This window comes from Stenotrophomonas aracearum (genome assembly GCF_031834615.1).
In the GTDB taxonomy this organism is placed as follows: Bacteria; Pseudomonadota; Gammaproteobacteria; order Xanthomonadales; family Xanthomonadaceae; genus Stenotrophomonas; species Stenotrophomonas aracearum.
On the sequence record NZ_CP115543.1, the window covers coordinates 2,552,139 to 2,667,481 of the forward strand.

93 protein-coding genes and 6 pseudogenes (2 of these 99 cut by a window edge) are annotated in these 115,343 nt (G+C 67.5%); 58 read left to right on the top strand and 41 right to left on the bottom strand.

Annotated elements, in window-relative coordinates; translation table 11 throughout:
- Positions 1 to 794, bottom strand: partial view of a serine--tRNA ligase gene (gene serS, locus PDM28_RS11645; RefSeq protein WP_311182139.1) — the 5' portion only. 487 nt of this gene lie to the left of the window's left edge; only the first 794 of its 1,281 coding nucleotides appear in the window; the start codon lies at positions 792 to 794; the stop codon falls past the left edge of the window.
- A gap of 115 nt (positions 795 to 909) precedes the next feature.
- Here serS and PDM28_RS11650 point away from each other — a divergent pair, with 115 nt between their 5' ends.
- Positions 910 to 1,542: an energy transducer TonB gene (locus PDM28_RS11650; RefSeq protein WP_311182141.1), complete on the top strand. Its 633-nt coding sequence runs from the start codon at positions 910 to 912 to the stop codon at positions 1,540 to 1,542.
- Positions 1,543 to 1,689: 147 nt separating this feature from the next.
- Positions 1,690 to 2,268 (top strand): energy transducer TonB, encoded by a 579-nt coding sequence (locus PDM28_RS11655; RefSeq protein ID WP_311182142.1) that lies wholly within the window; start codon positions 1,690 to 1,692, stop codon positions 2,266 to 2,268.
- A gap of 59 nt (positions 2,269 to 2,327) precedes the next feature.
- Here the strand turns inward: PDM28_RS11655 and aroA are convergent, their stop codons facing one another.
- The 4 genes from aroA to PDM28_RS11675 form a co-directional block, all read right to left on the bottom strand.
- The gene (gene aroA, locus PDM28_RS11660; RefSeq protein ID WP_311182143.1) at positions 2,328 to 3,635 is read right to left on the bottom strand and encodes a 3-phosphoshikimate 1-carboxyvinyltransferase; all 1,308 of its coding nucleotides are present in this window, start codon (positions 3,633 to 3,635) and stop codon (positions 2,328 to 2,330) included.
- Positions 3,636 to 3,669: 34 nt separating this feature from the next.
- The gene (gene pheA, locus PDM28_RS11665) at positions 3,670 to 4,830 is read right to left on the bottom strand and encodes a prephenate dehydratase (RefSeq protein WP_311182145.1); all 1,161 of its coding nucleotides are present in this window, start codon (positions 4,828 to 4,830) and stop codon (positions 3,670 to 3,672) included.
- Between the two features lie 50 nt (positions 4,831 to 4,880).
- On the bottom strand, positions 4,881 to 5,966 hold the full coding sequence (gene serC / locus PDM28_RS11670; RefSeq protein ID WP_311182146.1) for a 3-phosphoserine/phosphohydroxythreonine transaminase: 1,086 nt from the start codon (positions 5,964 to 5,966) through the stop codon (positions 4,881 to 4,883).
- A 97-nt stretch (positions 5,967 to 6,063) separates the two neighbouring features.
- The gene (locus PDM28_RS11675) at positions 6,064 to 6,864 is read right to left on the bottom strand and encodes an FHA domain-containing protein (RefSeq protein ID WP_102944766.1); all 801 of its coding nucleotides are present in this window, start codon (positions 6,862 to 6,864) and stop codon (positions 6,064 to 6,066) included.
- A gap of 90 nt (positions 6,865 to 6,954) precedes the next feature.
- Between PDM28_RS11675 and PDM28_RS11680 the strand changes: the two genes are divergently transcribed.
- From PDM28_RS11680 to PDM28_RS11690, 3 genes are all read left to right on the top strand, one after another.
- Positions 6,955 to 7,230 (top strand): polyhydroxyalkanoic acid system family protein, encoded by a 276-nt coding sequence (locus PDM28_RS11680; protein ID WP_311182147.1) that lies wholly within the window; start codon positions 6,955 to 6,957, stop codon positions 7,228 to 7,230.
- An 87-nt stretch (positions 7,231 to 7,317) separates the two neighbouring features.
- Positions 7,318 to 7,809, top strand: coding sequence for a phasin family protein (locus PDM28_RS11685; protein ID WP_102944764.1), 492 nt, complete (start codon positions 7,318 to 7,320; stop codon positions 7,807 to 7,809).
- Positions 7,810 to 8,066: 257 nt separating this feature from the next.
- A complete protein-coding gene (locus tag PDM28_RS11690; protein WP_311182148.1) occupies positions 8,067 to 9,119 on the top strand; it encodes a restriction endonuclease in 1,053 nt (350 codons plus the stop codon).
- 3 nt (positions 9,120 to 9,122) lie between these two features.
- On the opposite strand, the gene hutC is transcribed toward PDM28_RS11690, so the two are convergent.
- Positions 9,123 to 9,851 carry a histidine utilization transcriptional repressor HutC gene (gene hutC / locus PDM28_RS11695; RefSeq protein WP_311182149.1) on the bottom strand — a complete coding sequence of 243 codons (729 nt, stop codon included), beginning with the start codon at positions 9,849 to 9,851 and terminating at the stop codon, positions 9,123 to 9,125.
- Positions 9,852 to 9,872: 21 nt separating this feature from the next.
- Positions 9,873 to 11,255, bottom strand: a complete 1,383-nt coding sequence (locus tag PDM28_RS11700) for a formimidoylglutamate deiminase (protein ID WP_311182150.1) — start codon at positions 11,253 to 11,255, stop codon at positions 9,873 to 9,875.
- A 63-nt stretch (positions 11,256 to 11,318) separates the two neighbouring features.
- On the opposite strand from PDM28_RS11700, the gene hutI reads away from it, so the two are divergent.
- From hutI to PDM28_RS11735, 7 genes are all read left to right on the top strand, one after another.
- A complete protein-coding gene (hutI, locus tag PDM28_RS11705) occupies positions 11,319 to 12,518 on the top strand; it encodes an imidazolonepropionase (protein ID WP_311182151.1) in 1,200 nt (399 codons plus the stop codon).
- 23 nt (positions 12,519 to 12,541) lie between these two features.
- Positions 12,542 to 14,083, top strand: a complete 1,542-nt coding sequence (gene hutH, locus PDM28_RS11710; protein ID WP_311182152.1) for a histidine ammonia-lyase — start codon at positions 12,542 to 12,544, stop codon at positions 14,081 to 14,083.
- A complete protein-coding gene (gene hutG / locus PDM28_RS11715; RefSeq protein WP_311182153.1) occupies positions 14,080 to 14,928 on the top strand; it encodes an N-formylglutamate deformylase in 849 nt (282 codons plus the stop codon). The genes hutH and hutG overlap by 4 nt, the downstream gene beginning before the upstream one ends.
- Positions 14,925 to 16,589 carry a urocanate hydratase gene (hutU, locus tag PDM28_RS11720; protein WP_311182154.1) on the top strand — a complete coding sequence of 555 codons (1,665 nt, stop codon included), beginning with the start codon at positions 14,925 to 14,927 and terminating at the stop codon, positions 16,587 to 16,589. Before hutG ends, hutU begins: the two co-directional genes overlap by 4 nt.
- A 116-nt stretch (positions 16,590 to 16,705) precedes the next feature.
- Positions 16,706 to 18,823 carry a TonB-dependent receptor family protein gene (locus PDM28_RS11725; protein WP_311182155.1) on the top strand — a complete coding sequence of 706 codons (2,118 nt, stop codon included), beginning with the start codon at positions 16,706 to 16,708 and terminating at the stop codon, positions 18,821 to 18,823.
- 141 nt (positions 18,824 to 18,964) lie between these two features.
- The gene (locus PDM28_RS11730) at positions 18,965 to 19,381 is read left to right on the top strand and encodes an EF-hand domain-containing protein (protein WP_311182156.1); all 417 of its coding nucleotides are present in this window, start codon (positions 18,965 to 18,967) and stop codon (positions 19,379 to 19,381) included.
- A gap of 98 nt (positions 19,382 to 19,479) precedes the next feature.
- Positions 19,480 to 20,016 (top strand): hypothetical protein, encoded by a 537-nt coding sequence (locus PDM28_RS11735; protein WP_311182157.1) that lies wholly within the window; start codon positions 19,480 to 19,482, stop codon positions 20,014 to 20,016.
- On the opposite strand, the gene PDM28_RS11740 is transcribed toward PDM28_RS11735, so the two are convergent.
- A complete protein-coding gene (locus tag PDM28_RS11740) occupies positions 19,992 to 20,741 on the bottom strand; it encodes a cyclic nucleotide-binding domain-containing protein (protein ID WP_102944753.1) in 750 nt (249 codons plus the stop codon). The two genes, PDM28_RS11735 and PDM28_RS11740, sit on opposite strands and share 25 nt — an antisense overlap.
- Before the next feature lie 409 nt (positions 20,742 to 21,150).
- Between PDM28_RS11740 and PDM28_RS11745 the strand changes: the two genes are divergently transcribed.
- Complete coding sequence (locus PDM28_RS11745) at positions 21,151 to 21,432, top strand: hypothetical protein (protein ID WP_070206370.1); 282 nt, start codon at positions 21,151 to 21,153, stop codon at positions 21,430 to 21,432.
- A gap of 118 nt (positions 21,433 to 21,550) precedes the next feature.
- On the opposite strand, the gene PDM28_RS11750 is transcribed toward PDM28_RS11745, so the two are convergent.
- From PDM28_RS11750 to PDM28_RS11775, 6 genes are all read right to left on the bottom strand, one after another.
- Positions 21,551 to 22,168, bottom strand: coding sequence for an SCO family protein (locus PDM28_RS11750; protein ID WP_311182158.1), 618 nt, complete (start codon positions 22,166 to 22,168; stop codon positions 21,551 to 21,553).
- Between the two features lies 1 nt (position 22,169).
- Positions 22,170 to 23,309 (bottom strand): hypothetical protein, encoded by a 1,140-nt coding sequence (locus PDM28_RS11755; RefSeq protein WP_311182159.1) that lies wholly within the window; start codon positions 23,307 to 23,309, stop codon positions 22,170 to 22,172.
- Positions 23,309 to 24,898 (bottom strand): multicopper oxidase family protein, encoded by a 1,590-nt coding sequence (locus PDM28_RS11760; RefSeq protein WP_311182160.1) that lies wholly within the window; start codon positions 24,896 to 24,898, stop codon positions 23,309 to 23,311. Before PDM28_RS11760 ends, PDM28_RS11755 begins: the two co-directional genes overlap by 1 nt.
- Before the next feature lie 41 nt (positions 24,899 to 24,939).
- Positions 24,940 to 25,263 carry a hypothetical protein gene (locus PDM28_RS11765; protein ID WP_172448070.1) on the bottom strand — a complete coding sequence of 108 codons (324 nt, stop codon included), beginning with the start codon at positions 25,261 to 25,263 and terminating at the stop codon, positions 24,940 to 24,942.
- A gap of 150 nt (positions 25,264 to 25,413) precedes the next feature.
- Entirely contained in the window at positions 25,414 to 26,172 is a 759-nt protein-coding gene (locus PDM28_RS11770; protein ID WP_311182161.1) for an SDR family NAD(P)-dependent oxidoreductase, read from the bottom strand.
- A gap of 1 nt (position 26,173) precedes the next feature.
- Positions 26,174 to 27,913: an SMP-30/gluconolactonase/LRE family protein gene (locus tag PDM28_RS11775; protein ID WP_311182162.1), complete on the bottom strand. Its 1,740-nt coding sequence runs from the start codon at positions 27,911 to 27,913 to the stop codon at positions 26,174 to 26,176.
- A 212-nt stretch (positions 27,914 to 28,125) separates the two neighbouring features.
- On the opposite strand from PDM28_RS11775, the gene PDM28_RS11780 reads away from it, so the two are divergent.
- The 6 genes from PDM28_RS11780 to PDM28_RS11805 all read left to right on the top strand — a co-directional run bounded on the left by PDM28_RS11780 (position 28,126) and on the right by PDM28_RS11805 (position 35,807).
- Positions 28,126 to 30,444 (top strand): TonB-dependent receptor, encoded by a 2,319-nt coding sequence (locus PDM28_RS11780; protein ID WP_311182163.1) that lies wholly within the window; start codon positions 28,126 to 28,128, stop codon positions 30,442 to 30,444.
- A gap of 2 nt (positions 30,445 to 30,446) precedes the next feature.
- Positions 30,447 to 32,165: a sodium:solute symporter family transporter gene (locus tag PDM28_RS11785; RefSeq protein WP_311182164.1), complete on the top strand. Its 1,719-nt coding sequence runs from the start codon at positions 30,447 to 30,449 to the stop codon at positions 32,163 to 32,165.
- A 150-nt stretch (positions 32,166 to 32,315) separates the two neighbouring features.
- Complete coding sequence (locus PDM28_RS11790; RefSeq protein ID WP_146033404.1) at positions 32,316 to 32,918, top strand: hypothetical protein; 603 nt, start codon at positions 32,316 to 32,318, stop codon at positions 32,916 to 32,918.
- Positions 32,919 to 33,017: 99 nt separating this feature from the next.
- On the top strand, positions 33,018 to 33,701 hold the full coding sequence (locus PDM28_RS11795) for a MarC family protein (protein ID WP_311182166.1): 684 nt from the start codon (positions 33,018 to 33,020) through the stop codon (positions 33,699 to 33,701).
- Positions 33,702 to 33,781: 80 nt separating this feature from the next.
- On the top strand, positions 33,782 to 34,912 hold the full coding sequence (locus PDM28_RS11800) for an FAD-dependent monooxygenase (RefSeq protein WP_311182168.1): 1,131 nt from the start codon (positions 33,782 to 33,784) through the stop codon (positions 34,910 to 34,912).
- A gap of 58 nt (positions 34,913 to 34,970) precedes the next feature.
- Positions 34,971 to 35,807: an alpha/beta fold hydrolase gene (locus tag PDM28_RS11805; protein ID WP_311182169.1), complete on the top strand. Its 837-nt coding sequence runs from the start codon at positions 34,971 to 34,973 to the stop codon at positions 35,805 to 35,807.
- On the opposite strand, the gene PDM28_RS11810 is transcribed toward PDM28_RS11805, so the two are convergent.
- The 3 genes from PDM28_RS11810 to PDM28_RS11820 all read right to left on the bottom strand — a co-directional run bounded on the left by PDM28_RS11810 (position 35,785) and on the right by PDM28_RS11820 (position 40,995).
- Positions 35,785 to 36,147: a hypothetical protein gene (locus tag PDM28_RS11810; protein ID WP_311182170.1), complete on the bottom strand. Its 363-nt coding sequence runs from the start codon at positions 36,145 to 36,147 to the stop codon at positions 35,785 to 35,787. The two genes, PDM28_RS11805 and PDM28_RS11810, sit on opposite strands and share 23 nt — an antisense overlap.
- Positions 36,144 to 38,516 (bottom strand): GH92 family glycosyl hydrolase, encoded by a 2,373-nt coding sequence (locus tag PDM28_RS11815; protein WP_311182171.1) that lies wholly within the window; start codon positions 38,514 to 38,516, stop codon positions 36,144 to 36,146. Before PDM28_RS11815 ends, PDM28_RS11810 begins: the two co-directional genes overlap by 4 nt.
- 196 nt (positions 38,517 to 38,712) lie before the next feature.
- Positions 38,713 to 40,995 (bottom strand): patatin-like phospholipase family protein, encoded by a 2,283-nt coding sequence (locus PDM28_RS11820; protein ID WP_311182172.1) that lies wholly within the window; start codon positions 40,993 to 40,995, stop codon positions 38,713 to 38,715.
- Positions 40,996 to 41,113: 118 nt separating this feature from the next.
- On the opposite strand from PDM28_RS11820, the gene PDM28_RS11825 reads away from it, so the two are divergent.
- Both PDM28_RS11825 and PDM28_RS11830 read left to right on the top strand, forming a co-directional pair.
- Positions 41,114 to 41,890 (top strand): HipA family kinase, encoded by a 777-nt coding sequence (locus PDM28_RS11825; protein ID WP_311182174.1) that lies wholly within the window; start codon positions 41,114 to 41,116, stop codon positions 41,888 to 41,890.
- Positions 41,868 to 42,257 carry a DUF3037 domain-containing protein gene (locus PDM28_RS11830; RefSeq protein ID WP_311182175.1) on the top strand — a complete coding sequence of 130 codons (390 nt, stop codon included), beginning with the start codon at positions 41,868 to 41,870 and terminating at the stop codon, positions 42,255 to 42,257. Before PDM28_RS11825 ends, PDM28_RS11830 begins: the two co-directional genes overlap by 23 nt.
- A gap of 1 nt (position 42,258) precedes the next feature.
- On the opposite strand, the gene PDM28_RS11835 is transcribed toward PDM28_RS11830, so the two are convergent.
- The 7 genes from PDM28_RS11835 to ligA form a co-directional block, all read right to left on the bottom strand.
- The gene (locus tag PDM28_RS11835) at positions 42,259 to 44,790 is read right to left on the bottom strand and encodes a membrane-bound PQQ-dependent dehydrogenase, glucose/quinate/shikimate family (RefSeq protein WP_311182176.1); all 2,532 of its coding nucleotides are present in this window, start codon (positions 44,788 to 44,790) and stop codon (positions 42,259 to 42,261) included.
- A 233-nt stretch (positions 44,791 to 45,023) separates the two neighbouring features.
- Positions 45,024 to 47,738, bottom strand: a complete 2,715-nt coding sequence (gene gyrA / locus PDM28_RS11840; RefSeq protein ID WP_311182177.1) for a DNA gyrase subunit A — start codon at positions 47,736 to 47,738, stop codon at positions 45,024 to 45,026.
- A 257-nt stretch (positions 47,739 to 47,995) separates the two neighbouring features.
- Positions 47,996 to 49,057, bottom strand: a complete 1,062-nt coding sequence (gene mtnA, locus PDM28_RS11845) for an S-methyl-5-thioribose-1-phosphate isomerase (protein ID WP_311182178.1) — start codon at positions 49,055 to 49,057, stop codon at positions 47,996 to 47,998.
- Positions 49,058 to 49,075: 18 nt separating this feature from the next.
- Positions 49,076 to 49,798 carry a DUF3011 domain-containing protein gene (locus tag PDM28_RS11850; RefSeq protein WP_425507597.1) on the bottom strand — a complete coding sequence of 241 codons (723 nt, stop codon included), beginning with the start codon at positions 49,796 to 49,798 and terminating at the stop codon, positions 49,076 to 49,078.
- Between the two features lie 165 nt (positions 49,799 to 49,963).
- A complete protein-coding gene (gene epmA, locus PDM28_RS11855; protein ID WP_311182179.1) occupies positions 49,964 to 50,908 on the bottom strand; it encodes an EF-P lysine aminoacylase EpmA in 945 nt (314 codons plus the stop codon).
- Positions 50,905 to 51,390, bottom strand: coding sequence for a GNAT family N-acetyltransferase (locus tag PDM28_RS11860; protein WP_311182180.1), 486 nt, complete (start codon positions 51,388 to 51,390; stop codon positions 50,905 to 50,907). The genes epmA and PDM28_RS11860 overlap by 4 nt, the downstream gene beginning before the upstream one ends.
- 117 nt (positions 51,391 to 51,507) lie before the next feature.
- Positions 51,508 to 53,967 carry an NAD-dependent DNA ligase LigA gene (gene ligA, locus PDM28_RS11865; protein ID WP_311182181.1) on the bottom strand — a complete coding sequence of 820 codons (2,460 nt, stop codon included), beginning with the start codon at positions 53,965 to 53,967 and terminating at the stop codon, positions 51,508 to 51,510.
- A 130-nt stretch (positions 53,968 to 54,097) separates the two neighbouring features.
- On the opposite strand from ligA, the gene PDM28_RS11870 reads away from it, so the two are divergent.
- Positions 54,098 to 55,225, top strand: coding sequence for a pyridoxal phosphate-dependent aminotransferase (locus PDM28_RS11870; protein ID WP_311182182.1), 1,128 nt, complete (start codon positions 54,098 to 54,100; stop codon positions 55,223 to 55,225).
- Positions 55,226 to 55,428: 203 nt separating this feature from the next.
- Here PDM28_RS11870 and zipA read toward each other — a convergent pair whose 3' ends face one another.
- The 6 genes from zipA to PDM28_RS11900 form a co-directional block, all read right to left on the bottom strand.
- Complete coding sequence (gene zipA, locus PDM28_RS11875; protein ID WP_311182183.1) at positions 55,429 to 56,151, bottom strand: cell division protein ZipA; 723 nt, start codon at positions 56,149 to 56,151, stop codon at positions 55,429 to 55,431.
- Between the two features lie 43 nt (positions 56,152 to 56,194).
- Complete coding sequence (gene smc / locus PDM28_RS11880) at positions 56,195 to 59,698, bottom strand: chromosome segregation protein SMC (protein WP_311182184.1); 3,504 nt, start codon at positions 59,696 to 59,698, stop codon at positions 56,195 to 56,197.
- Between the two features lie 458 nt (positions 59,699 to 60,156).
- Positions 60,157 to 60,606, bottom strand: a complete 450-nt coding sequence (gene rplI / locus PDM28_RS11885) for a 50S ribosomal protein L9 (protein ID WP_102944730.1) — start codon at positions 60,604 to 60,606, stop codon at positions 60,157 to 60,159.
- A gap of 103 nt (positions 60,607 to 60,709) precedes the next feature.
- Entirely contained in the window at positions 60,710 to 60,940 is a 231-nt protein-coding gene (gene rpsR, locus PDM28_RS11890; protein ID WP_002804494.1) for a 30S ribosomal protein S18, read from the bottom strand.
- A gap of 11 nt (positions 60,941 to 60,951) precedes the next feature.
- Positions 60,952 to 61,389: a 30S ribosomal protein S6 gene (gene rpsF / locus PDM28_RS11895; protein WP_070209226.1), complete on the bottom strand. Its 438-nt coding sequence runs from the start codon at positions 61,387 to 61,389 to the stop codon at positions 60,952 to 60,954.
- 166 nt (positions 61,390 to 61,555) lie between these two features.
- Positions 61,556 to 61,894, bottom strand: a complete 339-nt coding sequence (locus PDM28_RS11900; RefSeq protein WP_070209225.1) for a HesB/IscA family protein — start codon at positions 61,892 to 61,894, stop codon at positions 61,556 to 61,558.
- Positions 61,895 to 62,023: 129 nt separating this feature from the next.
- Here PDM28_RS11900 and asnS point away from each other — a divergent pair, with 129 nt between their 5' ends.
- From asnS to PDM28_RS11955, 11 genes are all read left to right on the top strand, one after another.
- Positions 62,024 to 63,418 (top strand): asparagine--tRNA ligase, encoded by a 1,395-nt coding sequence (gene asnS / locus PDM28_RS11905; RefSeq protein WP_311182185.1) that lies wholly within the window; start codon positions 62,024 to 62,026, stop codon positions 63,416 to 63,418.
- Positions 63,419 to 63,440: 22 nt separating this feature from the next.
- Positions 63,441 to 63,746, top strand: coding sequence for a hypothetical protein (locus tag PDM28_RS11910; RefSeq protein ID WP_102944727.1), 306 nt, complete (start codon positions 63,441 to 63,443; stop codon positions 63,744 to 63,746).
- Positions 63,743 to 64,057, top strand: a complete 315-nt coding sequence (locus PDM28_RS11915) for a hypothetical protein (protein ID WP_102944726.1) — start codon at positions 63,743 to 63,745, stop codon at positions 64,055 to 64,057. The genes PDM28_RS11910 and PDM28_RS11915 overlap by 4 nt, the downstream gene beginning before the upstream one ends.
- A 7-nt stretch (positions 64,058 to 64,064) precedes the next feature.
- Positions 64,065 to 64,703, top strand: coding sequence for an FMN-binding negative transcriptional regulator (locus tag PDM28_RS11920; protein WP_311182186.1), 639 nt, complete (start codon positions 64,065 to 64,067; stop codon positions 64,701 to 64,703).
- Positions 64,704 to 64,733: 30 nt separating this feature from the next.
- Positions 64,734 to 65,396 carry a carbonate dehydratase gene (gene can / locus PDM28_RS11925; RefSeq protein ID WP_311182187.1) on the top strand — a complete coding sequence of 221 codons (663 nt, stop codon included), beginning with the start codon at positions 64,734 to 64,736 and terminating at the stop codon, positions 65,394 to 65,396.
- Positions 65,397 to 65,417: 21 nt separating this feature from the next.
- Positions 65,418 to 65,930 (top strand): 3-hydroxyanthranilate 3,4-dioxygenase, encoded by a 513-nt coding sequence (locus PDM28_RS11930; RefSeq protein WP_311182188.1) that lies wholly within the window; start codon positions 65,418 to 65,420, stop codon positions 65,928 to 65,930.
- A gap of 76 nt (positions 65,931 to 66,006) precedes the next feature.
- Positions 66,007 to 67,284: a kynureninase gene (kynU, locus tag PDM28_RS11935; protein ID WP_311182189.1), complete on the top strand. Its 1,278-nt coding sequence runs from the start codon at positions 66,007 to 66,009 to the stop codon at positions 67,282 to 67,284.
- A 28-nt stretch (positions 67,285 to 67,312) separates the two neighbouring features.
- Entirely contained in the window at positions 67,313 to 68,680 is a 1,368-nt protein-coding gene (locus PDM28_RS11940) for an FAD-dependent oxidoreductase (RefSeq protein WP_311182190.1), read from the top strand.
- Positions 68,680 to 70,119, top strand: a complete 1,440-nt coding sequence (gene sbcB, locus PDM28_RS11945) for an exodeoxyribonuclease I (protein WP_311182191.1) — start codon at positions 68,680 to 68,682, stop codon at positions 70,117 to 70,119. The genes PDM28_RS11940 and sbcB overlap by 1 nt, the downstream gene beginning before the upstream one ends.
- Positions 70,116 to 70,802 (top strand): DUF2461 domain-containing protein, encoded by a 687-nt coding sequence (locus PDM28_RS11950; RefSeq protein WP_311182192.1) that lies wholly within the window; start codon positions 70,116 to 70,118, stop codon positions 70,800 to 70,802. Before sbcB ends, PDM28_RS11950 begins: the two co-directional genes overlap by 4 nt.
- A gap of 3 nt (positions 70,803 to 70,805) precedes the next feature.
- Positions 70,806 to 71,339 (top strand): DUF2939 domain-containing protein, encoded by a 534-nt coding sequence (locus tag PDM28_RS11955; RefSeq protein ID WP_311182193.1) that lies wholly within the window; start codon positions 70,806 to 70,808, stop codon positions 71,337 to 71,339.
- Between the two features lie 106 nt (positions 71,340 to 71,445).
- Here PDM28_RS11955 and PDM28_RS11960 read toward each other — a convergent pair whose 3' ends face one another.
- The 3 genes and pseudogenes from PDM28_RS11960 to PDM28_RS11970 all read right to left on the bottom strand — a co-directional run bounded on the left by PDM28_RS11960 (position 71,446) and on the right by PDM28_RS11970 (position 78,787).
- Positions 71,446 to 72,396: a 5'-nucleotidase gene (locus PDM28_RS11960; protein WP_102944718.1), complete on the bottom strand. Its 951-nt coding sequence runs from the start codon at positions 72,394 to 72,396 to the stop codon at positions 71,446 to 71,448.
- 16 nt (positions 72,397 to 72,412) lie between these two features.
- Positions 72,413 to 73,189: an NAD kinase gene (locus PDM28_RS11965; protein ID WP_070209214.1), complete on the bottom strand. Its 777-nt coding sequence runs from the start codon at positions 73,187 to 73,189 to the stop codon at positions 72,413 to 72,415.
- Positions 73,190 to 73,784: 595 nt separating this feature from the next.
- Positions 73,785 to 78,787, bottom strand: a pseudogene (locus PDM28_RS11970) (NAD-glutamate dehydrogenase).
- Positions 78,788 to 79,385: 598 nt separating this feature from the next.
- Between PDM28_RS11970 and PDM28_RS11975 the strand changes: the two are divergent.
- From PDM28_RS11975 to PDM28_RS12005, 7 genes and pseudogenes are all read left to right on the top strand, one after another.
- Positions 79,386 to 80,664: pseudogene (locus PDM28_RS11975) on the top strand (efflux RND transporter periplasmic adaptor subunit).
- 110 nt (positions 80,665 to 80,774) lie between these two features.
- Positions 80,775 to 80,852: pseudogene (locus tag PDM28_RS11980) on the top strand (hypothetical protein); the annotation flags it as partial.
- A gap of 103 nt (positions 80,853 to 80,955) precedes the next feature.
- Positions 80,956 to 81,459: pseudogene (locus PDM28_RS11985) on the top strand (efflux RND transporter permease subunit); the annotation flags it as partial.
- Between the two features lie 28 nt (positions 81,460 to 81,487).
- Positions 81,488 to 81,595 (top strand): annotated as a pseudogene (locus tag PDM28_RS11990) (hypothetical protein); the annotation flags it as partial.
- An 88-nt stretch (positions 81,596 to 81,683) separates the two neighbouring features.
- Positions 81,684 to 82,577, top strand: a complete 894-nt coding sequence (locus PDM28_RS11995) for an efflux RND transporter permease subunit (protein ID WP_311182194.1) — start codon at positions 81,684 to 81,686, stop codon at positions 82,575 to 82,577.
- Positions 82,540 to 83,704: pseudogene (locus PDM28_RS12000) on the top strand (efflux RND transporter permease subunit); the annotation flags it as partial. The gene PDM28_RS11995 and the pseudogene PDM28_RS12000, both read left to right, overlap by 38 nt.
- A complete protein-coding gene (locus PDM28_RS12005; protein ID WP_311184744.1) occupies positions 83,705 to 83,854 on the top strand; it encodes a hypothetical protein in 150 nt (49 codons plus the stop codon). It begins immediately after the preceding pseudogene.
- Between the two features lie 772 nt (positions 83,855 to 84,626).
- Here PDM28_RS12005 and PDM28_RS12010 read toward each other — a convergent pair.
- Positions 84,627 to 85,775 carry an acyl-CoA dehydrogenase family protein gene (locus PDM28_RS12010; protein ID WP_311182195.1) on the bottom strand — a complete coding sequence of 383 codons (1,149 nt, stop codon included), beginning with the start codon at positions 85,773 to 85,775 and terminating at the stop codon, positions 84,627 to 84,629.
- 143 nt (positions 85,776 to 85,918) lie between these two features.
- Between PDM28_RS12010 and PDM28_RS12015 the strand changes: the two genes are divergently transcribed.
- From PDM28_RS12015 to PDM28_RS12030, 4 genes are read left to right on the top strand one after another with little or no spacing between them, the layout of a single operon-like run.
- Positions 85,919 to 86,848 carry an ArsR/SmtB family transcription factor gene (locus PDM28_RS12015; RefSeq protein WP_102944712.1) on the top strand — a complete coding sequence of 310 codons (930 nt, stop codon included), beginning with the start codon at positions 85,919 to 85,921 and terminating at the stop codon, positions 86,846 to 86,848.
- 11 nt (positions 86,849 to 86,859) lie between these two features.
- The gene (locus PDM28_RS12020) at positions 86,860 to 87,948 is read left to right on the top strand and encodes a homocysteine S-methyltransferase family protein (protein WP_311182196.1); all 1,089 of its coding nucleotides are present in this window, start codon (positions 86,860 to 86,862) and stop codon (positions 87,946 to 87,948) included.
- The gene (gene metH, locus PDM28_RS12025) at positions 87,945 to 90,632 is read left to right on the top strand and encodes a methionine synthase (RefSeq protein WP_311182197.1); all 2,688 of its coding nucleotides are present in this window, start codon (positions 87,945 to 87,947) and stop codon (positions 90,630 to 90,632) included. The genes PDM28_RS12020 and metH overlap by 4 nt, the downstream gene beginning before the upstream one ends.
- On the top strand, positions 90,629 to 91,795 hold the full coding sequence (locus PDM28_RS12030; RefSeq protein WP_311182198.1) for an MFS transporter: 1,167 nt from the start codon (positions 90,629 to 90,631) through the stop codon (positions 91,793 to 91,795). The genes metH and PDM28_RS12030 overlap by 4 nt, the downstream gene beginning before the upstream one ends.
- Positions 91,796 to 91,798: 3 nt before the next feature.
- Here PDM28_RS12030 and PDM28_RS12035 read toward each other — a convergent pair whose 3' ends face one another.
- The 6 genes from PDM28_RS12035 to PDM28_RS12060 form a co-directional block, all read right to left on the bottom strand.
- Positions 91,799 to 93,853 carry an acyltransferase family protein gene (locus PDM28_RS12035; protein WP_311182199.1) on the bottom strand — a complete coding sequence of 685 codons (2,055 nt, stop codon included), beginning with the start codon at positions 93,851 to 93,853 and terminating at the stop codon, positions 91,799 to 91,801.
- Positions 93,854 to 93,922: 69 nt separating this feature from the next.
- Positions 93,923 to 94,645: a DUF2058 domain-containing protein gene (locus tag PDM28_RS12040; protein ID WP_311182200.1), complete on the bottom strand. Its 723-nt coding sequence runs from the start codon at positions 94,643 to 94,645 to the stop codon at positions 93,923 to 93,925.
- A 13-nt stretch (positions 94,646 to 94,658) separates the two neighbouring features.
- Complete coding sequence (locus PDM28_RS12045) at positions 94,659 to 94,898, bottom strand: SlyX family protein (protein WP_070208808.1); 240 nt, start codon at positions 94,896 to 94,898, stop codon at positions 94,659 to 94,661.
- The gene (locus PDM28_RS12050; protein WP_311182201.1) at positions 94,891 to 96,240 is read right to left on the bottom strand and encodes a UDP-glucose dehydrogenase family protein; all 1,350 of its coding nucleotides are present in this window, start codon (positions 96,238 to 96,240) and stop codon (positions 94,891 to 94,893) included. Before PDM28_RS12050 ends, PDM28_RS12045 begins: the two co-directional genes overlap by 8 nt.
- A gap of 23 nt (positions 96,241 to 96,263) precedes the next feature.
- Positions 96,264 to 97,244, bottom strand: coding sequence for an FKBP-type peptidyl-prolyl cis-trans isomerase (locus tag PDM28_RS12055; protein ID WP_102944705.1), 981 nt, complete (start codon positions 97,242 to 97,244; stop codon positions 96,264 to 96,266).
- An 83-nt stretch (positions 97,245 to 97,327) separates the two neighbouring features.
- Entirely contained in the window at positions 97,328 to 97,936 is a 609-nt protein-coding gene (locus PDM28_RS12060; protein WP_311182202.1) for a glutathione peroxidase, read from the bottom strand.
- A gap of 268 nt (positions 97,937 to 98,204) precedes the next feature.
- On the opposite strand from PDM28_RS12060, the gene PDM28_RS12065 reads away from it, so the two are divergent.
- From PDM28_RS12065 to PDM28_RS12095, 7 genes are all read left to right on the top strand, one after another.
- Positions 98,205 to 98,456, top strand: a complete 252-nt coding sequence (locus PDM28_RS12065; RefSeq protein WP_311182203.1) for a hypothetical protein — start codon at positions 98,205 to 98,207, stop codon at positions 98,454 to 98,456.
- 2 nt (positions 98,457 to 98,458) lie between these two features.
- A complete protein-coding gene (locus tag PDM28_RS12070; protein WP_070209529.1) occupies positions 98,459 to 98,821 on the top strand; it encodes a GntR family transcriptional regulator in 363 nt (120 codons plus the stop codon).
- The gene (locus PDM28_RS12075; protein ID WP_070209528.1) at positions 98,818 to 99,693 is read left to right on the top strand and encodes an ABC transporter ATP-binding protein; all 876 of its coding nucleotides are present in this window, start codon (positions 98,818 to 98,820) and stop codon (positions 99,691 to 99,693) included. The genes PDM28_RS12070 and PDM28_RS12075 overlap by 4 nt, the downstream gene beginning before the upstream one ends.
- The gene (locus PDM28_RS12080; protein ID WP_102944702.1) at positions 99,690 to 100,721 is read left to right on the top strand and encodes a hypothetical protein; all 1,032 of its coding nucleotides are present in this window, start codon (positions 99,690 to 99,692) and stop codon (positions 100,719 to 100,721) included. Before PDM28_RS12075 ends, PDM28_RS12080 begins: the two co-directional genes overlap by 4 nt.
- 26 nt (positions 100,722 to 100,747) lie before the next feature.
- The gene (locus PDM28_RS12085; RefSeq protein WP_102944701.1) at positions 100,748 to 101,635 is read left to right on the top strand and encodes a DUF4097 family beta strand repeat-containing protein; all 888 of its coding nucleotides are present in this window, start codon (positions 100,748 to 100,750) and stop codon (positions 101,633 to 101,635) included.
- A gap of 12 nt (positions 101,636 to 101,647) precedes the next feature.
- Positions 101,648 to 102,235: a DUF2884 family protein gene (locus PDM28_RS12090; protein ID WP_311182204.1), complete on the top strand. Its 588-nt coding sequence runs from the start codon at positions 101,648 to 101,650 to the stop codon at positions 102,233 to 102,235.
- A 91-nt stretch (positions 102,236 to 102,326) separates the two neighbouring features.
- On the top strand, positions 102,327 to 102,752 hold the full coding sequence (locus PDM28_RS12095; protein WP_102944699.1) for a YggN family protein: 426 nt from the start codon (positions 102,327 to 102,329) through the stop codon (positions 102,750 to 102,752).
- A 592-nt stretch (positions 102,753 to 103,344) separates the two neighbouring features.
- On the opposite strand, the gene PDM28_RS12100 is transcribed toward PDM28_RS12095, so the two are convergent.
- Positions 103,345 to 104,760 (bottom strand): class II fumarate hydratase, encoded by a 1,416-nt coding sequence (locus PDM28_RS12100; protein WP_311182205.1) that lies wholly within the window; start codon positions 104,758 to 104,760, stop codon positions 103,345 to 103,347.
- 231 nt (positions 104,761 to 104,991) lie between these two features.
- On the opposite strand from PDM28_RS12100, the gene PDM28_RS12105 reads away from it, so the two are divergent.
- The 7 genes from PDM28_RS12105 to lpdA form a co-directional block, all read left to right on the top strand.
- Positions 104,992 to 106,326 carry a hemolysin family protein gene (locus PDM28_RS12105; protein WP_311182206.1) on the top strand — a complete coding sequence of 445 codons (1,335 nt, stop codon included), beginning with the start codon at positions 104,992 to 104,994 and terminating at the stop codon, positions 106,324 to 106,326.
- 35 nt (positions 106,327 to 106,361) lie between these two features.
- Entirely contained in the window at positions 106,362 to 107,729 is a 1,368-nt protein-coding gene (gene purB, locus PDM28_RS12110) for an adenylosuccinate lyase (protein WP_311182207.1), read from the top strand.
- Positions 107,730 to 108,097: 368 nt separating this feature from the next.
- Complete coding sequence (locus PDM28_RS12115; RefSeq protein ID WP_311182208.1) at positions 108,098 to 109,531, top strand: ribosomal protein uL16 3-hydroxylase; 1,434 nt, start codon at positions 108,098 to 108,100, stop codon at positions 109,529 to 109,531.
- Position 109,532: 1 nt separating this feature from the next.
- A complete protein-coding gene (locus tag PDM28_RS12120; protein ID WP_311182209.1) occupies positions 109,533 to 110,033 on the top strand; it encodes a DUF7931 domain-containing protein in 501 nt (166 codons plus the stop codon).
- 184 nt (positions 110,034 to 110,217) lie between these two features.
- Positions 110,218 to 113,049 carry a 2-oxoglutarate dehydrogenase E1 component gene (locus PDM28_RS12125; protein WP_311182210.1) on the top strand — a complete coding sequence of 944 codons (2,832 nt, stop codon included), beginning with the start codon at positions 110,218 to 110,220 and terminating at the stop codon, positions 113,047 to 113,049.
- Positions 113,050 to 113,090: 41 nt separating this feature from the next.
- Entirely contained in the window at positions 113,091 to 114,293 is a 1,203-nt protein-coding gene (gene sucB, locus PDM28_RS12130; protein WP_102944692.1) for a dihydrolipoyllysine-residue succinyltransferase, read from the top strand.
- A 60-nt stretch (positions 114,294 to 114,353) separates the two neighbouring features.
- Positions 114,354 to 115,343, top strand: the 5' portion of a protein-coding gene (lpdA, locus tag PDM28_RS12135; RefSeq protein WP_311182211.1) for a dihydrolipoyl dehydrogenase. Its footprint extends 447 nt past the window's final position; the window shows 990 of its 1,437 coding nt (coding positions 1–990); its start codon is at positions 114,354 to 114,356; its stop codon lies beyond the right edge, outside the window.

The following is a 115,343-nucleotide window of genomic DNA, read 5'->3' on the forward strand; positions in this document are numbered from 1 at the left end:
GCGCGGAAGCACAGCGAGTGGGCGGTCATGCTCAGCGGCAGGCGCTCGGCGTCGAGGATCTCGTCGCGGACGATATTGGTCAGCGAGACTTCCGAGGTCGGGATCAGGTAGCGGGTGGACTCGCCCACTGCGGTCTTGAACAGGTCGTCCTCGAACTTGGGCAGCTGGCCGGTGCCGCGCAGCGATTCGGGATTGACCAGCACCGGCACGTTGGTTTCGTCGTAGCCGTGCTCGTTGGTGTGCAGGTCCAGCATGAACTGGGCCAGGGCGCGGTGCAGGCGGGCTACCGGGCCGCGCAGCACTGTGAAGCGCGAACCGGACAGCTTGGCGCCGGCTTCGCCGTCCAGGCCGTGGTTGCGGGCGCCCAGTTCGACGTGGTCGAGCACCGGGAAGTCGAAGCTGCGCGGGGTGCCCCAGCGCTTCTGTTCGACGTTCTCGGATTCGTCCTTGCCGAACGGGACGTCGTCGGCCGGGACGTTGGGGATGCCCATCGAAATGGCTTCGATCTTGTCACGCAGCTCGTCCAGGGCCACTTCCGAGGCCTTCAGTTCGTCGGCGAAGCCGGCCACTTCGGCCATGATCGCGGCGACGTCCTCGCCCTTGGCCTTGGCTTGGCCGATCGCCTTGGAGCGGCTGTTGCGCAGGCTCTGCAGTTCCTGGGTGCGGATCTGGATGCGCTTGCGGTCGGCTTCCAGCGACTCCAGCCCGGAGACGTCCAGCTCGAAACCGCGCGTGGAGCGCAGGCGTTCGGCGAGTTCGGCGGGCTGTTGGCGAAGCAGGGCTGGATCAAGCATGGCGTTTGGGGGCTGTTGGTGGGTCTGGAGGGGGATTATCGCCTGTAATCGGCTTTTCTGCCGCGCGGTTCATTCCCGCCGTGGCAGAATCGGGGGGTTAACCTTGGTATGGCTCATGTCCGCTTCCCGTTCCTCGTCTGGCAAGAACATCACCTTCCAGCTGCCCCGCCGCAGCCTTTTCATCTCCGCCATCGCCTTTGGCGTGGGCGTGCTGCTGTTCTTGGTGGTGTGGCTGAGCAGCCGCAACAACGACTTCTACAAGGCTGGGCCGGCCCAGACCCCGCAGGAGGTTGCGGAGGTGGAGCCCCTGCCCGAGCCGCTGGCGGCCGCGGCCGGGTCCAGCGACATGCCCGATGCCAAGCCGGTGCCGGTGGACGAGGAACGGCCGCAGCTGGTCGAAACCGCCCCGCCCCCGCCGCCCGCCGCTGCGCCAGCTCCCACGCCAGAGGCCGCACCGGTGGCGATGGCCGCCGGCGACCGCCCGCAGCCGATTGCCGAGCAGTCGCCGCCGCCGACCTACCCGCCGTCCGCACTGCGCAATGGCGTGGAAGGCAGCGTGGTGGTGCGCGTGGACGTGGACCCCAGCGGTGTGCCGATGGACGTGACCGTCATCCAGCGCAGCGGCTCGCGCGATCTGGACCGCGCCGCGACGGATGCGGTGCGCCGCTGGCGCTTCCTGCCAGCGCAGGCCAATGGCCAGCCGGTGCAGGGCAGCATTGAAGTGCCGTTCGATTTCAAAACGCAGTAATCACGGCCGCGTCACGCCTGCGTATAGGCGTGACTCATGATGATGAACCCCGACGGGAATGCAGTCGCGGCGTTGACGCGTCGGTGACACATCTTCAACTGGACCCGGGCAACACTGGCGTCGTCACATCGACACCAGGAGTTCACCATGAGTGTTACCCATACCCATGAGATGCCCGCTTCGCCGCAGCACCAGCGCGACGTCATTGATGCGTCCGAGCGTCGGCGTACCTCGCCGGTGTTGTGGATTGCGCTGATTGTTGCGATGTTCGCTGCGGCTCTGGTCTGGCTGCGTTACGCCAGCCCCGATGACACCGCGACCGCGCCGGTGGGCGAGCGCATGCTGCCGGCTACTGAGACGCCGGTTGCTACCACCCCGGCACCGGCTACGCGCCAGGCGGCTCCGGCCACCACCCAGCGCCGCGCTGCCCCGGCCGTGCGTGATCGCGATGCGCGTCCGCTGAGCAGCAATGCGAAGCCGGAGTACCCGCGTTCGGCGCTGCGTAGTGGTGTGGAAGGCAGCGTGATTGCCAGCCTCAACGTGGATACGCGCGGCCAGGTGACCGATGCCAATATCGTGCAGCGTAGTGGCGGTCGTGACCGCGACCTGGACCGTGCGGTGCTGACCACCGTGCGTGACTGGAAGTTCGAGCCGGCGATGCAGGATGGTCGCGCGGTGGCGAGCGTGGTCCGCGTGCCGGTGGATTTCAAGACCGCTGAGCGGTAAGCGATTCGAAAACGGCGGGGGAGCGGGGGAGCCGACCGAAGGGTCGGCTCCCATTTTTTTTAGACGAGGCCGAATCCTGCCCCGCGCGCGATCCCATCGAAATTCGGGAACGAGGTCGCTACGTTGGCGATGTCGTTGATCCGCACTTCGCCACTGCTCACCTGGCCGGCGATCGAGAACGCCATGGCTATCCGGTGGTCGCCGTGGCTTTCGATGGTGCCGCTGCCCAGCGTCTGGCCGCCGTGGATGGTGGCGCCGTCGTCGGTCTCGTCCACCTGCACGCCCAGGCTGCGCAGGCCGGTGGCCATGGCGGCGAGGCGGTCGGATTCCTTGACCCGCAGTTCGGCTGCGCCACGTACCACAGTGTTGCCCTGCGCCGCTGCGGCAGCGACGAACAACGCGGGGAACTCGTCGATCATGTCTGGTACCAGTGCTTCGGGAATCTCGGCGCCGTGCAGAGGTGCGTAACGCACCACTAGGTCGGCCACGGCCTCCCCACCCTGCTCGGCGTGGTTCTCTTCGCGGATGTCGGCACCCATCAGGCGCAGCGCAGCCAGCAGGCCGGTGCGTCGCGGGTTGAGGCCCACTTGGCGCAGGCGCAGTTCCGAGCCCGGAATGATGCTGGCGGCGACCAGGAAGAACGCGGCCGAGGAGAAGTCGGCCGGCACCGCGATGTCGGTAGCGCGCAGGCGCTGGCCGCCGCGCAGGCGGGCCTTGCCGGGCGAGAACTCGAGCTCCACGCCGAAGGCGCGCAGCATGCGCTCGCTGTAGTCGCGGGTCGGGTGCGGTTCGGTCACGGCGGTTTCGCCCTGGGCGTACAGCCCGGCGAGCAGCACAGCCGACTTGACCTGGGCGCTGGCGACCGGCGACACGAAGTCGATGCCGTGCAGCGGCTGGCCGCCGTGCACGCGCAGCGGCGGGGTGCCGTCGGCTTCGGTGTCGATCTTCGCGCCCATCTGCGCGAGCGGGCCGGTGACGCGGCGCATCGGGCGGCCGGACAGCGACTCGTCGCCGACCAGCACCGAATCGAACGGCTGAGCGGCCAGCAGGCCGGCGAGCAGGCGCATGCCGGTGCCGGCGTTGCCGCAGTCGAGCGGCGCGCTGGGCGCCTGCAGGCCGTCCACGCCGACGCCGTGCACGATGCGCTGCGAGGGCGACGGGGTTTCAATGCGCACGCCCAGCTGCGAGAAGATCGCGGCGGTGGCACGGGTGTCTTCGCCTTCGAGGAAGCCGTCGATGTGCGAAACGCCGTCGGCCAGGGCGGCGAACATCACCGCGCGGTGCGAAACGGACTTGTCGCCGGGAATGGTCAGGGTGCCCTGCAGGGGCTGCCCCTTGCGGGCGATCCAGGAAGCGGAAGCGGTCATCGGTGAATCCTGTGAAAGCGAAAGAACGGTGGGATCAGGGCACGGCGACCGGGTAGGAACCCAGCACCTTGATCTGTGCCGAGTGCGCCTTGAGCTCGGCCAGCGCGGCCTGCATCGCGTCGTCGTCGATGTGGCCGGCCAGGTCGATGAAGAAGCCGTATTCCCACTTGGCGTTATGCGAGGGCCGCGATTCGATGCGGTTCATGCTGATGCCGTGGCGCGCGAACGGGCTGAGCACGTCGAACAGCGCGCCAGGCTTGTCGTGGATGAACACCAGCACCGAGGTGCGGTCGTGGCCGGAGGTCGGGAAGAACTGGCGGCCGATCACCAGGAAGCGGGTGGTGTTGTCGGCGTCGTTCTGGATCGGCTTGGTGACCACCTTCTTCAGGCCGTATACGTGCCCTGCACTCTCGCCACCGATGGCGGCCGCGTCGTCGGCGTTGCGCGCACGGCGCGCGCCTTCGGCGTTGCTGGAGACCGGCACCTTCTCGGCCTTGGGCAGGTTGGCACGCAGCCACGAGGAGGTCTGCATGAACGACTGCGGGTGGCCGTACACGCGCTCGACATCGTCCAGCCGGCCGCTGCGCGACATCAGGTACTGCTGCACGCGCAGTTCGACTTCGCCGCAGATCTTCAGGTTGGAAGTGAGGAACATGTCCAGGGTGATCTGGATGGTGCCCTGCCCCGAGTTTTCCACCGGCACCACGCCGAAATCGGCGTTGCCGGCTTCCACTTCCTGGAACACTTCTTCGATGCTGGCCAGCGGCAGGCCCAGCGCCGAGCGGCCGAAGTGCTTGAGCACGGCCTGCTGGCTGAAGGTGCCTTCCGGACCGAGATAACCGATCTTCAGCGGCTCCTGCTGGGCCAGGCAGGCCGACATGATTTCGCGGAACACATGCACCAGCACTTCGTCGCTGAGCGGGCCTTCGTTGCGGTCCACCACCATGCGCAGCACCTGCGCTTCGCGCTCGGGGCGGTAGTAGTCGACGGCGGCGGCGAGCTTGCCCTTGGCCTTGCCGACCTGGTGGGCGAACTGCGCGCGCTCGGCGATCAGCGCCTGGATGCTGCGGTCGATGTGGTCGATCTTGGCGCGCACGTCGGAGAGCACCGGGGCGGCGACGGTGGGAACGGCGTCGGCCTGTTTGCTCTTCGGTTTGGCGGCGGGTGCCTTGGGCTTGGCGGGTTTGGTAGCCATGGGGGTTCCAGTTGCAGTGGGGCGGCAGGCGCCCCGATAAGTCGAGAGCGTCAGCCGTTGCGCTGTTGGAAATCGCGCATGAAGCCGGCCAGCGCCTGCGCGCCTTCCACCGGCAGTGCGTTGTACAGCGAGGCACGGATGCCGCCCACCGCCTTGTGACCCTTCAGCGCCAGCAGGCCGGCCGCCTTGGATTCACTGACGAAACGCGCGGTGAGCGTTTCGTCGGGCAGGAAGAACGGGATGTTCATGCGTGACCGCGCGGCCGGCACCACCTCGTTGCGGTAAAAGCCGCCGGAGGCATCGATAGCGCCGTAGACCAGTGCGGACTTGGCGGCATTGCGGCGGGCGAACTCTTCCACGCCGCCTTCGGCCAGCATCCACTTGAAGACCAGGCCGGCCAGGTACCAGTTCCAGGTCGGTGGGGTGTTGAGCATGGAGTCGCGGGCGACGTGCGAGCGGTAGTCGAAGATGTCGGCGCGCGGCTGGCCGCTGCGTTCGAGCAGGTCGCGGCGCACGATCACCACCGAGACGCCGACCGGGCCGAGGTTCTTCTGCGCGCCGGCGTAGATCAGGCCGTAGCGCGAGACGTCCAGCGGCTCGCTGGCAATGGAGGAGCTGAAATCGGCGAACAGGGGCACGTTGCCCACGTCCGGGGTGTCACGGAACTCGACGCCGTGGATGGTTTCGTTGGCGGTGATGTGCACGTAGGCGGCATCGTGGGACAACTGCCATTGGTCGCGCGGCGGGATGTCGTGGAAGCCGTTGGCCTCGCTGCTGGCTGCGACGTTGACCCGCACGTAGGGGCTGACCTGCTTGATCGCGGTCTTGCCCCAGTGCCCGGTGAGCACGTAGTCCACGGTCTGCCCGGGGCTGGCGAAGTTCAGGGCCAGCAGGGCCTGCTGGGTGGTGGCGCCGCCGGCCAGGAACAGCACGGCGTAGTCGTCGGGAATGCCGATCAGGCGGCGCAGGTCGGCGTCGGCCTCGGCGGCCACGGCGATGAACTCCGGGCCGCGGTGGCTCATTTCCACAATGGAGGCGCCAGCGCCGTTCCATTCCAACATTTCCGCCTGCGCCTGGCGCAGGACCGATTCCGGCAGGGTTGCAGGGCCGGCACTGAAATTGAACGCGCGCGTCATGTCACACCTATGGGGCAAGACCCCTAGTATGCCGCAGCGCACCAGCCTTTAGGCCTTGCGGCACAAGGCGAAATTGGTTGCTTTTGAATCTATCGGCTCAGCGCGCGCCGAACCACAGCAGCAGGCTGAGCAGGCCGGCCAGCAGCAATGCGCTGCCCAGCAGCCAGGGCCAGCGGCTGACCCGCGCCGGCTTGGCCGGGGCTTCCACCGCGCTGGGCAGGTCGAGCAGTTCGTCTTCCTCCACGCTGGCCACGCGCTTGCGGCCGTCGTGTGGCACTTCCAGCACGAACCGATGCTGCGCGTCGAAGACCAGCTGGTCGCCGGGCTGCAGCCAGCAGTGGCGCACGCTGACGCCATTGACCCGGGTGGATTCGCCGGCGCCCAGGTCGCGCAGCAGCAGGCGGTCGCCGTGCCGTTCGATCCGTGCGTGCTGTTCGGCAAAGGCTGGATCGTCGATGACGATGTCCGATTCGAGCCCACGCCCGATCACGCGCGGACGGTCCAGGGTGAAGCTGCGGCCGTGATGCTGGCCGCCGACCCCGCGCAGCAGGCGCTGGTCGTCGCCACCGTCATCGCTGCGCGACGGGGCGTGGTTGAGCACTTCGCATTCGCCCTGCACCACCATTTCCACGCCGTCGGCATAGACCGCGTCGCCGGGGCGCAGCAGCGCCATCCGCCGCACCGGCCGGCCGTTGACGTGGATGCCGCGCATGCCGGACGCCACCTGCAGCCACAGGCCGCGGTCGTCCAGGCAGAACTGGGCCAGCAGCAGGGTGCCGGCGGCGTCACCGCCGAGGCGCACGCCGCCCGAGGCGTGGCGCACGATGCGCTGCACCCCCGGCTTCAAGGGCTGGTCGGGGTGTTGGCGATGGGTGAAGTGAACAAGCAGGTTCTGCACGCGGCGCAGCCTAGCAGGTTGGATGTCAGGGAGGATAGAAGTGTGCACAATGCACGCCCGTTTGCCGCAACCGCCTGCCAGGAGCCCGCCATGTCCAAGATCGATATCACCCACGCCCACGCCCTGCCCGCCGAGGCAGTGCGCACGGCGGTGGAGGCCATGGCGGCCAAGCTCACCGAGAAGTACGGCGTGACCGCCAACTGGGTCGGCGATGCATTGAGCTTCAATGGCTCCGGCGTCGAGGGCCTGATCGAACTGCTGCCGGGCAACGTGCACGTCAAAGCGGAACTGGGCTTCCCGGTGTCGATGATGAAGGGCATGGTGGAAGAGCAGATCCGCAACACCCTGCGCGAAAAGCTCGGCTGAACCGCAGGCGCGGCGCGGCCGCGCCATCACGCCGCGCAATCGAAGCGCTGGGTAGGATCCGGGGGTGGCCACTCACAGGATCGCCCCATGAACGCACACGACGACTACGATGACCGCACCGGCGAGAAGCCCTCGCTGCAGGACCAGGCCGAGCGCTTTTCGCGCAAGCTGACCGATTCGGCGCAGCAGATCTGGCTGGCCGGGCTGGGCGCGTTTGGACGCGCACAGGCCGAGGGCAGCCGGGTGTTCGACAACCTGGTCCGCGAAGGCGAGACCATCGACGCACGCAACCGTGAGCAGGCCGGGGACGCCCCGCGCTGGCGCGACAACGTCGAGGAACACCTGGGCGAAGCCCGCGAAAAGGCGGCCGGCACCTGGGACAAGGTGGAGAAGGCCTTCGACGACCGGGTCCAGGGCGTGCTCAAGCGCCTGAACATCCCGACCGCCGAGGACGTGGCCGCGCTCAATGCCCGGATCGACGCCCTGACCACCCGCCTCAACCGGGCCGAAGCGAGAAATGCGTCGCCCAATGCGGACCCGCTGCCGGGCACGCATCAGTCCCCGGGATCGGACGCCTGACACCCGATTGTTGCAAAGCAGCACGGCTTTGTTGACAATCGAACCCGACCCGCCAGTGCTTCCGCGCCGTTTGTTCCCTCCCCTCACGGCATAAGGACTGGCGGGTTTTTCGTGCCTGCCTGGGTCCGGCCGGAAATGAGACGTCCGTCGTCGGGGTCTGAGACCGCTGCCTCTTTTTGGCGAAAACGACATCCCACAGACAGGTACGGGCGCATATAGACTGTCCGCCTGTACTCCCGTGTTCATCTCTAGGCCCCATGTTCTCCTGGATTCTGGCTCTCCTGCTGGCTGTCGTCGTCTGGTCCCTTGCTGCGGCTTATTTCTGGCTGGTGAAACGCCGCCGGAAGGAGACCAAGCTGGGGCTCAACGCGTTGGCCGGCATGCACTGGCGCGATTTCTCGGAGATCGTCCGGCGCGCCCTGCACGAGCAGCGCGGGCTGCAGGACATCACCGGCGAGCCCGACCACAGCCTGGAGCCGAGCAGCGACTTCCTGATGCAGGATGAAAAACACCAGCGTTACCTGGTGTCGTGCAAGCACGGCCGGGCCTACCGGATCGGCACCGCAGCAGTGAACGAACTCGGGGCGGCGGCGCGCCTGGCCGGTGCCCGCGGCGGGATCCTGATCACCGAGGGCCGCATCGAGCGCGACGGCCGCGCCACCGCCGACAAGCAGAGCGTGGAGGTGCTGGACGGCACCCTGCTGTGGCCGATGCTGCAGCCTTACCTGCCCGGCGACGTGGAAAGCCGGGTCAAGAACGAGGCGCGGCGCGAAGCGGTGCGGCGGATTTCGATTGCCGCGCTGGGTTCGCTGACGCTGGGGCTGATCGTGGGCATGGGGTACCTGACCTCGCGGTTGGATCAGGGGGAGACGCAGACCGCTACGGCCCCTGCCGCTACCACTACGCCGGCACCTGCACCTGCGCCGATCAAGCCGGACGCGGCGACGCCGGTGGCCGCAGAAGGCGCGCCGTCCCAGCCGCCGGCTGAAAAGCCTGCGCCGACGCCGGTCGCCCCGGGCAACGACCCGAACAGCATCCTCGGCACCGTGGCCGATCCGGACTCGGAGACGCTAGCGCGTTATCAACGCGAGCTGTCCGCGCTGGTGGGCCAGCAGACCGGCGTGCTCAACGCCTTCTGGCAGACCCGCCAGACGCTGGCGGTGAACCGCTCGGCCGAAATCGACGCGATCTGGCCGCAGATCTGCCACCAGGTGAAGCGTTATCCCGCGCTTCGCACGGTGCGCATCCAATTGAACCCGCGCCTGGGCACCGACGAACCGGTGCGCTGGCGCCAGTGCGCTACGTCGTAACCATCACCGCGCGCCGGGCGCGAACTTCGCTACCAGGTCCCAGGCGTCGCCCAGGAACATCTGGCGCACGCAGGTGATCGGCTGTTCGCCGCGCCAGGTGAGGCGGTCGATGACCAGGCAGGCGGTGCCGGGCTTGACCTCCAGCAACGCAGCGGCGGCTGCATCGGCACCCCAGGCGCTGATCCGATGCTGGGCTCGGGTCCAGGACACGTTCTGCAGCAGCCAGCTACCCGGCGCGGTTGTGGTGAAATCCACATCGAGCACTTCAGGAACGCCGACCGGGCTGATCAGCCGGTGCTCCAGCGCCAGCGGCCGGCCGTCGGCACGGTGCAGGCAGCGGATCGCCAGCAGCTTCTGCTCGCCCGACAGCGCCACCTCCTCACTGGCCGCCGGGTTCGGCGCGCGATAGGCGCGCTCCAGCAGCTGGTAGCCGTACGCATGGCCACGCGCGCCCACCGCCATCGCGATGTCGGGGATTTCAAGCGCCACCTGCTCCAGGTGCGGCGGCTGCCGCGCCACGAACGAACCGGCGCGACGGCGACGCTCGATCATGCCGCTCTCGGCCAGTGCGGTGAGCACCTTGTTGACCGTCATCCGCGAGCAGCCGTACCGCTCCATCAGCTCGTGTTCGTACGGAATGCGGAAGCCCGGCGCCCATTCCCCGCTGAGGATGCGGCTTTCCAGGTCGGCACGGATACGCTGGTTGAGGGTCTCGGCTTTTTTGCCCGTCACTCGGAAGTCCTGGAATGCATGTCAGTTCGCGGCGTTCAATACACCGCGCAGGGCCTGGGCAAAACGCGCGGCCACGGCGTCGCGCTGCAGGTGGCGACCGTGCCGGACCAGCTCGCGCCCCCCGCGCCAGACCGATCGAACGGCGCCATTACGGGCGGCGAACACCCAGCTGTCAAGCAAGGCGTCGCCGTCGCGCGCGATCATGGCCGGGTGCTGCGGGTCCAGTTCGACCACGTCGGCCGGTGCACCCGGCTGCAGGCCGCAGCCCACGCCCAGCGCCTGCGCGGCGCCGTGCAGCGACTGCTCGAACAGCCAGCGCCCGCTGGACACGCCTTCCTGCGGGGCCAGCACGTTGCGTCCGCGCAGCTGCAGGCGCTGCCCGTACTCGAGCAGGCGCAGCTCTTCGGCCGCGTCGATCAGCACATTGGAATCGGAGCCCACGCCGAAGCGCCCACCGCCGCGCGCGAACGCCTGCATCGGGAACAGACCGTCGCCGAGGTTGGCTTCGGTGATCGGGCACAGGCCCACCACCGCGCGACTGGCCAGGATGCGCTGCACTTCGTCGTCGTCCACATGGGTGGCGTGCACCAGGCACCAGCGTTCATCCACGGCGGCGTGCTCGTACAGCCAGCGCACCGGGCGCAGCCCGCTCCAGGCCACGCACGCGTCGACTTCGCGGGTCTGCTCGGCGATGTGGATGTGTACCGGGCCGCTGTTGAGCGGCAGCAGCGCGGCCAGCTCCTCGCCGGTGACCGCGCGCAGGCTGTGCGGGGCGATGCCCAGCACCGCGTCATCCTGGCCACGCAGGGCCTGGCGGCAACCGTCCAACAGCTGGGCGAAGCCGTCTACGTCGTGCAGCAGGCGACGCTGTGCCGGGTTCGGCGGTGCGCCGCCGAAATCGGCATGCGCGTAGAACACCGGCAGCAGGGTCAGGCCGATGCCACTGCCCTGCGCGGCGGCGGCAATGCGCGCGGCCATTTCGGCGCGGTCCGCATACGGTGTGCCGTCCGGCGCGTGGTGCAGGTAATGGAATTCGCCCACGCGGGTGAAGCCCGATTCGAGCATCTCCACGTAGGCCTGTTCGGCAATGGCCTGCACCGCCTCGGGCTGCAGATGCGCCAGGAAGCGGTACATCAGCTCGCGCCAGCTCCAGAAGCTGTCGCCGCTGCGCCCGCCGATCTCGGTCAGCCCGGCCATGCCGCGCTGGAAGGCGTGGCTGTGCAGGTTGCCCAGGCCGGGCAGCGCGATCGCCAGCGCGGTGTCGCCGGGCTGGGCGGCCACCTCGGACTCGACCGACTGCACGGTGCCGCCGGCGCAGACGATGCGCACATTGCGCGCCCAGCCCTGCGGCAACAGGGCGTGGTGGGCGTGGAAGGCGAGGACTGGAGCGGGGTTGGCTGGCATCACTGGACATCCCGGAAGTGGCGCCTATATTGTATAGACATATAAGCCGCTATGGTTGCTGCCATGCACTGTGACACCCTCTGGACCCACGCCCACCTGATCACCGTTGATGGCCCCGGCCTGGGCGTGATCCGCGGCGGGGTGATCGCGGCCACCGACGGCCGCATCGTGCATGTGGGCCCGGCCGGTTCGGACGCGCATCTGCAGCCGGCACAGCGGGTGGACTGCGGCGGCCGCTGGATCAGCCCCGGGCTGGTCGACTGCCACACCCACCTGGTCTACGCCGGCAACCGCGCCAACGAATTCGAACAGCGCCTGCAGGGCGTGAGCTATGCCGACATCGCCCGCGCCGGCGGCGGCATCGTCAGCACCGTGCGCGCCACCCGTGACGCCAGCGAGTCCGAACTGCTTGCGGCAAGCCTGCCCCGGCTGGACGCGATGCTGGCCGAAGGCATCACCACCGTTGAAATCAAATCCGGTTACGGGCTGACGCTTGAGGATGAAACCAAGCAGCTGCGCGTGGCCGCCGAGTTGGCCCGCCAGCGCGCGGTGGAGATCGTGCCGACCTTCCTCGGTGCGCATGCGGTACCGCCCGGGCGCGAGGCGCAGGACTACATCGACGAAGTGTGCAATGTGATGATTCCGGCGGTGGCGGCGCAGGGCCTGGCCGAAGCGGTGGACGTGTTCTGCGAGAACATCGCCTTCAGTGCCGCGCAGGCCGAACAGGTGTTCACCGCCGCGCAGGCGAACGGGCTGGCAGTGAAGATCCATGCCGAACAGCTCAGCAACCAGCATGGCGCGGCGTTGGCGGCGCGGCATGGGGCGCTCTCGGCCGACCATATCGAACACCTCGACGACGACGGCATTGCCGCGATGCGTGCGGCCGGCACCGTGGCGGTGCTGCTGCCGGGCGCGTTCTATTTCACCCGCGACACCACCCTGCCCCCGATCGCTGCCCTGCGCGCGGCCGGCGTGCCGTTGGCGTTGGCCACCGACAGCAACCCCGGCACTTCGCCGCTGACCAGCCCGCTGCTGGCGATGAACATGGCCGCCACCCTGTTCCGCATGACCGTGGACGAGTGCATCGCCGGCTTCACCCGTGAAGCGGCGCGTGCGCTCGGCCGACAGGCGCGCATCGGCCGGCTGGCCGTGGGCCTGGACTGCAACCTGGCCGTGTGGGACATCGAGGCGCCTGCCGACCTTGTCTACCGCATGGGCTTCAACCCCCTGCACGCGCGCGTGATGCGCGGCGTATCCGTCTGACCTTAGAGATGCCCGGAGATTCCATGAGCAAGACCCTGACCCTGCAGCCCGGCGCGGTGACGCTGGCGCACTGGCGCGCGATCTACGACGGCGCCCACGTGCGCCTGGACCCGGCTTCGGCCGAGGCGGTGCAGCGCAGTGCGCAGACCGTGGCCGACATCGTCGCCAAGGGCGAGCCGGTGTACGGCATCAACACCGGCTTCGGCAAGCTGGCCAGCGTGCGCATCGAGCGCGACGACCTGGAAACCCTGCAGCGCAATATCGTGCTTTCGCATGCGGCCGGCGTGGGCGAGCCCATGCCGGCGCCGGTGGTGCGCTTGATGATGGCGCTGAAGCTGACCAGCCTGGCGCAGGGCGCGTCGGGCATCCGCCCGGCCACGCTGGCGCTGCTGGAAGCGTTCCTGCAGCACGACCTGGTGCCGGTGATTCCGTGCCAGGGCTCGGTGGGTGCCTCGGGCGACCTGGCGCCGCTGTCGCACCTTGCCAGCGTGATGATCGGCGTGGGCGAAGCCTTCGTCGGCGGCGAACGCATCCCCGCGGCCGACGCGCTGGCGCGCTGCGGGCTGGCGCCGCTGGTGCTGGGTGCGAAGGAAGGCCTGGCCCTGCTCAACGGCACCCAGTACTCCACGGCCTACGCGCTGGCAGGTCTGTTTGAAATCAGCACCGTGTTCCAGGCCGCGCTGGTCACCGGCGCGCTGTCGGTGGAAGCGGCCAAGGGCTCGGACACCCCGTTCGATCCGCGCATCCACAGCATCCGCGGCCAGCGTGGCCAGATCGCCACGGCGGCGGCACTGCGCACGCTGATGCAGGGCTCGGCGATCCGCGAGTCGCACCGCGACAACGACGTGCGCGTGCAGGACCCGTACTGCCTGCGCTGCCAGCCGCAGGTCATGGGCGCGGCATTCGACGTGATGCGCCAGGCTGCGACCACGCTGGTGATCGAAGCCAACGGCGTGTCCGACAACCCGCTTGTATTCACCGACACCAACGAAGCACTCAGCGGCGGCAACTTCCACGCCGAGCCGGTGGCCTTCGCCGCCGACATGCTGGCGATGGCGGTGTGCGAGATCGGCTCGATCAGCGAACGCCGCACCGCGATGCTGGTGGACCCGGCGCTGTCCGGCCTTCCCGCGTTCCTGACCCCGAAGCCGGGCCTGAATTCCGGCTTCATGATTCCGCAGGTCACCGCCGCCGCGCTGGTTTCGGAGAACAAGCAGCGCGCCTACCCGGCCAGCGTGGATTCCATTCCCACCTCGGCCAACCAGGAAGACCACGTGTCGATGGCCGCGCACGGCGCGCGCCGCCTGCTGCAGATGGCAGAGAATGCGGCCAATGTGGTCGGCATCGAACTGCTCGCCGCCGCGCAGGGCTGCGACTTCCATACCGGGCTGCGCTCCAGCGACGCGTTGGAAGCGGTGCGCCAGCGCCTGCGTGCGCAGGTGCCGACCTTGCAGGACGATCGTTACTTCCACCCGGACATGGTGGCGGCCACCGCGCTGGTGTGCAGTGGCGCGCTGGCCGAAGGGCTGGCCGAGGTGCTGCCGCAGGTGGAGCCGCTGGCATGAACGCCCACCCGGACTGGCTGCAGGTGCACGAAGGCGATGCACCGCTGATCGTCAGCTTCCCGCACACCGGCACCGAGCTGCCCGACGCGCTGGTCGGCGACTTCGTGTCGCCGTGGCTGGCCCGCCGCGACGCGGACTGGTGGGTGCATGAGCTGTACGACTTCGCCCAGCGGATCGGTGCGACCACGGTGCGTTCGGCGATCTCGCGCTCGGTGATCGACCTCAACCGCGACCCCAGCGGGGTTTCGCTGTATCCCGGCCAGAACACCACCGGGCTGTGCCCGCTGACCACCTTCGACAACCAGCCGCTGTACCACCCCGGTCGCGAGCCGGATGCGGCGGCCATCGCGCAGCGCCGCGATACCTGGTTCATGCCCTATCACGACGCACTGACCGCGCAGATCGCACGGCTGCGCCAGCGCCACGGTACCGTGGTGGTGTACGACGCGCATTCGATCCGCTCGCATATTCCGCACCTGTTCGACGGTGAGCTGCCGCAGTTCAACCTGGGCACGGCCGGACCGTCGGGCACGCCGGACACCTCGTGCGACAACGCGCTCAGCGACGTGGTCGAGAACATCTGCGGCTTCAGCGGTCTGTCGCATGTGCGCAACGGCCGCTTCAAGGGCGGCTGGATCACCCGCCACTACAGCGACATTCCCGGCGGCGTGCACAGCCTGCAGATGGAGCTGGCCTGCCGCGGCTACATGCACGAGCCCGAGCTGGTGGACGTGCACAGCTGGCCCACCCCGCTCGACCCCGACCACGCTGCACCGCTGCGCCAGACCCTGCAGCAGGTGCTCAACGCCTGCCTTGAATTCGCGAACTCCCGGAGTGCTGCATGAGCCGTCACGATTCCACCCGCACCATCATCGCCCCCACCGGCACCACGCTCACCGCCAAGAGCTGGCTGACCGAAGCGCCGCTGCGCATGCTGATGAACAACCTGCACCCGGACGTGGCCGAGCGCCCGCAGGAACTGGTGGTGTATGGCGGCATCGGCCGCGCCGCGCGCGACTGGCAAAGCTACGACGCGATCGTGGAGACGCTGACCCGCCTTGAAGACGACCAGACCCTGCTGGTGCAGTCGGGCAAGCCGGTCGGCGTGTTCCGCACCCACGCCGACGCACCGCGCGTGCTGATCGCCAATTCCAACCTGGTGCCGCGCTGGGCGAACTGGGACCACTTCAACGAGCTGGATAAGAAGGGCCTGGCGATGTACGGCCAGATGACCGCTGGCAGCTGGATCTACATCGGCGCGCAGGGCATCGTGCAGGGCACCTACGAAACCTTCGTGGAGATGGGCCGCCAGCACTACAACGGCAGCCTGGCCGGCAAGTGGCTGTTCACCGGCGGGTTGGGCGGCATGGGCGGCGCGCAGCCGCTGGCCGCGGTGATGGCCGGCGCCTCGTGCCTGGCCGTGGAATGCCGGAAAAGCAGCATCGAAATGCGCCTGCGCACCGGCTACCTGGACACCTGGACCGACAACCTGGACGAGGCGCTGCGCCTGATCGAGGAGTCGTGCACGGCCAAGAAGCCGCTGTCGGTCGGCCTGCTCGGCAACGTGGCCGACGTGCTGGACGAACTGCTGCTGCGCGGGGTCAAGCCGGACCTGCTGACCGACCAGACCTCCGCGCACGACCCGGTCAACGGCTACCTGCCGCAGGACTGGACCGTGGAAGAGTGGGACGAGAAGCGCGTGTCCGCACCGAAGGAAGTGGAAAAGGCGGCGCGCGCCTCGATGGCCAACCACGTGCTGGCCATGCTCGGTTTCCACGCGCTGGGCGTGCCGACCGTGGACTACGGCAACAACCTGCGCCAGATGGCGCTGGAAGAAGGCGTGGCCAACGCGTTCGATTTCCCCGGTTTCGTGCCGGCCTACATCCGTCCGCTGTTCTGCCGCGGCATCGGCCCGTTCCGCTGGGCCGCGCTGAGCGGCGATCCGGAAGACATCGCCAAGACCGATGCCAAGGTCAAGGAACTGATCCCGGACAACCCGCACCTGCACCGCTGGCTGGACATGGCCGCCGAGAAGATCAAGTTCCAGGGCCTGCCGGCGCGCATCTGCTGGGTCGGCCTGGGCGACCGCGACCGGTTGGGCCTCGCGTTCAACGAGATGGTGGCCAACGGTGAGCTGAAGGCGCCGGTGGTGATCGGCCGCGACCACCTGGACAGCGGCAGCGTGGCCTCGCCGAACCGCGAAACCGAAGCCATGGCCGACGGCTCGGACGCGGTCTCGGACTGGCCGCTGCTCAATGCCCTGCTCAATACCGCCAGCGGCGCGACCTGGGTGTCGCTGCACCACGGCGGCGGCGTCGGCATGGGCTTCTCGCAGCACGCCGGCATGGTGATCGTGTGCGACGGCACCGAAGCGGCGGCCAAGCGCATCGCCCGCGTGCTGTGGAACGACCCGGCCACCGGCGTGATGCGGCATGCGGATGCGGGCTACGAGATCGCGATTGAGTGTGCGAAGGAAAAGGGGTTGGATTTGCCGGGCATTCTCTGACCCCGTACGGCTCCGCCGGGTGACGGCGGGCGCGCAACCTGTTAACTTTCGCGCCCTCAACGCGGTTTACAGGTCGTCGCGCCTGCCGCTGCCCGCTTCGTATTGGTTCCAGACGCATGCCTGTTCTTCGTTCGTTGTACTGCCCCCCCCTGTCTCCCCTGCCCCTGGCCCTGTGCCTCGCCCTGACGGCGACCGCGCAGGCCGCCCCGGCCGATGCACCCACCACGCTCGACGCGGTCAAGGTCACCGCCGCCAGCGATGCCGACCAGGCCCGAGCCGCGCTCAAGCGCATTCCGGGCGCGGGCAACGTGATCGACCTGGCGCAGGCCGACGGCCGGCTGGCCGGTACCGCCGATGTGCTGGCCTACCAGCCGGGCATCAGTGCGCAGTCGCCCGGGAATGAAGGCACCAAGGTGTCGATCCGTGGCTCCGGCATCAACCGGGGGCCGGGCGCGCACGCCTCCGGCATTTCGGTGTCGCTGGATGGCCTGCCACTGACCGGCCCGGGCGGCACGCCCTACGAACTGCTGGAGCCGCTGTGGCTGAGACGCGTGGACGTGCTGCGCGGCGCCAATGGCTTCGAACGCGGCGCGCTGGCGCTGGGCGGTGCGATCAACTACGTCAGCCGCAGTGGCCGAGATTCAGCCGGGCTCGAGCTGCAGTACGAAGCCGGCAGCCGCGGCTACCAGAAGCGCAGCCTGGGCTACGGCGGCGTGGCCGGTACGGTCGACTACTACCTTGCTTACACCGACACCGAATTCGACGGCTACCAGCAGCACGCCGCCGGCGACGGCAAGGGGGCGATGGCGAACGTGGGCTGGCAGATCAACCCGCAGTTGGAAACGCGTTTCTTCCTGCGCTACCGCGAGACCAACCACGAGACGCCCGGGCGCCTGACCCGCGAACAGATCCGCAAGGATCCCCGCGCCGCCAACCCGGCCAACCTGGCCATCGACGCGCGCCGCCCGCAACCGGGCAGCACCTGGCTGGGCAACATGACCACGCTGCAGATCGATGCCGATTCCTCGCTGCAGGCCGGGCTGGTGTACCACCACTACCCGATGGACCTCAACGAGAGCCTGTACCGGCAGCAGCTGGACTACACCAACCTCAATGCCACGCTCGATTACCGGCGCGCGCATGCGCTGTTCGGCCGCGACAGCGTGACCACGGTGGGGCTGCGGGTGACCCACGACCTGGATGCGGACGTGCGCGAAACCCTGCGCTTCCCCAGCAACGGCTATCCGGCCGGCACCCACACGCGCGACTTCTCGCATCACGGCACCAACAGTTCGCTGCATGTGAGCAACGAACTGGCAGTGAACGACCGCCTGCGCGTGCAGACCGGGCTGGCGCTGATCAACACCCGCAAGGATGTGCAGGTGACCTGGCCGTCCACGCCGGAGCGCCTGAAAGGCAGCGACTGGGATTACGCACCGCGGCTGGGCTTCACCTGGCAGCAGACCGCTGCCACGCAGTGGTTCGGCAACCTGAGCCGCTCGGTGGAACCGGCGCACCCGTGGTCGATGATCTGGGGCAGCAATCGCTACTTCGCGCCGGGCAATGGGGCCTCCAGCGGTCGCCAGCGCGCGCCGGTGGACCTGCAGAACCAGACCGCGACCACGCTGGAACTGGGTGCGCGTGGCGAGAGCATGCTCGGCCGCTGGGAACTGACCGGCTATTACGCGCAGGTGCGGCATGAGCTGCTCAGCGTGGAAGTGGCGCCGGTACCGAACTTGTTCGTGGCCGAAAACAACGCCAGCCCGACCGTGCACCGCGGCATTGAAGCGGGACTGGACAGCACGTTGTGGGAAGGCGGCGATGGACGCCTGTCGTTGCGCCAGGCGTACACCTTCAGCGACTTCCGTTACCGCCACGATGCGCGCTTTGGCGACAACCGGCTGCCGGGCCTGCCGCGGCACTATTACCAGGGCGAGCTGCGCTTCGATCATCCGGGCGGGTTTTATGCAGCGCTCAATACCGAGTATGCGTCGTCGATGTTTGTCGACTATGCCAACAGCTTCCGTGCGGACAGCCATCTGATCTTTGGTACGCGGGTGGGGTTCGATGCGCCGGGCGGGCGTTGGCAGGCGTGGGTGGAGATGCGCAACATCGGCGACAAGCATTACGCGGCTACGGTGACGCCGGGGTACGACGATGCTGGGAAGGATGTGGCGCGGTCTACGCCGGGGGATGGGCGTGGGGTTTATGGGGGGGTTCGCTGGCGGTTCTGACACGCATGGCGTGTCACTACGCGGTGAGCCCGGCGCACGTTTGCGGAGAGCCCGGCGGACGTGTGCCAGTAGAAATACGGGTGTGGGGCGCGGTGGGCTGGTGGAGACTGGGGCTTCCCTGGCCGCCTTGCGGAGCTTCCCGTGAACCAGCTCGTTTCTACCCTCGCCTGCTCTCTTGTGCTCTGCCTGGGCGTTGCTGCCAGCGCCCAGGCGCAGAAGGTCGGCGATACCGCCGCGCAGCGTTTTGCCGCCCTCGACAAGAACGGCGATGGACGGGTCAGCGATGACGAGTACGACGGGGCGGCGCTGTTCCGGCTGCTGGATGGCGACCGCAACTACAAGGTCACCGTCGAGGATATCCAGGAGGTGGTGGGCCCGGACCGCGATGGCCAGCTCACTGCGGCCGACCGGATCCGGGTGGCCGATCTGAACGGCGATGGCGAGCTCACCGAAGAGGAGGTGTCGCGCGTTGCCGACATGCGCTTCCAGTCGCTGGATGTGGACCACGACAACAACCTGACCTTCGCTGAATTCCAGTCCGGGTTCTGGCGGCCCTGAGCCGCTGTCCCGGCCGCAAGGTGGAGTGGGCTTGACCTGGATCAACCCCGACGCCAGCGTACTGTCTAGGCTGGAATTCCCCTCCCTGGAATTCCTCCATGAACATCCTGCTGGGCCTGCTGCCCTTCCTGGTTTTTGCCATTGCCGCGCGCCTGTTCGGCACCTCGGGCGCGCTGTGCGCGGCCGCCCTGACCGCGCTGATCCTGTGTGCGCGCGACTGGACCGGCCCACGGCGCCATTGCGGACTGCTTGAGCTGGTGTCACTGATCGTGTTCGGTGGGCTGGCGGTGTATGCCGGCCTGACCCGACCGGCGTGGCCGGTGATGGGCGTGCGCCTGGCGGTAGACGCGGTGCTGTTGCTGGTGATGCTGGCATCGCTGCTGATCGGGCGCCCCTTTACGCTGGGCTATGCCCGGCCGGAAGGCGATCCGGCCGCGTGGCTGACACCGCGCTTCATCCGCGGGCACTACGTGGTATCCGGTGTGTGGACCGCAGCGGTGGCGGCGATCGTGGCGGCCGACGCGCTGGTGCTGGTATGGCCCAACGCACTGATGGTCGGCGTGGCGGTGATCGTCACCGCCCTGCTCGCCGCCAGCCGTTTCACCCGCCGTTACGCGGCTTCCCTGCGGACCTGATCCAGGTCCGCCTCGGCGGCTGCCATCGCCTGCAGGCGCTCGCGGCCGCGCACTTCCACTTCACGCCCGTCCAGCGCCACCAGGCCCTCGGCCTGGAAGCGGCGCAACAGCCGGCTGAGCGTTTCCGGTGCCAGCCGCAGGTAACTGGCGATATCCATCCGCGACATGGTCAGCTGCCAACGGCTGGCCGAATAGCCGCGCGCGGCCATGCGGTCGGCCATGCCGATCAGGAACGCCGCCAGGCGCTCGTCGGCGCTGTTGTTGCACGACAGCTGCGTGGCGCGGGCGATGTCGCGGCTGAGCAGCCGGAACAGCTTGGCCTGCAGTTGCGGCATGCGTGCCGACAGGGAGGCCGCCACGCGGAACGGCAGGCGGCAGGTGGTCACCGTGTCCAGCGCGATGGCATTGCAGGGATGGCGCTCTTCATCGATCGCGCTGAGCCCGAGGATGTCGCCCGGCATGTGGAAGCCCAGGGTCTGCTCGCGGCCTTCGCGGTCGATTGAATAGGTCTTCACCGTACCCAGGCGGATCACCGAAATGTACTGGAACGGGTCGCCCTGGCGGAACAGGAAACTGCCGGTGTGGACCGGGGCGGTGTGCTCGATGAGGCCGTCGAGCTCGTGCAGGTTGCCTGCCTCCAGGGAACCGGGAAAACAGTCCGATACCAACGGGCAGGACTGACATTCGCGGCAGCGCGCCGACGGCGCACCAAAGCTAGTACCCATGACTTGTAACTCCAGCACTACAGCGTCGCCCGGTAACCGGGCACTGGCAGGACTGGATATGCCTGCCGCCTTCCCCCTGTCTGATGCGCAGAACAAAAAGCGATAAGGCGGGCCGTTCGTAAAGGCATGGTGCCGGTCGGCCGGACCGGCAGCGGGTGCCGGTGGGTGCGGCACCGAAGGGGACGGTGGCGCGCGTGATCCAATATGTGGACCACGGTTCCATGATATTTATTGGAACAGCGTTCCGCAATATGAGAACCCTCAGTATTTCTACTGGTTGTTCGTATTCAGGAGGCGATTTCGTTCCGCTTGACCCAAGTCAAGAAGCGGCGTCTGGCAGTCCCTAATGTGTGCTCACCGGCCGCACTGACGCGGATCACGGACCCCCAAAACCTTTCGGAGTAATCGCATGAACCGCATGACCCGCCTCGCCCCGTTCGCCCTGTTCGGCGCCCTTGTACTGGCCGGTGCTGCCCAGGCTGAGCCGGTGGTCAACATCGGCGAACGCCACGGCGACCTGCGCACCGCGCAGGAACACATCGTGCAGGCCTACCAGCTGGTCGGTGCCGCCCAGCAGAACAACGTGGAAGGCCTCGGCGGCCATGCTGAGCGCGCGCGCCAGCTGCTGATCCAGGCCGACGCGGAGCTGCGCCAGGCGGCAACGTCGGCCAACAACAACGGCCGCCCCTGATCGGCGACCGGTGCGAAGCGCCAAAACAACAACGCGGCCCCAGGGCCGCGTTTTTTATTGGATGCCGCGTAGTGACACGCCACGCGTGTCAAAGCCATGCCAGCAAACCCTGCGCCCCTCAGCGACGCGGCACCGCCGCCACCCGCGCACGCGGCGACGTACGCGCCAGCTCGCCCACAATCTGCGTAGCCACCTGCGCTTCATCCGCCGTGCGCCCAAAGTGATCCACATAACGACCGTTGCGATCAAGCAGGAACACGAACGTGGAGTGATCCATCATGTACTGGCCCGGCTTCCCGTACGGCACCTTCTTGTAATACACGTGGTAGCGATCGGTGATCGCGGTGATCTGCGCCGGCGTGCCGGTCAGCCCCACCATGTCGGGCCCGAACAGCGACACGTAATTCTTCATCTTCGCCGGCGTATCGCGTTCCGGATCGATGCTGACGAACACCGGCGTCAACGACGGCCCGCCCGCCTTCTGCACGCGCCGTGCAATGCGCTGCACGCGGGCCAGGTCGGTCGGGCATACGTCCGGGCAGCTGGTGAAACCGAAATACAGCAGCACCGGTTTGCCGTGGAAGCTGCGGTCGGTCACCGCCTGGCCGTTCTGGTCGGTGAGCTTGAACGGCCCGCCGATCAGGGTCTGGTTCTGCGCCGCCAGCGGCTGCATCGACAGCAGCAGCAACGACAACGACACCGCCGGTACGAACGCCGGCCACAGGCTCCGCAGCATGTCAGTGCGCTCCTTCATAGGTCAGCGCGAAACCGAGCAGGTTGGAATCCTGCCCTGCCTGCGCCTGGCTGCCCACCGAGAACGCCATGGTCAGCTGCCCGGTGACCCGGTAGCCCATGCTCAACTCGTTGAGGTAATCGTGCCGCCCTGCCCCGGGCGCCCACGGACGCCGTTTGTCGGTGCGGGTGGCGCCGAACACCCAGCGCCCGTAGTCCACCGTCACTGAGGTGGTGAGGTAGCGGGTATCGTTGCCGGCCACTGCATCTTCATTCTGCACGTCGGCGTATTCCACCAGCGGCACCACGTCGAAGTAGCGGCCGCGCAGGGTGCTGTCCAGGTCCGCGCTCGATGCCGGCGCCCAGATGTAGCGCGCCGAGACCACGCGGATGATCTCGTCATCGGCCGGGCCGGTATCAGGCTGGGCCACGCCGGCGCGGTTGCGCATGTAGCCCGCTTCCAGTTCCAGGAACGGCAGTGCCGGAATCGAATTCCAGTTCACGGTGAGCGCATACGAGTCCAGCTTGCCGGTGTTGGCCGGCCCGCCATCCGAGCGTTGCGCGCGCCCGCCACTGCGCAGGAACGGCCGGCTCAGTTCGGTGGTGTCGGCGGTATAGAGGTTCACGCCGCCCTGCACCATGCCGGCCTTCTGCCCGAACCAACGGTACGCATAGGTAGCGCCGAGCATGCCGCCGAGGTCGTAGGTCGATACGAAATCGTTGGTGTACAACCCCGGTGCGGCGTCCATGGCGCGCCCGAACGGCACCTGCAGCTTGCCCACCTGCAGCTGCGTGTGCTGGGTGAGCTTGTAGTAGTTCAGTTCGTTGATCACCAGCCCGACGTCGCCGAAGGTCCGCTTCTCGCCGGTGGCCGGCGGGTTGATCGGATTGAGTTCGGTCGACAGCCGGACCTGGTCGTTCGGACTGAAGCGTACGTAGAAGCTGCTCTGGATGTCCGGGTAGAAGTCGGTGGTGTTGCGCGGCGCGGGCGTGGCTTCAGCGTGGCTGTAGTCGTACTGCAGCACCGCACTGTAGTCCATGCCGACGTTCGGGTAGTAGCCCTTGTCGGCACGCGCTTCCGTGGAGGCCAGGCCCAGCCCGGCGGTCACGCCCAGCACCAGGGCGGTTCGACGCACGGTGTTCATCAGCGCACCTCCGCGGGCAGCTGCACATTGGTGGGCAGCACGAACTCACGGCCGGTGTTCTGCAGGTAGCTGCAGGTCTGGTTGTCGCCATAGATGCCGCCGAGCGGCGCCAGCTTCACCGCCTGCTCGTAGTCTTCCGGCCGGACCACCTGCACCACCTGCATCATGCCGCCGTCCTCGTGTTCGAGGATGTGGCAGTGGTAGACGAACTTGCCCAGCATCACCGGGTCCTTGAAGGGAATGCGCAGGGTGATCGAGCCGCGCGTGGGAATGAACACGGTGTCGCGGTAGCCGCTGAACGGCACCGGCTTGTCGTTGATCGCCACCACCTGGAAGTCGGTCTGGTGGATATGGAACTGGTGCAGCTCCTGCGACGGGTTGTACAGGCGCCACTCTTCGACGTCGCCGAGCTTGACCGTGGTGTTGACCCGGCGCGGGTCGAAGCGCTCGCCGTTGATCATGAAGGCGTCGCCGTCGGTGGGCGAATCCTGGAAGGCGAACTGGCGGACGTTGGCGACCGCGACGTTGCGCAGGTCCTGCGCCGCCGGGTACGCGCTGGTGATCGAGCGGGTCGGCACCGGGGCGCCGGCCGAACGCAGCGTGGCGATGCGCGCACCCTTGTACTGGTCGCCGGCGGCGCCGGTGTTGCCGGCCGCCAGCTCGACCGGGTGGTCACCGGCGGGCGGACCCACCACCAGCACGCTGAAGCGCGCCGACGGCCCGATCAGCAGTTCGTCGGTCATCACCTTCCTGGTCACGGTGTTGCCGTCGCGCGAGAGGATCTGCACGTCCTGGCCGTTGATGCGCACGCGGAAGTACTGGTTGGCGGAAATGTTGAGCAGGTGCCAGAGCTGGGTTTCGTCGGGCTGGATGTCGATCACCGGGTCAGCCTGGCCGTTCACGGTGCGGATCGACGGTGCGCTGGTCACGATCGCGCTGGCCAACTTGCCGGTGCTGGTCTTCTGGAAATTGCGCAGGACCAGCACGCGTTCCTTGATGCCCTTCAGTTCGGGGAACGGGTCGAGGATGCCATCGACGAGGATCGGTCCTGCAATGCCGGATTCCACCTGGCGCTGGGCGCCGCCATGGAAGTGGCTGTGGTACCAGTACGCGCCCGGGCTGTGGTCCGGCGGCAGCTTGAACCGGTACAGGCCCTGCTGGTGCGGGCCGACTTCGCGGAAGATGCTGTCGCCCGAATCCAGCGGCGTCACCGTCATGCCGTGGAAATGCAGGTTGGTCTTTTCGTCCATCTGGTTGTCCAGGGTCACCGCGATGGTGCCGCCCGGCTTCGTCCGGATCAGCGGCGAATCGTAGTTGCCGTTGAACACCAGCGCGCGGTACGGCTCGCCGCCCACCGACACCTGCGACATCGCCGCGCGCAGCGTGCCCTGGCTGACCCCGTCGGCGCCGTAGCGGATCTCGACCGGCGACTGCAGCGATGCCCCCGGGCTGCTGCGCTCGGCCGGCGCCTGCGCAACGGTGGCGCCGGTGAACAGCAGCGCGCCCACCAGGGCCACGGCGTAAAGGTCATGCAGGCGTCGCAGGCGGCGCGCGCGTAAGGGGGTGGGTTCAGTGGCTGGGGCGTCCATGGCGATACCTGTAGAAGAAACGGAGAGGAGTGGCTGCGGCGTCAGGTGCCGGCAACCGCCCAGGTGATGAAGGCGGTGGCGATGGTGCTCACCACCAGCCCGAGCAGGAACAGCCAGTCGGCGGCCCATTCAAGGGTGCGGTTGCGCTTGCGGCGGCGGGTGCGCAGCGCCCAGTAGGCGCTCAGGCACGAGGCCAGGTAGATCAGGGAATTGATGCACAGCAGGTCGTCGCCGAAGGTGTCGACCTTGCGCAGCACGATGATCACGTGCAGCACGCCGACCACGGTCATGCACACCCCGATCATCGCGGCCGAGGTGGTGAAGATGTGCACGCACATGTCCTCGTCGAGGCTGGGTGTGTGCATCGGGGGCGCAGGTTTGCGTGGGACGGGAGGCATGCCGTTCTCGCTGACGGGACGGGGGGCATGCGCACGGTAGCGGCGGCCGGATGCCGCCCACATGACCCAGATCAAGTCAACGCAACTTTGGCCGCTCAGCGGCCGGTCAACGGCCGGTCAGGCCACGCCACCGTCCACGGTGAAAGTCTGCCCGGTGCACATCGCGCTTTCGTCGGCGCACAGCCACAGCGCCATCTCGGCGATGTCGGCCGGCCCCAGGTGGGTCTTCAGGCACTGCCGCTCGAGGTAGCGCGCGGACTTGCCCGGGTCGGCGGCGGCCTTGGCCAGCTGCCGCTCGGTCAGCACCCAGCCGGGCGCGATCGCATTCACGCGGATGCCGTCGCTTCCCAGTTCACGGGCAAGGCTCCGGGTCAGCCCTTCCACGGCCGACTTCAGCGTGCAGTACACCGGCACGCCGGGCACGCCGATGCGCCATGCCACCGAGCCGAGATTGACGATGGCGCCCTGCCCGGCCGCGCGCATGGGCACGGACAGCGCCTGGGCCAGGAAGAACTGGTGGCGCAGGTTGACCGCGACGCGGTCGTCCCAGTCGGCCGGGCTGACCTCGCCCAGCGGTTGGGCCTGGTCGTTGCCGGCGTTGTTGATCAGCGCATGCGGGGTGCGGCCGGCCAGCAGGCCCTGCACCGCCGACAGCGAGGCCTCGATGTCACGCAGGTCGCAGACCGCATGCGCGGGTGGCGGCACGCCACGTGCGACCACCTCCGCCACCGTGCGCTGCGCCGCGTCGGCGTCGATGTCGACGAAGCACACCTGGCTGCCCTGCAGCGCGAACGCTTCCACGATGGCGGCGCCGATGCCCGACGCGCCCCCGCTGACCACCACCACCTTGCCCGCCAGCGAGGGGTACCGGGCCATGTCAGCCGCCGTAACCGCGCACCGGCGCGCCGGCGACATCCACGTCCAGCGCCAGCAGGCTGCCCGACAATGGCGCGGCGGCCAGCTGGGTGGCCGACAGGCGGATCCGCGCGGTGGTGATGTACAGCGTCTTCAGCTGCGGCCCGCCGAACGCCAGGTTGGTGGGGCGTGGTACCGGCAGGTCGATGCTGCGCACGACGGTGCCGTCCGGCGCCAGCCGCTTGATCGCCCAGCCATCCCACATCGCGCACCACACATGGCCCTGCGCGTCGACCGCCAGGCCGTCGGGCATGCCCTCGGAGTCGGTGAAGGTGGCGAACACGCGCTTGTTCGACACCCGGCCGGTGTCCAGCGCGTAGTCGTACACGTACACGGTGCGGCGACCGGAGTCGGCCAGGTAGAAGCGGGTGTTGTCCGGGCTCCAGCCGAGCCCGTTGCAGATGTGGAAGCCGCCTTCGATTTCGTCGAGCACGCCGTCGGTATCGAGCCGGTACAGCGCGCCGCGTTCGGGCGTGGCATCGATGGCCAGGGTACCGGCCCACAGGCGGCCCAACGCATCGCATTTGCCGTCGTTGAAACGCCGCCCGCTCATGTGCAGCGGCGCGGCGATGGGATGCATGTCGCCGCCGGGCAGGTCGAGCACGCGGAATCCGCTCTGGGTGGCGGCGATGAAACCGCCCGAGGTGCGCGGCACCACCACGCCGACCAGTTCGCCTAGCGGCGTGGTCCGGGTATCGCCGGTGACCAGGTTGGAGATGTTGACCGACGGCGCCAGGATGTCTACCCACAGCAGCGAGCGTCCGTCGCCCAGCCAGTGCGGGCTTTCGGCCAGGAACGCGCTGTGCGGGATCACGCAGCGCACGTCGTGGTCCACGGCATGGCTCGGCGTGACCGAGGTGCTGATCGACATGAAGGTTTCCCCCACGTTGCCGGCAATGCGTCGCGCCGCTTCGATCACGTCGCGGCCCAATGCATGCAGGCGTTCGAGCGGCAGCCGGAACGACGGGCCGCTGATGCTGACCGCGCCGATGGCTTCGCCGCGGTGGTCCAGGATCGGCGCCGCCACGCCGCTGACACCGAGTGCGGATTCCTCGACCGACACGGCGTAACCGCGGGCCTTGATCAGGTCCATCTCACGCTGCAGCTCGGCAAGGTCGAGGATCGAATGCGGGGTGAGCGCGGTCAGCGGCCCACTGCTGAGGTACCGCTGCAGTTCTTCGGGCGGACGATGCGACATCATCGCCTTGCCGATGGAGGTAACCACCGCCGGCATGCGGCTGCCCACGCCATTGGCCAGGCGCATCGCCTGCACGTGGTCGCGCTGGTCGATGATCAGGATGTCACGGCCTTCGAGGATGCCCAGCCGGGTCGTTTCCTGCGCAAGTTCGCGCAACCGCAGCAGCTCGGGCTCGGCCGCGCTGCGGAGGTCGAAATCGCTCCACACCTGGTGTGCCATTTCGAACAGGCGCGTGCCCAGGCGGTAGGTCTGGCTGGCCTCGTCCACGCGCACGAGGCGGTATTCGATCAGGGTCTGCAGGATTCGGTGCAGCGTGCTCTTGGGTAGCCCGGAGTACCGGCCCAATTCGCTGAAGGGCAGCGGGTGCGGGGCGTCGGCGATCAGGGTGAGCAGGCTCAGGCCCTTGGACAGCGCCTGCGCACCGGGGATGGCAAAACGCGGGTCGCCATCGTCCACGACCTCGGCGAGGTCGTCGCGGGATGCGGAGTGCCTGGTTCGCGCCATGATCGCTGTCCGGGGCTGGGGCCGACGCTGTCGATCCTAAATTTTAGAACGGCGTTCCGCAAGTTGGCGCGCACCGCCGCAAACCGTTGCCGCACCGTGGACGATGCTGAACAGGCAGTAGTTTTACTGGTCGCTTTCCGGCTGAACAGGCCTGTGCAGCGACGCAGGTCACGTTACAGAATGAATCCGAACCATCGTTCATGGAGTGGCGCATGCCATGGCGGTCGCTGGAGATGGCCCTGTTCACGGTGCTGGCGCAACCGGCAGCGGCGGTATTCGCGCGGGAAGACCCCACCGCCCGCGCCACGCCCTCGGTAACGGCCCTGGACCGGATCACGGTGACCGCCCAGCACCGCGAAGAGAACGTGCAGCGCATCGCGCTGGCGGTGTCGGTGGTGGACGGGCAGGCCCTGCAGCGTCGCCAGGCGATCGATATCAGCCGGCTGCAGGCGCTGGTGCCCAGCGTTACCTTCTCGGCGGGCAATGAGCTGCGCAACAACGCTATCCGCATCCGCGGCGTGGGCACCGACGTGTTTTCCACCGGGGTGGAGCCCAGCATCGCCACCGTGGTGGACGGGGTGGTGCTGCAGCGCCCCGGCGCGGCCTTCAGCGACCTGCTGGATGTCGAACGCGTTGAGGTGCTGCGCGGTCCGCAGGGCACCTTGTTCGGCAAGAACGCGTCGGCCGGGGTGATCCAGGTGATCACCCGCGCGCCGGATTTCGAACGCCGCAGCGGCGCCCTGTCTGCCCTGTTCGCACAGGACAACGAGCAACGCCTGGAGGCGGCCGTGTCCGGACCGCTCGGCGACCAGCTGGCGTACCGGCTGGCGGCGTTCGAACGCAGCCGCGATGGCGATGTCGAGAACCTGCGCGATGGGCGCACGTTCAACGACCAGCGCGCGTATGGCGTGCGTGGCAAGCTGCAGTGGCGGTCGGCCGACCGGCGCTCGGACGTGACCCTCAGCGCGGATGTGAGCCGGCTGGACACTGATTGCTGCGCACTGCCGTTGACCCAGGCGACGACCGATCCGCGCGCCCTGTCGACCGATACCGACGTCGACCGCGACAACGACCAGGTCAACAATGACGTGGTGCCGTTCGTGCGCCAGAAGAATGCCGGCGCGGCACTGACCGCGCGGATCGCGCTGGGCCGGTACACCTTGACCAGCATCACCGGCTGGCGCCGCTTCGACAACGACAGCGACGTGGACCTGGACGACACCCCGGCGCAGCTGGTCACGCGCAACTTCAACATCGAATCCAGCCGCACCTTCACCCAGGAACTGCGGCTGACCTCGCCCACCGACACCGCGTTCGACTATCTGCTGGGCGCGTACTACTTCGACGGTGCGGTCCACAATTCGCTGGACCGGCGCGGGCTCAACATCGGCGCGACCACCGACATCGCGGCCGATGGCCGCGTGGTGCCGCGCGTGCCCGGCGACCAGGCAGTGCTGGCCGGGCATTCGGACGTGGACAGCCGCAATGCCGCGCTGTTCGGCCAGGCCAACTGGCGACCGCGCGAACGCCTGACCCTGACCGCCGGCCTGCGCCTGCTCACCGAGCGACAGCAGCTGCGCTTCGTGCGGCCGCAGGACGCGCGCTTCAACGGTGCCGACCAGCCCGCCACGCTGCCGGCGTTCGGGCCGGTCAGCGGCCGCTACCGCGACAGCGCCAGCATCGGCCGGCTCAGCGCCAGCTATGCGTTCACCCCGGTCTTCACCGGGTACCTGGGCTGGGGCACCGGCTACAAGGGCGAAGGCCTGGCCGCCACGCTCGGGCTGACTGCGGCACAGTTCGCGCAGCTGCCCGCGCCTGCCGAGACCTCCGAACTGTTCGAGGCCGGACTGAAAAGCACCTTGTTCGACAACGCACTGATGCTGAACCTCACCGGCTTTCGCACCCGCATCGACGACTACCAGGCGCAGACCTACAGCGCCGCGCAGGGACTGTTCCTGCTGACCAGCGCCGGCGGCGTGGCCATCGACGGGGTGGAACTGGAATTCATCGCGCGCCCGCATGCGTACTTCAGCCTCAGTGGCGGGGTGACCTGGCTGGATGCGCGCTTCGACGGCGTGCCGAACGGCCCCTGCTACACCGGCCAGACGGCGGCGCAGGGCTGCCTGCCCGTCGGCAACGGCGGTGCGTTCGTGCAGAACCTGGACGGCAAGCCATTCATGAACGCGCCGCGCTGGCGCAGTGTGCTGGGCGCGCGCTACGACGCGCCGCTGACCGCGACGATGGATGTGTATGTCCAGGCCGACTACCGCTGGCAGGACGCGGTGGTGTTCGACATCAGCCAGAACCCACGGATGACCCAGCGCGCGTACGGCATCGCCGACCTGTCGGCGGGCCTGATCTTTGCTGATGGCAAGGTCGAACTGGGTGTGTACGTGCACAACCTGGCCGACACCCGCTATGCCGCCAACATCATGCCGGTGAGCACCGCCGGTGGCGCCAACGCGTATGCGCAGCAACTGCCGGGAGATTTCCGCCGGCGTGCCGGCCTCAGCCTGCGCATGAACTTCTGACGATGGCACCGATCGATTTCGTGGTGCTGGCTGCCTACCTGATCGGCACGCTGCTGATCGGCCTGCGCTACGCCGGACGCAACCGGCGCTCGCGCGACATGTTCGCCGCCGGCGGGCGGTCGCCGTGGTGGGTGTCCGGGTTGAGCGGGTTCATGACCCTCAAGTCGGCCGGCACCTTCGTGGTCTGGGGCGGGCTGGCCTACCGCGAAGGCGTGGTCGCCATTGCGATCAACACCTGCATCGGCATTGCCGGCCTGCTGGTTGGCAGCCTCGTCGCCGGACGCTGGCGACGTACGGGCGTAACCACGCCGGCCGAGTTCGTGCAGCTTCGCTTCGGGCCGCAGGCGGTGCAGCTGTACACCTGGGCGATGATGGGCATGCGCATCGTATCCACCGGGGTGGCGCTCTACGCGTTGTCGGTGATGCTGGTGGCGCTGGTGCCGCTGGAACCGGGCCACCTGCTGCGCGACGACGCCACCGGGCATCTTTCACTGGCGATGGCGATCGGCGTGTTCGGCGCGGTGGTGGTGGCCTACACGGTCACCGGCGGGCTGTGGGCGGTGCTGATGACCGACGTGCTGCAGTTCATCGTGCTGCAACTGGCGGTGCTGTTCGTGATTCCGCTGCTGTGGTGGCAGCTGCACAGCGGCGCGCCGCTGGCACCGGTACCGGAGACCTTCTTCCAGCCGTTCTCCAGCCAGTACACGCTGTGGTTCATGGCCGGCTGGGTGGCGGTGCATTTCTTCCTGGTCGGCGCGGAGTGGGCGTTCGCACAGCGCTACATCTGCGTGCCGACCGAGCGCGACGCGCGCTGGAGCGCGTGGTTGTTCGGCGCGCTGTACCTGATCAGCCCCACCCTGTGGCTGACTCCGCCGCTGCTGTACCGCATGCTGCAACCAGACGCGGACCCGGAACAGGCGTACATCCTGGCCAGCCAGCTGGTGCTGCCAGCCGGCATGCTGGGCCTGATGATGGCGGCGATGTTCTCGGCCACGGCGAGTGCGATCAGCGGGCAGATCAACGTGTTCGCCGGCGTGCTCACCGAACAGTTCTACCGGCGCTTGCGCCCGGATGCGAGCGAGCGCCGCCTGGTGGCTGCCGGGCGCCTGTTCGCCCTGCTGGTCGGCACGGCGTTGATCGCGGTGGCCTGGTGCGTGCCGCGCATGGGCGGTGCGGAGACGATCGTACTGACCCTGACCGGCATGCTGCTCGGGCCGTTGATGGCGCCGACGATCTGGGGCCTGCTCAGTGGCCGGATCGGAACGCGCACGGTGTTTGCTACCGCCGGGATCAGCTTCAGCATCGGCGCGCTGGTGCGGCTGGGCATGGACCTGGGCTGGTTCGCCGACAGCGCGCCCGCGCGATGGATACAGGCCAATCCTCGACTCACCGACGTGCTGGTTGGCGCGGTGTTGCCGGTGTTGATCCTCTCGATATCGCACGTCATCGCGAAAGGTCCCGCACCGCAATGGCAGCGCGTGCGCGCGCGCATCGACGCCTACGCGCCGACGCCGATGACGACCGTCGACGCGAACGATCACGCACCGGCGCGCACCGTTGCGATCTCCCTCACCGTGACAGGCGTGCTGACACTGGCACTGATCGCGTTCAACGACACCGGGCGCACCGCGCTGCTGGTGTTCGGGGCGATCCTGCTCCTGATCGCCGCCGTCGCCTGGCGGCGGGTGGTGCGCCAGCTGCGTGCGCAGCACCCGGGCTGAGCCTTGCTGCCATGTTCGCCGCGCTTGACCTGGGTCAAGTGGCGGCCCCGCGTGGGCTCGTAATGTCCTCCCCCAGCGATGGCAGCGGCGGACGCACCCTCTCCCCCGTCCCTGCTGCCCTCGCCCCCAACCCCTTTTTCGGAGACAGCAATGAAGCGTTTTTCCCTCGGAGTGGCGATGCTGCTCCTTCTGCCCTGGTGCGCACTGAGCGCCCAGGCCGCCCCCGCAAGCGCGAAGGCGGCAGCGCCTGCCGGCAACGTCGAGCCGATGCCGGCCGCCAACTGGCTGTTCGTGCAGACCGGCAATGGTTTCCAGTCCGACGGCAAGACCCTGACCCTGAAGGGCGTGGGCGAGCAGACCCTGATGTTCACCGACCGCCCCGAGCGCATGACCGGTGACGTGTCCACCGCCAAGTTCGTCAGTTACTGGGGCAGCGGCAAGGACGATTTCCAGAAGGACCCGCCCAACGCCACGGTCTCCACCGTGGTCAACGGCAAGACCGACCTGGCCGTGGTCGAGCTGACCAACCCGCGCCTGAGCGGCAACAACCTGACCTATGACATCCGCGTGCTGGGCGGCACCCTGCCCGACGCCGGCCAGCATGCCAGTGTGTTCATCGACTGGTGGTACGGCCCGGCGATGTATGGCCCGCGCCCGTGGGGCTGGGGCGGCGGTCCGCATCCGTATCCGGGTGGTCGTTGCTGGCGCGGCCCGTATGGCCACCTGCACTGCCAGCCCTGGTGGGGCTACTGAAAACCGGTTCGCGTCTTGAATCCAGAGCCGCACGCTTCGCGTGCGGCTTTTTTCTGGCAAGGTGGGCGGGCGAGCCCAGCCTTCCCTATGGAAAGCATCATGTGGAATGAATTCAGCCATGCGTTCCTGGTGATCTTCACCAGCCTGCTGCCGGTGATCAACCCACCCGGCGCGGCGCTGATGGTGCTGGGCCTGCTGCCCGATGCCACGCAGAAGCAACGTGCCCAGGTGGCGCGCGCGGTCGCGTTCAACAGCCTGGTGATGTTGGCGGTGTCGATCAGCATCGGGGCCTGGGTGCTGTCCTTCTTCGGGATCTCGATCCCGGTGCTGCGCCTGGCCGGCGGCCTGGTGATTGCAGCCACGGGATGGCGGCTGCTCAATGCGCCCGCGCAACCGGAGCGGGTCTCGCTGACCGGTGCAGCCCAGGCCGAGGCACGCCAGGACCTGGATCTGGACGCCACGGTCGAATCGCAGACCTTCTATCCGTTCACCCTGCCGCTCACGGTAGGTCCCGGCGCGATTGCGGTGGCAACCGCCGTGGGCACCACCTCGCCCGAACAGGGCCCGGAAGTGGTGCATGTGGTGGCGGCCGCCAGCGCGCTGGTGGCGCTGTGCGCGCTTATCTACCTGTGCATGCGCTACGCCGGCCGGCTGCAGGCCCTGCTCGGCCGCACCGGCATGCAGGTGATGCTGCGCCTGCTGGCCTTCGTGATCCTATGCATCGGCGTGCAGATCGGCTGGCTCGGCGTTTCTGAACTGCTCGGGCTGCCGGCGCCGCACTGATCGCCCCGGCTTGACCCAGGTCAAGGAGCAGCGCGCGCATCGCCCCAGGATAGGCGCACTCCCTTCCTGGATCGTCTGCCATGCCCCCGCTTCCTACCGTTCTCGTTTCCGGCGCCGGTGTCGCCGGCCTTGCCACCGCCTGGTGGCTGCGCCACTACGGCTTCCCTGTCACCGTGGTGGAAAAGGCACCACTGCTCCGCGATGGCGGACACGCGGTGGATATCCGCGGCGTGGCGCTGGAGGTGGTCAAGGCCATGGGCCTGCACGACACGTTGCAGGCGCAGCGTACCCGCCTGCGCGGCCTGAGCATGCTGGACCGCCAGGGCGAACCGGTCAGCGTGGATGACAGCCGCACCTTCAGCGGTGGCAAGCTCGACAGCGCCGATATCGAACTCTTCCGCGACATCCTGTGCCGGGTGCTGGCCGACGCCGTCGGTGCCAGCGCAGATATCTGCTTCGACGAGCACATCACCGCGCTGACGCCCGGCGCGAATGGCGTGACCGTGAGTTTCGCGCGCCAGCTCTCGCGCACCTACGACGTGGTGATCGGCGCGGACGGCGTTTACTCGCCGGTGCGCCGTCATGCCGTGCAGCCGGGCGACGACTGCCTGCGGCCACTCGGCGGCGCGCTGGCGTTCTACAGCGCGCCCAACCTGCTGGCGCTGGACGGCCGCGAAGGCATGTACCGCGACGCCGAACTGGGCGTGGTGGTCTACCCCGATGCCAGTGGCCGCGAGCTGCGGGTGGGCGCCGGGTTCGGTGCCGAGGTGGACAGCGCGCTGCGCCACGACGTGGCCGCCCAGAAGGCGCTCACCCGCGCCCAACTGCGCGGGCTGGGTGGGCACTGGCAACCGCTGGTGGACGCGGTGGACAGCACCGACGCCTTCTACTTCGGCGAACTGGTGCAGGTGAAACTGCCGCGCTGGTCGAACGGGCGGGTCGCGCTGGTCGGTGACGCGGCGCATTGCGCCTCGCCGTTCTCCGGCCAGGGCACCAGCCTGGCGCTGGTCGGCGCGTTCGTGCTGGCCCGCGAACTGGCCAACACACCGGCCACGCCGGAAGCCGCGTTCGCCCGGTACGAAGCGCGCATGCGCGGTTTCGTCGACCTCAACCAGGCGTTGGTGGACATGACCCGCCAGGGCCCGGTGCCGGACGCGCAGATGGCGGCCGCCGCCAACGGCATCGACCTGCCCGACCTGCGCGCCGCATGAGCATCCGCTCGAGCCAACCGCTATCCTCCCGCCCCTGCCTGCCCTGCTGGTGTTTCCCATGCCCCTGATGACGACGTCACGCGGTTCTGCCCATTGGACCGAAACCGCTTCCCCCGCCGATGCACCGCCGGTGGTGCTGATCCATGGACTGGGCGGCGACGCCACGTTCTGGGTGGCCGAACAACACGCGCTCGCCGACCGCTTCCGGGTGCTCGCGGTGGACCTGCGCGGCTCCGGAAAAACGCCCGGTGGCAACCTGCCCTTCTCGATTGAAGACCTCGCACAGGATGTCCTGGCGATCATGGACGCCGCCGGCATCGATGCCGCCCACGTGGTGGGCTTCTCGATGGGCGGAACGGTGGCGCAGGCGCTGGCACTGGCCGCGCCGCAGCGGGTGCGCAGCCTGGTGCTGGCCGCTACCTTCGCGCACACCGGCACCCAGGCCGAGCTGTTCCTGAAGGCGATCGGCGCGGTCTACGCCAGTGGCGCCACGCCGAAGCAGATCTTCGAGCTGGTGCTGCCGTGGTTGTTCTCGGACCGCTTCCTGTCCAGCCCGGCGGCCGCCCCGTACCTGGATTACCCGGAGAACGCCGACGACGAACAGGACCGCGACGACTGGCTGCGCCTGCTGCAGGCGATGCTGGCCTTCGACGGTCGCCCTGCCCTGTCGCGGCTGCGCATGCCGACCCTGGTGATCGGCGGCGATGAAGACCGGCTGGCCCCGCTGGAAGGCGTGCATGCACTGGTCGCGGGCCTGCCGCAGGCCACGCTGTGCATGCTGCCCGGTGGGCACCTGATGAACGTGGAGTCACCGCAGCGGTTCGTGGACGCGCTGGCCACGCACTTCGTGGCCCACGCCTCCACGGCGGAGTTCAGACCAGCGATGCCAGCTTGAAGTAAGGCAGGTACATCGCAAACAGCGCGCTGACCGCACCGAGCACGGCCGCGCCGAGGCCGAACACGCCGGCGGCGATGCGCACATACGGCGTGGTGCGCAGGAACAGCGCGGCGCCGACCAGCAGCGGTGCCAGCCAGGCCGTTCCCCAGGCCTGGCTGAAAACACGGGTGATCCACGGCAACGGCTGCCCGGCAGCGCCGAACAGCTCGGTGTAGTACGGCATCGCCAGCAGGCCGAACGCGGTCACGATCACGGCCATGGCCGCGCTCGCGAACAGGCCAAGCCACGGGAGCACGGCGGCACTACGCAGCAGCAGTGGATGTACGGCGTTGATCATTCCGGTCCGTAAGAAGGCGGCAGCGTGGCCGTGCCCCACTGCGTGTTGCGCGTGGTGCCCAGCTTGAAGTCCAGCGTACCGCCTTTCTGCACGAAGCTGGCCGGCAGCCAGCTGGCGTCGCTCGACTTTCCGTTTACGCGCAGGCCCTGCACGTACGGCGCATCCATCGCCGCGCCGCTGGCGGTCACGGTCAAGGTGGCGCCCGGACGCTGGATGACCGCCTTGCGGAACAGCGGGCTGCCGATCACCAGGTCGGCGCGACCCGGATACAGCGGGTACAGGCCGAGCGCGGACCACACGTACCACGACGACATCTGGCCGAGGTCGTCATTGCCCGGCATGCCTTCCGGTGCGTTGGTCCAGATCTGGCGCATCGCCTGGCGCACGGTCTCCTGGGTCTTCCACGGCTGCCCGACGAAGTTGTACAGCCACGGCGCGGCAACCGACGGTTCGTTGTCCAGCTCGGCATGCAACGGGCCGGACTTGGTCACCGCCCAATCGCCATTATCCTTGCGGAAGAACGCATCCAGGCGCTGGATCGCCGCTTCACGACCACCCAACGTGGCGATCAGCCCGGCCGGGTCGAACGGCACCATCCACAGGTACTGCGCGCCGCTGCCTTCCACGAACTCCTCGTCCGAGGCGGGATCGAATGCCGGCCAGCTGCCGTCGGCGTTGCGCGGCTGGATGTATCCGGCCTGCGCGGTCGCCTTCGGGTTGTAGAGGTTGCGCCACCAGCCGGAGCGTTCGCGGAACAGCGCAGCGCCCTGCTTGTCGCCGGCGGCGCTGGCCAGCTCGGCCAGGCCGAAATCGGCAGCGGCCATTTCAAGCGTGTCCGACGCGGTGCCCCAGCCCGGCGCACCCACTGGCATGTACTTCAGCGCCATCCACTGGTCCAGGCCCGGGCGCTGGCCCACGCACAGCACCGGGCAGCCGCGGCGACTGAGGTCGCGTTCGGTCGGCACGGTGGCCGCCTGCTTCAGCGAAGCGTAGGCGCGCTTCAGGTCGAAGCTGCGTCCACCAAAGGCATGGATCGCGGCCACCGATGGCGGCGAGGGATCGCCGTTCATGACGCCAGTAGCGCCGGTCAGGTGGGTCCAGCGGTCCCACACGCCGCCGTTCTGGTCGGCCTGGTTGAGCAGCGACTGCGCGATGTCCGAACCCACCTGCGGTTGCAGCAGGGTCACCAGCTGCAGCTGCGAGCGGTACACGTCCCAGCCGGAATAATTGGCGTACTGCGCGCGCTGGCCCTTGGACAACGCATGGACCTTGCCGTCCATGCCGCGGTAACGGCCGTCGCCGTCACTGAACAGGTTCGGCGCGAGCAGCGCGTGGTACAGCGCGGTGTAGAACACGGTGCGCTCGTCGGGCGTGCCGCCTTCCACGCGGACCTGCCCCAGCGTCTTGTTCCATTCGGCACGGGTGGCGGCCTGGGTCGCGGCCACGGTGGTGCCGGCCGGGCTTTCGCGGCGCAGGTTGGCGCGCGCGCCGGCTTCGTCGACATACGAGATGCCGATGCGTGCGGTCACGGTCGGACTGCGCTTGGGGTCGAACTGGATCCAGCCGCCGGCGCCCTTGCCGACCGGCGGATGGCCCTGTGTGCCGTAGGTGGTGCCACCGCCGCCTTCGCGCGCGCCGGGCTGCACGGTGTCGTCGCGCCAGGTGCCACCCACTTCGAACGGCTGATCGAATTCGGCGACGAAATGCAGGGTGTAATAGCTCTCGCGACGGTCTTCGGCGAGGTAACCGCAGAAGTTGCCCGCGGTCACCGAGCCGCGCACGGTGCGCGTGGCCGGGTCGATCACGATGCTGGAATCGGTGCTGCCCACTTCGCTGTCGGAGGTGCGGAACAGCAGGTTTGCCGGCTTGTCGGCGGGGAACTGGAACTGCCCCACGGCGGTGCGCGCGGTGGCGCCCAGGTTCACCACCACGCCGTTGTCGAGGGTGAGCGTATAGGCGCCGGGGCTGGCGCTTTCGCGCTTGTGGTCGAGCACGCTGGCATAGCGCAGGGCGGCGTCGGCCGAGGACGGCGACAGCTCCACCTTGCTGGTGACCGGCATGATCGGGATGTCGCCACTGGCGCCGGTGCAGCCGGTGCCGGACACATGGGTCAGGCTGAAGCCGCGCACGCCATTGCCGCGCCACTCGTAGCCGCCGGGCGCCGCGAACGCGAAGCGCTTGCCGGGCAGCGGGGTCATTTCAGGGCTGAAGGCGACCATGCCGAACGGGACCGACGGACCCGGATACACGTTGCCGGCGTTGGTGGTGCCGATGAAGGGATTGACCTCGGCGGCGAGGTCGGCGGCCTGCAGGGCGCAGGGCGCGGCGGTCAGGACAAGCGAAGCAGCAGCCAGCATCGTACGGTGCACTACGGACTCCCAGGTTGCGCCACGGCCTGCGTGGCTGCTTCGATTGTATCGATCCAAATTCGACCCGGAATAGGACAAAAGACATGTGCAATTGAGGCAATCCGGCCTCCACGGGAACCAAAAATCCGCCGGAAACCCTTGGGCCACTTCGCTTTCGCAACTAAGATCAATCGATTGATCTTAGTTTGACCAAGCCCTAGAACCCGTCCAGCGTCCGCAACAACGACCCGAACGTGAGGTAGAACGCGTCGTGCCCGCCTTCGGCGCGGCCGTAGCCCAGGAACACCGGGCCGAGGAAGGTGTCGGCGCCGACGAAGATGCTGCCGGCGCTTTGCATGCCGTCGGTGTCCACCTGGTCGCGCGCGGCCCAGTAGCCGCCCCACTCCAGGCTGCCGCCCACGTACAGCGGAATGGTCAGCAGGGAATCGGCGTGGGCCACGCGGCGGTAGTACACCATCCGGGCCAGCGCGGTCTGCGGGGCAAAGATCGATTCTTCGGGGTAGCCGGACAGGTTGCCGAGTCCGCCCAGGAAGCCGTAGGTGGCGAGCAGGTCGTCACCGCCGTGCGCGGATGACGCGCGCACGCCGCCCAGCCAACGATTCCGGCCGTGCGACCAGGCACCGTCCCACTGCAGGCGGGTGACGGCTGCCGGGTTGTCGGTGCCCAGCGCACCCAGGTAGTGCTGGCGGGTCAGCGACAGGCGCTGGCCGCGGCTGGGGAAGGCGGAACTGTCGATGGAATCGTGCCGCAGCTGCCAGCCCACGCTGCCCATGTCGGCGCGGTAGTTGCCCAGCTGGGTCGGATTGCCGATATCCAGTCGCGCGCGCTCCTGGCCACGCTCGAGGAAGGTGGCGAATTCCCAGTCCGGATGCGGTGAGTACGCCCAGCGCAGGCCACCGTACCACTGGCTGTAGCGATATTGCGCCAGCGAGCCGCCCTGCTCCAGTACCAGGTCCAGGTCGGTGGCACGGTAACGCGCATACGTGGACAGTGCGTGGCGGCCACTGCCCCCGAACGGGTGGTAGTACTCGGCGAACAGTTCTTCGACTTCGCCCAGGCCCGCGCGCAGCTTCAATTCGGCGCCCTGCTCGCTCAGGCCGGTTTTCGTGTACTCGCTGATCAACTGGTAATTGCTGGTGCCGTTGAAATCGTCGGACAGGCGCAGCGCGAAGTGCAGGAAATCCGGTCCCCAGCGTTTGTCCTGCGGGGCGATCACCAGCCCGAGCTCGCCTTCGCGGTCGTCCAGTCGCCACTGCACCTGTTCGTACCGGCCTTCGCCATAGGTCAACGCTACCTGGCGCTCGATCGTCTCCGGCTGCAGCGGCTGGCCCAGTTGCGGCTGCAGGCGTTGTTCGATCACGCGCGGGGTGCGGGTTTCGCCGCGCAGCACGTCGACGAATGCGACGATGGGTGCTTCGAACGCGGGCGGCCGATGCTGTTGCTGGAAGGCCGCGTACTGCCGTGGGCTGACCTGGTAGCGTTCAATAGCGGTCACTTCGGCCTGCGCCGCCTGCTCGCCGACGCCCACCGCCTGTGGGGAATGGTTGAAGTCCTGGCTGCCCATCGTGCCCAGCGGCGGGGTGATCAGCAGGTCCTGCGGACCCAGCGTGGCCAGCTGCGCGTCGACCACGCGCTTCATCAGCACGCCGGCCATCTGGTGGCTGATCGCCAGCGGCGAATCCAGCCGTTCTTCATCCATCAGCGGCGTGCCGACACGCACCACGATCAGGCGCTGGGCCCCGAGCTTGCGCGCTTCGTCGATGGGCAGGTTGTCGACCACGCCGCCGTCGACCAGCAGGCGGCCCTGGTAGCGCACCGGCGCGAACACGCCGGGCACCGACATGCTGGCGCGGATCGCCAGCGCCATGTCGCCTTCGGAAAACACCACCTTGTCGCCGGTGACGATGTCGGTGGCTACCGCGCGGAACGGGATTGGCAGCTGGTCGAAATCGCGCACCTGCCAGGTCGGCAGCAGCAGGCGACGCAGCAGCATTTCCAGCTTCTGGCCCTGGATCAGCCCACGCGGGAAGGCAATCTTGCCGTTGCTGACCCCCACTTCGACCCCGCCGAGCAGGCGCAGGTCGTCTTCCTTGCGACGCATGCTGCGTTCGTTGCGCGGCGGCTTGTCGCGCAGTACTTCGGCCCAGTCGATGCCATCCAGCACCGTCTCGATCTCATCGGCCGAGTACCCGGAGGCGTACAGGCCTCCGACCACCGCGCCCATCGACGTGCCGACGATGCAATCCACCGGCACGCGTTCGCGCTCCAGCACTTTGAGCACGCCGATATGCGCCGCGCCGCGCGCGCCGCCACCGCCGAGGACCAGGCAGGTGCGCGGGCGTTCGGAATGGCGCTGTGGGTCGGCGTCTGGCGTGGCCGGCTGGGCCGACGCGGCCAGCGGCAGGAAGATCGCCGCCATGAGTGCCAGAAGGCGGGGCAGCCCCACCTTGGCACGCGACGGACGCGGGTCATCCTGCATGGCGTTTCTCCTTGAAGCCTTGTGCTGCCGGTAGACCGCACTGTGCCTGCCACGCCAGCGTGCGTCCAGACCAGACCCGGTAAGATGGCGCCGCTGCCCCCTTTTACCTGGATGCCCCTTGCGTACCGTCCACGCGCTCCGTTACATCACCCCGCTCCGCGAGGGTGGCTCCCTGCCCGCCGTGGTCGAGACCGACGACGAGGGCATGGTCGTGCTCAAGTTCCGTGGCGCCGGCCAAGGGCCGAAGGCGCTCATCGCCGAGCTGATCGCCGGTGAGATGGCGCGGACGCTGGGCCTGCCGATCCCCGAAATCATGTTCGTGGAGCTGGACCGCGAGTTCGCCCGTACCGAACCGGATCCGGAAATCCAGGACCTGATCCGTGCCAGCGAAGGGCTGAATCTGGGTAGCGATTACCTGCCCGGCGCGATCAATTACGACCCGGCCGCGATGCCGGTGGACGCCGACCTGGCCTCGCGCATCGTGTGGCTGGATGCGTTCATCAGCAACGTGGACCGCACCGCGCGCAACCCGAACCTGATGGTGTGGCATCGCAGGTTGTATCTGATCGACCACGGTGCGGCGATGTACTTCCACCACGACTGGGCCAACGCGGGTGACGCCTGCGAAAAGCCGTTCGTGCTGATCCGCGACCAGGTGCTGCTGCCGTTCGCGTCGAAGATCGCCGAGGTGGACGCCGAACTGGCGGCACTGCTGCCGGACGCGGAGATCGAGCGCATCGTGAACCTGGTGCCGGACAGCTGGCTGGTAGACGAGCCAGCGTTCGACAGCCCTGCCGCGTATCGCCAGGGGTACATCGATTACCTGAAGTGCCGCCTGCAGGCGCGCGCCGCGTTCGTACAGGAGGCCGTCCGTGCCCACGCTGCATACGTATGACTATGCGGTCATCCGCGTGGTACCGCGGGTGGAGCGCGAAGAGTTCATCAACGTCGGGGTCATCGTGTCCTGCCCGGGCGCGAAGCACCTGCAGGCCGCGATTGAGATCGACCCGGTGCGGATGCAGGCGTTCGCACCGTCGCTGGATGTGGAAGCGCTGCAGCCGTGGCTGGATGCGATTGTGGCGATCTGTCGCGGCGATGCCACGGCCGGTCCGATCGCGCAGCTGCCCGCACGGTCGCGCTTCCATTTCCTGACTGCAAAGCGCAGTTCCATCGTGCAGATGTCGAGCACGCATGTGGGGCGCACGGCGGACCCGCAGGGCGTGGTGGAGCATCTGATGCGGAAGATGGTGCGGGTGGTGTGATCTACTCGCGCCCCTTCGGCAACGCATAGGCCATCACGTAATCTCCTGCAGGCGTCTCCATGAAGTGATGGCCGCCGGCCATGATCACCACGTACTGGCGGCCGTCGTATTCGTAGACCATCGGGTTGGCCTGGCCGCCGGCCGGCAGCTTGGCGTGCCAGAGTTCCTTGCCGGTCTTGATATCAATCGCGCGCAGCAGGTCATCGGTGGCAGCGGCGATGAAGATCAGGCCGCTGGCGGTGATTGCGGAGCCGCCGTTGTTGGGCGTACCGATTTCAATCGGCAGGCCGGAACGGATGCCGAACGGGCCATTGCCGCGCGCACTGCCGAACGGGCGGTCCCACAGCAGCTTGCCGCTGCGCAGGTCGATGGCGCGGATGCCGCCGTACGGCGGTTGCTTGCACAGCAGTTTGGTGAACGGCAGGCGCCAGCCGGCGTTGACGTCGATGGCGTACGGCGTGCCGGTCTGCGGGTCCCCTGCCCCTTCGGCACCGCCGCGGTCGGCGCGCACCATTTCGCGCGGCACCCAGCCCTTGCGGTCGGCTTCGGCGCGCGGCACCAGGCGGTTGTAGTTGGGCATGTCGTTGTAGTTGGCCACGATCACGCCATGGCGCGGGTCCACGGCGACGCTGCCCCAGTCCGAACCGCCGTTGTAGCCGGGATACTCGATGGAATGCCGGTCGGCGGTGGGCGGCGTATAGAAGCCCTGGTAGCTGGCCTTGCGGAACTGGATGCGGCAGACCAGCTGGTCGATCGGGGTGATGCCCCACATGTCGCGCTCGGTCAGGTCCGGCTTGCGCAGCGTGTGATACAGCGAAAACAGCTGGGTTGGCGCGCGCTGGTCCGGCTCCACGCCACCGCCAGGCACCGCGCGCTCTTCGGCCGGGGTCAGCAGTTCGCCGGTGCGACGGTCGAGCACGTACAGGTCGCCCTGTTTGGTCGGCAACAGCAGCGCGGGCACCTTGCCGGCGGCGGTCGGGAAGTCGACCAGGGTGGCCTGCGAGCCAAGGTCGTAATCCCAAACGTCCTTGCGCACGGCCTGGAAATTCCACACCGGTTTGCCGGTGGTGACGTCCAGCGCCACCAGCGAGGTGGCATAACGGTTCTGGTTTTCGGTTCGCGACCCGCTCCAGTAATCGCCGGCGGAATTGCCCATCGGCAGGTACACCAGGCCCAGCTGCTCGTCGCCGGTTGCGGTGGTCCACATGTTCGGGGTGCCACGTGTATAGGTTTGCCCCTGCGGCGGCAGTCCGCTGCGCTCGGGTGCGTCCATGTCCCAGGCCCAGCGCAGCTTGCCTGTTTCCGCGTCGTACGCCTGGATCACGCCGGACGGTGCGTCGCGGCGCTGGCCGTCGAGCACCTGGTGGCCGGTGACAATGACCCCGCGCACGATCGCCGGTGGCGAAGTGATCGACACATAACCGGGCGGCACGTCGCCCATGCCCAGGGTGATGTCGACCTGGCCGTTGTTGCCGAAGCCCGGGCACGGCCGGCCGGTGGCGGCGTCGACCGCGATCAGGCGGCCGTCGAGCGTGCCTTCGATGATGCGTGCCGCGCACAGCGCGCGGTTGCCCGGCGCCAGTGGGCGCGAGCCGAGGCTGGGGGAGGCTTCGGGCAGGGCCAGGTCGGCGGCGACGTCGGCCAGCACTGGGTCGACCTGCGGCACGCCAGGCACTTCGTAGTACGACACGCCGCGGCAGGCGGCGGTGTACGGAATGCTGGCGTCCTTCACCTTCGGGTTGAAACGCCAACGCTCCTTGCCGGTGGCCGCGTCCAGTGCGATCAGCTGGTTGCGCGCGGTGCACAGGTACAGGGTGTCGCCAACCTTCAGCGGCGTGGTTTCGGCGCCCCAGCGCTTCTTCGGCAGGTCGCTGGTGCGGAACTGCCAGGCCAGCTCGAGCGTGCCGACGTTGGCCGGGGTGATCTGCTGCAGCGGCGAATAGCGGGTGGCCGCGTTGCTGCGACCCCAGGCGGTCCAGTCGCCGGGGGCGGGTTCGTCTGCCGGTTGCGGGCTCGCTTCTTTGGTGGGCGCCAGGCCTGTACCGGTGACGTCGACCGGGAACGCCTGGGTGCCGGCCACGGCGCCGTGCGGCACGAAGGCCAGCGCGAACGCCACGACGAACACGACCCCGAGCACGCCGGCAAGCGTGCGCGACACCCGGCGCGGTACCGGCGTGCGGAGGGTCGGCAGCAGCAGCGCGAGCAGGAAACCCAGCGCGGTGACCAGGCCGAGCCGCGGTACCCAGCGCCAGTAGTCGCTGCCCGATTCCCACCCGGTCCACAGCGCGGTGCCGACGAATACCAGCAGGTAAGCCCAGGCACCGCTGCGGCGGTTGCCCCAGAGCAGGACGCCGGCGACCACCATGCCGGCGCCGGCCAATGCGTAGTACCAGGAGCCGCCGAGTTGAACGAGCCAGGCGCCCAGGCCGCCGAGGACCAGGCCGAGGATGATCAGGAGGATCGCGAGCACGGTGATGAGCGGGTGGCGCGCGGGCGCCACCACGGACGGTTCGGACGACGGTGCAGCGGACATCGGTGTTCTCCCCGGTACGGCGGAACCCTGGATGCTGCCGGCCTCCCCTGCGGGCCGGTTTTTTGAAGCTTATGCCTGTTGGGGTGTGAATGTCGTGCGTATTTTTGCGGCTTCGGAAGCTGCGCGAGGGCCGGCCAACGGCCGGCGCTACCGGGTGGGGCGAATTCCGCGGCAGCGGAAACGAACAACGCCGGCGTTTGGCCGGCGTTGTTCGGTGTTGCGTGGCGGTTCGATCAACCCTGCGGATTTTCGTCGCCGGTGGCCGGTGCTGCTGCCGCTTCGACCGGAGTTGCGGCTGCTTCGGCTTCGTCCTCGACGTCGTCGATGGAGGCGTCCATCCGCTCCACCGCCTGCAGCTTTTCGTCCTTGGACAGGCGGATCAGGGTCACGCCCTGGGTGTTGCGGCCCACGCGCGAGATTTCCGAACCACGCGTGCGCACCAGGGTGCCGCCGTCGGAGATCAGCAGGACCTCGTCGCGCGAGCCCATCAGCACCGCGCTGACCAGCTTGCCGTTGCGCTCGGTGGTCTGGATGCCGATCACGCCCTGGGTGCCACGACCCTTGCGCGGGTAATCCGGCAGCGGGGTGCGCTTGCCGTAGCCGTTCTCGGTCGCGGTCAGGATGTACAGCATGCTGTCGTCGTCGCCGCCTTCGATCACGGCATCGCCGTTCTCGACCGCGGTTTCTTCGACCTGCACGTCGTCTTCGTTCTCGTCATCGTTGCCGCCGGCACGCTCGGCCACGATCAGGCTGACCACTTCCTCGCCCTTGGCCATTTTGATGCCGCGCACGCCGGTGGCGGTACGGCCCATCGAACGGACCCGGTCTTCGCCGAAGCGCACGGTCTTGCCGTTGGAGGCAAACAGCAGGATGTCGCGGTCGCCGTCGGTCAGGCCGACACCGACCAGCGCATCGCCCTCGTCGAGGTTGATGGCGATCTTGCCGCGCGCCAGGCGGAACGCGAACTCGCTCAGCGGGGTCTTCTTGACCGTGCCGTTGCGCGTGGCGAAGAACACGTACTGGCCTTCGGCATACTCACGGACCGGCAGCACCGCCTGCACGCGCTCACCGTTCTCGAGCGGGATCCAGTTGATGATCGGACGCCCACGCGCATTCGAACCGGCTTCGGGCAGCTGGTGCACCGGCAGCCAGAACACCTTGCCCGAACTGGTGAAGGTCAGCAGCGTGTCGTGCGTGTTGACCAGCCACAGCTGTTCGATGAAATCTTCTTCCTTGGTCGCTGCCGCACTGCGGCCACGGCCGCCACGGCGCTGCGCGCGGTAGGCGCTGACCGGCTGGCGCTTGACGTAGCCGGCATGCGACACGGTCACCACCACGTCTTCCGGCGCGATCAGGTCGAGGATGTCCAGGTCTTCTTCGCTGTGGCGGATCTCGGTGCGGCGTTCGTCGCCGAACTCGGTGCGCACGTTGACCAGCTCTTCGCGGATGACCTGCAGCAGGCGGTCCGGATCTTCCAGGATGTGGATCAGCCCGGCGATGGTTTCCAGCAGCTGCTTGTACTCTTCGGTCAGGCGGTCCTGCTCCAGCCCGGTCAGGCGGTGCAGGCGCATTTCCAGGATCTGGGTGGCCTGGATCTCGGTCAGCTGGTAGCCGCCTTCGATCAGGCCCACGCCCTTGGGCAGGTCTTCCGGGCGCGAGGTTTCCGCGCCGGCCGCACCCAGCATCGAACCGACCAGGCCCGGTTCCCAGAGGCGCGCGAGCATGCGTTCGCGGGCTTCGTTGGGATTGGGCGAGGTCTTGATCAGTTCGATCATCTCGTCGATGTTGGCCAGCGCAACGGTCAGACCTTCCAGCACGTGGGCACGGGCGCGCGCCTTGCGCAGCTCGAACACGGTACGGCGGGTGACCACTTCGCGGCGGTGGCGCACGAACGCCTCGAGCATCTGCTTGAGGTTCATCAACTGCGGGCGGCCGTCGACCAGCGCCACCATGTTGATGCCGAACACCGACTCCATCTGGGTCTGCTGGTAGAGGTTGTTCAACACAACTTCCGCCGACTCGCCGCGCTTGATTTCGATGTAGATGCGCATGCCGTCCTTGTCGGACTCATCGCGCAGCTCGCTGATGCCTTCGAGCTTCTTTTCCTTGACCAGCTCGGCGATCTTCTCGATCAACCGGGCCTTGTTCACCTGGTACGGGATCTCGGTGACGATGATCGATTCGCGGCCGTTGTCGGCCACTTCGATATCGGCCTTGGCGCGGATGCGCACCCGGCCACGACCGGTGCGGTAACCGGCGACGATGCCGGCGGTACCGTTGATGATGCCCGAGGTCGGGAAGTCCGGGCCCGGGATGTACTCCATCAGGCCGTCAACGTCGATCTCCGGGTTTTCGATCAGCGCGATGCAGGCGTTGATCGACTCGGTCAGGTTGTGCGGCGGGATGTTGGTGGCCATGCCCACCGCGATGCCGGCCGAACCGTTGACCAGCAGGTTCGGGAACCGGGTCGGCATGACCGTCGGCTCCAGTTCCTTTTCGTCGTAGTTGGGCTGGAAATCGACGGTTTCCTTGTCGATGTCGGCCATCAGCTCATGGGTGAGCCGCGACATGCGGGCTTCGGTGTAACGCATCGCCGCGGCGGAGTCGCCGTCGACCGAACCGAAGTTACCCTGGCCGTCGACCAGCATGTAGCGCAGCGAGAACGGCTGCGCCATGCGCACCAGGGTGTCGTACACCGACTGGTCGCCATGCGGGTGGTACTTACCGATGACGTCACCGACGATACGCGCCGACTTGTAGTACGGCTTGTTGCTGTGCGCGTTCAGTTCGTTCATCGCGTACAGCACGCGGCGATGCACCGGCTTGAGGCCGTCGCGTGCATCCGGGAGGGCGCGGCCCACGATCACGCTCATGGCGTAATCGAGGTAGCTCTTGCGCATCTCGTCTTCCAGGTTGACCTGGATGATTTCCTTGGCGTTTTCTGCCATTCGGGTTCCGTTGTCTGGTAGCGGTCCAGTCCGTCGCGCCGGCCCTTGCGGGGCGGCGGCGCCGGAATCTCGATTAACTGATCGAGTCTACCACAACGGGGGGTATTTAGCTGCTGTTTACGGGGTTTTTACCTGCGTAAATCAGGGACTTACGGTTATTCCTATGTTGCAGAACGATGCTGGACCGCCTGGGTCGGCCAGCGGCCGACGCTACCGGGAGGTCGGCCCGTCCAATCAGGCGTGCGCGGCCGCTTGGCTCAGCCGAAGGCGGCCTGCATGTTGGCCGCGGTGGGGTTCAGGATCACGCCCTTCTCGGTCACGATGGCGTCGATCAGCTCGCCCGGGGTGACGTCGAAGACCGGGTTCCAGGCGGCAATGCCTTCGGCCACCGTACGGGTGCCGCCGACGCCGTACAGCTCGCCGGGGTCGCGCTGCTCGATCTCGATCTGCGCGCCGTCGGCGGTGTCCATGTCCACCGTGGAGGACGGCGCCACCACCATGAACTTCACCCCGTGGTGGCGGGCGGCGATCGCCAGCTGGTAGGTGCCGATCTTGTTGGCGGTATCGCCGTTGGCGCAGATGCGGTCGGCGCCCACGATCACCCACTGCACCGCACCGGTCTTCATCAGGTGCGAGGCGGCCGAGTCGGCGATCAGGGTGGCGTCGATGCCGTCCTGCTGCAGCTCCCACACGGTCAGGCGCGCGCCCTGCAGCCACGGCCGGGTTTCGCCGGCGAACACGCGGCCGATGCGGTGCTGGGCCATGCCTGCGCGGATCACGCCCAGCGCGGTACCAAAGCCGGCGGTGGCCAGCGAGCCGGTGTTGCAGTGGGTCAGCACGCCGCTGCCGGCGTCGATCAGGCCGGCGCCCAGCGCGCCCATGTGGCGGTTGGCGGCCAGGTCTTCCTCGGCGATGGCCTGCGCTTCATCGGCCAGCACCTGCGCCCAGTCGGCGCCGGCCGGGGCCAGTGCGCGACGCATTCTTGCCAGCGCCCAGGCAAGATTCACGGCGGTCGGGCGCGAAGCGTTCAGGCGCTGCAGGGCCGGTTCCAGCTTGGCCAGCGCCTGGGCGCCGTCGTCGGCCTGGACCTGCTGCGCGGCCAGCACCACGCCCCACGCGGCGGCAATTCCGATCGCCGGGGCGCCACGCACGGTCAGCGCGTGGATGGCCTCGGCCACCGCGTCGCTGTCACGGCATTCCACGTGCTCCACCACGAACGGCAGCTTGCGCTGGTCGAGCAGCTGCAGGGAATCGCCGGTCCACAGGATCGGGCGGATGTGGTCGTAGCGGGCGTAATCGATGTCGGGGGATGCGTTCATGCCCCCATTGTAACGGGTTCAGTTGACCTGGAATTCGGCCCGGCAACCGTTGTCGACCCACACCCCGCGCGTGTCCCAGCCCCAGCTCCGGCCTTCCTCACAGGGGCTGCCGGAGAGCTGCTTGACCAGTACCGCGCTTCTGCTGATCCCGGCACCGCAGAAGCGGCGTTGGCGTGACTTGGATTCGCAGACCACGGTGCGCGGCACGTTGAGGAAGCCGCTGCCGTCGGCCGCGCCCACTTCGAAATCGCCCTGGCAGCCGCGGGTGACCCAGATCTCATTGCGCTTGACGCCCCAGCTGTGGCCTTCGCGGCACGGCAACGCGCCCAGCTGGCGCAGCAGGCGCACCGGTGCGCCCTGCAGGATCACCGGGCAGCTGCTGGGGCGGCCGTTGGATTCGCAACGCACCACGCGGCGCACGTTGCGACCGGGATCCTTGTCGGCGCCGGAGGGATTACGGCTGCGGAACTCGGCCCGGCAGCCCAGGGTGACCCACACGCCGGTGCGGTCAGTGCCCCACTCCGAGCCACGCACGCAGCTGTTGTCGGAGAGCTGGCGGACCAGGTCGACGCCGTTGGCCACCGGCATGTCGCAGTGCACCCACTCCATGTCGCGTGACTGGCAGCGCACGACCTGGGCGCTGTAGCCGGTCTCGGCCTGGGCAACGGCGGGCAGCATGCCGGCGCACAGCACCAGGCCCAATGCAGACAGCGTCCAGCGCGGCGCACCCCATGACGGCATGCCCCACGTCGTTGCCGACGTCATTGGTCCAGCCGCTTGCACCTGCGTCATCACCACCCTTCCCGCCGCCACTGAACGATTACGTCGACACCATCCGACATCGGGTGTGATCAGAGCATCATCATGCGCAACGCGCAAGACAGGCGCATGGCGATGCGCACGGATTCAGGCGTGCGCGAAGTCGAACGCAAGCACGTCGGCGATACGCCCGGTGCGGTTCATCGCCATCAACAGCCGGTCCACGCCGACCGCCACGCCGGCGCAGTCCGGCAGTGACGGCAATGCCTCGATGAGGTGTTCATCCATCGGCGGCAGCACCGCGCCGCGTGCGCTTCGCAGCGCGTGGTCGCGCGCGAAGCGGGCGCGCTGTTCGGTCGCATCGTTCAGTTCGTGGTATCCGTTGGCCAGCTCGACCGCACCGAGGTACAGCTCGAAACGTTCGGCCAGCGGCGGCGTGCCCGGGCGCACCCGCGCCAGTGCGGCCTGGCTGGCCGGCCAGTCGTGCACCACGGTCATGCAGTCGTCGCTGAAATGCGGCTGGATGCAGTGGGTCATCAGCAGGTCCAGCCAGTCGTCGCGGGTCAGTCCCTCGGGGTCGATGCGGACGTCGGCCAGCGGCGCCTGCAGTTCCGCGTCGGTGGCCTCGAACGGGTCCAGCCCGACGTGCCGGCGATACAGGCTGCGGTAGTCCAGTACCTCCAGACGGGCGTCACGCTGCACCAGCGCCAGTGCGGCACGCACCAGCGCAGCGGTTTCCTCGATCAGGCGGTGGTGGTCCCAGCCGACCCGGTACCACTCGAGCATGGTGAACTCCGGGTTGTGCCGGCCGCCGGCCTCGCCGTTGCGGAACACCCGGCCGAGCTCGTAGCAGTCGCCCACGCCAGCGGCGAGCAGGCGCTTGAGTGGGTACTCCGGGGAGGTGCGCAGCCAGCGCTGCGGCGTGCCGGCATCGACGTGGCCACTGAAGCGGGTGTGGAAGCTGTCGATGTTGGGTTCGGTGTTGCCCGCCGCCGACAGGATCGGGGTTTCCACTTCCAGCACGTCGCGTTCGGCAAAGAAGCGCCGGATCAGCGCGTTCAACGCGGCGCGCTGGCGCAGTGCGGCGATCACGCGCGCGCGTCCCGCAGGCGCTTGGCCAGCTGCAGGGTGAGCAGGCTGCGGGTGTCGTCGACATAGCCGGTGGCGAGGTACAGGCGCCGCGCCAGTTCGTTGTGGTGGTTCACTTCCAGGCGCATGCGCTCCACGCCGCGCGCGTTGGCGCGCTGCTCGAGGATGGCCAGCGCCTGCTTGCCGCGCCCGCGGCCGCGTGCCGCGTGGCTGAGGTACAGCTCGTCGAGCAGCGCGAAGTGGCCGCCCTGCTCCAGGCTGAAGCCCATCGCCAGCGCGGCGTGGCCGACCACTTCACCGGTTTCGGACAGCCACAGCAGCACCTCGCCGTTACGCGGGTCTTCCAGCAGCGCGGCCAGCGCACGGCGCACCCGTGCTTCCTCGAAGTCCAGGTGGTCTTCGGCGTAGAAGTCACGCATCAGGCCGATGACCAGTTCGGTGTCGGCGACGGTGGCAAGGCGGAAGTCGAGGGGTGCGGTGTGCATGGGGTGTCCTTTGAAACGGGGTTAGGCGGTTGCCGCACGGTGTGGGGGGTAGAGCCGGGCTCTGCCCGGCTGCGGCTGCGGCGGAGCCGGGCAGAGCCCGGCTCTACGTCGGTGGCGTCATCGGGCGAGGAACGCTACCAGTCGTTCTTCATCCCAGACTTCCACACCCAACTCATTCGCCTTAGTCAGCTTCGATCCCGCATCCGTACCCGCCACCACGAACGAGGTCTTCTTCGACACGCTGCCGGCCACCTTGGCACCCAGCGCTTCCAGCCGCTCCTTGGCCTCGTCACGGGTCATCTGCGAGAGGGTTCCGGTCAGCACCACGGTTTGCCCATCCAGCGGACCGGCGGCCTGCGCCGACGCTTCCGGGGCGCGCTCCAGCAACGTGCGCCGGTAGTCGTCGGCCTTGAGCAGCATCGGTCCGTTGCCGTTGCTGTCCAGCCACTCGGCAACGCCCAGCGCCACCTCGTTGGGCAGGCCGGCGGCGACCAGCTGCACCGGTTCGGCATCCAGCACGCTTGCGGCGTCGGGCAGCATCGCGGTCAACTTCTCCGCGCGCAGGCGGGTGATGCCGGGAATCTCCGCTTCGACCAGCAACTGGGCGAAATCCAGTCCATCGCGCAGTTTCGCGCTCGGCGGGTGGGTGTCGCTGATGCGCACCTGGCCGACCTGCAGCAACGCGTCGATCGCCTCCTGGTTGCCCGGCTGTTCGAAGAAGTGCCCGAGCGAATGCGCCACTTCGCCGCCGATGTCCGGCACCCGCTTGAACAACGGCCACGGCAGGTGGCGGATCAGTTCCAGGTCACCGAACCAGATGGCCAGCGCCTTGGCGGTGCTTTCGCCGACATGCTCGATACCCAGCGCGAACAGCAGGCGCTCCAGCGTGGTGGTGCGGCTGGCGTCGATCGCGGCGATCAGGTTGTCGGCCCACTTGGTGGCGATCTTCTTCGTATTCCATTCGAACGCGGCCGGCAGCGACAGTGCGCGCGCGCGCCAGCCCTCATCGCCGGCATCCAGCGCCAGCACGTCGCGCAGATACTGGCCGCTGCCCTCCGGCGGCAGGTGCAGGCCGATCTGGCTCGCCAGCGCCTGCGGCGACTCGGCGTCGAGCACCAGCTTCAGCTGCAGCAGCTGGTCGCGGGTCAGGCGGTACAAGTCGGCCACGCCGCGCACGATGCCGGCGTCGACCAGGGTTTCGATGTACTTGCCGCCCAGCCCGTCGATATCCATCGCGCGGCGCGAGGCGAAGTGCGCGATGGCTTCCTTGCGCTGGGCCGGGCAGCTCAGCTCGCCCGAGCAGCGCCACGCGGCGGCGCCTTCCTCGCGCACGATCTCCGAACCGCACACCGGGCACTCGGTGGGCATGCGCCACGCCGAGGTACCGGCCGGGCGACGCTCGGCGATCACGCTCACCACTTCGGGAATCACATCGCCGGCGCGGCGCACGATCACGGTGTCGCCGACCCGCACGTCCAGCCGTTCGATCTGGTCGGCGTTGTGCAGGGTCGCGTTGGAGACGATCACGCCGGCCACCGCCACCGGGTGCAGCCGCGCGACCGGCGTGGCCGCGCCGGTGCGGCCGATCTGGATCTCGATGGCCTCCACCGTGGTGGTCTGCTCCTGCGCCGGGAACTTGTGCGCGATGGCCCAGCGTGGCGCGCGAGAAACGAAGCCCATCTGCTCCTGGCCGGCGCGGTCGTCCAGCTTGTAGACCACGCCGTCGATGTCGAAGGCCAGGCCGTCGCGGCGTTCGCCGATGTCACGGTAATAGGCGAGCAGGCCGTCGCTGCCCTCCACCACCTGGCACAGCTCGCTGACCGGGAAGCCCCAGGCCTTGAGCTGGGCCAGCGTGGCCGAATGGGTCGGCGGCAGTTCGCCGCCCTGCACTTCGCCGGTGCCGTAGGCGTAAAAACTCAGCTTGCGGCGCGCACTGAGCTTGGGGTCCAGCTGGCGCAGCGAACCGGCTGCGGCGTTGCGCGGGTTGGCCAGCACCTTGCCCTCGTGCAGGCGCGCGTCGGCGTTGTAGGCTTCGAAGTCGGCGCGTGCCATGTAGACCTCGCCGCGCACTTCCAGCACCTGCGGCCAGCCGCTGCCCTGCAGGGTGTGCGGAATGACCTTGATCTGGCGCAGGTTGGCGCTGACGTCCTCGCCGGTGCTGCCGTCGCCACGGGTGGCGCCCTGCACGAAGCGGCCGTCTTCGTAGCGCAGGCTGATCGCCAGGCCGTCGAGCTTGGGCTCGGCGGAGAAAAAAAGCGCGTCGCGACGCAGGCGCTCGCCGATGCGGCGCACGAAGTCCTGCACTTCGTCGTCGCTGAAGGCATTGCCCAGCGACAGCATCGGCACCGCGTGGCGGACTTCGGCAAAGCGCGAGGAAGCCTTGCCGCCGACCCGCTGGGTCGGGGAGTCGGCCTGGACCAGCTCCGGGTGCGCCTGTTCGAGCGCTTCCAGCTCGCGCACCAGGCGGTCGTAATCGGCATCCGGAATCAGCTGCTCGTCGCGCTCGTAGTACGCCTTGCCGGCCTCGTCGATCTGGCGGCGCAGGGCCTCGGCACGTTGGGCGGGGCTGGGACTCATGCGGCGGACATCCTGGAGGGGTAGTGAATTTTAACGGATCGGAGCCCGACGAAATGTCGCCGATGTCGCTTGCCCGGTACGCGGCGTGGCGCTAGCGTGCCGTCATTGTCCTGCCTTCGGTGTTCCCGCCATGTCATCGCCCGTTGCGTCCCGCCGTTCCTTCCTGCAGCTGGCCGGTACCGGGCTGGCCCTGTCCGGCATCGGCCTGGCGCCGGCTGCGGCCGCGTCCAGTGTGATCCTGCCGACGCGGGCCGCGCCGGTGGGCAGCGTGCTGCTGAATTTCAACGAAAGTCCCTACGGCCCCGCGCCGGCCGCGCAGGCGGCGGCACGGGCGATCATCGCGGAGAGCGGGCGCTACCTGTTCCCGCTGGCCGGCGAGCTTCGCAACCTGTTCGCCGAACAGGAAGGCATCAGCACCGACCGGGTCCGCCTGTACCCCGGCTCCAGCGAGCCGTTGAATCGTGCGGCGGTGGTCTGGACCTCGGCCACGGCCGGCCTGGTGGTGGCCGACCCGACGTTCGAGGCCTTGGGCGACCTCGCCGCCGCGCGCGTCGCCACGGTGGCGAAGGTGCCCCTGCGGGCCGATGGCGCGCATGACGTGCACGCGATGGTGGACGCGGCACGGCGGGTCGATGCGGGCCTGATGTACCTGTGCAATCCGAACAACCCGACCGGCTCGATCACGCCGGCAGCGGACGTTGCGTGGCTGCTGGCCAACAAGCCAGCGCAGACCCGGCTGCTGGTGGACGAAGCCTACCTGCAGTTCAGTGCGCAGCCGTCGGTGATCGCGCAGGTGATGCAGCGCGACGATGTGATCGTGCTGCGCACGTTCTCCAAGCTGTACGGCATGGCCGGGCTGCGCCTGGGCGTGGCGGCGGCGCATCCGGACCGGCTGCGCGAGCTGGCCAGCCTGGGCGACAACCCCCTGCCGGTCACCGCGCTGGCGGCCGGCCTGGCCAGCCTGCGCGAGCCGGGCCTGGTGGCACAGCGGCGCGAGCAGAACACGCGGGTGCGGCAGGCCACGGTGGAATGGCTGCAAACGCGCGGATTCCGCTGCCTGCCGAGCGAGGCGAACTGCTTCATGGTCGACGTGCAGCGCGACGGTGCAGGGTTCACCAAGGCGATGGCCGAACGCGGCGTGGTGATCGGAAGAAGCTGGCCGATCTGGCCGACGATCGTGCGGGTCAGCGTGGGAACGGAAGCAGAGATGGAGGCGTTCCGCACCGCGTTCGCGGCGGTGACAGGCACACGACGGTAATACCTGCGGTAGGGTCGCATCCCAATCGACCGCCGATTGCGGTGATTACCCCATGTAGGCATGACCTCCGAACGAAGACACGCGTTGCCGCCGAAGGTCCATGCGTCACCGTGCCGATCACCGTTATCGGCGGTCGTTTGGGAACCGACCCTACCGGTCGACGTGCCCCGTGATGGTTGAGGCGCCGGTTGCGGTGCCTCGCATTACCAACGCGGCGGTTTGGTCAGAGGCGGTGCCTGGTGCTGTCGGTCATACGCGCGCAGCTCGTCGCGGATGTGTGCGACGCGCTGGCGGCCCAGGGTGTTGCGGCTGTCGTCCAGGACCTCGCCACCGAGCAGTTCGCCCATGCGTTCGACGGTGGGCAGCATCTTTTCCCAGGCGTCCAGCGCGGTCAGCGGCGCCGGCAGGGTCAGGAAGAAGGCGATCGCCGGGGTTTCCATCTCGCGGATGTTGGCCATGTCGAAGCTGCCCGGCTTCATGATGTTGGCCATCGAGAAGATCGGACCGCGCTCGGGATGGCCTTCGACCAGGCGGTGGAACACGTTCATGTGGCCGAACACCAGGCCGGTCTTCTCGGCCGCGACCACGATGTCTTCGCCGCGCAGCTTCTCGCCGGCGCGGGCCGCCACGAACAGCGAGACGATCTTGTCGAAGTCCTGGGTGGTGCGCTTGCCGAGGTCGCTGGCCGGGCTGTCCACCTCCGGCAGGCCGAGCTCGGGCTGGGTCACGCCGTCGTCGGCGGCACTGCCCTCGGCGCCGGGCTCGGTTTCGCCCAGCAGCGGCTCGCGACGCTGGCCGGTCCCTTCGCCGCTTTCCACGCGGCGGCCCTGCGACTTCTTCCGCGGCCGGCCAAACAGGAAGATCGCAGCAATCAGCAGCAGGCCGGCGGCCAGGATGCCGATGCGGAGCAGTGCCATGTCGGACATTCGAAAGGTCTCCAGCTAAATACGTTCAGGTAAGCATGGCACGTCAGGCCGCGCCCGCCAATCGTGCCGCCTCTTCCAGGTCCACGCTGACCAGGCGGCTGACGCCCGGTTCGCGCATGGTCACGCCCGAGAGCTGGTGCGCGGCTTCCATCGTGGCCTTGTTGTGGCTGACGAACAGGAACTGCACCTTCTCGCTCATTTCCTTGACCATGTTGGCGAGGCGGCCGACATTGGCTTCATCCAATGGCGCGTCCACTTCGTCCAGCAGGCAGAACGGGGCCGGGTTGAGCTGGAAGATCGCAAACACCAGCGCCACCGCGGTCATCGCCTTCTCGCCGCCGGACAGCAGCGAGATGCTGGACACCCGCTTGCCAGGCGGGCGCGCCATGATGGTCACACCCGTGTCGAGGAGGTCTTCACCGGTCAGTTCGAGGTAGGCGTGGCCACCGCCGAACAGGCGCGGGTACAGCTGCTGCACGCCGGCGTTGACCCGGTCGAAGGTGTCCTTGAAGCGGCCGCGGGTCTCGCGGTCGATCTTGCGGATGGCGTCTTCGAGGGTTTCCAGCGCCGTGGTCAGGTCGGTGTTCTGCGCGTCCAGGTAGTCCGAGCGCTGCGAGGCCTCGCCGTACTCCTGGATGGCCGCCAGGTTGACCGGCTCGAGCCGGCGCATGCGCCCGTCGATCTGGTGCACGGTCTGTTCCCAGTCGCTGATGCGGGCGTCTTCGGGCAGGGTGTTGATCACGTCCTGCAGCACGAAACCGGCCTTTTCCACCGAAGCGGTGAGCTGGTCGGCGCTGAGCACCAGGGCCTGCTGGTCGAGCTTGCGCTGGGAAATGCGCTCGCGCTGGGCCAGGGCCTGTTCGTCGCGCTGGTGGCGGGTCTGTTCGAAGCTGCGCAGTTCGGCGTCGATGCTTTCCAGCAGGGTGCGGGCTTCGCCGAGCACGCGGTCGGCACGGACGCGTTCGCCGAGGGCGTTCTGGTGTTCGGCTTCCAGCGCGTGCACCGGCGAGTCGCCTTCGTCGAGCTGGGAGTGCAGTTCGCCAAGGCGTGAATCGAGCTGGCCGCGCTGGGTGCTCATGCGCTCCAGCGCCTGGCTGAGCGAGGCGACCTGGGTGCGCTGCGACTCCAGGGTGAGGGCCAGCGAGTGCGCGCTGTCGCGCACGTTGCGCGCGGCTTCGCGGGCGCGGTCGCGGGCATCGCCGAGCTGGCGGCGTTCGCTTTCCAGCGCTTCGCGGGTGGATTCAAGGTCGCCCATGCTGTTGACCGCGTCGTCCAGGCGGCCACGCGCTTCGCGGACCTGTTCGCGGCTGGCGTCGAGGTTTTCGAGCAGCTGCGAGAGCTCGCCTTCGATGCGGTCGATACGGGTGCGCGCGGCGTCCACCTTGCCCTGCTGGCTCTGCAGCTGGCCCCCGAGTTCGGAGACGCTGCGGTGGGCCAGATATAGCTGGCGCTGCGCGTCTTCGCGCTGCTGTTCGCCGGCCAGCAGCTGGTCACGGAATGCGGCGAGTTGGTTTTCCAGCTCGGCTTCGCGTTCCTGCAGGGTGTCGATCTGCTCGCGCAGGCTGACGATCTCGCGTTCGCGCAGCAATGCGCCCTGCTTGGCGGCGCCCGAGCGCGAGACGCGGACCCAGCCTTCGCCGAGGCGTTCGCCGCCACGGGTGATCACCGAGTCGCCGTCGGCCAGGGTGGCCTGCAGGGCACGCGCCTGTTCGAGGTCCTCGGCGGCATGCAGGCGGGCCAGCAGGCGGCGGATGGCGGTGGGGCCCTGCACTTTGGCGGCCAGCGAGGTCGGGGCGACCTGCAGTGGGCTGGTGTCGGCCGATACCAGGGCGATGCGGCCGTCGCCGAGCTCGGCCAGCGCGCCGACGAGCTGTTCGGGGGCGTCGACCAGGACGCCCTCGATGAGCTGGCCGAGCGCGCTTTCGACAGCGTTTTCCCAGCCGTTCTCGACGCTGAGGCGCTCGCCGACGCGGGCGCCGGAATCCAGCCCGTGCTGCTTGAGCCAGGCGACGGCGGCGCCCTGCTCCTGGCCGAGGGCGGCCTGCTGCAGGGTTTCGAGCGAGGACAGGCGGCCGCGCGCGGCCTGGGCCTGCTTGCGGATGTCGGCCAGTTCGGTCTGGCCGGTGCGCTGGCGGTCCTGCAGGCCGGCGACGGCTTCCTTGCGGGCTTCGACCTGTTCGGTCAGGCCGTCGAGCGAGGCCTTCTGGGTTTCGTGCTGCAGCTGCAGTTCTTCGAAGGCTTCGGCCAGTGCGTCGAGGTCGAGGCCGACACGTTCGGCGCTGAGCGCTTCGCGGCGGCGGTCGGCTTCGAGCACCTGGCGGTCGAGGTAGTCGACGCGGGTGCGTTCGACTTCGCCGGCGCGCGAAGCTTCGGAGGTGGTGCGGGTATGGGCTTCCCAGCGCGCCTGCCAGTCGGCCAGCTTGGCTTCGGCGTCGCGCAGGGCTTCCTGCTTGATCTCGTTTTCTTCCTGCAGCTGTTCGAGCTGGGGCTCGGCGAGGTCGACGGCGTCGCGCAGGACGGTCAGCTTGGCTTCGTCGCCGCTGATGTGCTGGCCAAGTTCGGCCAGGGCCTGGGAGGTTTCGTCGCGGGCCTTGTGCAGGCGCTGGGACATCTCGCGCTGGTGCTGGATCTGCTGTTCGAGCCGGGCCAGGGTGCTGCCGACCTGATAGACCTCGGCCTGGGCGGTGCTGAGGGCGTCGGCGGCTTCTTCGCGGCGCACGCGGCTGGTTTCGATACGGGCTTCGGCGTCGCGCTGTTCGGCGATGAACTGCTGCAGGCGGGTTTCTTCCTGCGAGAGGGCTTCGCGGAGGCTGCCGAGGCGGGTGTCGAGGTTGCGGTACTCAAGGGCCTTCCACTCGGCGTCCTTGACCCGGCGCTCTTCCTGCAGGCCCTGGTACTGCTCGGCCTGGCGGGCCTGCCGCTTGAGGTGTTCGAGCTGTTTGCCGATTTCCTCGCGCAGGTCGTTGAGGCGGTCGAGGTTCTCGCGGGTGTGGCGGATGCGGGTTTCGGTTTCCTTGCGGCGTTCCTTGTACTTGGAAATGCCGGCGGCTTCTTCGAGGTACACGCGCAGGTCTTCGGGGCGGGCTTCGATGATCTGGCTGATCATGCCCTGTTCGATGATGGAGTAGCTGCGCGGGCCGAGGCCGGTACCGAGGAACAGATCGGTGATGTCGCGGCGGCGGCACTTGGTACCGTTGAGGTAGTAGTTGCTGCTGCCGTCGCGGCTGACGGTACGCTTGACCGAGATTTCGTTGAACGAGGCGTACTCGCCGGAAATGGTGTGGTCGGTATTGTCGAAGATCAGTTCGACGGTCGCCTGCGAGACGGGCTTGCGCGCGGAGGAGCCGGAGAAGATGACGTCGGTCAGCGAGTCGCCACGCAGGCGGCTGGCAGAGCTTTCGCCCATGACCCAGCGCACGGCATCGATGATGTTGGACTTGCCACAGCCATTGGGCCCGACCACGCCGGTCATGTTGGTGGGCAGATGCAGGGTGGTGGGATCAACAAACGACTTGAAGCCGGAGAGCTTGATCGTGGACAGACGCATGGCGTAGAGGGCTTCCGGACAGTCGCGATGGCCCGAGTATAACGGGGCGGCTGTTCCACGGGCGTTCGGGGCAACTGCAGAGCGGCGTCTTGGTTCTACGTGCAGGGGCGGCCGCCCCCATACATGGTCGTGTGCGGTGAGAAAGAACAGCCGGGCAAGGCCCGGCTCTACTGCTTTTTCGGTGACTCACCGGCCAACTGTCGGAGGGTCGGCGGGGGTGGGTTTGAGGGGGCACGAGCCGCATGGATGCGGCGATGAGCTTACATGGACGTACTTGCAGCGTCCCCCACAAACCCGCACCCGACGGCCCTGACCAGGGAAACCAGCCACCCCCACGGCTGTTCGCCTGAATCCAACAGCAGCCGGGCAAGGCCCGGCTCTACCAGCCTGGAACCCCAAAACAAAAACGGGCACCCTTGCGGGTACCCGTTTCGGCGATCACGGCCTTTCGGCTGGGATCAGGCTTCGGCGACCACGACCACCTGGACGGTGGTTTCGACGTCGGCGTGCAGGTGGATGACCACCTCGAACTCGCCGACGTTGCGGAAGGCGCCTTCGCCCAGGATGACTTCGCTCTTTTCCAGCGCCACGCCGGCCTTGGTGAAGGCTTCGGCGATGTCGCGCGGGCCGACCGAGCCGTACAGCTTGCCTTCGGTCGACGCGTTGGCGGCGATGGTGACGCTCTTGCCTTCCAGCTTGGCCTTGCGGGCTTCGGCGTCAGCGTGGATCGACTGGGCCTTGGCTTCGTACTCGGCGCGCTTGGCTTCGAACTCGGCAACGTTCGAGGCGGTGGCCGGAACGGCCTTGCCGGTCGGAACGAGGAAGTTGCGGCCGTAGCCCGGCTTCACGTCGACCTGGTCGCCCAGGCCGCCGAGGTTGGTGACCTTCTGGAGAAGAATCAGCTTCATGGTGTTGCTCCAAATATGTATTCGTTAGCGGGGAAAACCCCGCAGCGGATGGCTGTCCGAATATCGAACCGTGAAAGGGGCGACCCGGGGTCGCCCGCCTTCATCAGACGTCGTGGTTGTCGGTGTACGGGATCAGGGCCAGGAAACGGGCGCGCTTGACGGCCGTTGCCAGCTGGCGCTGGTACTTCGACTTGGTACCGGTCACGCGGCTCGGCACGATCTTGCCGTTCTCGGTGAGGTACTGGCGCAGGGTGTTGAGATCCTTGTAGTCGATCTCCTTGACACCTTCGGCCGTGAACTTGCAGAACTTGCGGCGACGGAAGAACTTGGACATGTGCGTGCTCCTTAGGCGGCGGAAGCGGCGTCGTCGCCGGCTTCGTTGTCAGCGGTGTTGGCGGCTTCGCCTTCTTCGTCGTCACGACGACGACGCTCGCCACGCTCGGGCTTGTCGCCCTTCTCGTCCTTGCTCTTCATGATCAGCGACTGCTCGGTGTCGGCCGCGTCGCGGACCAGCACCAGGTTGCGCAGCACGGCGTCGTTGAACTTGAAGCTTTCGGTCAGTTCGGTCAGAACGGCCTGGTCCACTTCGATGTTCATCAGCACGTAATGTGCCTTGACCAGGTTCTGGATCGGGTACGCCAGCTGGCGACGGCCCCAGTCTTCCAGGCGGTGGATGGTGCCGTTACCGGTTTCGACCAGCGACTTGTAGCGCTCGATCATGGCCGGGACCTGCTCGCTCTGGTCCGGATGGACCATGAACACGACTTCGTAATGACGACTCATGTGTGTATACCTTTCGGATGTGGCCCTTGCGGGCCGGACAGCTCCCCGCAGGTGAACGCGGTGGAGCAAGGGTTCCTGCCGGAAAACGGGCAGGAAGCCGCGCATTATCGCAGCAGATGGGGTTCCGGGCAAGCCGGGCGGCCGCCGGGCCGCCCCGGGGGCCGGATCAGGCCTTGTCGGCCTCGGTGGTGAAGCTCTCGCCGCAGCCGCATTCGGCGGTGGCGTTCGGGTTCCTGAACGTGAACGTCTCGCTCAGGCCCTGCTTGCCGAAGTCGATCTCGGTTCCATCGACCAGGGCCAGGCTGTCGGCATCCACGTAGATGCGGACCCCGTCCTGCTCGAACACGGTGTCGCCGGCGCGCTGGTCGCGGGCCAGGTCGGTGATGTGGCCCCAGCCGGAGCAGCCGGTGCGGGTCACGCCGAAACGCAGGCCCAATGCGTCCGGGCTCTGGGCCACGAACTTCTGGACACGGGCGAAGGCAACAGGGGTAAGGGTGACAGCCATGACAGACGACTCCAGCGGATCGGACACATTATAGGTCTACGGCCCAGTCAGAAATGCCTCGCAAGCAGAACGCTGCAACCGTTAAACTCCTCGTTCAGAGATCGAGTCGATCAACAGAGGATTCAAGTCATGACGGTGGTCAGCGTTGAACATGCGCTTGCCGGGAAGATCCCGGAAGGCGGCGAGGCAACAGTACGGGGCTGGGTGCGCACGGTGCGCGGGTCTGCGGCGCTGGCCTTCGTCAATGTCACCGACGGCTCCTGCTTCGCCCCCATCCAGGTGGTGGCCAATGACACCCTGGGCAACTTCGACGAGATCAAGGCACTGACCCCCGGCTGCTCGGTCATCGCCCGCGGCACCCTGGTCAAGTCGCAGGGCAAGGGCCAGTCGTTCGAGATCCAGGCCAGCGACATCGAGATCGTCGGTCTGGTCGAAGACCCGCTCACCTACCCGATCCAGCCCAAGCCGATGAGCGCCGAGTTCCTGCGCGAAGTGGCCCACCTGCGCCCGCGCACCAACCTGTTCGGCGCGGTCACCCGCATCCGCAACTGCCTGGCCCAGGCCGTGCACCGGTTCTTCCACCAGAACGGCTTCAACTGGATCAGCACCCCGATCATCACCACCTCCGACGCCGAAGGCGCCGGGCAGATGTTCCGCGTCTCCACTCTGGACATGGTCAACCTGCCGCGCGACGCGCAGGGCAATGTGGACTTCAGCCGCGACTTCTTCGGCAAGGAAACCTTCCTGACCGTGTCCGGCCAGCTCAACGTCGAGGCCTACTGCCTGGCGCTGAGCAAGGTGTACACCTTCGGCCCGACCTTCCGTGCCGAAAACTCCAACACCACCCGCCACCTGGCCGAGTTCTGGATGATCGAGCCGGAGATCGCCTTCGCCGACCTGGCCGAAGACGCCCGCCTGGCCGAGCAGTTCCTGAAGTACCTGTTCCGCGCGGTGCTCGACGAACGTGGCGACGACCTGGCGTTCCTGGCCGAGCGCGTCGACAAGAACGCGATCACCAAGCTGGAAGGCTTCATCAACGCCCCGTTCGAACAGATCGACTACACCGAGGCGGTGAAGCTGCTGCAGAACTCCGGCAAGAAGTTCGACTTCCCGGTCGAATGGGGCCTGGACCTGCAGACCGAGCACGAGCGCTGGCTGACCGAAGAACACATCGGCCGCCCGGTGGTGGTGACCAACTACCCCGAGCACATCAAGGCGTTCTACATGCGCCTGAACGACGACGGCAAGACCGTCGCGGCGATGGACGTGCTGGCCCCGGGCATCGGCGAGATCATCGGCGGCAGCCAGCGCGAAGAGCGCCTGGACGTGCTGGACGCGCGCATGGCGCAGTTCGGCCTGGACCCGGCGCACTACGGCTGGTACCGCGATTTCCGCCGCTACGGTTCGGTGCCGCACGCCGGTTTCGGCCTCGGCTTCGAGCGTCTGGTGGTGTACGTGTGCGGGCTTGGCAACATCCGCGACGCCATCCCCTACCCGCGCGCACCGGGCAGCGCCGAATTCTGATTCCCACCACGGAGGCACGCCCATGACCCTGTTCCTCGCGCTGTGTTTCGTCGGCGTGGCGATCGCCGGGTTCAGTGCCTTCGTGATTTTCTGGCCGCTGACCCTGGTCCACATCCGCGACCGCCACCCTGCCCTGGCCAACCGCTTCGGCAGTGGTGCCTTCCTGCGCCCGGACGCGCTGCGCTGGCTGCTGGGCCGGGACTACCGCGGCACCCCCGACCGTTCGCTGTCGGGGCTGGCCACGCCGGCCTGGCTGTCGCTGCTCACCCTGCTGGCCGGACTGGGCATGGCCGCCCTGCTCTGGCTGCTTTCGATGGTACTGACATGAACGATATCTCCGCCGTACGCGACTCCTGGTGGCTGGCAAGCCTGGGCAACACCCTCATCTGGGCACGCCTGCGCGTGCGCGCCGCCGGCACCGCCGAAGTGCTCGACAGCGACGGCAACACGCTGAGCTACGACAGCGAAGACACCGCCCGTTCGCAGCTGTTCGACGCCGAGTTCGTCGAATTCGACGGGCTGGACGAAGAAGACGCGCTGGTGCGCGGCTTCACCCTGCATGAAGTGCAGCCGCCGCACGCCGACGACGATGACGGCCTGAAGGGCCAGATGGTGCGGAACCTGGGCGCGCGCGCCTGATCCCCCGATGTTCATCCCGTCCGACTTCGTTGCGACCGACCTGACCTGGCTGGACCGGCTGCTGGCGCGCGATGCGTTCGTCACCCTGGTGACCACCGGCAGCGATGGCCTGCCGCAGGTCACCCTGCTGCCGGTGGTGTACCGCCGCGACGGCGAGGACATCCTGATCGAAGGCCACTGGGCCCGCCCCAACCCGCAGGCCGGCCATGCCGGGCCGGCGCTGATGCTGGTGCACGGCCCGCACGCCTACCTTTCGCCGGGCTGGTACCCGGACAAGGACAGCGCCGGCCGCGTGCCGACCTGGAACTACGCCGCCGCCGAACTGCGCGGCGCGCTGGAGCCGGTCACCGACCCGGCCGAACTGATGGACATGCTGGACGCGCTCAGCGCGGTCAATGAGGCCAGCGTCGGCAACGACTGGCGGCTGGACCGCGACGACCTGCGCCAGACCCGCATGCTGAAGGGCATCGTCGGCTTCCGCTTCCGCCCCAGCCAGGTGCAGATCAAGCTCAAGCTGAGCCAGAACCATCCCGAGGCCAACCAGCTGTCGGTGATCGATGCCCTGGAGGGCTCGGGCTCCCCCGCTTCCCAGGACCTGGCGCAGTGGATGCGCCAGGTACGCGAGCAGCCCGCCACCGGCGGCTGACCCACCCCACCTCACGGGATAACGTAAACGATGAAAGACATCCACAAGCTGCTGCAGAACAACCGCGACTGGGCCGACCGGATCGAGAAGGAAGACCCCGAGTTCTTCCACCAGCTGGCCAAGCAGCAGCACCCGGAGTACCTGTGGATCGGCTGCTCCGATTCGCGCGTGCCGGCCAACCAGATCATCGGCATGGCCCCGGGCGAAGTGTTCGTGCACCGCAATATCGCCAACGTGGTCGTGCACACCGACCTGAACTGCCTGAGCGTGATCCAGTACGCGGTGGACCAGCTGAAGATCAAGCACATCCTGATCGTCGGCCACTACGGCTGCGGCGGCGTGCATGCCAGCCTGAACAATACCCGCGTAGGCCTGGCCGACAACTGGCTGCGCCATGTCAGCGACGTGGCACAGAAGCATTCGGCGATCCTGGATGCGATCGAGGATCCCGACCTGAAGCACGCCCGCCTGTGCGAGCTCAACGTGATCGAACAGGTGGTCAACGCCTGCCGCTCGACCATCGTGCAGGACGCCTGGGCGCGCGGACAGAAGCTGATGGTGCATGGCTGGGTCTACAGCCTGAAGGACGGCCGGGTGCGCGAGATGGGCATCGACGTCGGTGCGCCCGAAGACCTGGCCCCGGCCTACGAAACAGCGCTTGCGCACGTGCCGCGCCGCGGCAAGCGCGACTGACCTTTCCCTACGGAACCGACCATGCTGCCCTCGCCGATCAACCTGCTTGGCTGGATCGAAGAAAACCGCCACCTGCTCAAGCCGCCGGTGGGCAACAAGATGATCGAGAACGGCGACTTCATCATCATGGTGGTCGGCGGCCCGAACAGCCGCACCGACTTCCATTACGACGAAGGCCCGGAGTGGTTCTACCAGCTCGAAGGCGAGATGCTGCTGAAGGTGCAGGAAGACGGCGCGGTGCGCGACATTCCGATCCGCGCCGGCGAGATCTTCCTGCTGCCGGGCAAGGTGCCGCACTCGCCGCGCCGCCCGCCCGGCGGGGTCGGCCTGGTGGTCGAACGCAGGCGCCTGGCGCATGAGAAAGATGGCGTGATGTGGTTCTGCGAGCGCTGCAACCACAAGCTGTACGAAGAGTATTTCACCCTGCAGAACATCGAAACCGACCTGCCCAAGCTGTTCGCCCGCTACCAGGCCGACATCCGCATGCGCACCTGCGACAACTGCGGGCATGTCGACCCGCTGCCGGGTGGCTGACCCCGCGTTATAGGATTCGTGCCATATACAGCTCGCATGGATAGACTGCGGTTTCACTGCCAACCCTGATCGACCCATGTCCGAGCTCCTCAGCCGCACCCATGCCACCGCCCTGGACGCCGCCGACCCGCTGCGCGCCCTGCGCGCCGAGTTCGTGTTTCCCCAGCACAACCACCGCGACCAGACCTATTTCGTGGGCAACTCGCTGGGCCTGCAGCCGCGTGCGGCCAAGGCCGCGGTGCAGGAGGTGATGGACAAGTGGGGGGCGCTGGCGGTGGAGGGCCACTTCACGGGCGACACCCAGTGGCTGGGCTACCACCGGCTGGTCAATGCGCAGCTGGCCCGGATGGTCGGCGCGCTGCCCAGCGAGGTGGTGGCGATGAATACGCTGAGCGTGAACCTGCACCTGATGATGGTCAGCTTCTATCGACCCACCGCCGAGCGTCCGGTGATCCTGATGGAGGCCGGCGCCTTCCCGACCGACCGCCATGCGGTGGAGTCGCAGATCCGCTTCCACGGCTTCGACCCGACCACCGACCTGGTCGAGGTCCAGCCCGATGAACCCAACGGCACGATCTCGCTGGCCGCGATCGAGCGCGCCATCGCCGAACACGGCCCGCGCCTGGCGCTGGTGCTGTGGCCCGGGGTGCAGTACCGCAGCGGCCAGGTGTTCGACCTCGATGCGATCACCCGCATGGCGCGCCTGCAGGGCGCCCGGGTCGGCTTCGACCTGGCCCATTCGGTCGGCAACGTGCCGCTGCAGCTGCACGACATCGCGCCGGACTTCGCGGTCTGGTGCCACTACAAGTACCTCAACAGCGGCCCGGGTGCCGTGGCCGGCTGCTTCGTGCACGAGCGCCACCACCGCGACGCCAGCCTGCCCCGGTTCGCCGGCTGGTGGGGCCATGAAGAAGCGACCCGCTTCAAGATGGCCCCGCAGTTCGTCCCGGCCGTGGGCGCGGAAGGCTGGCAGCTGAGCAATCCGCCGGTACTCGGGCTGGCGCCGCTGCGCGCCGCGCTGGACGTGGTCGACAAGGCCGGCGGCATCGAGGCGATGCGCGCCAAGTCGCTGCAGCTTACCGGCCTGCTCGACGCGCTGGTGCGTGCCCGCCTGGCGGGGGTGCTGGAAGTGCTGACCCCGGCCGAACCCGAGCGCCGTGGCTGCCAGCTGTCGCTGCGCGTGGTCGGTGGCCGCGAGCGCGGCCGCAACCTGTTCGAATACCTGCAGACCGTGGGCGTGCTGGGCGACTGGCGTGAGCCGGACGTGATCCGGATTTCGCCTACCCCGCTGTACAACCGTTACCTCGACCTGCATCACTTCGTCGAAGAAGTGGAATCCTGGGCGGGCCTGTAAGCCTGCCCTCCCCTGCGTGGACCCTGACTTGATCGCATCTGCACACCGCTCCCTGAGCATCATCGGCGCCGGCCTGGCCGGCTCCCTGCTGGCCATCCTGCTGTCCCGCCAGGGCTGGCGGATCACCCTGTACGAACGCCGCGGCGACCCGCGGATCAGCGACTACGAGAGCGGCCGCTCGATCAACCTGGCCCTGGCCGAACGCGGGCGCAACGCACTGCGCCGGGCGGGGGTGGAAGACGCGGTCATGGCCAAGGCGGTGATGATGCGTGGGCGCATGGTGCATCCGCGCCAGGGCGAGCCGCAGCTGCAGCGTTATGGCCGCGACGACAGCGAAGTGATCTGGTCGATCCACCGCAAGGACCTCAACACCACGCTGCTGCAGCTGGCCGAAGACGCCGGCGCGCAGGTGCACTTCCACCGCCGCCTGCACACGGTGGATTTCGATGCCGGCTACGCGCGGTTCATCGACGACCGCAACGACCACCCGCACGACATCCGCTTCGACACCCTGATCGGCGCCGACGGTGCCGGTTCGGCGCTGCGTGCGGCGATGAACCGCAAGCACCCGCTGGACGAGCGCATCGAGTTCCTCGACCACTCCTACAAGGAGCTGGAGATCCCACCCAGCGACGACGGTGGGTTCCGCATCGAGGCCAACGCGCTGCACATCTGGCCGCGCGGCAACTACATGTGCATCGCGCTGCCGAATGACGAAGGCACGTTCACCGTCACATTGTTCCTGCCCAACGAGGGCAACCCCAGCTTCGCCACCACCAACAGTGGCGCCGAAGCCGAGGCGTTGTTCGCGCGCGACTTCCCGGATGCGCTGGCCTTGATTCCGAACCTGCGCCGCGACTGGGAAGAACACCCGCCCGGCCTGCTTGGCACCCTGCACCTGCGCCAGTGGCACCTGCACGGCCGCGCGGTGCTGCTGGGCGATGCGGCGCACGCGATGGTGCCGTTCCACGGCCAGGGCATGAACTGCGCGTTCGAGGACTGCGTGGCGCTGGCCCGCCACCTGCAGGAAGAAGACTCGCTGGCCGCTGCGTTCGCTGCGTTCGAGGCCGAGCGCAAGCCGAACGCCGAAGCGATCCAGCAGATGGCGCTGGAAAACTACCTGGAAATGCGCGACCGCGTGGCTGACCCGGCGTTCCTGCTGCAGCGCGAGCTGGAGCAGGCGCTGCAGGCGCGTTGGCCGACCCGCTTCGTGCCGCACTACACCATGGTGACCTTCCTGCACACACCGTACGCGGTGGCGCTGGAGCGCACCGAACTGCAGCGGAAGATCCTGCAGGACGCCACCGCCGGTCACGAAACGCTGGAGCACATCGACTGGGCCGCGCTGGAGCGCGTGGTGCACGCGCAACTACCGGTGCTGGAGGGCGCGCACTGATGGCCGACAGCTTCCTGTTCTACGACCTGGAAACCTTCGGCCAGGACCCGCGTCGCACCCGCATCGCGCAGTTCGCGGCGATCCGCACCGACGCCGACCTGAACCCGATCGACGAACCGGTCAGCTTCTACGTGAAGCCGGCCGACGACCTGCTGCCGTCGCCGGTGGCGACGCTGATCACCGGCATCACCCCGCAGCATGCGATGGCCGAAGGGGTCAGCGAGGCCGAAGCGTTCGCGCGCATCAACGATCTGATGGCGCGGCCGGGCACCTGCACGCTGGGCTACAACACGCTGCGCTTCGATGACGAATTCGTCCGCCACGGGCTGTTCCGCAACTTCTTCGACCCGTACGAACGCGAGTGGCGCAACGGCAATTCGCGCTGGGACCTGCTGGACATGCTGCGCCTGGTGCATGCGTTGCGCCCGGACGGCATTGCCTGGCCGCAGCGCGAAGACGGCGCCACCTCGTTCAAGCTCGAACACCTGGCATTGGCCAACGACGTGCGCGTCGGCGATGCGCATGAGGCGCTGTCGGACGTGCACGCCACCATCGGCATGGCGCGCCTGTTCAAGCAGGCCCAGCCGCGGCTGTGGGACTACGCGCTGAAGCTGCGCGACAAGCGCTTCGTCGGCAGCCTGCTCGAGGTGGACGCCCTGCAGCCCGTGCTGCACATCTCGATGCGCTACCCGGCCCAGCGCATGTGCGCCGCCCCGGTGCTGCCGATCGCGCGGCATCCCTACATCAACAACCGGGTGATCGCGCTGGACCTGGAAGGCGACCTCGACGGGCTGCTGGCGCTGCCGGCCGAGACCCTGGCCGCGCGCCTGTACACCCGCGCGGCCGACCTCGCCGAAGGCGAACAGCGCGTGCCGCTGAAGGAAGTGCACCTCAACAAGGTGCCGGCGCTGGTCGCCTGGAACCACCTGCGCCCGGCCGATCACGCCCGGTTGGGGATCGATGTGGCGCTCGTGGAAGCCAATGTCGCGCGCGTGCGCGCGGCCGGCCCGGCGCTGGTCGAGAAGGTACGCCAGGTGTATGCCGGCGAGCGCACCGCCACGGTCAGCGACGTGGATGCCTCGCTGTACGACGGCTTCCTGGCCGACGGCGACAAGGCCCTGATGACCCGCCTGCGCACCAGCCCACCGGCCGAGCTGGGCGGGTTCGCCGAGCGGCTGAAAGACCCGCGCATGCCGGAACTGCTGTTCCGCTACCGCGCGCGCAACCATCCGCAGACCCTGGATGCGGCCGAACGCGATCGCTGGAACGACTACCGCCGGCAGCGCCTGTCTGGCGATGCGGCGCTGGGCGAGCAGAGCCTGGCGGAGTTCCGCGCGCAGCTGGACACCTTGGCCGCCGAGCACGCCGACGCGCCCGACAAACTGGCCCTGTTGCAGCACCTGCGCGACTGGGGCAACGACCTGGAGCAGAGCCTGTGAGCACCTATTTCACCGCTGCCAGCTTCACCTTCCTGCGCGGCCTGGCACGCAACAACGACAAGACCTGGTTCAACGCGCACAAGGACAAGTACGAGGAGCATGTGCGGCAGCCGTTCCTGCGCCTGATCAGCGACCTGCAGCCGGACCTGGCGGTGGTCAGCGACCACTTCCGTTCCGACCCGCGCGGCGTGGGCGGCTCGCTGTTCCGGATCTACCGCGACGCGCGTTTTTCCAACGACAAGTCGCCGTACAAGACCTGGCAGGGTGCGCGGCTGTTCCATGAGCGGCGCAAGCAGGTGCCGGCGCCGTCGTTCTACATCCACCTGCAGCCGGGCGAAAGTTTCGTCGGCGCCGGGCTGTGGCACCCGGAGCCGGCCACCCAGCGCAAGGTCCGCCACTTCATCGTGGACAACCCGGGTGCCTGGAAGGCGGCGGCGCATGCGCCGGCGCTGCGCAGGAAGTTCGATTTCGAGGAAAGCGAAAAGCTGGTGCGGGCCCCGCGCGGGTTCGAACCGGACTTCGAGTTCATCGACGACCTCAAGCACCGCAACTGGGTGTTCTGGCGCTCGCTGGACGACGCCACCATGACCGGGCCGAAGCTGCGCCAGACCTTGGCCAAGGACCTGGTCACGCTGGGGCCGTTCGTGGATTATCTTTGTGCAGCGTTGGATCTGGAGTTCTGACCCATGAAGAAGCTGATCTGGATCCTGGTCGTTCTTGCGGCCCTGCTGGCCGGGTTCGTCGCGGCCGGTCCGTACCTGACCATTCGCGGGCTGTCGCAGGCCATCGAGCAGCGCGATACCTCGAAACTGGACCGTTACGTGGACTTCCCGATGTTGCGCGCGAACCTGCGTGCGCAGCTGGATGACTACGTGGTGCGCCAGGCCGGGCCGGACGTGCAGTCAAACCTCGTGGGCGCACTGCTGCTCACCGCTGGCCAGCGCCTGGGTGGCACCGCCGTGGATGCGATGGTGACCCCGACCGGGATCGGCGCGCTGCTGGAGGGCCATACCCTGTGGAAGCGGGCCAGCAACGACCTGGAAACCAACGACGCCTATGCCGCGCCGAAGGCGGCCCGGCCGCTGGAAGGCGCTACGCACCGGTTCGAATCGCTGTCGCGGTTTACCGCGACCACCCAGACCGCGCAGGGCCCGGTGGTGTTCGTGCTGCAGCGGCAGGGGCTGAGCTGGAAGCTGGTGGACATCCGGTTGCCGCTCTGATCGGGCATGGTGCGGAGCCCGTAGTGCCGGCCGCCGGCCGGCTCCTCGCATGATCCGGCATCGTGCAGAGCCCGCCAGCGGCGGGCACTACGCGGTGACGCGCGCATCAACGGGGCTCGTTGGCTACGCCGTGGGGTACGTGGCCCGCCGCCACGCTCAGATGCTGCCGGGCGCTGTCGATGTTGTGCTGCGAATCGTCGAAGAAGATGTCCGCGCCGAAGGCCTCCAGGAACGGGCCCTTGTGGCGACCGCCCAGGAACAGTGCCTCGTCCAGGCGCACGCCCCACTCGCGCAGGGTGCGGATTACCCGCTCATGCGCCGGCGCCGAACGCGCGGTCACCAGCGCGGTGCGGATCGGGGCGGCCTCGCCGGCCGGGAATTCCGCCTGCAGGGTATGCAGCGCCGACAGGAAATTCCGGAACGGCCCACCACTGAGCGGCTCGCGCGCGTTCTCGCGCTCATGCCGGCCAAACGCTTCCACGCCCTGCTCGCGCGAGATACGCTCGCTTTCATCACCAAAGATCACCGCGTCGCCGTCAAAGGCAATGCGCAGCTGGCCCAGCGGCTGGCTCATGTCCAGCGGCTCGGCGGCGGCCAGCGTTTCATCGTACGGCTTGGGCAGGATGGTCGCCGCCGCGATGCCATGCCGCAGCGCACGCCGCACCGACTCCGGATTGGCCGAGAGGAACAGGTCGGTGCCGAACGGCTTCACGTACGGCCAGGTCGGCTCGCCGGCGGTGAACGTGGCGCGGATGATGCCCAGGTCGTAATGCTGGATCGAGTTGAAGATGCGCAGGCCGGTGTCGGCCGAATTGCGCGACAGCAGGATGACCTCCACCCGCGGCGACTCCGGCGACTCGCCCTGGTTCAGCGCCAGCAGCTTGCGCACCACCGGGAAGGCCACGCCGGGGCGCAGGATGTCGTCTTCATGCGTGCGCTGGTACTCGGCGTAGGCGTCCACGCCTTCGGCCTCGAACAGCGCATGGCCTTCTTCAAGGTCGAACAGCGCACGCGAGGTCACGGCAACGGTCAGCAAGCGGGGGGTGTTGTCGCCCATGGCGGTCAAAGGTCCTTCAAAACATGAACTGTTCGCTGAGGATCCGGTCTTCCAGGTTGTGTTCCGGATCGAACAGCAGGGTCACCCGGCGTTCGCGCGACTCCCGGATGGTCACCTCGACCACGTCGCGGGTTTCATGCGAATCGGCGGTCACGCTGACCGGGCGCTTGTAGGGATCGAGCACGCGGAAGCGTACTTCGGTGTCGGCCTTGAGGATCGCGCCGCGCCAGCGCCGCGGCCGGTACGGCGCCAACGGGGTCAGCGCGATGGTGTGCGAGCCCAGCGGCAGGACCGGGCCATGCGCGGAGTAATTGTAGGCGGTGCTGCCGGCCGGCGTGGCCACCAGCACCCCGTCGCCGATCAGCTCGGCCACGCGCTCCTGCCCGTTGAGATCCACCCCGATATGCGCGGCCTGGCGGGTCTGGCGCAGCAGCGACACATCGTTGTAGGCAAGCGAGCCCGTGGTCGTGCCCGACTCGGTCAGCGCCAGCATTTCCAGCGGCCGCAGGTTGGCCGGTTCGGCCACCGCCAGCCGAGCGGGAAGCTCGCCATCGTCCTCCCGATACTGGTTCATCAGGAACCCTACCGTGCCCAGCTTCATGCCGAACACCGGCCGCCCCAGCGCACCGTGCCGGTGCAGCGTCTGCAGCATGAAGCCATCCCCGCCCAGCGGGCACAGCACGTCAGCCTCTTCCGGCGCATGGTCGCCATAGCGCGCCACCATCGCCGCGCGGGCGAACTGCGCCGCTTCGGTGTTGCTGGCCAGGAAGGCGATGCGGGGGGTATCGCTCATGTGGGGGTCCGGTGGAGGGATTGCTGGTTGAAGCATAACCGGGGTGGGAGATCGCAGGTGCTTGCCTGGTCGCGAACAGCAGCGTTTCAGTTCATCCGTGCAGGGGCCGCCGCCGGGCAGCCCCGCTCCGGGACACGCCGTGAACCCATCCATGGGGGCTGCTAGAAAACATCCATGTTTTCTGGCGTCCCTCCGGGGGCTACCCGGCGGCCGCCCCCATACATGGTCGTGTGCGGTTGGGAACAGCGGACACGCGTGGCGTGTCACTACGCGGATGGTCCGTCGGCGTAGTGGGGTTTCCCGTGGCCACCTGCCAACTATCGGAGGGTCGGCGGGGGTGGGTTTGAGGGGGCACGAGCCGCATGGATGCGGCGATGAGCTTACATGGACGTACTTGCAGCGTCCCCCACAAACCCGCACCCGACGGCCCTGACCAAGGAAACCTCGCAGACCCCGGCTGTTCGCCAAAATCCAACAGCAGCCGGGCAAGGCCCGGCTCTACCGGGTTGTTTGCAACCGCAGGATCGCGGGCGCCAGACTACAAAAAGGCCCCGCCGAAGCGGGGCCTTTCTGCATCAAACGCTACCTGCAGCGCTTACGCGCCGTGGGCAGCCAGCTGGCCCGCTGGACCGCGACCGAGACGGTCGGGTAGTCCAGGGTCTTCTGCTCGGCGACGTCGGCGAGCATGGCCAGGGTGAAGCGCAGGCTGGAATCGTCGCGCGCCATCCAGTTGGCGACCTTGTCCTCGGCACTGCTGCCGCGATGGTCAGCACCTGGCCCACCAGCGCACGCTGATGCGCGGCCAGCTCGTCGCGCAACACGCCACGTGCCACGGCATGCCAGCGGCCGTTGACCTCCAGTGCGTCGATCTGTTCGAACAGCCACGGCAGCCGCAGCGCTTCGCCCAGGCGGAAATGCACCTTGGAAACGTCCACCGGCTTGAGCTTGCGGGTGCGTGCGGTTTCGATGATGTCGAAGGCCGGTTCCAGATACCGCAGCTCGGACAACTGCTGCGCCAGTGCCGGGGTCAGGCCCTTGTCCTGCCACTCCTGCACGCTGGCTTCGTACTGCGGGCGCTGCGCGTCCGACAGCACGCCCGACGCCACGCGAATGTCGTTGAACGGGCCGTGGTAACGCTCCACCGCCGCGGTGATGCCGGGCATCTGGCCGGGGCGCAGCAGCAACCAGCGCACGAACGAGCGTTGCAGGCGCCAGATCACTTCCAGCGCGTCGATCTGCACCGACTCGGGCACCTTGCCGTCCAGCGCATCGATCTGCGTCCACAGCGCGCGCGCATCCAGCGTTTCGCGGCTGATGGTATAGGCCTTGGCAACCTCGCCGATGCTGCGACCGGTGTCTTCCTGCATGCGCATCAGGAAGGTGGCGCCCATGCGATTGATGGTGGTGTTGGTGACCGCGGTGGCGATGATCTCGCGCTTGAGGCGGTGACGCTCCATCGCATCGGCGTACTTCTTCTGCAGCGGCTGCGGGAAGTAGCGCTGCAATTCCTTGGACAGGTACGGGTCTTCGGGAATGTCCGATTCCAGCAGCTGCTGGAACGCCACCAGCTTGGAGTACGACAACAACACCGACAGCTCCGGCCGGGTCAGGCCCTGGCCGCGCGCCTTGCGTGCCGACAGCTCGGCATCGGAGGGCAGGAACTCGATCTGCCGATCCAGCAGGCCCTGCAGTTCCAGCGTGCGGATGAAATGCTGCTTGGAGCCGAGCCGCTTGACGCTCATGCGCTCCATCAGGCTGATGGCCTGGTTCTGCCGGTCGTCCTCCCACAGCACCAGATCGGCCACTTCATCGGTAGATAGACGCCAGCAGCTTGTTGCGCGCGTCATAGGTGAGCTTCTTGGCCTGCACCATGTCGTTGAGCAGGATCTTGATGTTGACCTCGTGATCGGAGGTGTCCACGCCGGCCGAGTTGTCGATGAAGTCGGTGTTGAGCAGCACGCCGGTCTGCGCCGCTTCGATACGACCCAGCTGGGTCAGGCCCAGGTTGCCGCCCTCGCCCACCACCTTGCAGCGCAACTCGCCACCGTTGACGCGCAGGCCGTTGTTGGCGCGGTCGCCCACATCGGCGTGCGATTCGCTGGCCGCCTTGACGTAGGTGCCGATACCGCCGTTCCAGAACAGGTCCACCGGCGCCTTGAGGATGGCGTTCATCAGCTCGTTGGGCGAGAGCTGCTTGACGTTGGCGTCCAGGCCCAGCGCTTCGCGCACCGGTGCACTGATGTCGATGGATTTGAGCGTACGCGGATAGATGTCGCCACCGGCGCTGATCAGCTTGGCGTCGTAATCGGCCCAGCTGGAACGCGGCAACTTGAAGAGGCGATCGCGCTCGGCAAAGGAAACCGCCGCATCCGGGTTCGGGTCCAGGAAGATGTGGCGGTGATCGAACGCGGCCAGCAGGCGGATATGCCTTGAAAGCAGCATGCCGTTGCCGGACACGTCGCCGGACATGTCGCCGATACCGACCACGCTGAAGTCCTGGCTCTGGCAATCGCGGCCCATGGCGCGGAAGTGGCGCTTGACCGATTCCCACGCGCCGCGCGCAGTGATGCCCATGCCCTTGTGGTCGTAGCCAACCGAGCCGCCGGAGGCGAACGCGTCGCCCAGCCAGAAGCCGTGGTCCAGCGCCAGACCATTGGCGATATCGGAGAACGTGGCGGTGCCCTTGTCGGCCGCAACGACCAGGTACGGGTCGTCCTGATCGTGACGCACCACCTGCGGCGGAGGCACGATCTTGCCGCCGACGATGTTGTCGGTGATGTCGAGCAGGCCCTGGATAAAGAGCTTGTAGCAGGCGATGCCTTCTGCCTGGATGGCATCGCGGTCACCGCCCACCGGCGATCGCTTGACGTAGAAACCGCCCTTGGCACCGACCGGCACGATGACGGTGTTTTTCACCATCTGCGCCTTGACCAGGCCCAGCACTTCGGTGCGGAAATCCTCGCGCCGGTCAGACCAGCGCAGGCCGCCACGCGCCACCGCGCCGAAGCGCAGATGCACGCCTTCCACGCGCGGGCCGTAGACGAAAATTTCGCGATACGGACGCGGCTTGGGCAGGTCCGGCACGCGCGCCGAATCCAGCTTGAAGCTGATGCAGTGGGGGTGCTTGCCGTTCTTGTCGGTCTGGTAGTAATTGGTGCGCAAGGTCGCATCGATCACATCGATGAAGCTGCGCAGGATGCGGTCCTCGTCCAGGCTGGAGACGCGGTCCATCAGCTTGAGCAAGGTGGCGCGGGTGGCGTCCTGCTGCGCGTTGCGATCGCCGCCACGTGCTTCCAGCACGGCGTCCAGCGCCTTGAGCGTGGCCTCGTCGCCGCCTGCCAACGCAGACAGTTCTTCGCGCAGGCGTTCCTGGCCGGCGAAGATCTGCGCCTTGGTCTCGCTGCCGGTGGATGGATCGAAGCATGCTCGAACAATTCCACCAGCAGGCGCGCCAGCAACGGATAGCGGGTGAAGGTGGCTTCGACGTAGGCCTGCGAGAACGGCACCGCCGTCTGTAGCAGGTATTTGCAGTAGCCGCGCAGCAAGGCCACCTGGCGCCAGTGCAGGCCGGCCGCCAGGATCAGGCGATTGAAGCCGTCGTTTTCGGCATCGCCGTTCCAGATGCGCTCGAACGCTTCGCCGAAGCTGGCATCGGCGTGTGCGGCATTGATCTTGCCGGACGTCGATTCGACCTCGAAATCCTGGATATGACCGGCGTTTCGCCGACCTGCAACCGATATGGCCGCTCGGAAATCACGCGCAGGCCCATGTTTTCCATCATCGGCATCGCATCGGACAGCGGAATGTCGTCGAGCTGGCGGTACAGCTTCAGGCGCAGGCCTTCGCCCGCGTCCAGACGCATGCCGTCGTCGCGACGGATTTCCTGCAGGCTCAGATGCAGATCGTCCGGGCCATCCAGCGAGGCGAGATGCTCGACGTCGGACACCGCCGATTCGATCGAGGAATCTTCGATATAGCCGGCCGGCAGTGCGCGACCGAAGTTGGCCGCCATGCGCAGGCCGTTGGCCTCGCCATGCCGCGCAACCAACGCCTCGCGCAGGGCATCGCGCCAGTTGCGCAGCAGTTGCGCCAGCCGCGATTCGAGTTCGGTGGTGTTGAACTCCAGCGCCTCGCCGCTCTTGGGGCGCACGATCAGGTGCAGCTGCGCCAGCGGCGATTCGCCCAGCACCACGCTGGAGTCGATGTATTCGCCGTGCAGCGCATCCTCAACAAGGCTTCGATGCGCAGGCGCACATCGGTGTTGAAGCGTTCGCGCGGGATGTACACCAGCGCCGAGATGAAACGCCCGTACTTGTCGCGGCGCAGGAACAGGCGGCTACGCACACGCTCCTGCAGCCCGAGAATACCCATCGCGGTGCGGTACAGCTCTTCTTCGTTGGACTGGAACAGCTCCTCGCGCGGCAGCGTTTCCAGGATGTGGCGCAAGGCCTTGCCGCTATGGCTGCTCGGGGTCAGCCCCGATTTGCTCATCACGTATTCGTGGCGCTGACGCACCAGCGGAATTTCCCAGGGGCGGCGGTTGTAGGCGCTGGACGTGAACAGGCCCAGGAAGCGCTGCTCGCCGACGATGCGGCCCTTGGCGTCGAATTCCAGGATGCCGATGTAATCCATGTAACCGACCCGATGCACGCGCGAGCGTGCATTGGTCTTGGTCAGGATCAACGCATCCTTGAGCTTGGACGAGGCATTCAGGCCATGCGCGGCCAGCGTGGTCACCGGACGCGCCGGCGAGGTGTCGCGACCGCGCAGCAGGCCCAGGCCGGTCTCTTCCAGCGGTGCCAGCACATCCTGGCCACCCTGCTTCTCCACCCGATACTCGCGGTAGCCGAAGAAGGTGAAGTGGTCGGCCGCGGCCCAGCGCAGGAACTCCTGCGCCTCGTGCCGGTTGATGTCGTCGATCGGCAGGCGGCGGGTCGCCAGATCGTCGGCCAGCATGACCATGCGCTCGCGCATCGCCGACCAGTCCTGCACGATGGCGCGCACCTCGGCCAGCACCTTGCGCACGGCCGCTTCCAGCTTGGGCATTTCTTCCGGCGGCTGGCGGTCGATCTCCAGCACCATCAACGATTCGCCCTTGCCCTCGCCCACTGCGGTGAGCTTGCCCGGACTTGTCGCGTGCGATGCGCAGCACCGGGTGGCCCAGCACGTGCACGCCGATGCCCAGGTCGGCCAGGGTCATGCTGACCGAATCCACCAGAAACGGCATATCGTCGTTGACGATCTGCAGCAGGGTATGCGGCGACTCGTAGCCGTGGCCCTTCAAGGTCGGGTTGAACACCCGCACGTTGACCGTGCCGGCCTTGCGCGCGCGCGCGAACTCCAGCATGTCCGACGCCAGCGCCGCCCACTGCTCTGGTGGATGGTTCGGGAATTCGTCTTCCTCCATGCGCCGGTAGAAGTCGGCGGCGAACGCCTGGACTTCGGCCTGACGGGCGGCCGGGTAGCGCTTGCGCAACGCGGCAAACACGGCTCGAGGGTAACCGCCTGCGGTTCGGTGGCAAGCACGGGGACGGCACGTTCGGCGACCGGTTTGACCGACGTCGTGGACGATTTCGAAGCGGCTTTCTTGGCTGTCATGAGTAGAGCTGGAATGCTCGGTGGAAAACCTGAATTGTACCGGGGCGCGGTGACGACGCCTTGCTGCATAGCGCAAATGTGCGGCCCACGATCGCCCTAGGCGGCATGCAGAGCACGACATCCATGTAGCGAGAACAGAGAACGCAGCGGCGGGAAGGCGGGGCTGGACCGCCACAACCGGCAAAGTCCGGCCAAAGGCTTGGCACCAGAAGCGACGCGCACAACGAACCGTGTCGAAAGCCATGCTTCACCAATTCTGAACTGGACGGTATAGTCCACCGCGTGACTTCCCCCACCCCCACCGCCGCCGTGCTGGATGCACGCGATCACCGCGTGTGGAACGGCGCCGATGGATTTCACATCACTGACGGGACCTGTTGCGGTCCCGCGCCGGCCTGGACCGGCGTGACCACCCGCACTTCATGAGCCACCTGCTATTGAGCAGGATCGCCGTACCCGTGTTTCTTCTCCCTTCGTGCAGACGCCTCGCGGCGGCGCCGGTGGGCCGAGCATTTCCCGTGGACAGCTACCCGCGCGCGCGCGTTGCGCCGGTCGCGGTCCACCCCCAGCATTCAAACCAACACCGGAGTTCCCCCCGATGATCGCCCCACTCCGCACCCTCGCCCTGACGTGCGCAGTCGCCGTTGCGTTGACCGCCTGCAAGAAGCCGGAACAACAGACGCCCCCGCCGCCGGAAGTGGGCGTGATCGAAGCCAAGGCCGATACCCTGCCGCTGCAGCGTGAGATGGTCGGCCGCCTGTCGCCGTACCGCAGCGCCGACGTGCGCGCCCGCGTGCCGGGCGTGCTGCTCAAGCGCGTCTACCAGGAAGGCCAGGACGTCAAGCAGGGCCAGGTGATGTTCCTGATCGACCCGGCGCCGCTCCGCAGGCCGCATTGAATGCCTCGCAGGCCGAGCTGGCCTCGGCACAGGCGACCGCGGCCAATGCCCGGGCCGCCGCCGTCCGCGCCCGTTCGCTGGCGCCGCAGCAGTTCGTGTCCAAGTCGGACCTGGACGCGGCCGAAGCCAACGAACGCTCCTCCGCCGCTGCCGTGCAGCAGGCGCAGGCGGCGCTGTCGAACGCCAAGATCAACCTCGGCTACGCCCAGGTGACATCGCCGATCGACGGCCGCGCCGGCAAGCGGGCGGCGACCGAAGGTGCGCTGGTCGGCCAGGGCGACATCACCCTGCTGACCACCGTGGACCAGCTCGACCCGCTGTACGTGAACTTCTCGATGAGCTGGACGAACTGACCCAGCTGCGCCAGGCCGAAGCCAAGGGCTCGGTGGCGCTGGCCGGCGACGGCAAGTCGACGGTGGCGGTGAAGCTCTCCGACGGCACTGCCTCAGCATCCGGGCACGCTGGACTACTCCTCGGCCGTGGTCGACCCCTCGACCGGCGCAGTGACCCTTCGCGCGGTGCTTCCGAACCCGGACGGATCTTCCTGCTGCCGGGCTCGTTCGTCAGCTTCCAGGCGGTCCTCGGTGAGCGCAAGAACGCGTTCCTGATACCGCTGCAGGCGCTGCAGCGCGATACCGTCGGCGGCTTCGTGATGGTGGTCGGCAAGGATGGCAAGGTGGTCCGCAAGAACGTCGTCACCGAAGGCCAGCAGGGCAGCAACTGGCTGGTCAGCAGCGGCCTGCAGCCGGGCGACCAGGTGATCGTCGCCGGCGTGCAGAAGGTGAAGGAAGATGCGCCGGCCACGGCCAAACCGTGGACCCCGGGTGCCCCGGGCGCCAATGGCCAGGCCCCGACGGGCGCTGCGCCCGCCGCTGCCGGCCAGGCACCGGCCGCGCAGGCCGACGCTGCGGCACCTGCCGACGCGGCCGCCAAGCCCCTCCGACGGCGCTCCGGCTGCCGGACCCGACCAAGACGGTGACGGGAACCCTCCGTCATGCCTGGGACCCCCATTGAACACCCCGGTGTTCGCCTGGGTGGTCAGCGATTCTGATCTCGCTTGCGGGCGTGATCTCGATCCTGGGTCTGGGCGTGGAGTCCTACCCAAGCATCGCACCGCCGCAGGTGACGGTGAGCGCCACCTACCCCGGCGCCAGCGCCGACACCACCGAAAAGTCGGTCACCCAGGTGATCGGCCAGCAGCTGACCGGTATCGACCACCTGCTGTACTTGATCTTCCTCGTCGGCCTCGAACGGTCGTGCGCAGATCACCCTGACCTTCGAAACCGGCACCGATGCGGACATCGCGCAGGTGCAGGTACAGAACAAGGTGTCGCTGGCCACGCCGCGCCTGCCCACCGAAGTGACCCAGCAGGGCGTGGTGGTGGCCAAGGCCAACGCCGGCTTCCTGATGGTGGTGGCGCTGCAGTCGGACCGCGAGTCGATCACCCGCGACGCGCTGGACACGACATCGTGGGCTCGCGCGTGCTCGACCAGATCTCGCGTATCCCCGGCGTCGGCAGCACCCAGCAGTTCGGTTGCCGAGTACGCCATGAACATCTGGCTCAACCCGGAACGCATGCAGGGCTTCGGGCTGTCGGCCACCCAGGTTCTGGCGGCGATCAAGGCACAGAACGTGCAGTTCGCGGCCGGTTCGCTGGGCTCGGATCCGTCCCCGGCCGGTCACTACTTCACCGCCACGGTCTCGGCCGAAGGACGCTTCAGCTCGCCTGACCAGTTCGAGAACATCATCCTGCGGGCCAATGCAGACGGCTCGCGGGTGATGTTGAAGGACGTGGCGCGCATTGCCTTCGGCGCCAACAACTACCGGCTTCGACACGCAGTACAACGGCAAGCCGACCGGTGCCTTCGCGATCCAGCTGCTGCCGGGTGCGAATGCACTGAACGTGGCCGACGCGGTACGCGCGAAGATGGAGGAGCTGCAGCCGAGCTTCCCGGCCGGCGTGACCTGGTTCTCGCCGGTGCGACAGCACCACGTTCGTGAAGATCTCGATCGAGGAAGTGGTCAAGACCCTGGTCGAAGCGATCGTGCTGGTCTTCCTGGTGATGCTGATCTTCCTGCAGAACTTCCGGGCGACGCTGATCCCGACGCTGGTCATTCCGGTGGCGCTGCTCGGCACGTTCCTGGGCATGAGCATCATCGGCTTCACGATCAACCAGCTGACGCTGTTCGCGATGGTGCTTGCCATCGGCATCGTGGTCGATGACGCGATCGTGGTGATCGAGAACGTCGAGCGCATCATGACCGAGGAGAAGCTGCCACCGAAGGCGGCGACCCAGAAGGCCATGACCCAGATCACCGGTGCGGTGGTGGCCATTACCGTGGTGCTGGCGGCGGTGTTCATTCCGTCGGCATTGCAGGGCGGCGCGGCCGGCGAGATCTACAAGCAGTTCGCGCTGACCATTGCGATCGCGATGGCGTTCTCGGCGTTCCTGGCGCTGGGCTTCACGCCGGCACTGTGCGCGACGTTCCTGAAGCCGACGCACGGCGAGCCGAACGTGGTGTACCGCACGTTCAACAAGTACTACGACAAGGTCAGCGGCACCTACGTGGGCCACATCACGTCGGCGGTGAAGCATGCGCCGCGCTGGATGATCCTGTTCGTGGTGCTGACCGCGCTGTGCGGTTTCCTGTTCACGCGCATGCCGGGCAGCTTCCTGCGGAAGAAGACCAGGGCTATGCGCTGGCGATCGTGCAGCTGCCGCCGGGTTCGACCAAGGCGCAGACCAACGCAACCTTCGCGCAGATGCGCGGGATCCTGGAAAAGCAGGATGGGTTCGAGGGCATGCTGCAGGTGGCCGGTTCAGCTTCGTGGGTTCGGGCGAAAACGTGGGCATGGGCTTCATCCGGTTGAAGCCGTGGGCGGACCGTGACATCACGGTGCCGGAGTTCATCGGCAACATGAACGGCGCGTTCTACGGGATCAAGGAAGCACAGATCTTCGTGGTCAACCTGCCGACGGTGCAGGGCCTGGGCCAGTTCGGTGGTTTCGACATGTGGCTGCAGGATCGCGGCGGCGTGGGCTTCGAGCAGCTGACGCAGGCGCGCAACATCCTGCTGGGTAAGGCGGCGGAAGAGAAGGAACTGTTGACGGGCGTGCGCCCAAACGGGCTTGAAAACGCGCCGCAGCTGCAGCTGCACGTGGACCGGGTGCAGGCGCAGACGATGGGGCTGTCGGTGTCGGACGTGTACAGCACGATCCAGCTGATGCTGGCGCCGGTGTACGTGAACGACTTTCTCTACCAGGGTCGCATCAAGCGGGTGACGATGCAGGCGGACGGTCCGTTCCGGACCGGGGCGGAGTCGTTGAACAGCTTCTACACGCCGAGTTCGCTGCAGACCAACGCGGACGGTACGCCGGCAATGATTCCGCTGAGCACGGTAGTGCGGTCGGAATGGGTGTCGGCACCGCCGTCGCTGAGCCGTTACAACGGGTATTCGGCGATCAACATCGTGGGTTCGCAGGCACCGGGCCGCAGTTCGGGCGAGGCGATGCAGGCGATGGAGCGCATCGTGCAGGACGACCTGCCGGCGGGCTTCGGCTACGACTGGTCGGGCATGTCCTACCAGGAAATCCTGGCGGGCAACGCGGCGACGCTGCTGCTGGTGCTGTCGATCGTGGTGGTGTTCCTGTGCCTTGCGGCGCTGTATGAAAGCTGGTCGATCCCGGTGGCGGTGCTGCTGGTGGTGCCGCTGGGCGTGCTGGGTGCGCTGGCGTTCTCGCTGGCGCGCGGGCTGCCGAACGATCTGTACTTCAAGATCGGCCTGATCACGGTGATCGGCCTGGCGGCGAAGAACGCGATCCTGATCGTGGAGTTCGCGGTGGAGCAGCGGGCGGCGGGCCGAAACCTGCGCGATGCGACGATCGAGGCGGCGCGCCTGCGCTTCCGCCCGATCCTGATGACGTCGTTCGCGTTCATCATGGGCGTGATCCCGATGGCGATCTCGACCAGCAGGCGCTAACGCGCGTCACGCAATCGGTACCGGCGTGATTGGTGGCATGGTGTTCGCCACCTTCCTCGGCCTGCTGATGATCCCGGTGTTCTTCGTGGTGGTCCGCCGCATGCTGGGCGACAAGCTGGACGAACCGTCCAAGGAGTTCCTGGAACGCCAGGGCGACGCGAATACGGTGCATGGTCCGGATCGGTGATCTGCAGTAACTTGTAATGCGAAAGGCCCCGGAGCGATCCGGGGCCTTTTTTTGTGCGGCAGTTGCCAACGTCGCGTGGCGCCGGGCCCTGCCCGGCTGTTGGTGGTTTTGGGCGAACAGCCCTGGGGTGCAAGGGTTCCCTGGCTTGGGCCGCCCAGTGCCGGTTTCAGGGGTCGCCGCAAGTACGTCCATGTAGGCTACGCGACCATCCATGGCGCCGAGTACCCCGCAAACCGACCCCGGGCGACCCTTTGACAATTGGCCGGTGGCCATGGGAAACGCCCATGTCGGCCTACGGCCGACATGGGGTTTCGTTCGATTTCCCATGCGTTACCGGACGCGCGCGATTTCACGGCGGTTGTTTGGGAACCAACCCTACCAAGCCTGCATCCGTGGGCAGGACGCACCGCGTAGTGACACGCCATGCGTGTCCCCCGTAAACCATCAAAGCACGCATTCGTGTCGACCATCGGTCGGCACACCGGCTTCTCCTGTGGCCTCCGAGGCACTGTCGGAGGGTCGGCGGGGGTGGGTTTGAGGGGGCACGAGCCGCATGGATGCGGCGATGAGCTTACATGGACGTACTTGCAGCGTCCCCCACAAACCCGCACCCGACGGCCCTGACCAGGGAAACCTCGCAACCCACGGCTGTTCGCCCGAATCCAACAGCAGCCGGGCAAGGCCCGGCTCTACCGCACACCATGCAATCAAGCGCCCAATAGCAATCGGGGCCCAAGAAGGGCCCCGATGTATTGCACGGCTTGGCGTTGGATCAGCGCAAACCGGTTTCGTTGCGCGCGATCACCAAGCGCTGGATTTCCGAGGTGCCTTCGTAGATCTCGGTGATCTTGGCGTCGCGGAAGTAACGCTCCAGCGGCATTTCCTTGGAGTAGCCCATGCCGCCGTGGATCTGCACCGCCTGGTGGGTGATCCACATCGCCGCTTCCGAGGCCGTCAGCTTGGCGATGGCCGCTTCATTGCTGAAACGCTTGCCCTGCCCCTTCACCCACGCCGCGCGCAGGGTCAGCAGCAGCGCTGCGTCCAGCTTGCACTTCATGTCCGCGATCTTCGCCTGCGTCATCTGGAACGTGCCGATCGCCGCGCCGAACGCCTTGCGCTCTTTCACGTACTCGAGGGTCGCCTCGTACGCCGCACGCGCGATGCCGATGGCCTGCGAGGCGATGCCGATGCGGCCTGCGTCCAGCACACCCATCGCGATCTTGAAGCCCTCGCCTTCCTTGCCCACCACATCGTCGGCGTCTGCCACGTAATCCTGGAACTCGATCTCGCACGTCGCCGACGCACGAATGCCCAGCTTCGGCTCGGTCTTGCCGCGGTGGAAGCCCGCCTTGTCCGTGTCGATCATGAACGCCGTGATCCCGCGTGCGCCCTGCTCCGGCGCGGTCATCGCAAACAGTACGATGTACTTCGCCACCGGGCCCGAGGTGATCCAGCTCTTCTTGCCGTTGATCACGTACGTGCCGTCGGCCTGCTTCACCGCGCGGCAGCGCATCGCCGTCGCGTCCGAACCCGACTGCGGCTCGGTCAGCGCGAACGCACCAATCGCTTCGCCTTCCGCGATCGCGCGTACGTACTTCTGCTTCTGCGCCTCGCTGCCGAAGTTCAGGATCCCGCTGCAGAAGAGGGAATTGTTCACCGACATGATCGTCGAATGCGCGGCATCGCCTGCCGCCACTTCGACCATCGCCAGAACATAGGAGATCGGGTCCATGCCCGCGCCGCCGTACTCGGTCGGCACCTCGATGCCCATCAGCCCGTTTTCGCCCAGCAGGCGGATGTTCTCCAGCGGGAACTCGCCGGTGCGGTCATGGTGCTCCGCGCTCGGGGCGATTTTTTCCTGCGCAATGCGACGGGCAACGTCCTGCAGCATCAGCTGCTCTTCGGTAAAGCTGAAATCCACAACACCCTCCCAGGAACATGGCTGGAGGCCACAATACGCAGCCGCATGGAAGGATTGTAGCGGGGAACGGCCCGTTCCACCTGACTTGACCCGCGAGGCACCCACGGACGAAAATATCTCTATATCGCGATAGGTAGATATTTATGGATCTCGAGGACTGGTCGGTCCGGCTGAAAGTGTTCGCCGACGCCACCCGCGTACGCCTGCTCACCTTGCTGGAGCAGGAAGAACTCACCGTGGCCGAGCTCTCGGCCATCACCACCCTGGCCCAGCCCCGGGTGTCCACCCACCTGGCCCGGCTCAAAGAGGCCGGCCTGGTCCGCGACCGCCGCGCTGGCGTCTCGGCCTACTACCGCTTCGACGACGCCGCGCTCGACCCCGCGCAGCGTGCATTGTGGCATGCCCTGAGCACCGGCAGCGACGACCCCCTGCTGCGCCAGGATGCGGAACGCGTGGCCGCCGTGCTCGCCAGCCGCGCCGCCGACCAGAACTGGGCCGACAGCGTCGCCGGCGACATGGAGCGCCACTACTCCCCCGGCCGTACCTGGGAAGCCCTCGCGCGCACCGCGCTGCCGCTGCTGGAAACCGGCGACGTGCTCGATATCGCCTCCGGCGATGGCGTGCTCGCCGAACTGGTCGCCCCGCATGCCAAACGCTACGTCTGCATCGACACCAGCGCCCGTGTCGTCGCCGCCGCCAGCGAACGCCTGCGCCGCCTCGCCAACGTCGAGGTCCGCGAAGGCGACATGCATGCCCTGCCGTTCAAGGACCGCAGCTTCGACCTGGTCGTGCTGATGCACGCCCTGACCTACGCCGCCAAGCCCGCCCAGGCCGTCGCCGAAGGCGCGCGCGTGCTGCGCTCCGGCGGACGCCTGCTGCTGTGCAGCCTGGCCCGCCACGAACACAAGGCCGCCGTCGAAGCCTATGGCCACGTCAACCTGGGCTTCTCGGACAAGGAACTGCGCAGGTTCGCCGAGAAGGCCGGGCTGGTCGTCTCCAGCCTGGAAACCGTGACCCGCGAAAAGCGCCCGCCGCACTTCGAAGTCATTTCGCTGATCGCCAGCAAGCCCTGAGGTTGCCCCGCATGTCCCTGCCCTGGCTGCACCCCGACCGTGTCCGCGCCCTCGAAGACGCGCTGGCAACCCGCATCCTGATCATCGACGGCGCCATGGGCACCATGATCCAGCGGCACGGGCTGGAGGAGGCCGACTACCGCGGCGAGCGTTTCGCCCAGGGCTTCGACCACCAGCATGGGGCCGGCTGCGACCACGCCGCCCCCGAAGGTCATGACCTCAAGGGCAACAACGACCTGCTGCTGCTGACCCGCCCCGAGGTCATCGCCGGCATCCACACCGCCTACCTGCAGGCCGGTGCCGACCTGATCGAAACCAACACCTTCAACGCCACCTCGGTGAGCCAGGCCGACTACCACCTCGAACACCTGGTGTACGAACTCAACAAGGCCGGCGCCGCCGTCGCCCGCGCCTGCTGCGACGCGGTCGAAGCCACCACCCCGGACAAGCCGCGCTTCGTCATCGGCGTGCTCGGCCCGACCAGCCGCACCGCCTCGATCAGCCCCGACGTCAACGACCCCGGCTTCCGCAACACCAGTTTCGACGCGCTGCGCGACACCTACCGCGAAGCCATCGATGGCCTGATCGACGGCGGCGCCGATACCCTCATGGTCGAAACCATCTTCGACACGCTCAACGCCAAGGCGGCGCTGTTCGCCATCGAAGAAGCCTTCGACGCGCGCGGCGCGCGCCTGCCGATCATGATCTCCGGCACGATCACCGATGCTTCCGGACGCACCCTGTCCGGGCAGACCGCCGACGCTTTCCATGCCTCGCTGGCCCATTCGCGCCCCCTCTCGATCGGCCTGAACTGCGCGCTCGGTGCCGACGCGATGCGCCCGCATGTGGAAACCCTCGGCCAGGTCGCCGACTGCTACGTCAGTGCCCACCCCAACGCTGGCCTGCCGAATGCGTTCGGCGAGTATGACGAAACCCCGGATGAGATGGCCGCCACCCTGCGCGGCTTCGCCCAGGACGGCCTGCTGAACCTGGTGGGCGGCTGCTGCGGCTCCACCCCCGACCATATCCGTGCCATTGCCGAGGCCGTGGCCGGGCTGCCACCGCGCGCCCTGCCCGGCGCACGGGAGCAGGCCGCATGAGCGCATCGACCCGCCACACCCGCCTCTCCGGGCTTGAGCCGCTGGTCATCACCCCGGACCTGCTGTTCGTCAACGTCGGCGAACGCACCAACGTCACCGGCAGCGCCCAGTTCCGCAAACTGGTCAAGGAAGAGCGCTACGAGGAAGCCGTGGAAGTGGCGCGCCAGCAGGTCGCCAGTGGCGCGCAGATCCTCGACGTCAACATGGACGAGGGCCTGATCGATTCTGAAAAGGCGATGACCCGCTACCTCAACCTGATCATGTCCGAGCCGGACATCGCCCGCATTCCGGTGATGGTCGATTCGTCCAAGTGGAGCGTGATCGAAGCCGGCCTGAAGTGCCTGCAGGGCAAGAGCGTGGTCAACTCGATCTCGCTCAAGGAAGGCGAAGCGCTGTTCATCGAGCACGCGCGCAAGGTGCTGCGCTATGGCGCCGCCGCCGTGGTGATGGCCTTCGACGAACAGGGCCAGGCCGACACCTGTGCACGCAAGGTGGAGATCTGTACGCGCGCCTACCGGATCCTGGTCGACCAGGTCGGGTTCCCGCCGCAGGACATCATCTTCGACCCGAACATCTTCGCCGTCGCCACCGGCATCGAAGAGCACGACAACTATGCGGTGGACTTCATCGAAGCCACCCGCATCATCAAGCGCACGCTGCCGCACTGCCACGTCTCCGGCGGTGTCTCCAACGTGTCGTTCTCGTTCCGCGGCAACGAAACCGTGCGCCAGGCGATCCACTCGGTGTTCCTGTACCACGCCATCGCCGCCGGCATGGACATGGGCATCGTCAACGCCGGTGCGATGCCGATCTACGACGACCTCGACGCCGAACTGCGCGAGCGCGTGGAGGATGTGATCCTCAACCGCCGCAGCGATGGCACCGAGCGCCTGCTCGAGATCGCCGAGCGTTACAAAGGCAAGAAGGGCGAGGTCAAAGGCGAAGACCTGGCCTGGCGCGAGAAGCCGGTCGATGCACGCCTGGCGCATGCGCTGGTGCACGGCCTGGATGCCTGGGTGGAAGCCGATACCGAGGAGGCCCGCGTCCGCTCCAGCCGCCCCCTGGACGTGATCGAAGGGCCGCTGATGGACGGCATGAACGTGGTCGGCGACCTGTTCGGCGCCGGCAAGATGTTCCTGCCGCAGGTGGTCAAGTCCGCGCGGGTCATGAAGAAAGCGGTGGCCTACCTGCTGCCCTTCATCGAAGCCGAGAAGGCGCGCAGCGGCGACACCGCAAAGAGCAACGGCAAGATCATCATGGCCACGGTCAAGGGCGACGTGCACGACATCGGCAAGAACATCGTCGGCGTGGTCCTGGCCTGCAACAACTTCGAGGTGGTCGACCTGGGCGTGATGGTGCCGGCGCAGAAGATCCTGGACGCGGCCCGCGCCGAGAACGCCGACATCATCGGCCTGTCCGGACTGATCACGCCGTCGCTGGAGGAAATGAGCCATGTCGCCCGCGAGATGGAACGCCAGGGTTTCACCCTGCCGTTGATGATCGGCGGCGCCACCACCTCGCGCGCGCATACCGCGCTGAAGATCGACCCGCACTACAAGGCACCGACGGTATGGGTCAAGGACGCCTCGCGCGCCGTGGGCGTGGCCCAGTCGCTGATCTCCAGCGAGCTGCGCGAGGCGTTCGTGGCCGCCAACGAGGCCGACTACGCCGACATCCGCCAGCGCCACCGCAACCGCGGCGACGCCAAGCGGCTGGTGACCCTGGCCAAGGCCCGCGCGCAACGCTTCGACGGTGGCTGGGACAGCTACACGCCCCCTGCCCCGCGCAAGCCTGGCCTGCACGTGCTGGACGACTACCCGTTGGCCGACCTGATCGAGGTGATCGACTGGACCCCGTTCTTCCAGGCTTGGGAGCTGGCCGGCAAGTACCCGGCGATCCTCACCGATGAGATCGTCGGCACCCAGGCCAGCGAGCTGTACCGCGACGCGCGCGCGATGCTGAAGCGCATCGTCGAGGAACGCTGGCTCACCGCCCGGGCGGTATTCGGGCTGTGGCCGGCCAACAGCGTGGGCGACGATGTGCACCTGCAGACCGACGATGGCCCGGCCGTGCTGCACTTCCTGCGCCAGCAGGTGGACAAGCCGGTGGAACGCCCGGACTTCTGCCTGGCCGATTTCATCGCCCCGGCCGACAGCGGCCGCCAGGACTGGATCGGTGCGTTCGCGGTGACGGCGGGGATTGGCATCGAGCCGCACGTGGCGCGCTTCGAGGCCGACCATGATGATTACAACGCGATCCTGCTGAAGGCGTTGGCGGATCGGTTGGCCGAAGCCTTGGCCGAACGGCTGCATCAGCAGGTGCGGATGGACTACTGGGGCTACCAGCCGGACGAGGCGCTGGACAATGAGGCGCTGATTTCCGAGCAGTACAGCGGGATCCGGCCGGCACCGGGGTATCCGGCGTGCCCGGAGCACAGTGAGAAGGGCACGTTGTTCCGGCTGCTGGATGCGGAACGGAATGCGGGCATGGAGCTCACCGAGAGCTTTGCGATGCTGCCCACGGCTGCGGTCTCCGGCTATTACTTCAGCCATCCGCAGAGCCAGTATTTCGTGGTTGGGCGAGTGACGCGCGAGCAGGTTTCGGATTACGCCAAGCGCAAGGGCGTGGATCGGGCGCAGGCGGAGCGGTGGTTGGCGTCGAACCTGGATTACGATCCCGAATGAACGACGCCGTTCCGGTCGCACGCCTCTCCAGCTATTACCTGTTCTATTACGCAGCGCTGGGCGCGTTCACGCCTTACTGGTCGCTGTTCCTGACCGCGCGCGGCATGAGCGTGACCGCGATCAGCGTGATGATGGGCATCTGGTATGCCACCCGCATCGTGGCGCCGACCACCTGGACCTCGATCGCGGCCGCCTCGCGCGACCCGATCCGCTGGCTGCGGATCGGCAGCGTGCTCACGCTGGTCACCTTCTGCGCGTTCCTGCTGCCGCTGCCACAGCCGTGGATGTACCCGGCGATGGTGGTGTTCTGCTTCTTCTACAACGCGGTGATGCCGCAGTTCGAGTCGATCACGCTCACCCACCTGGGCAACGACAGCCACCGATACGGCATGATCCGGGTCTGGGGCTCGCTGGGCTTCATCGCGGTGGTGATGGGCTTCGGCTGGTTCCTGGAAGGCCGCAGCGCCGGCGTGCTGCCGTGGCTGATGCTGCCGCTGTTCGCGCTGCTGGTGGCCTCCTCCTTCGCCAACCGCTACGCGCGCGACTTCCACCGCGCCGATGGCGATGCCAGCGGCTTCTGGCAGATCGTGCGCAAGCCGCAGGTGCTGGCGTTCTTCCTTGCTGCCTTCATGGAACAGCTCTCGTTCGGGCCGTATTACACGTTCTTCTCGGTGTACATGGACCACCACGGGTATGCGACCTCCACCCTCGGCCTGCTGTGGACCATCGGGGTGGTGTTCGAGGTGGCGGTGTTCTTCACCATCGGCCGCTTCTTCCGGCGTTACGACGCCAGCTGGATGCTGTTGATCGCGCTGCTGAGTTCGACCGTGCGCTGGACAGTCACCGCATTGTTCCCGCAGCACCTGGGGGTGATGCTGATCGCGCAGACCGCGCACGCGCTGGGGTTCGCCGCGTTCTTCGCCGCAGCCATGCAGATGCTGGCCACGTATTTCCCGGGCCGGCTCAACGGGCACGGACAGGGATTGCTCTATGGATTCTCGTCTGGCGTGGGCGGCGTGCTCGGCGCGTTGATCGCCGGCCAGCTATGGGGCATCGACAACGGCCGCACCGCCTTCCTGGCGGGTGCGGGTTTCGCCGCAGCAGGTGCCCTCCTGTGCTTCTTCGCGATCAGCCTGCCGCTGTTGCGCGGCAAGCGCCGCTAGCTGCTACCGCACCTGCTCGCGGAACGACGGCAACAGGACGCGGTTGCCGTAACCGCTCAGGTGGTCGCCGTCGAAGTACAGCGGCCGGCCGTCCAGGTCGGGCTTGCACACGTCGCCCGGGCACAGCAGCGGCAGCGGATCCCACACGGTTGCGCCGGGCAGCGCTGCGGCCACCTGCTTGAGGCTGTCCAGCACCGGGGCGCGCATCGCTTCGGTCTGCGCGCGCGGAATCTCCATGCCGTTGATGCAGATCGGGTTGTGGCGGTTGAATACATCCGAGCAGCGGTACGGTGGCGCCGGCAGCACCGGCTTCGGCGCCTCGAACACGATGCGCACGCCGCGTTCGGCCAGCGGTCGCAACTGTTCGATCGCCACCGCGACCTCGCCCGCGCGCCCGCTTACCGCCGCCGGGCTGGCCAGGTCGGCCTGCACCTGCGCGATGTCGAACAGCTGGTACTGCTCCGCCAGGCGCGGCACGCGCAGGCCAGGCAGGAACAGCACATCGCCTGCGCGCGCGTTGGCCTGGATGTCGTCCAGCACGTTCCGGGTGTACGCATCGCAGGCCGGGTTCGGCCCACGCCAGCCCTGCATGCCGACCAGCGCACAGCCGCCGCTGCCGTACAGGCGCACCTGGCCACCGTCCTGCACCACCTTGCGGCGCAGCAGTTCGTTGTAGACCAACGCGTGCGAGTCGCCGGCGACGAACAACACCGTGCCGGTGCCGCTGCCGCCCGGACAGTCGCCCCGCTGCAGCAGGCGCGCCTGCCCGCCCGCGACCGGAATCTGCGATTCGACCACCTGGCAGTCCGGCACTTCCTTCTTCAGGCCCTTCGCATACGGATACCAGTCCAGCGGATGCCGGCTGACCGTGCTCAGCGAGTAGTGCCGTTGATGCTTGACCAGTGCCGACTGAAGACCGGCGCCCAGCACGAGCACCGCCAGCCCCAGCAATACCCAGCGCCCGTTCGTGCGCGGGCCGCGCGCGCCATGCCGCAGCGGCTGCTCCACCCAGCGCCAGGACAGCCAGGCCAGCGCGAACACCAGCAGCACGGCAATGGCGCCGTTGGCCACGGTCTCCAGCCCCACGGTCCAGCGGAACAGCACGAACACCGGCCAATGCCACAGGTATAGCGAGTACGAAAGCTTCCCGACCCAGACCATCGGCGCGCTGGACAGCGCGCGCCCGGTCCAGCCCTGCGGGTGGCCGTGCAGCACCGCGAGCAGCACGCCGGTGGACAGCACCGGCCACAGTCCGTCCGGCCAGGGCGAGTGCCCCGGCCGGGCAGACCACAGCCCATACCCGAGTGCCGCCACCGCAAGCAGCAGCACCGGCGAACGCCAAGAGATTCCACGTGCCACCGGTACCGCAGTGAAGCGCCCGGCCAGCGACATCGCCTGGTACAGCAGCACACCGGCGCCCAGCTGCCAGAAACGGGTGGTGGTGACATAGAACGCCTGGATCTCCTGCCCGCCCTGCGCTACCAGGCGCAGCGCGTAGGCCAGCGACGCCAGCGTGGCCAGGGCGAACAGGCCCAGCGACAGCGCGCGGCCGCGTCCACCGCGCGCCCAGGCCAGGAACAACATCGGGAACAGCAGGTAGAACTGCTCTTCCACGCCCAGCGACCAGGTGTGGGTGTACGGATTGAACTCGGTGCGCGGCGAGAAGTAGTCGTTGCCGGTGCTGGCCAGCACCCAGTTGCTCAGGCCGAAGAACGCGCGACGGCCGGTCTTGTCGCTGGTCTCGCTGAGCCAGGATTCGGGAATGAACAGCGCGCTGAGCACGGCGGTGACCAGCAGGCAGACCACCAGTGCCGGCACGATCCGACGGATGCGCCGCGCGTAGAAACGCAGCAGGCCCTGCCAGCCCCCTACTGCGGGCAGTCGGTCGACCGACGCGCTGACCACGAAGCCGGAGATCACGAAAAACACGTCGACGCCGGTGAAGCCGCCGGGCAGCCAGCTGGCCTTGAGGTGGTACAGGATCACCGACAGCACCGCGACGGCACGCAGGCCGTCGATGTGTGGGACGTAGGTCTGTCGCAATTGGCTTTCCTGCATGCACACTCCTGTGACCTGGCGACCTGCCTCGCAGGCCGTCAGGTGGCATTACATGGGGCGATTACGCGCTTACCAGACCAGGTCGTCCGGCACCTGGTAGGCCGGGTCGGCGTACGGGTCGTCTTCGGCCGGTGCGTTCGGATCCACGCGCAGCGCGACCGACGGGGCGAACACCGCTTCGGCTTCGTCGAGCACCGCCGCGGTCACCAGCAGGTAACGGCCATTGCTCTGCAGCACGCCCAGTTCGCCGGCGTTGAGCTGGCGCAGCTGGTCGGCAGTGACGTAGATGCGCTTGATCTTGCCGCCATACGGGAAGTGCCGGGCAATGTCGGCGGCTTCATCGTTGAGCGCCTTGCCCTTGAGCAGTTCGTCGAGCTTGACCTTGGCTTCGCGGCGCACGCGCGCCTCTTCCTGCTTCAGGCGCTCGGCTTCGATGCGGTCATCCTTTTCCTTCTGCGCGCGGATCGCATAGGCCTTGGCCAGGTCGATGTCCTCGCGCGAGCGCGGCGTGCCCTGGGCGGGCTTCTGGCCCTGGCCCTGGCCCTGGCCCGGATGGGCTCCGCCGCCACCGGGGCGGCCCTTGCCCTGCGGACCGCGACGGGCGTCGCCATCGCGCGCGGGGCGCTGGCCATCGCGCGGCGGGCGCGCGCCCTCGGCGGCCCTGCCCTGCGGGCGGCCACCGTGCGGCTTGTTCGGGGGCCGGCCATCACGGCGGGCGTCGGGCTTGCGTTCGGGCGTGGGCGCGGACTTGAAGCCCAGGCCCAGCAGCTGGTCGCGGAGGGTATCGCTCATGACGTTGGGTCGATCAGTAGTGCGGGGGCGGTGGTTCTTCGCCCGAATCGGAATACAGCGCGTTGCGGACCTTGCCCAGGTCCTCCAGCAGCAGGCGGGTCAGGTCGGCGTTGCGACTGCCCTCGATGCGGGCGTCGGCCAGCGCTTCGCTGAGCTCGGCCAGCGCCTGTTCCTGGAAGGACACGCGCATTTCAAGCTCGACCAGGCGCGCTTCCAGCGCCTGCTCACGCGCGGAGGGAGTGGACTCATGCATGCAGCGAACGTCCCCGGCCAATGCCGTAGTAAGCCAGGCCCGCGGCTTCGATCTCCTGCGGGTCGTACAGGTTGCGGCCGTCGAACACCACCGCATCCTTCAGCGTTTCGCGCAGGCGGTTGAAGTCCGGGCTGCGGAACTGCTTCCATTCGGTGACCACCACCAGCGCGTCGGCGCCGTCGATGGCGTCGTAAGCACTGTCGCAGAACACCAGGTCGTCGCGCTCGCCAAAAATGCGGCGCGCTTCTTCGGTGGCTTCCGGGTCGTAGGCGCGCACGGTGGCGCCGCCTTCCCACAGCTGCGCCAGCAGGCGGCGGCTGGAGGCTTCGCGCATGTCGTCGGTGTTCGGCTTGAACGACAGGCCCCACACCGCGAAGGTGCGGCCGCGCACGCCCTCATCCTCGCCGCGGTCGTAATGACGCTGGATCAGCTGGAACAGATGCCCCTTCTGCGCGTCGTTGACCGCCTCCACCGCATTGAGCAGCTTGGGCTCATGGCCATGCTGCTGCGCGGTGCGGGCCAGCGCCTGCACGTCCTTGGGGAAACACGAGCCGCCGTAACCGGCGCCCGGGTAGATGAAGTGCCAGCCGATGCGCGGGTCCGAACCGATGCCCTGGCGGACCTGTTCGACGTCGGCACCGACCTTCTCGGCAATATTGGCGATCTCGTTCATGAACGAGATCTTGGTCGCCAGCATGGCGTTGGCGGCGTACTTGGTCAGCTCGGCCGAGCGCACGTCCATCTCCACCACGCGATCGTGGTTGCGGTTGAACGGTGCGTACAGGCGGCGCATCAGCGCCACCGATTCGGCGTTGGCCGCACCGATCACGATGCGGTCCGGCCGCATGCAGTCGGCCACCGCGTCGCCTTCCTTGAGGAATTCGGGGTTGGAGACCACGTCGAACGCGATCTCCTCGCCGCGCTCTGCCAGGACCTCGGCAATCGCGGCGCGGACCTTGTCGGCCGTGCCCACCGGCACGGTCGACTTGTTCACCACCACGGTCGGCACACGCATGTGCCGGCCGATGGTGCGGGCCACGGCCAGCACGTACTGCAGGTCGGCGCTGCCGTCCTCGTCCGGTGGCGTGCCCACGGCAATGAAGATCACCTGGCCGTGCGCGATCGCCTCGGCGGCGTCGGTGGTGAAGGCCAGCCGCGAGGCGGCGTGGTTGGCCTTGACCATCGGCTCCAGGCCCGGCTCGTAGATCGGGATGACGCCACGGTTGAGGCCGTCGACCTTGGCCTGGTCGATATCGACGCAGACCACCTGGTGGCCGACATCGGCCAGGCAGGTACCCGTGACCAGTCCGACATAGCCGGTACCGAAAATTGCGACGCGCATGTCCGTAGTAACTCCAGTTCCGATTACGGAAGGACGTCCAGCAGTTCGACGTCGAAGGTCAGCGTCGCGTTCGGACCGATCGGACCGCCCGGCGTGCCCTGCTCACCGTAGGCCAGTTCGCCCGGGATCCAGAAGCGGTACTTGGCGCCGACGGGCATCAGTGCAACGCCTTCCGACCAGCCCTTGACCACCTGGTCCAGGCCGAACACGATCGGCTCGCCACGGGTGTAGCTGCTGTCGAAGACGGTGCCGTCGAGCAGCTTGCCTTCGTAGTTCACGCGGACCTTGCTGGTCGGCATCGGGCGCTCGCCCGAACCCGGACGCAGCACCTGGTACTGCAGGCCCGACGCGGTGGTGACCACGCCCGGCTGGGTCTTGTTCTTCGCCAGGAAGTTGTTGCCTTCGGTGCGGTTGGTACCGGCCTTGGCGGCTTCCTTGGCCTGCATCTCACCCTGCTTGGCGGCCATGAAGGCTTCCAGGGTCGACTTGGCCTGGTCGGCGGTCAGCTTCGGGGTGCCCTTGGCGAAGGCGGTCTTCACCGCGTCGAACAGCACGTCCAGGTCCAGCTCGGTCTTCAGCGGCGCCAGCGACGGGCCGACGGCGTAGCTGCCCAGCATCAGGCCGACCTTCTCACGGTCCACCTTCGGCGCCGGAGTACCCGGAGCCATGCCCGGCACCGGCTGGCCGCTCTTGACCGCCATGGCCATGCGCAGCGACTGGTCGGTCTTCTGGGCTTCTTCCTGGGTGATCAGCGGCTGCTTGCCTTCGAAGGCGTTGTTCACTGCGCGGCGCAGGGCGGCCAGATCGATTTCGTCGGCGATCGGGGCGAACGAATTTGCGACATCCATGCCGATGGCATAGCTGACGTTTTCACGCTGGGAGGTCAAGGTCGAAGTCTCCTTTGCGGCTGCACCTGCAGCCGGTTGTTGCGACATCACGGTACCGGTGGCACCCATCGCCAGAATCAGAACCGACGCCGCGGCGCCGCGCATTCCCATCTTCATTCGCTGCATTCCTGGAAGTTACTGGACGCCGACGTCGGCGCGAATCCGGCATTGTCGCACGCACGTGCGAGATGTCGAGGCTGTCAGTGCGTCGCCGGTGTGACAGACAGCTCACGTTCGATCGCGGCGACCAGCGCCTTGTCGTCCGGGGTCACCTTGCTGGGGAACTGGGCGACCACCTTGCCGTCCCGCCCGATCAGGTACTTATGGAAGTTCCAGCCCGGTGCGACCTTGGTGGCGGCGGTCAGGCGCTGGTAAAGCGGCGTGGCCTCCGGGCCGGTGACCTGCACCTTCTGGAACATGGGGAACTTCACGCCGTAGGTGAGCGTGCAGAACTCCTGGATCTCCTTCTCGCTGCCCGGTTCCTGCCCCTTGAAGTCGTTGGACGGGAAGCCCAGCACCGAGAACCCGCGCGCGGCGTACTTCTTCTGCAGGGCCTCCAGGGCCTCGTACTGCGGGGTGTAGCCGCACTTGCTGGCAGTGTTGACCACCAGCAGCACCTTGCCGCCGTAGGCCTTCTCCAGGTTCACTTCCGACTTGCCCGCCAGCGGCCGGTAGTCGACGTCGAGCAGGTCGGCCGCCTGGACCGAGGCGCTGCCCAGCAGGCCCACCAGCAGCAGGCCCACGCCCCAGCGGCGGGCACGCGCGCGGACAGCGGGGTACGGGGGCAGCACGGGAGACGTCTGGGACATCGCAAAAACTCCGGATCGAAGCGGGAAAACCTGCTGTGCAGGGCGCACGCGGACTATATCACCGGGGGTTTTGCTCCCGCAGCTGAATGCACGGCCATGGAAATGAAGGTCATGACGGGGAGATTTCACCAATTTAATCAACCAGTTGCGCTCCGCATTCAGACTGTGTAATACCCCTGCCATCAGTTGGGGCGTGTCGGGTATTGCACATCGGCGTGTCGGTGTTATAGTTTCATACAACACCAGTCACCTGATGCAGGGGAAGCCCATGAACCGCATGCGCCACCACTCCGCCAAAGCCCTTACAGCCGCGTCCGCGCTGCTGCTGCTGGGCTGGTTCAGCATCCCCGTCGGTGACCGTGGCAGCGACATCGCCACCGGTGCGTTTGAAGGCCCGCAGGACGCAGGCGTCATCAAGGCAGGGACCGCCGACGGCGCCCCCACGCCTCCCCGCCGGCTGCACAGCTCCCTGTCCATGCCTTACTTCTCATTCGCACAGTCGCTGAACCCACGGAGCTGACCATGAGCGATATCCAATGGAGCGATGGTGCTCCGATCTACCGTCAGCTGAAGGAACGCGTGATCGCCATGATGCTGGACAGCATCATCAAGCCCGGCGATGCGCTGCCCTCGGTTCGACAGGTGGCCGCCGAGTACCAGCTCAACCCCATCACCGTGTCGCGCGCTTACCAGGAACTGGCCGACGAAGGCCTGGTCGAGAAGCGCCGTGGCCTGGGCATGTTCATGACCGAGGAAGCCGCCACCCAGCTGCGCAGCAGCGAGCGCGACCGCTTCCTCAATGAAGAATGGCCGCTGGTCCTGGAGCGCATCCAGCGCCTGGGCCTGCATCTCGACGAATTGCTGCCCCAGGGGAAATCCTCATGAATGCCGTTGCTAGTGATGTCGTCATCTCCGCCCGTGGCCTGCGCAAGGCCTACAAGCAGACCCTCGCGCTGGACAACACCAGCTTCACCATCGCCCCGGGCCGGATCACCGGCCTGATCGGCCCCAACGGCGCCGGCAAGACCACCCTGCTCAAGGCACTGTTGGGCCTGACCACGGTGGACGGCGAGCTGAGCGTGCTCGGGCTGGACCCGACCGTGCAGCGCAACGCGCTGATGAATGATGTGTGCTTCATCGCCGACGTGGCGGTGCTGCCGCGCTGGATGAAGGTGCGCGATGCGATCGACTTCGTGGCCGGGGTCCACCCGCGCTTCGACCGCGCCCGCTGCGAGCGTTTCCTGGCGGCAACCAAGCTGCAGCCGCGCCAGCGCGTGCGCGAACTGTCCAAGGGCATGATCGTGCAGCTGCACCTGGCGCTGGTGATGGCCATCGACGCCAAGGTGCTGGTGCTGGACGAACCGACCCTGGGCCTGGACATCCTGTACCGCAAGGAGTTCTACCAGCGCCTGCTGGAAGACTATTTCGACGAGCAGAAGACGATCATCGTCACCACCCATCAGGTGGAAGAGATCGAGCACATCCTCACCGACGTGATGTTCATCCGCGACGGCCGCATCGTGCTGACCGCCGACATGGAAGAGGTCGGCGAGCGCTACACCGAAGTGCTGGTTTCGGCCGAGACGCTGGAGGCGGCCCGTGCGCTGGGCCCGATCGACGAGCGCAGCCTGCCCTTCGGCAAGACCGTACTGCTGTTCGACGGGGTGCCGCGCGCCCAGCTCACGCCGCTTGGCGAAATCCGCAGCCCCGGGCTGGCGGATCTGTTCGTGGCCATCATGAAGGGAACCTACGCATGAACACCGTCCACTATCACCCGATCAGCAAGGCCAGCACCTTCAAGTGGCTGCTCAAGCGCGAGTACTGGGAAAACCGCGGCGGTTTCCTGTGGGCGCCGCTGATCGCCGGCGGCATTTCGCTGGTGATGAGCCTGATCGGGATCCTGATCGGCCTGTGGGGCCTGCGCCGTGCGGCCGCCAACGGCGACCTGCATCTGGACAACACCAAGATCAACATCAACGGCCTGGACCTGAAGCTGCTGACCGAGCACATGGACGCCAAGAACATGGCCGACCTCGGCAATGCGCTGGACGCGACCCTGGTACTGAGCTCGCTGTGGCCGTTCGTGGTGCTGGCCTTCGTGGTGTTCTTCTACTGCCTGGGCGCGCTGTATGACGACCGCCGCGACCGCAGCATCCTGTTCTGGAAGTCGCTGCCGCTGTCGGACACCCAGACCGTGCTGTCCAAGGCGCTGAGCGCGCTGCTGGTGGCCCCGGTGATCGCGGTGATCGCGTCGGTGCTGACCATGTTCGGCTTCCTGGCGATCCTGTCGGTGATCGTGATGACCCACGGCGGCAACCCGATGACCCTGATCTGGGGCCCGGCCAGCCCGCTGGCGTTCCTGGCCGGCCACCTGGCCTGGCTGCCGGTGTACCTGCTGTGGGCACTGCCGACGGTGGGCTGGCTGCTGATGTGGTCGGCGCTGGCCAAGTCCAAGCCGTTCCTGTGGGCGGTGATGCTGCCGCTGTTTGCCGGGATCATCGTCAGCACCACCCGGGTGATGCAGCTGTTCGACATGAGCAGCGGCTGGTTCTGGCAGCACATCGTGGGCCGCCTGCTGCTGGGCACCCTGCCGGGCAGCGACCTGTTCTACCGCCAGGACCAGCTGCAGGCCGTGATGCACGACAGCGACAACATCGCTGCGGCGCTGTCGCCGTCCAGCCAGCTGGCCGCGCTGGCCCTGCCGGAATTGTGGATCGGCGCGGCTGCCGGCGCTGTATTCATCGTGATTGCCATCCGCCTGCGCCGCCGCGCCGGCGAAATCTGATCCCTCACCGCTTCGAGGAACCGTCCATGATCCGCACGCTTGCCATTGCTTCGCTGATGTTGCTGCCGCTGACCGCACTGGCCGATGAGCCGCAGTGCAAGTTCAACGCGCCGCGCGATCTCAAGCTCGACGTCGCCGGCGCCAAGGCGGTGGTGTTCGAGGTCAACCAGCACGACCTGGTGCTGCAGGCGGGCCCGGGCGCTGCCCAGCTGGGCGGTCGGGCCTGTGCTTCCAATGCCGACTGGCTGCCGGAGCTGACCGTGACCCAGGAGAAGGTGGGCGACAAGCTGGTGGTGCGCCTGCGCCGGGAGAACCAGGGGCTGAAGTTCAACATGAGCGGCAACAGCTACGCTTACCTTGACCTGCGCGGCACGATTCCGGACAACGTGCTGATCCAGATGAAGGTAGGCTCGGGCGATGCGTCGGTGACCGGGGCGCATTCGTTGAGTGCGGACGTGGGCTCGGGCGACATCAAGCTGCGCGATATCAAGGGCCTGGTCACGGCGGCGATCGGTTCGGGCGATGTGGAACTCGACGGGGCGGGTGCGCTGAACCTGCTGTCGATCGGCTCGGGCGATTTCGATGCCCGCAACCTGCGCGGCAACGTCACGGTCGGCACGATCGGTTCGGGCGACCTGACCCTGGACGGGGTGACCGGCAACGTCGCCATCAAGACGGTGGGGTCGGGCGATGTGGACCTGCGCCAGGTGAAGGGCAACGTGAGCCTGGGCAACATCGGGTCCGGCGACTTCGAGGCCCGCGATGTCGGCGGCAGCGTCACGGTGGACCGCCACGGTTCGGGCGATGTGACGGTGCGCGATGTGGGCGGCGACCTGACCGTGGCCAACAGTGGCAGCGGCGATATCAATGACAGCAACGTGCGCGGCCGCGTCCAGCTGCCGCGTGGCAAGTAAGGAGACACGCACATGAAGATTCGACTGCTGCTGCCGACGCTGCTGCTGTGCCTGCCCCTGGCGGCGTGCGGCAATGCCGATTCGAACCGGACGGACCCGGCCACGGGCAAGCCGATGGTGGACGCCGATTTCATCGGGAAGAAGATCAAGGACGCTACGGACAAGGCCCGGGTGGAAATGGCCCAGGGCAACATCAAGGTGTCCAACAACCAGTCGGACAAGGCGGAGATCACGCCGCAGGGCGACCTGCTGATCAATGGCAAGGCGGTGGCGGTGGATGCGCACCAGCGTGCGCTGCTGCTGGACTACCGCAAGCAGATCGAGGCGCTGGCCGGTGCGGGCATGGACATCGGGGTGGCCGGTGCGAGCCTGGGGGTGAAGGCGGCCGGCGAGGCGTTGCGGGGGGTGTTCTCGGGCGATACGCAGGGCATCGAGGAGCGGGTGAACGCGGAGGCAGCCAAGATGGAGGCGAGCGCGAAGCAGCTGTGCGGGCTGCTGCCGGTGATGCTGGCCAAGCAGCAGGCGCTGGCGGCGGCGCTGCCGGCCTTCAAGCCGTACGCGACGATGGACCAGGGCGACATCGACGACTGCCACAGCTGAAGGCGGCAGGCTGCGACGTTCGGTCGCAGTGAGGCCACCGGGACGGGGGGAGGACTACACTAGTCCTCCCCTTTTTCGTTGTTCGCCCGCCATGAAGAAGCTGTGCCTGCTGCTGTTCGCCCTGTTCTGCGTTGTCGCCACCGGCTGCGACCAGGAGTACCGCAACCACCGCGCGGAGCGCAGCAAACCGAAGATCACGGTCAGCGACGGCATGGTGACGGTGCGCCGGGCGCCGGCGCCGAACCTGATCATCCTGCCGAACGGCCACATGAAGGTGGACGAGATCGAGATTCCGCTGGACGCCAGCCAGCAGGCGCTGCTGCAGAACATGTTCGGGCAGCTGCAGGTACTGCGCCAGAACACGCTGGTGGACGCGCCGCACGACCCGGACAAGCGCGCGGTGAAGATCGTGGTGCCGCCGGGCATGCAGCCGATTCCGACCGACATCGTCACCCGCATTCCCGAGTTCAAGGGCTACACCGAGACGTTCGACAACCTGATGGCGGACCGACGCTGACGCTGGGCGCTTCGCTTTCATGCACGTAGTGCCGGCCGCCGGCCGGCTCCACGGATTGCTGGCGATCCGGTAGAGCCGGGCCCTGCCCGGCTGCTGTTGGATTCAGGCGAACAGCCGCAGGTGCAAGGCGTTCCCTGGCTTGGGCCGCCCGGTGCCGGTTTGCGGGGTCGCCGCAAGTACGTCCGTGTAGGCTACGCGGACGCCATCCATGGCGCCGAGTCCCCCGCAAACCGACACCGGGCGACCCTTTGACAGTTGGCCGGTGGCCACGGAAAAAAAGCAGGGCCGATCATTTCCATGCGTTACCGGGCGCGGAGGATTTCACGGCAGTCGTTTGGGAACCGACCCTACCAGCAGGCCAGCGCACGGTCTCGAACCCGCGTAGGGACACGCCATGCGTGTCTTCTCTCTCAGGCGGGGCAGATCTCTCTGGAGAAAAGCCCCCTTCTTGTTGAAGGGGGCGCGCCGAAGGCGGGGGGTTAAGGTGGAATGCGCGGATAACGCGGGCCGAAGGCCCGTGTTATCTCGGAGCGGGGCTGCCCGGCGGCCGCCCCTACAGGTATCAATTAAGACGCTGCTTTCGGCGGATAAATCAGCCGCCACCACCACCGCTACCTGCGTGGATACCACCGGCGGTCAGCGCCGCAGGATCCAACAACCGACGCAGCTCGGCGTCAGAAAGACCACTGTCTTCCTTCGCAACCTCCAGCACTGGCCGCTGCTCCTTGTAAGCGCGCTTGGCGATCGCGGCGGCCTTCTCGTAACCGATGATCGGGTTGAGCGCGGTCACCAGGATCGGGTTGCGGCCCAGCGCTTCGCGTACGCGGTCCTCACGCACCTTGAGCCCGGCGATCGCGGTGTCGGCGAGCAGGCGCGAAATGTTGGACAGCAGGCCGATCCCGTCCAGCAGGTTGGCTGCGATCAGGGGAAGCGTCACGTTCAACTGGAAATTGCCGGTCTGGCCCGCCACCGTAATCGCCGTGTGGTGGCCGATCACCTGCGCGCACACCATGACCGTTGCCTCCGGAATCACCGGATTGACCTTGCCCGGCATGATCGAACTGCCCGGCTGCAGCGCCGGGAGCTCGATCTCACCCAGGCCCGCCAGCGGACCGGCGTTCATCCAGCGCAGGTCGTTGGCGATCTTGATCAACGCCACCGCCAGCGCATTGAGCTGGCCCGACAGCTCCACCGCATCGTCCTGCGCCGCCAGTCCCTCGAACTTGTTCTCCGCGCTGTCGAAGCGCACGCCCGTCTGCTGCTTCAGGCGCTTGGCGACCCGCTCACCGAAGCGCGGGTCCGCGTTGATGCCCGTGCCGATGGCGGTGCCGCCCAGCGGGAGCCGGCGCAGCCGCTTCAGGCTGTCTTCCAGCCGCTCCTGCGCCGACGACAACTGCGCCGACCACGCACCGAATTCCTGCTCGAACGTCAGCGGCATCGCATCCATCAGGTGCGTGCGCCCGGTCTTGACCACCTTGCGCAACGCCCGGCCGCGCTTGTCGATGGTCTTGCGCAGGTGCACCAGTGCGGGCAGCAGCTGCTCCTGCACGCCCAGCAACGCCGAGACCCGCAACGCCGTGGGAATAACGTCGTTCGAACTCTGGCCCTGGTTCACGTGGTCGTTCGGATGCACCGACGTCTTGCCCGCCTTGCCCGCACGGTTGGCCAGCGTCGCGATCACCTCGTTGGCATTCATGTTCGACGACGTGCCCGAACCGGTCTGGTAGATGTCGATCGGGAAATGCGCGTCATGCGCGCCATCGGCCACTTCGTCGGCCGCACTCTCAATCGCCTTGGCGATGTTCTTCGGCAGGTGGCCCAGCTCGGCGTTGACCGCCGCCGCCGCCCCCTTCACCAACCCCAGCGCGCGGATGAAACCGCGCGGCATGCGCTGGCCCGAGACCGGGAAATTGTCTACCGCACGCTGCGTCTGCGCGCCCCAGAGCGCGTCTGCAGGCACCTGCAGTTCGCCCATGCTGTCATGCTCGGTCCGGAAACCCTTGCTCATTGCATCACTCCGCGGTTCTTTCAGTGGGGAAAGGGAACGGCGGCTGGCAACGGGCCTTCATTCCCTGGCTGGCGGCTCCGCCCACGATACTCCCAAGCCGGATTGAAACCCAAGCGCGCGCCGGTTCGGCTAGACTCGGGATTCGTGTTCATTCAGGCATCACCTCTCTCCCATGGGCGACGACCCGCATTGTTGTAACGACATTCCCACCGCCACGCGGGGCCGCCGCGCATGATCGTCGGCAACCTCCTGCTCCTGCTGCTGGCCCTGTTCCTCGTCGTACTCAACGGCTTCTTCGTGGCCGCCGAGTTCGCCCTGGTCAAACTGCGACACACCCAGGCCGTCGGCCTGGCCGCCCGCCACGGCTGGCGCGGCCGCCTGCTGCTCAACGTGCATTCGCACCTGGACGCCTATCTCTCGGCCTGCCAGCTCGGCATCACCCTGTCCTCGCTCGGCCTCGGCTGGGTCGGTGAGCCCGCGTTCGCCCACCTGCTGCAGCCGCTGTTCGACACGCTGGGCATGGGCCCCGACGCGGCCCGCCTCACCGCCTTCATCATCGCCTTCAGCCTGATCTCGTTCCTGCACATCGTGCTCGGCGAACTCGCGCCGAAGTCGATGGCGATCCGTCGTCCCGAAGCCATGTCGCTGTGGACCGCCGCGCCCCTGTACCTGTTCTACTGGGCCATGTTCCCGGCGATCTGGCTGCTCAACCACAGCGCCAACGCGCTGCTGCGCCTGGCCGGCTGGGGCGACGTGGAGCACACCTCGCACCGCTACTCGCGCGAAGAACTCAAGCTGATCGTCGCCCGCCAGCAGCCCGGCGCCGACGCGCCGGACCAGGACCTCACCCTGATGAGCCATGCGCTGGAACTGCCCGAGCTGGTGGCCGGCGACCTGATGCGGCCGCGCGAGCACATGCGCGTGTTCCGCCAGGGCATGGGCCTGGCCGAGGTCATGGCCGAATTCGCCGAAAGCCGCTACAGCCGCTACCCGTGGTTCGACGCGGACCGCGAAGAAGTGCTGGGCGTGCTGCACATGAAGGACCTGCTGGTCGAAATCGCGCGCGGCAACCCCACCGACGACCTGCGCGCCCTGCTCCGCCCGGCCAACCTGATCGCGCTGGAAACCCCGGTCACCGCCGTGCTCGAGCGCTTCCGCACCGGCACCACGCACATGGCCCTGTGCGTCGAGGAACATGGCCGCATCCTGGGCTACTTCACCCTAGAAGACCTGCTGGAGGTTGTCGTCGGCGATATCGAAGACGAACACCCGCACGTGGTCACCGACGCCCCCACCCGGGGCGCCGACGGCAGCCTGCTGGTGGCCGGTTCCACCTCCATCTTCCGCCTCGAGCGCCTGCTCGGGCGCGACCTGGCCGCCCCCGAGCACCTGAACTCGGTCGGCGGGCTGATCGTGCACCAGTTGCAGCGCCTGCCCGAAGAGGGCGAACAGGTGCTGATCGATGGCCAGCTGTTCACGGTCAAGCGCATGGCCGGCCACCGGATCCAGGCCGTCACCGTGCGCCGCGCGCCCGAACAGGCCGACGGGGACCCCGGGGCAGCGTAGAATGACGGCCCCCGCCGTCATTGCCTGCGCCCGCCATGTCCGAATTCGCCCTGCTCGCCCTGTCCCCGCTCGATGGCCGCTATGCCGGCAAGGTCGACGCGCTGCGCCCGATCTTCTCCGAGTACGGCCTGATCAAGGCCCGCGTGAAGGTCGAAGTGGAATGGCTGCTGGCCCTGGCCAACGAGGCCGGCATCGCCGAACTGGCGCCCTTCTCGGCCGGCGCCGCCGCCCGCCTGCGCGCCCTGGCTGACGACTTCGCCCCGGCCCACGCCGCGCGGGTGAAGGAGATCGAACGCACCACCAACCACGACGTCAAGGCCGTGGAGTACTTCATCAAGGAACAGCTCAAGGACGACGCCGAACTGGCCCCCGCCCTCGAGTTCGTCCACTTCGCCTGCACCAGCGAAGACATCAACAACCTCAGCTACGGCCTGATGCTCGAACAGGCCCGCCGCGAAGTGCTGCTGCCCTCGCTCGACGGCATCGCCGCCAGCCTGCGCGCCCTGGCCCACGCCCAGGCCGAACAGCCCATGCTCTCGCGCACCCACGGCCAGACCGCCTCGCCCACCACCCTGGGCAAGGAAGTGGCCAACGTCGTCGCCCGCCTCGAGCGCCAGCGCCGCCAGATCGCCGCGGTCGAACTGACCGGCAAGATCAACGGCGCCGTCGGCAACTACAACGCCCACGCCATCGCCTACCCCAACGTGGACTGGCCGGCCTTCGCCAAGCGCTTCGTCGAAAGCCTGGGCCTGGTGTTCAACCCGTACACCACCCAGATCGAACCGCACGACAACATCGCCGAAATCGGCGACGCCGCCCGCCGCGCCAACATCATCCTGATCGACCTGGCCCGCGACATCTGGGGCTACATTTCGCTGGGCTACTTCAAGCAGAAGCTCAAGGAAGGCGAAGTCGGCTCCTCGACCATGCCGCACAAGGTCAACCCGATCGACTTCGAAAATGCCGAAGGCAACTTCGGCATCGCCAACGCCCTGTTCGAACACTTCAGCGCCAAGCTGCCGATCAGTCGCTGGCAGCGCGACCTCACCGACTCCACCGTGCTGCGCGCGGTCGGCACCGCGTTCGGCCACAGCCAGGTCGCCCTCGACTCGCTGGCCAAGGGCCTGGGCAAGCTGACCGTCAATCCCGAGCGCCTCGACGGCGACCTCGACGCCGCCTGGGAAGTGCTGGCCGAAGCCGTACAGACCGTCATGCGCCGCTACGGCCTGCCCAACCCCTACGAACAGCTCAAGGCCCTGACCCGCGGCCAGGGCATCACCGCCGACTCGATGAAGGCATTCGTCGAGTCCCTGGACCTGCCGGAAGACGCCAAGCAGGGCCTGCGCGAGCTGACCCCGGGCGGGTACATCGGGTTGGCGGCGGATCTGGCCAAGGCGATCTGATCGCCGAGCCCAATGCGTGAACCCCAAACGGGGCGTCGGTCATTCCGGCGCCCCGTTTTGTTTGCGACCCACCGCCCAAACCGACGCACTATCGGGGGCGGCCGCCGGGTAGCCCCGGAGGGACGCTAGAAAACATGGATGTTTTCTAGCAGCCCCATGGACGGGTTCACGGCGTGTCCCGGAGCGGGCTGCCCGGCGGCCGCCCCCAGCCCGTAGCACCAAGGCGCCAGCGCCCTGGCTTCGGCTCTGGCTCCGGCTCTGGCTCTGGCTCCGGCTCCCCAAGCGCGACACCCCACCGCAGGTGCACATGACACAGAACCAGCAGACAATAGGCGCGTATCCCGCCTCAATGCTGCAAGGATTCCCCCATGGCTGTGCGCAAGACCAAAACCCCCGTCATCGAAGTCCAGGCCCGCCCCGGCCTGCCGCTGGGCATGCCCGCCGCCACCTTCCTGCGCGACTACTGGCAGAAGCGCCCCCTGCTCATCCGCGGCGCCTTCCCCGACTTCGAAACCCCGCTCCAGCCCGAAGACCTCGCCGGCCTCGCCTGCGAAGAAACCGCCCTCGCCCGCCTGATCAGCCACGACCGCGCCACCGACGGCTGGACCGTCCGCACCGGCCCGTTCCAGGAAGAAGACTTCCCCGGCATGCCCGACCACGACTGGACCCTGCTGGTCCAGGACGTCGACAAGTGGGACCCCGACGTGCGCGCCCTGCTCAGCCACTTCAGCTTCCTGCCGCGCTGGCGCATGGACGACGTCATGATCAGCTTCGCCGCCACCGGCGGCTCGGTCGGCGCCCACGTCGACCAGTACGACGTCTTCCTGCTCCAGGCCCATGGCCACCGCCGCTGGCAGATCGACGCCAGCGAATCCATCAAGGGCAAGCGCCCCCCGCTCGACTTCCGCCCCGACGTCGAACTCAAGCTCCTGCAGCGCTTCAAGCCCACCCACGACTGGGTGCTCGAACCCGGCGACATGCTCTACCTGCCGCCCAACGTCCCCCACAACGGCGTCGCCGAAGACCCCTGCCTGACCTTCTCCTTCGGCATGCGCGCCCCCGCCTCCGCCGAACTGATCAGCGACTACCTCGACACCCTGATCATGGATGCCGACGAAGCCATCCGTTACCAGGACCCCGATCTCAAGGTCCCCGAGGATCCCAATGAGATCGACGCCGTCGCCATGAACCGCGTCGTCCAGGCCCTCAACGCCATCCGCATGAACGACCCCGATCGCCTCGGCGACTGGTTCGGCCGTTTCATCACCACCTACCGCGCCGCCGGCGACGTCGTCGCCTCCGGCCAGCCCCTGCCCCGCCACGATGTTGAAGCCGCCCTCGCCGAGGGCATCGAACTCGGCCGCCACCCCTGGGCCCGCCTCGCCTGGCGTCGCGCCAAGAAGGGCGCCAGCCTGTACTGCAGCGGCCTCGAGTTCGCCCTGCCGGTCAAGGACGCCCAGGCCCTGGCCGGCGCCGAACAGATCGGCGCCCCGCTCTACCAGAAGCTCTCCGCCAAGGGCCGCGACGCCCTGCACGAGCTGATCGCCGGCGGCTACTACCAGCTGCTCGACGGCGACGCCTTCGATGATGAAGACGACTTCGACGACGAAGACGGCGACGAAGGCATCGCCGAATACGAAATCATCGACGCCACCGACACCGTCGAGGTCGTCGAAGACAAAGACGTCCAGGCCAACGTCCACGAAGTCACCGTCCACGAAGACGGCGTCGAAGTGATCGTCGACTTCGACGACAGCGACGACGACGCCGAAGGCACCGACGGCCACGGCGGCAAGGCCTGACATGACCGCGCCCGACCTCCCGAACGGCGCGCTCAACATCGACAGCGCCGACCAGGCGGTGGCCTTCACCACCGCCCTGGTGGATCGCGCCCGGCGCCATCTCTGGATCCACAGCCGCCAGCTCGACCCCGGCCTGCTCGACGCCCCGCCCGTGCTCGAGGCCCTGCGCCGCTTCGCCACCGCCCGCCACGACAAGCAGGCCACCCTGCTCGTGCACGACGCCACCGCCATCGCCCAGGCCGGCTCGCCCCTGCTCGGCCTGATCCAGCGCCTGCCCACCGTGTTCCGCGTGCGCCAGGTCAGCGATCCCATCGACCGCGCCCTCGCCTCGGCCTGCTTGGTCAACGACGCCGGCGACTACTACTTTCGTCTGAGCGGCCTGCGCGTCGACGGCGAGGCCGGGTTGTCGCTGCCGGCACGTTCGCGGCCGTTGCAGGAAGGTTTGCAGCGCATATGGGAACGTTCGCGGGAATGTACCGAGCTGCGCGCACTGGGCTTCTAGTCCGGTTCCGGCAGCTGAACCTGTCTGGGAATGACACCGCAGGCCCGCCACGGGCCGTCGTGGTGCCCCTTCGTGTCCCGATGGGGGTACAATTTGGCCCGTTAGATACCGCCCGTGCAGGGCTATTCATCTTCCCTGCCGGATCATCGAAGCCCTACCCCACAAGCGAATCCGACCCTCCATCGTGGACAATCTACTGAAGCAGTTTGCGCAGTCTTCGCAGCTCGCCGGCGGCAACGCCTCCTATATCGAGGATCTGTACGAGCAGTACCTCGTTTCTCCGGACAGTGTCGATCCCAAATGGAAGACCTACTTCGACGGCTTCAAGGGCCGCGAAGCCGGTGACATTCCGCACTCGGCCGTCATCGCCCACATCGCCGACGCCGCCAAAAACGCGGTCAAGGGCGGCGGCAACTCCGGTGCCAGCGACGAACGCGAGCGCAATGTCGGTCGTCTGATCACCGCGTACCGTTCGCGCGGCCACCTCGACGCCCGCCTGGACCCGCTGGGCCTGGCCCAGGCCGTGAATTCGCCGGACCTGGACCTGCCGTTCCACAGCCTGTCCGAAGGCGACCTCAACGCCGAGTTCAGCACCGGCGGTGTCGGTGGCCAGCCGCGCATGAAGCTGCGCGACCTGCTCGCCCGCCTCAAGAAGACCTACACCGGCTCGATCGGTGCGGAATTCATGCACATCTCCGAGGTCGAGCAGCGCCAGTGGCTGTACCAGCGCCTGGAACTGGCCGGTGGCAACTACAGCCTGGACGCCGACACCCAGCGCCGCACGCTGGAGCGCCTGACCGCCGCCGAAGGCCTGGAACGCTACCTGCACACCAAGTACGTCGGCCAGAAGCGCTTCTCGCTGGAAGGCGGCGACTCGTTGATCCCGATGATGGACACCATCATCCGTGACGCCGGCAAGGACGGGGTCAAGGACGTGGTGATCGGCATGGCCCACCGCGGCCGCCTCAACGTGCTGGTCAACACCCTCGGCAAGAACCCGCGCAAGCTGTTCGACGAGTTCGAAGGCAAGTTCGAGCACGACGAACACGCCTCGGCCGGCGACGTGAAGTACCACATGGGCTTCTCGGCCGACGTGGCCACCGACGGTGGCCCGGTCCACCTGGCGCTGGCGTTCAACCCGTCGCACCTTGAAATCGCCGACCCGGTCGTGGCCGGTTCCGTGCGTTCGCGCCAGGAGCGCCGCAAGGACACCGCCCGCAAGCAGGTCATGCCGATCCTCATCCACGGCGACGCGGCCTTCTCCGGCCAGGGCGTGGTCATGGAGCTGTTCCAGATGTCGCAGGCCCGCGGCTTTGCCGTCGGCGGCACCGTGCACATCGTGGTCAACAACCAGGTCGGTTTCACCACCTCCAACCCGGAAGACACCCGTTCGACCCGTTACGCCACCGACGTCGCCAAGATGATCGCCGCGCCGGTGCTGCACGTGAACGGCGACGATCCGGAAGCCGTGGTGTTTGCGTCGAAGCTGGCCTTCGAATTCCGCCAGCGCTTCGCCAAGGACGTGGTCATCGACCTGATGTGCTACCGCCGTTGGGGCCATAACGAAGCCGACGAACCGGCGATCACCCAGCCGCTGATGTACCAGGTGATCCGCAAGCACCAGACCACCCGCGAGCTGTACGCCGCGCAGCTGGAACAGGCCGGCGTGATCGCCGCCGGTGCCGGCAAGGCGATGGTCGATGCCTACCGCGAGAAGCTGGACGCCGGCGAAGTCACCACCGAACTGGCCAAGGTCGAAAAGACCCCGCCGAGCAGCGCGCTGTTCGTCGACTGGCCCAAGCTGCTGGAAGGCAAGCTGTCCGACCCGGTCTCGACCAAGGTCGACCCGGCCAAGCTGAGGGCGCTGGCCGAGCTGATCAACACCGTGCCGGCCGAAGTGGAACTGCACTCGCGCGTGGCCAAGGTCTATGACGACCGCCGCAAGATGGCCGCCGGCGAAATCCCGGGCGACTGGGGCTTTGCCGAGAACCTGGCTTACGCCACCCTGCTCGACGAAGGCCACGCGCTGCGCCTGGTCGGCCAGGACGTGGGCCGCGGTACGTTCACCCACCGCCACGCGATCCTGCACGACCAGAAGACCGACAACTACTACCTGCCGCTGCGGCAGCTGGTGGACTCCCCGGAGAAGGCCAGCATCATCGACTCGCTGCTCAGCGAAGAAGCGGTGATGGCCTATGAGTACGGCTTCTCGACCACCGATCCCAACACCCTGTGCATCTGGGAAGGCCAGTTCGGCGACTTCGCCAACGGCGCCCAGGTGGTGATCGACCAGTTCATCGCCGCCGGCGAAGCCAAGTGGGGCCGCATCACCGGCCTGACCCTGCTGCTGCCGCATGGCTATGAAGGCCAAGGCCCGGAACACAGCTCGGCGCGCCTGGAGCGCTTCCTGCAGCTGTGCGCGCTGGAGAACATGCTGGTGGTGGTGCCGTCGACCCCGGCGCAGGCCTTCCATATGCTGCGTCGCCAGCTGCACCTGACCACCCGCAAGCCGCTGGTGGTGATGTCGCCCAAGTCGCTGCTGCGCCACAAGCTGGCCGTGTCGAGCCTGGACGAGCTGGCCAACGGCGAGTTCCAGCACCTGATCGGCGACGCCAACGCAGACGCCAAGAAGGTCAAGCGCGTGGTGCTGTGCTCGGGCAAGGTCTACTACGACCTGCTCGAAGACCAGACCAAGCGCGGCCAGGACGACGTGGCGATCATCCGCGTGGAACAGCTGTACCCGTTCCCGCGTGCGCTGCTGGCCGCCGAACTGAAGAAGTACGGCAAGGCCACCGACGTGGTGTGGACGCAGGAAGAACCGCAGAACCAGGGTGCGTGGTACCAGATCCGCCACCACCTGCAGTTCTGCCTGGCCGATGGCCAGAACCTGCACTACGCCGGTCGCGCGCGTTCGGCCTCCCCGGCCGCCGGTCACATGGCCGACCACATCATCGAACAGCAGAAGCTGGTCGCCGATGCACTGGTCAACCCGTTCAACGACGCGGTCGCTGAATAACTTTCCCTCATTCCAGAAAAGACAAACCAGGAAGCCCCCGCATGGCCACCGAAGTCAAAGCCCCGGTACTGCCCGAATCCGTCGCCGACGGCACCATCGCCACCTGGCACAAGAAGGTTGGCGACGCCGTCAAGCGCGACGAAAACCTGCTCGACCTGGAAACCGACAAGGTCGTCCTGGAAGTGCCGTCGCCGGTTGATGGCGTGCTGAAGGAAATCAAGTTCGAAGTGGGCGCCACCGTGACCTCCAGCCAGGTCGTGGCGGTGATCGAGGAAGGCGCCGTGGCTGCTGCCCCGGCCCCGGCCGCTGAAGCCCCGAAGGCCGAAGCCGCTGCCCCGGCCGCTGCTGCCCCGGCGGCTGCCGCTGCCCCGGCACCGGCCTCGAAGTCGGCTGCCGACGCGCTGCCCCCGGGCGCGCGTTTCAGCGCCATCACCGAAAACGTGAACCCGGCCGACGTCGACGGCACCGGCCGTCGCGGCGCGGTGACCAAGGAAGACATCGTCAACTTCGCCCGCAACGGCGGCGCCGGCAAGTCCGGTGGTGCCCGTCCGGAAGAACGCGTGCCGATGACCCGCATCCGCAAGCGCATCGCCGAACGCCTGATGGAGTCCAAGAACTCCACCGCCATGCTGACCACCTTCAACGAAGTCGACCTGTCCAAGGTGTCGGCCGCGCGCAAGGACCTGCAGGACGAGTTCGTCAAGGCGCACGGCATCAAGCTGGGCTTCATGAGCTTCTTCGTGAAGGCCGCCGCCAACGCGCTGCAGCGCTTCCCGCTGGTCAACGCCTCGATCGACGGCGACGACATCATCTACCACGGCTACTCGGACATCTCGATCGCCGTGTCGACCGAGAAGGGCCTGGTCACGCCGGTGCTGCGCAACGTCGAGCGCATGTCGTTCGCCGACATCGAAAAGACCATCGCCGACTACGCCAAGAAGGCCCGTGACGGCAAGCTGAGCCTGGAAGAACTGCAGGGCGGCACCTTCACCGTGACCAACGGCGGCACCTTCGGTTCGCTGCTGTCCACCCCGATCATCAACCCGCCGCAGAGCGCCATCCTGGGCATGCACGCGATCAAGGAACGTCCGATCGCGCAGAACGGCCAGGTCGTGATCGCGCCGATGATGTACCTCGCCATGTCCTACGACCACCGCATCATCGACGGCAAGGATTCGGTGCAGTTCCTGGTGGACATCAAGAACCAGCTGGAAAACCCGGGCCGCATGCTGTTCGGCCTGTAAGACCTCCCGCCCCTCCGCGACCGCGCGGAGGGGTTCTGGTAAAGCATCAAGGAATTTTCAATGGCTGAACAATTCGACGTTGTCGTCATCGGTGCCGGCCCGGCCGGTTACCACGCCGCCATCCGCGCCGCGCAGCTGGGCCTGAAGACGGCCTGCATCGACGCTGCCCTGGGCAAGGATGGCAAGCCGGCGCTGGGCGGTACCTGCCTGCGCGTGGGTTGCATTCCGTCCAAGGCGCTGCTGGACTCCTCGCGCCAGTTCTGGAACATGGGCCACATCTTTGGCGACCATGGCATCAGCTTCAAGGATGCCAAGATGGACGTCGAGGCGATGGTTGGCCGCAAGGACAAGATCGTCAAGCAGTTCACCGGTGGCATCGCCATGCTGTTCAAGGCGAACAAGGTCGCGGCGTACTACGGCTTCGGTGAACTGCAGCCGGGCAACGTGGTCAAGGTCACCCAGCACGACGGCGACGTGGTCGAGCTCAAGGGCACCAACGTGATCATCGCCGCCGGTTCGGACTCGATCGAACTGCCGTTCGCCAAGTTCGACGGCGAGACCATCGTCGACAACGTCGGCGGCCTGGACTTCACCGAAGTGCCGGCCCGCCTGGCGGTGATCGGTGCCGGCGTGATCGGCCTGGAACTGGGCAGCGTGTGGAAGCGCCTGGGTGCCGAAGTGACCATCCTGGAAGCGCTGCCGACCTTCCTGGCTGCTGCCGATGCCGAAGTGGGCAAGGTTGCCGCCAAGGAATTCAAGAAGCAGGGCCTGGACATCCGCCTGGGTGCCAAGGTCTCCAAGGCCGAAGTGACCGGCAAGGGCAAGAAGAAGGAAGTCGCCCTGACCTACACCGACGCCGAAGGCGAGAAGAGCCTGGTGGTGGACAAGCTGCTGGTGGCCGTGGGCCGTCGCGCCGCAACCAAGGGCCTGCTGGCCGAAGGGACCGGCGTCAAGGTCAACGAGCGTGGCCAGATCGAAGTGGACGAGCACTGCCACACCGGCGTCAACGGCGTGTGGGCGGTCGGCGACTGCGTGCGCGGCCCGATGCTG

What these genes read in the sequence shown, in the direction of transcription:
- PDM28_RS11650 (WP_311182141.1), top strand. Translation starts at nt 910, where the DNA reads ATGTCCGCTTCCCGTTCCTCGTCTGGCAAGAACATCACCTTCCAGCTG.
- PDM28_RS11655 (WP_311182142.1), top strand. Translation starts at nt 1,690, where the DNA reads ATGAGTGTTACCCATACCCATGAGATGCCCGCTTCGCCGCAGCACCAG.
- aroA (WP_311182143.1), bottom strand. Translation starts at nt 3,635, where the DNA reads ATGACCGCTTCCGCTTCCTGGATCGCCCGCAAGGGGCAGCCCCTGCAG.
- pheA (WP_311182145.1), bottom strand. Translation starts at nt 4,830, where the DNA reads ATGGCTACCAAACCCGCCAAGCCCAAGGCACCCGCCGCCAAACCGAAG.
- serC (WP_311182146.1), bottom strand. Translation starts at nt 5,966, where the DNA reads ATGACGCGCGCGTTCAATTTCAGTGCCGGCCCTGCAACCCTGCCGGAA.
- PDM28_RS11680 (WP_311182147.1), top strand. Translation starts at nt 6,955, where the DNA reads ATGTCCAAGATCGATATCACCCACGCCCACGCCCTGCCCGCCGAGGCA.
- PDM28_RS11685 (WP_102944764.1), top strand. Translation starts at nt 7,318, where the DNA reads ATGAACGCACACGACGACTACGATGACCGCACCGGCGAGAAGCCCTCG.
- PDM28_RS11690 (WP_311182148.1), top strand. Translation starts at nt 8,067, where the DNA reads ATGTTCTCCTGGATTCTGGCTCTCCTGCTGGCTGTCGTCGTCTGGTCC.
- PDM28_RS11700 (WP_311182150.1), bottom strand. Translation starts at nt 11,255, where the DNA reads ATGCCAGCCAACCCCGCTCCAGTCCTCGCCTTCCACGCCCACCACGCC.
- hutI (WP_311182151.1), top strand. Translation starts at nt 11,319, where the DNA reads ATGCACTGTGACACCCTCTGGACCCACGCCCACCTGATCACCGTTGAT.
- hutH (WP_311182152.1), top strand. Translation starts at nt 12,542, where the DNA reads ATGAGCAAGACCCTGACCCTGCAGCCCGGCGCGGTGACGCTGGCGCAC.
- hutG (WP_311182153.1), top strand. Translation starts at nt 14,080, where the DNA reads ATGAACGCCCACCCGGACTGGCTGCAGGTGCACGAAGGCGATGCACCG.
- hutU (WP_311182154.1), top strand. Translation starts at nt 14,925, where the DNA reads ATGAGCCGTCACGATTCCACCCGCACCATCATCGCCCCCACCGGCACC.
- PDM28_RS11725 (WP_311182155.1), top strand. Translation starts at nt 16,706, where the DNA reads ATGCCTGTTCTTCGTTCGTTGTACTGCCCCCCCCTGTCTCCCCTGCCC.
- PDM28_RS11735 (WP_311182157.1), top strand. Translation starts at nt 19,480, where the DNA reads ATGAACATCCTGCTGGGCCTGCTGCCCTTCCTGGTTTTTGCCATTGCC.
- PDM28_RS11740 (WP_102944753.1), bottom strand. Translation starts at nt 20,741, where the DNA reads ATGGGTACTAGCTTTGGTGCGCCGTCGGCGCGCTGCCGCGAATGTCAG.
- PDM28_RS11745 (WP_070206370.1), top strand. Translation starts at nt 21,151, where the DNA reads ATGAACCGCATGACCCGCCTCGCCCCGTTCGCCCTGTTCGGCGCCCTT.
- PDM28_RS11750 (WP_311182158.1), bottom strand. Translation starts at nt 22,168, where the DNA reads ATGCTGCGGAGCCTGTGGCCGGCGTTCGTACCGGCGGTGTCGTTGTCG.
- PDM28_RS11755 (WP_311182159.1), bottom strand. Translation starts at nt 23,309, where the DNA reads ATGAACACCGTGCGTCGAACCGCCCTGGTGCTGGGCGTGACCGCCGGG.
- PDM28_RS11760 (WP_311182160.1), bottom strand. Translation starts at nt 24,898, where the DNA reads ATGGACGCCCCAGCCACTGAACCCACCCCCTTACGCGCGCGCCGCCTG.
- PDM28_RS11765 (WP_172448070.1), bottom strand. Translation starts at nt 25,263, where the DNA reads ATGCACACACCCAGCCTCGACGAGGACATGTGCGTGCACATCTTCACC.
- PDM28_RS11770 (WP_311182161.1), bottom strand. Translation starts at nt 26,172, where the DNA reads ATGGCCCGGTACCCCTCGCTGGCGGGCAAGGTGGTGGTGGTCAGCGGG.
- PDM28_RS11775 (WP_311182162.1), bottom strand. Translation starts at nt 27,913, where the DNA reads ATGGCGCGAACCAGGCACTCCGCATCCCGCGACGACCTCGCCGAGGTC.
- PDM28_RS11780 (WP_311182163.1), top strand. Translation starts at nt 28,126, where the DNA reads ATGCCATGGCGGTCGCTGGAGATGGCCCTGTTCACGGTGCTGGCGCAA.
- PDM28_RS11785 (WP_311182164.1), top strand. Translation starts at nt 30,447, where the DNA reads ATGGCACCGATCGATTTCGTGGTGCTGGCTGCCTACCTGATCGGCACG.
- PDM28_RS11790 (WP_146033404.1), top strand. Translation starts at nt 32,316, where the DNA reads ATGAAGCGTTTTTCCCTCGGAGTGGCGATGCTGCTCCTTCTGCCCTGG.
- PDM28_RS11795 (WP_311182166.1), top strand. Translation starts at nt 33,018, where the DNA reads ATGTGGAATGAATTCAGCCATGCGTTCCTGGTGATCTTCACCAGCCTG.
- PDM28_RS11800 (WP_311182168.1), top strand. Translation starts at nt 33,782, where the DNA reads ATGCCCCCGCTTCCTACCGTTCTCGTTTCCGGCGCCGGTGTCGCCGGC.
- PDM28_RS11805 (WP_311182169.1), top strand. Translation starts at nt 34,971, where the DNA reads ATGCCCCTGATGACGACGTCACGCGGTTCTGCCCATTGGACCGAAACC.
- PDM28_RS11810 (WP_311182170.1), bottom strand. Translation starts at nt 36,147, where the DNA reads ATGATCAACGCCGTACATCCACTGCTGCTGCGTAGTGCCGCCGTGCTC.
- PDM28_RS11820 (WP_311182172.1), bottom strand. Translation starts at nt 40,995, where the DNA reads ATGCAGGATGACCCGCGTCCGTCGCGTGCCAAGGTGGGGCTGCCCCGC.
- PDM28_RS11835 (WP_311182176.1), bottom strand. Translation starts at nt 44,790, where the DNA reads ATGTCCGCTGCACCGTCGTCCGAACCGTCCGTGGTGGCGCCCGCGCGC.
- gyrA (WP_311182177.1), bottom strand. Translation starts at nt 47,738, where the DNA reads ATGGCAGAAAACGCCAAGGAAATCATCCAGGTCAACCTGGAAGACGAG.
- mtnA (WP_311182178.1), bottom strand. Translation starts at nt 49,057, where the DNA reads ATGAACGCATCCCCCGACATCGATTACGCCCGCTACGACCACATCCGC.
- PDM28_RS11850 (WP_425507597.1), bottom strand. Translation starts at nt 49,798, where the DNA reads ATGCCGTCATGGGGTGCGCCGCGCTGGACGCTGTCTGCATTGGGCCTG.
- PDM28_RS11860 (WP_311182180.1), bottom strand. Translation starts at nt 51,390, where the DNA reads ATGCACACCGCACCCCTCGACTTCCGCCTTGCCACCGTCGCCGACACC.
- ligA (WP_311182181.1), bottom strand. Translation starts at nt 53,967, where the DNA reads ATGAGTCCCAGCCCCGCCCAACGTGCCGAGGCCCTGCGCCGCCAGATC.
- PDM28_RS11870 (WP_311182182.1), top strand. Translation starts at nt 54,098, where the DNA reads ATGTCATCGCCCGTTGCGTCCCGCCGTTCCTTCCTGCAGCTGGCCGGT.
- zipA (WP_311182183.1), bottom strand. Translation starts at nt 56,151, where the DNA reads ATGTCCGACATGGCACTGCTCCGCATCGGCATCCTGGCCGCCGGCCTG.
- smc (WP_311182184.1), bottom strand. Translation starts at nt 59,698, where the DNA reads ATGCGTCTGTCCACGATCAAGCTCTCCGGCTTCAAGTCGTTTGTTGAT.
- rplI (WP_102944730.1), bottom strand. Translation starts at nt 60,606, where the DNA reads ATGAAGCTGATTCTTCTCCAGAAGGTCACCAACCTCGGCGGCCTGGGC.
- rpsR (WP_002804494.1), bottom strand. Translation starts at nt 60,940, where the DNA reads ATGTCCAAGTTCTTCCGTCGCCGCAAGTTCTGCAAGTTCACGGCCGAA.
- rpsF (WP_070209226.1), bottom strand. Translation starts at nt 61,389, where the DNA reads ATGAGTCGTCATTACGAAGTCGTGTTCATGGTCCATCCGGACCAGAGC.
- PDM28_RS11900 (WP_070209225.1), bottom strand. Translation starts at nt 61,894, where the DNA reads ATGGCTGTCACCCTTACCCCTGTTGCCTTCGCCCGTGTCCAGAAGTTC.
- asnS (WP_311182185.1), top strand. Translation starts at nt 62,024, where the DNA reads ATGACGGTGGTCAGCGTTGAACATGCGCTTGCCGGGAAGATCCCGGAA.
- PDM28_RS11910 (WP_102944727.1), top strand. Translation starts at nt 63,441, where the DNA reads ATGACCCTGTTCCTCGCGCTGTGTTTCGTCGGCGTGGCGATCGCCGGG.
- PDM28_RS11915 (WP_102944726.1), top strand. Translation starts at nt 63,743, where the DNA reads ATGAACGATATCTCCGCCGTACGCGACTCCTGGTGGCTGGCAAGCCTG.
- PDM28_RS11920 (WP_311182186.1), top strand. Translation starts at nt 64,065, where the DNA reads ATGTTCATCCCGTCCGACTTCGTTGCGACCGACCTGACCTGGCTGGAC.
- can (WP_311182187.1), top strand. Translation starts at nt 64,734, where the DNA reads ATGAAAGACATCCACAAGCTGCTGCAGAACAACCGCGACTGGGCCGAC.
- PDM28_RS11930 (WP_311182188.1), top strand. Translation starts at nt 65,418, where the DNA reads ATGCTGCCCTCGCCGATCAACCTGCTTGGCTGGATCGAAGAAAACCGC.
- kynU (WP_311182189.1), top strand. Translation starts at nt 66,007, where the DNA reads ATGTCCGAGCTCCTCAGCCGCACCCATGCCACCGCCCTGGACGCCGCC.
- sbcB (WP_311182191.1), top strand. Translation starts at nt 68,680, where the DNA reads ATGGCCGACAGCTTCCTGTTCTACGACCTGGAAACCTTCGGCCAGGAC.
- PDM28_RS11955 (WP_311182193.1), top strand. Translation starts at nt 70,806, where the DNA reads ATGAAGAAGCTGATCTGGATCCTGGTCGTTCTTGCGGCCCTGCTGGCC.
- PDM28_RS11960 (WP_102944718.1), bottom strand. Translation starts at nt 72,396, where the DNA reads ATGGGCGACAACACCCCCCGCTTGCTGACCGTTGCCGTGACCTCGCGT.
- PDM28_RS11965 (WP_070209214.1), bottom strand. Translation starts at nt 73,189, where the DNA reads ATGAGCGATACCCCCCGCATCGCCTTCCTGGCCAGCAACACCGAAGCG.
- PDM28_RS12005 (WP_311184744.1), top strand. Translation starts at nt 83,705, where the DNA reads ATGGTGTTCGCCACCTTCCTCGGCCTGCTGATGATCCCGGTGTTCTTC.
- PDM28_RS12015 (WP_102944712.1), top strand. Translation starts at nt 85,919, where the DNA reads ATGGATCTCGAGGACTGGTCGGTCCGGCTGAAAGTGTTCGCCGACGCC.
- PDM28_RS12020 (WP_311182196.1), top strand. Translation starts at nt 86,860, where the DNA reads ATGTCCCTGCCCTGGCTGCACCCCGACCGTGTCCGCGCCCTCGAAGAC.
- metH (WP_311182197.1), top strand. Translation starts at nt 87,945, where the DNA reads ATGAGCGCATCGACCCGCCACACCCGCCTCTCCGGGCTTGAGCCGCTG.
- PDM28_RS12030 (WP_311182198.1), top strand. Translation starts at nt 90,629, where the DNA reads ATGAACGACGCCGTTCCGGTCGCACGCCTCTCCAGCTATTACCTGTTC.
- PDM28_RS12035 (WP_311182199.1), bottom strand. Translation starts at nt 93,853, where the DNA reads ATGCAGGAAAGCCAATTGCGACAGACCTACGTCCCACACATCGACGGC.
- PDM28_RS12040 (WP_311182200.1), bottom strand. Translation starts at nt 94,645, where the DNA reads ATGAGCGATACCCTCCGCGACCAGCTGCTGGGCCTGGGCTTCAAGTCC.
- PDM28_RS12045 (WP_070208808.1), bottom strand. Translation starts at nt 94,898, where the DNA reads ATGCATGAGTCCACTCCCTCCGCGCGTGAGCAGGCGCTGGAAGCGCGC.
- PDM28_RS12050 (WP_311182201.1), bottom strand. Translation starts at nt 96,240, where the DNA reads ATGCGCGTCGCAATTTTCGGTACCGGCTATGTCGGACTGGTCACGGGT.
- PDM28_RS12055 (WP_102944705.1), bottom strand. Translation starts at nt 97,244, where the DNA reads ATGAAGATGGGAATGCGCGGCGCCGCGGCGTCGGTTCTGATTCTGGCG.
- PDM28_RS12060 (WP_311182202.1), bottom strand. Translation starts at nt 97,936, where the DNA reads ATGTCCCAGACGTCTCCCGTGCTGCCCCCGTACCCCGCTGTCCGCGCG.
- PDM28_RS12065 (WP_311182203.1), top strand. Translation starts at nt 98,205, where the DNA reads ATGAACCGCATGCGCCACCACTCCGCCAAAGCCCTTACAGCCGCGTCC.
- PDM28_RS12070 (WP_070209529.1), top strand. Translation starts at nt 98,459, where the DNA reads ATGAGCGATATCCAATGGAGCGATGGTGCTCCGATCTACCGTCAGCTG.
- PDM28_RS12075 (WP_070209528.1), top strand. Translation starts at nt 98,818, where the DNA reads ATGAATGCCGTTGCTAGTGATGTCGTCATCTCCGCCCGTGGCCTGCGC.
- PDM28_RS12080 (WP_102944702.1), top strand. Translation starts at nt 99,690, where the DNA reads ATGAACACCGTCCACTATCACCCGATCAGCAAGGCCAGCACCTTCAAG.
- PDM28_RS12085 (WP_102944701.1), top strand. Translation starts at nt 100,748, where the DNA reads ATGATCCGCACGCTTGCCATTGCTTCGCTGATGTTGCTGCCGCTGACC.
- PDM28_RS12090 (WP_311182204.1), top strand. Translation starts at nt 101,648, where the DNA reads ATGAAGATTCGACTGCTGCTGCCGACGCTGCTGCTGTGCCTGCCCCTG.
- PDM28_RS12095 (WP_102944699.1), top strand. Translation starts at nt 102,327, where the DNA reads ATGAAGAAGCTGTGCCTGCTGCTGTTCGCCCTGTTCTGCGTTGTCGCC.
- PDM28_RS12100 (WP_311182205.1), bottom strand. Translation starts at nt 104,760, where the DNA reads ATGAGCAAGGGTTTCCGGACCGAGCATGACAGCATGGGCGAACTGCAG.
- PDM28_RS12105 (WP_311182206.1), top strand. Translation starts at nt 104,992, where the DNA reads ATGATCGTCGGCAACCTCCTGCTCCTGCTGCTGGCCCTGTTCCTCGTC.
- purB (WP_311182207.1), top strand. Translation starts at nt 106,362, where the DNA reads ATGTCCGAATTCGCCCTGCTCGCCCTGTCCCCGCTCGATGGCCGCTAT.
- PDM28_RS12115 (WP_311182208.1), top strand. Translation starts at nt 108,098, where the DNA reads ATGGCTGTGCGCAAGACCAAAACCCCCGTCATCGAAGTCCAGGCCCGC.
- PDM28_RS12120 (WP_311182209.1), top strand. Translation starts at nt 109,533, where the DNA reads ATGACCGCGCCCGACCTCCCGAACGGCGCGCTCAACATCGACAGCGCC.
- sucB (WP_102944692.1), top strand. Translation starts at nt 113,091, where the DNA reads ATGGCCACCGAAGTCAAAGCCCCGGTACTGCCCGAATCCGTCGCCGAC.